The following is a 112,780-nucleotide window of genomic DNA, read 5'->3' as shown; positions in this document are numbered from 1 at the left end:
GCCGGTAACCATCTGAAAAACCTTCATGAATCACAAGATCGTGATCTCGGGGCTTGTATTCCTCACTAGATGTTGTGTTGACCTGCGCGGAAATGGCAAAAATGTAGAAATTTTTCCCGATCTGTCCGGATCTGCTCCGGTGGACCCGACGTCAACCAAAGACAGGCCGCCCGAAGGCAGCCTGTTTGATCACAACTTCAGCGCTGAGGAATTAGGCAGCGGTATTTTTGTTGGCGGGCTTGCGAGTCTGAGGCTCTGAGTTTGCGTCAATGAACTCCAGAACCAGCGGGCGGATGTTGTTGCGCCAGCTCTTACCGGCAAAGATACCGTAGTGCCCTGCGTCAGGCTCGACGTGGCTGGCCTTCTTGCTGTCTGGCAGTCCGGTGCACAGATCGAGTGCTGCCACACATTGGCCTGGCGCGGTGATGTCGTCTTTCGCGCCCTCAACGGTCTTGATCGCAACGGTGGTGATTTTGCCCACATCCACAGGGCGGCCTTTCACCTTAAAAGTGTTTTTGGCGATTTCGTTGTTTTTGAAGATTCGCTCTACGGTAGAGAGGTAGAACTCTGCGGTCATATCCATCACCGCGAGGTACTCATCATAGAATCGGTTGTGCTGATCGTGGTCGGAGGCTTCGCCGCGGGTCACGCGCATGATCTGGTCGGTGAAGGCCTTGGAGTGGCGCTCCGCATTCATGGACATGAAGGAATGGAGCTGCAGCAGGCCCGGATAGACCATGCGCCCCACGCCGGGATATTTGAAGCCGACACGCTGGATCATGGTTTCCTTAAGCTGGCCCATGGTCACGCGGTGGCCGAAGTCTGTGACCTCAGTGGCTGCGGCCTCGGTGTCAATCGGCCCGCCGATCAGCGTCAGGGAGCGGGGCTGGGCCTTTGGATCTTCTCCGGCCAGATAGGCGGTCGCCGCCAAGGTCAGCGGCGCGGGCTGGCAGACGGCCATCACATGGATGTCCGGGCCGAGGTGTTTCATAAAATCGACAAGGTAGAGGGTGTAATCCTCAACATCAAACTTGCCTTCGCTTACCGGGATGTCACGCGCGTTATGCCAATCGGTGATATAGACTTCGCAATCGGAAATGAGGCTTTTGACGGTCGAGCGCAGCAGGGTGGCGTAGTGGCCGGACATGGGCGCGACCAGCAGCACCTTGCGTTTCATCGGCGCGCGGCCGGAGACGTCAAAATGGATCAGATCGCCGAAGGGACGCTCAACCAAAGTGTTGATGTTGACGATATGGTCCTTGCCGTCCTCACAAGTGAAGCTGTCGATGCCCCAGTCAGGCTTCACAACCATCCGCTGGAATGTGCGCTCTGTGACTTCGCCCCAGGCCCGCATCCATTGCAGGGCCGGATTGGGAACCAATGCCATCGCAGGGTAGGAGGCCATGGCCGAAGCAGTTGCGCCGAGCCATTGGTTGGTATTGCGCATGGTTTCCATAAGATCATACGTGGCCATGTACCGCATGTGTGTATTCCTTACCTTGGGGTATCCAATAACTTGTTTCCCCATTAGTATTACAGGGGCGGATATTTTTATGCTGCGTAGCAGCGAGAATAGGACGAATGGGTTAATATGACAACAAATGAGACTGAAGCAGGTGAAAAAATGGATCGCCTGAACGCCAACCTCGCAAAAGTTGAGGCGTTGTCATTAAAGCTCGCGGACATCATGAGCCGCCATAAACCCCTGAGAAATGAACTGAACAGCCCGGAACCCGAAGTCTTTCTGAATGCCGCAAGCGCCTATTGGCAAGGTATGTTGGATAATCCGGGCAAAGTGCTCGAAAACCAGCTCGATCTCTGGAGCAAATCGGTCAAAGGCTTTGTTGATGCCCAGAATATTATGCTGAAGGGGCAGTTTGCTGCTCCGCAGGACGACACGCCCACTGATCGCCGATTCTCCCATCCTCTGTGGAAGAGCCACCCCTATTTCAACTTGCTCAAACAGCAATACATGCGCAATGCGCAGGCCATTCAGACTGCGGTGTCTGAATTGGAGGGGCTTGCCCCTAAAGATAAGCAACGCATCGACTACTTCTCCCAGCAGATCATAGATATGATGTCGCCGACCAATTTTCTGGGCACCAATCCGGAAGCGCTGGAGCGTGCGGTGGAGACGGAAGGCCAGAGCCTTGTGGACGGGCTGGAGAATCTGATCTCGGATCTGGATGCCAACAACGGCGAGTTGCTGGTGAAGCTTGCGGATGAAAGCGCCTTTGAAATTGGCGGCAACATCGCTACGGCGCCGGGCAAGGTGGTGTACCGCTGCCGCATGTATGAGCTGCTGCAGTTCTCACCCAGCACCGAGACGGTATATGAAACACCGCTGGTGATCTTCCCGCCGTGGATCAACAAATACTATATCCTCGATCTCAAAGAGCAGAACAGCCTGATCCGCTGGGCCGTGGCGCAGGGCTACACGGTGTTTGTGGTCAGCTGGGTCAATCCGGACCGGTCTTTGGCGGATGTGGGGCTTGATGACTACATCGAGGAGGGGTTCCTTGATGCGATTGCACAGGTCAAAGAGATCACCGCGCAGCCTCAGGTGAATGTGGTTGGCTACTGTATTGCCGGCACTACCATGCATCTGACCCTGTCTCTGATGAAACAGCGCGGCGATGAGTCGGTGAAATCTGCCACGTTCTTCACCACGCTGACGGATTTTGGCGATCAGGGCGAATTCACACCTTTCCTTCAGGATGACTTCATCGACGGGATTGATGAGGAAATTGAGGAAGAGGGCGTGCTACGGTCGTTCATCATGCAGCGCACCTTCAGCTTTCTGCGTTCAAATGACCTGATTTATACGCCTGCGATCAAAAGCTACATGATGGGGGAGGCCCCGCCTGCATTTGATCTGTTGTTCTGGAACGGGGATGGTTCTGGCCTTCCAGGCAAGATGGCGCATCAGTATTTGCGTGATCTGTGCCAATCCAACAAGTTTGTTGGCGAAGGTCTTGAGCTGTGCGGCGAGACGCTGAAGATTTCCGATGTGGACATTCCGACGTGTTCGGTGACCTGTGAAACCGATCACATTGCACGTTGGAAAGATTGCTATCACGGCTACCAGCAGACCAAGAGCCGCTCCAAAACCTTCATCGTGTCCCAGTCCGGCCATATCGCCGGGATTGTGAACCCGCCGAGCAAAAAGAAGTACGGCCACTACACCAACAGCAAGCTGAGTTTGTCCGCGGATGAGTGGATGGAGGAGGCCACGTTCCACGAAGGCTCATGGTGGCCGCGGTGGGACACATGGTTGTCAAAGAAATCTGGCAAACAGGTGGAGGCGCGGGTTCCAGGAACAGGCACGCATCCTGCGATCTGCGACGCGCCTGGCGAATATGTCCGGAAAAAAGCATTGAAATAATAGCGGCTTAATAGGTTTTTGCTGCAATGCAGCAAAAAATTCTTGAAATGCCGCAATGCAGCACGCATATTGTTTTCAGAGACTAGACGCGCAGCCCTGATCATCTGTTTCTTCCTTGGGCTGTTATTCAATTAAGGAACTGAAAAATGGCTAAAGCAGCACAGGACGTAACTGCAATGTTCAAAGACGTGATGGGCTCCTTCCCAGTTGATACCTCGGCTTTTGAAGATGCGTTCAAAAACACCGCAGCGCTGAACGAGAAACTCGCCGCTGTGGCGCTTGGTGCAGCAGAGAAGTCTTCTGAGATTTCTTCCAAATGGACCAAAGACACTCTGACAAAGCTGGGCGACATGTCCAAAGCCAAAGCAGAGCCGGCCGATTACGCCAAAGCGCTGACCGATTTTGCTTCCGCACAGGCCGAAGTTGCTTCTGAAAACATGGCCGCTTTTGCAGAAGTTGCGAAAAAAGTTCAGATGGAAACCGTCGAGTTGTTGATGTCTGCGGGCAAGGAAGCCAGCGAAGAGGCGACCGCAGCTGTCAAAAAAGCCACCTCTGAGGTGACTGCCGCTGCGAAAAAAGCGACAGCAAAATAAAAACTACGCAAATCTCGCGCTTCTCCTCCTCCCCGATGCGCGGTTTGCAAGGGCAGGCTTCAGGCCTGCCCTTTCTTTTTGTTCTGCAGTCGCATAGGCTTTTTTCTGCACTGCATGAATATTGGGGAGATGGACGTGGGTGACGATAAAAAACCATTGCTGATCAAGCGCTATGCGAGCCGCCGGCTCTACAACACCGAAACCAGCGACTACGTGACGCTTGAAGATATCGCCGGATTTATCCGATCCGGGCGCGAAGTTCAGATCGTGGATCTGAAAAGCGGCGACGACCTGACGCGGCAGTATCTGTTGCAAATCATTGCCGAGCATGAGAGCCGCGGCGAGAATGTTTTGCCGGTGAATGTGCTCAACGATCTGGTGCGGGCCTATACTACGCAAGCAACCTCCATGGTGCCGCAATTCCTGCAGACATCTTTTGAGATGCTGCGTGAAGGGCAAGAAAAAGTCATGGAGAGCATGGGCGGCGGCATGAAGATGCCTGGGCTTGAGGCGATGCAGGCGCAACAGGAAGCTTTCATGAAAGCGATGACCGGCGGCATGGCCTGGCCGGGCAGCTCCTCACCAGCGCCGGAAGCGGACGCGGAAAGCGGCGAGGGCGAAGATCTGGACGCGATCAAACGTCAGCTGGCGGATTTGCAGGACAAGCTGTCCAAACTGAAGTGACGCGGGCGATTCTGTCGACCCAAATCGCCTGGATTATTTTGTGCGCATGATGTGAGTTGTGCGCACATATTGTATGTGAATGTGGAATTCCCTGTTGTTTTGAGCGGTCGCTTGTTAAGCTTTTGCTGTCGAGCAGACCAATGAGGGACCAAAATGGCCAAATCCACCACAGGGACAAGCACACGCAAACGCACCACAACGCGGGCGAAAGCCACGACCAAAACCCGTGCACGCAGCACCTCCACCCGCAAAACCAGCACCAGCCTGCGCGAGGCCCCCAAGGGCGCCAAGGCGATTGCCGAAGAGGCTGTGGCACCGGTTGTTGAGGAAGCCGGCGCTGCGGAAGAAGCGGAGGCGTTTCGCAAGCGGGATCTGATCGAAGCGGTGGTGATGCGCTCAGGCGTGAAAAAGCGTGATGTGAAACCTGCTGTTGAGGCGGCGCTGGCGATTTTGGGGGAAACCCTGGCGCAGGGGCAGGGACTTAACCTGCCGGAATTGGGCAAAGTGAAAATCCAGAATCAGAAGTCGGTTGGCGATGTGCAGGTGCTGAATCTCCGTCTGCGGCGCAAGCTTGCGGATGCGGATACAGAGACCAAGTCCGGGGATGCAGAAAGTGACAAAGAGGGCCTTGCGGAGGCCGCGGAGTGAGGATAGAAGCCGCGTCACCGGGTGATTAGCTCAGTGGTAGAGCGCTTCGTTCACATCGAAGATGTCAGGAGTTCAAATCTCTTATCACCCACCATTCTTCCAAGCGGGCGCTCCCCTAAACGGGGTGAGCGCCCGTTTTTATTTATAAATCTCATCTCCTTGCGCGGCGGGCCCGTGCGGGGCTAGGCTCCGCCAAAAGGTGCGATGTGCGCCGTACGAGGCAGCAGATGACAGAGTTTCCGGCAATTTGGTTTTTGCGCCATGGGCAAACCACGTGGAATGCAGTGCGGCGGGTTCAGGGGCAGCTGGAAAGCGATCTGACGGAGCTGGGAAGGGCGCAGGCGGGTCAGCAGGCCGATTTGATCGCGCCGATTCTGAAAGCGCACCAACCGCACTGCCTTGTGTCTCCATTGCGCAGGACACAGCAAACCGCAGCGATTGCGCTGGGTGGGCATCCGATGGTGAGCGATGCAAGATTGGCTGAGGCGCAGGCCGGTGTCTTTCAGGGCATGACCATGGATGAGATCGACGCGCGCTATCCGGAAATCTATGGGGCGAATCCCAAAGCGCTGGATCTTTTCTGCGCAGCGCCGGAAGGGGAGGGCTATGCCGCCTTTGAGGCGCGGGTGCGTGCGGTGTTGGCAAATTTGGACCGGCCGACGGTGATGGTGGGGCATGGATTGTGGGGGCAGGTGCTGCGCGGGCTGATCTGCGGGCTGAGCCACGCAGAGACGGCGGCACTGCCGAATTTACAGGGCTGCGTCTATGAGCTGAAAGGCGGCCGGGAACGGGTTTTACAGGTCGAGTGAAAATTTCTGGAGATTTTCTCAAATCCCCTCTTGCGCTCCCCCGCGGTATTCTCTAAATCCGCCCTCACCGGGTCGTTAGCTCAGTTGGTAGAGCGCTTCGTTTACACCGAAGATGTCGGGAGTTCGAGCCTCTCACGACCCACCATTCTCCTTCAGAATGTAGCTCTACCGGACGCCAGACGGTGTCTCTGATCTTTGGCTTTTGCTGCCTCTTGTTTATTCCTCACTGCTGCACCGTTTGATCTTTGGAATCGCGCTCCGCCTTTCTTTCGTCGCGTGGGCGGGTTGGCTGATTCCTCACGCGGGTCGCGAGTCGCGCAGGTGGGCTATCAGATGCTTCGCCGCGGAGTTCTTTGAAGGACCGTGGTGGAGTGAGACGGGGCGTTTGAGGATCTGTTCGGGCTGGAAACTGCCTCGGGGGAGGGGGCTTGAACCCGTCATGTCCTACGCGAGGGGCCTCCAAGACAAAAGCGGCCCCAGAGGGCCGCTTTAAGGGGTGAAACACGTCTTGGCTCTGAATTAGCCTGCGACGATTGGGGAGCAGATCAGCGCGCCGGTTTCGGTGCTCTGCAGCTCATAGCCACCTGGGCAGCTTGCGTCGCCTGCTTTGTCAAAGCTTGGCTGTACAGTGATCGGGGCCGGCTCTTCTTGTTGGCCACAAGCTGCAAGGGTCAGGCCGGCGATGCAAAGGGCAGCATAAATCGGTTTCATTTTGTTTTGTCCTTCAAAAAGCAATTGAATCGAGTGCGCCTATCTAATCACAAAACCGTCATTGCTCAAAGCGAACCCGACGTCGTGCATAACGGAAAAAATACGGGTTGGCAGGGGCTTGTGAAATTTCTTCGATTTTCGTGCGGATATCCGCTTGACGCGCCTAAGCGCTCAGCATAAACCCCACCACACGCTGAGGGGCACACGCCAAACAGCGAGCAGCGAGCGGTTGTAGCTCAGTTGGTTAGAGTACCGGCCTGTCACGCCGGGGGTCGCGGGTTCGAGCCCCGTCAACCGCGCCATCGCTGCCAGCCCCGACCTTGGGTGCCTTCGGGTAAAGGGTCATGCCGAAAGGCGAAGATATATGCGCGGTTGTAGCTCAGTTGGTTAGAGTACCGGCCTGTCACGCCGGGGGTCGCGGGTTCGAGCCCCGTCAACCGCGCCACTTCTTCCTCCCTCAAAAGTTGGTTGATTTGGTCGCTTATAAGCGCGCGTTATCTGCGCCTTGTTGCGCCGTTTTTAACCTGCCACAGAAAAAACGCGCCCAAAGGGCGCGTTTCTGATTTTTGCATGATTCTAGTGTCTTAGCGTGTGAGTGCTTCAAGGATTCGCGCCCAGGAGCGGGTGCCTTTGTGAAAGCTCTCCACATCATATTTTTCGTTGGGCGAGTGGATTTGGTCGTCATCCCGGCCAAAGCCGATCAGCATCGAATCCATGTCGAGAATCTCTTTGAAGTAGCCCGCGATCGGAATCGAGCCGCCACAGCCCACATAGGCGGCAGGGCGGGGCCATTCGTCGCTCAGGGCGCTGCGGGCTTTCTCAAACGCCGGATCGTCAATGGACATATGGGAGGCACCAGAGCCTTTCTCGGTGCGATACTCCACGGTGAAGCCTTCGGGCAGATTGCTCTCCAGATAGCTGCGGAAGGCCGCGCGGATTTTGTCCGGATCTTGCTGGCCGACCAGACGGAACGACAGTTTTGCGGAGGCCTGAGACGGCAGAACCGTTTTAAAGCCATCGCCAGTGTAGCCGCCCCAGATGCCATTCACATCACATGTCGGGCGGGACCAGATTTGCTCCAGTGGTGTGCGGTCCTGCTCACCGGCGGGTGCCTTAAGGCCGACATCGCCAAGATATGTGGCGTGATCAAAGTTCAGCCCCTGCCACTGCGCGCGGATGTCGTCAGGCAGTTCGGGCACGTCGTCATAAAAGCCATCCAGCGTCACAGCGCCGGTTTCATCATGCAGGCCCGCAAGAATTTTGCTCAGCACGCGGATCGGGTTCATCGCGATGCCGCCGTACATGCCCGAGTGCAGGTCGCGCGACGGGCCGGTGATGGTAAAGTCTTCCCCCAAGAGACCCCGCAGCATGGTGGTGATCGCAGGCACGGCGCTTTCAAACAGGCCGGTGTCACAGATCAAAGCAATGTCACAGCTCAGCTCCTCGGCGTTTTCCTGCAGGAAGGGCACAAGGCTTGGTGAGCCTGATTCTTCTTCGCCCTCAAACAGGAACGTGATTTTGCAGGGCAGGGCGCCGTGTTCTGCGATCCATGCGCGGCAGGCTTCCACGAAGGTCATCAGCTGACCTTTGTCATCAGAAGCGCCGCGGGCGCGGATCACTTGGCCTGCGTCGGTATCTTCAAGTGCTGGATCAAATGGATCGCGGTCCCAGAGTTCCAGCGGGTCCACCGGCTGCACATCATAGTGGCCGTAAAACAGGATATGGGGGCTGTCTTCGCTGGGGCCCTCCACATGGCCCACGACCATTGGATGGCCTGTGGTCATACGCTTTTCTGCTGCGATGCCAAGGCTTTGCAGGTCTTTCACCAGCCAGTCGGCGGCGGCTTCGACATCCGCGTCAAAAGCCGGATCGGTTGAGATCGACTTGATGCGCAGCAAATCGAACAAACGATCGATGGCCTCTGGCATATTTGCGTCAATCCGGGAGAGGACTGGATCAAGTGTCATGAGAACTCCTTTTCTATGCGCCACGGGTGCAGCGATTTGCGCAAACCGTAACATTCGAATCTGGGGTGTCCAGAGCAGGGCGTTAACACATTGATCGATATCAAAGTGCTACACTTTGTCAGTTTGCTACCCATTGCCCAAGACGCTGTTGAGGTTTAGAACAGCTCTAATATTCAGTCAGTTCCATCCCCGTGATGATCTGGCCGGGAAAAAGGAAAGCCACTGTGGATTACACTGCAAAGCTAGATGACGCTCTCAATCGTTTGCACGAAGAAGGGCGCTATCGCACGTTCATTGATATCGAACGTCAGCAAGGTCATTTCCCGCATGCCACATGGACCCGTCCTGATGGCACCCAGCGCCCGATCACCGTGTGGTGTGGCAACGACTATCTCGGCATGGGGCAGAACCCTGTGGTGCTGGAGGCGATGCACGAGGCTGTTGATGCCACCGGTGCAGGCTCTGGCGGCACCCGCAATATCTCCGGCACGACCGTCTATCACAAACGCCTTGAGGCGGAGCTGGCGGATCTGCACGGCAAAGAATCAGCGCTGCTTTTCACCAGCGCCTACATCGCAAACGATGCAACTTTAAGTACTTTGCCAAAACTCTTCCCGGGATTAATCATATATTCCGACGAATTGAACCACGCCTCCATGATCGAAGGTGTGCGCCGCAACGGCGGGGCGAAGCGTATTTTCAAGCACAATGATGTGGACCATCTGCGCAGCCTGCTTGAGGCTGATGATCCGGCAGCGCCCAAGCTGATCGCCTTTGAATCTGTCTACTCCATGGATGGTGATTTTGGCCCGATCGAGGCGCTCTGCGATCTGGCGGATGAGTTTGGCGCGCTGACCTACATTGATGAGGTCCACGCGGTTGGCATGTACGGCCCGCGCGGCGGTGGCGTGACCGAGCGTGACAACCTTGCCCATCGCATCGACATCATCAACGGCACCCTTGCCAAAGCTTATGGCGTGATGGGCGGCTACATCGCCGCATCCGAAAAAATGTGTGACGCCGTAAGATCTTATGCGCCAGGCTTCATCTTTACCACATCTCTGCCACCTGCTGTGGCGGCCGGTGCTGCGGCTTCTGTTGCGCATCTGAAAACCGATCAGGCGCTGCGCGAACGTCACCAGACGCAAGCAAAGATCCTGAAGCTGCGCCTGAAAGGTCTGGGCCTGCCGATCATCGATCATGGCAGTCATATTGTGCCTGTGATTGTGGGCAATCCGGTGCACACCAAAATCCTGTCTGATCACCTGCTGGAAGACTATGGAATTTACGTGCAGCCGATCAATTTCCCGACGGTTCCGCGCGGCACAGAACGCCTGCGTTTCACGCCGTCGCCAGTGCATGGTCCGAAAGAGATTGATGCGCTTGTGCATGCTTTGGATTCACTCTGGAGTCACTGTGCGCTGAATCGTGCCGACCTGGCAGGTTAACCAACACATATTGTTCTCAATTATACCACATATGGTATAGTATTGTTTAACAAGGGGATCGGTCCGAATCGGGGGAAGAACGGACCGGCGTTGCTAAACGAGGCATTTGGGATGATCGGGCGCAGATCCAAGCGCGATACCGAAGAGGTATCCGAGGGACCGAAAGGTTACGACGACTTTGCCGTGAGCCTAGGCGATATGATGCGAGGCGAACGGGCGACTTTGGGCAAGTCGCTGCTGGATGTGCAACGCGAGCTCCGAATACGCGCAAGTTACGTCGCTGCCATCGAAAACTGCGATCCATCCGCTTTTGAAACGCCGGGCTTTATTGCGGGTTATGTGCGCTCTTATGCACGTTACCTCGGCATGGACCCTGAGCAGGCGTTTGACACTTTCTGTGCAGAAAGTGGCTTCACCACCGCGCATGGCATGTCTGCAGAGGCCTCCGGCGCACGCAAGACGGAGAAGGCGGCACCTATTGTGTCAAGTGATCCGTTCTCCGGTGCCAATGCCCCCTTCACGCCGATCCAGGAATCCCTTCTGTCCCGTATAGAGCTGCGCGCCATCGGATCCTCGGTGGTCTTGCTCGCGCTGATTGCAGGGATTGGCTATGGCGGCTGGTCGGTGCTCAACGAAATTCAACGGGTGACTTTGGCCCCAGTGGAGCAGACACCAGTTGTGCTGAGTGATCTGGACCCGCTGGAAGGCGCGGCCCGTGCGACCGATGATGGCGATGATCTTGAAGGCGCAGAGCTTGCGGAAGCCGGGGCAGGCGTGTTTGCGCCGTCTGAGGCGCTGGACCGTCTCTATCGCCCTCAGGCGTTGGACGTGCCTGTGCTGGTGGCGCGTGATGCACCGATTTCCCAGCTGAACCCGGACAACATCGGTGTGTTCACGCCCGAAGTGCCGGAGCTGGTCGCAGCTGTGGTGCCGGAAGAAGATCGCCCGATCCCGATTGTGGTAGAGGAAGAAGCACCGGAAATCGTCGTGATGGCGGTGCGCCCGGCGTGGGTGCGCGTGCGCGGCGCGGATGGCACAGTGTTGTTTGAGAAAATCCTCAACGCCGGTGAGGAATATGTGCTGCCCGCCACCGAAGAAGCGCCAATCCTGCGCGCGGGCATGAGCGGCTCTGTCTACTTCAAGCTCAACGGTGAAATCTACGGCCCGGCTGGTGAGGGCACCAGCGTGGCGCGGGATCTGCCGCTGGCGATGGATGCTCTGAAAGAGGGGTATCAGGTGGCTGATCTGGATGATGATCCTGAGCTGGCCCGTATTGTCGCTCTGGCTGCGGCAACAGATGTGGTGGTGGGCGAGGAATAAGCGTCCCACCGCCGTCAAGGCGTCGCAAAATCCTCAGACTTTTCAGCGGTATAACATTGGCAGAGCGCAGCTTGGGCTGCGCTTTTCTTTATCGTGCATTGCCCCGACTGTGCAGAGCGACTAGATAGGCAGAAAGCTGTTTCCATGCTCTGATGAGGGGGCCTGCCATGTCGATGAACCACATTCGCCCTTGGCGTAATATCGAGCGACGCAAGTCGCGCCAGATCATGGTGGGCAATGTGCCTGTGGGTGGCGATGCCCCGATTGCGGTGCAGACCATGACCAACACCGACAGCGGTGATGTGAAGGCCACTTTGGGGCAGGTGCTGGCCGCAGCAGAGGCCGGGGCGGATATTGTCCGTATTTCAGCGCCGGATGAGGCCGCCACCAAGGCCTTGAAAGAAATCACAAAAGAAAGCCCCGTGCCGATCGTGGCGGATATTCACTTCCACTACAAACGCGCGATTGAGGCGGCGGAGGCCGGTGCGGCCTGTCTGCGGATCAATCCGGGCAACATCGGTGATGAGAAGCGCGTCAAAGAAGTGATCGCGGCGGCCAAGGATCACGGGTGCTCCATCCGTATCGGGGTGAACGCCGGCAGCCTTGAGAAACACCTCTTGGAAAAATACGGTGAGCCGTGCCCGGATGCGATGGTGGAGAGTGGTCTCGACCATATTAAGATCCTGCAGGATAACGATTTTCACGAGTTCAAAATCTCGGTGAAAGCCTCTGATGTGTTCATGTCGGCAGCCGCCTATCAGCTGCTTGCGGACGCGACAGATGCGCCGATCCACCTTGGCATCACCGAGGCGGGCGGCTTTGTCAGCGGCACGATCAAATCCGCGATTGGCCTTGGCCAACTACTGTGGATGGGGATCGGCGACACCCTGCGCGTGAGCCTGAGTGCCGATCCGGTGGAAGAGGTGAAGGTCGGTTTTGAGATCCTCAAAAGCCTTGGCCTGCGCCACCGTGGGGTGAATATCATCAGCTGCCCAAGCTGCGCCCGCCAAGGGTTTGATGTGATTAAGACCGTGGAAACATTGGAAGAAAGGCTCGCACACATCCACACGCCGATGAGCCTGTCGATCATTGGCTGCGTTGTGAACGGTCCGGGTGAGGCGCTGATGACCGACGTGGGCTGGACCGGCGGCGGCAATGGCAATGGCATGGTCTATCTTGCCGGTAAGCAGAGCCACCGGATGTCCAACGACGATATGGTGGAACACATCGTTGAGCAGGTGGAAGCCAAGGCCGCAGAGCTGGAAGCGGCGAAGGCCGCAGCAGAGGCAGCGGAATAACTTCCGATTTTTGCGCCAAAGGTTAACGGCGCCAGACGGGGCCAAAACGGGACGTCGGTATCGCGTCGGTATCCCTACGGTATTGCGTAGGTGCAAAATCGCGATTTTGGCGGCTTAACGCGCCGCACGTTGCGCAACACTACACCACAAAAAAAGCAGCGGCCGGGCCGCTGCTTTTGTTTTTGGAAAGAGGGCGGTGCGGATTAGCCGCGTTTGTCAGCCACGATGGAGCGCATGCCTTCCAGCGGGACGTAGCCGCGCAGCATCTCGTCTTGCATCACAAAGGAGGGCGTGCCGGTGATCCGCATGTCACGGGCGAGCAGGCGGGTGGTCATGATCTCCTCGGTGACCTCGTCGCTGTTCATATGCGCAAGCAGCGGGGCGGCGTCAAAGCCGAGGCCTTTGGACAGGCGGGTCAGGGAGCGCTCGGTCACGTCACCGCGCATTTTGATGAGCGCGTCATGGGCCAGTTTGTAGGACTCATTGCCCAGCTTCTGCTTCACGGCGATGGCAAAGCGGGAGCTCAGCTCGGAGGCTTCGCCCAAGATGGGGTATTCTTTGACGATGAAGCGAATGTTGCCGTCAGATTTGATCAGCTCGGCCACCTCGTCATGGGCCTTGCGGCAGTAGCCACAGCGGTAGTCGACAAATTCCACCAGCGTGATGTCGCCCTCAGGGTTGCCACCTTCCCAGCTGTAGCCGTCATTAAACAGGCGCTCGGTGTTGGCCGCGACCAGCGCGAGGTCATCCTGCTCCTGCGTCTGCTCCTGGCGCGCCTGAAGGATGGCGACAGCCTCCATGATCACTTCGGGGTTTTCGAGCAGGTAGGCGCGGATTTCATCGCGAAACGCGCCGCGCTCTTCTTCAGACATGCTGTCGATGTCAAAGGCCATCGCGGAGGTGGCGCTGAGCCCGAGGGCGACGAGGGCGGGGGCGAAAAGGCGTTTCATCTGGGGTTTCTCCATCACTTTTTCTTTTGGGCACGCTTTGCAGCGGACACGATGTCTTGGGCACGGCGCGCGGCGCTTGATCCGCGCGGCAGGCGGGTCAGGGCGCGTTGGGCGTGTATGTCGGCATCTTTGAGGCGATTGGCAAGGGCATAGCGCTCTGCCGTGGCCAGAGAGGCCATGCCGGGCTGGCCGGTCTGGGCATAGGCGGAGCCGAGATCGCGCAGCAGCTTGGCATTGCGGAAGTCACGCGCCCGCGCATTCTCCAGATGTTTGAGCGCCTCTTTGGGGCGGTTCACCGTCAACAGGGAGCGGCCCAGCCCGCCAAGGATCAGCGGATTGCGCGGTTCAAGCTCTGCGGCCTTGCGATAGGCGGTCACCGCGCTTTGGAACTGGCGGCTTTCCAGCAGGATCTGACCTTTGAGTTCGTAGTAGAAGGCATCATTGGGGCGCAGCGCGATGGCCTTGTTGATATGGGCCAGCGCCTCAGAGCTGTTTTGCTGGCGATGATAGGCCACCGCAAGGCGCATGTGGCGCACGTCGTCAGCGCGGCTTTCACTGGCGCGTTGCAAGGTCCATTTGGTCGGGCGCATGAACGCTGTGATCTTGGAGCGCGCCCGGTCATACCAATAGTCCATTTCGGGCTGCGGGCGGCTTTTGCCGGTATAGGCGGCGACAAAACGTTCCATGGCGCGCACCCGGTCACGCGACAGTGGGTGGGAACGCATGTAAGGATCCTGGCGGGAGACATTCAGCAGCTCCTGGCCAACAAAGAGCTGGTGCACATCGACAGCGCCCGCAGGGTCGATCCCGGCAGAGGCCATGTAGCGCACGGCGGATTGGTCGGCGGAGGCTTCTTCTGCCCGTGTGTGGGCGAGAAATTGCCGAAGGGCAGAGCTTTGGGTGCCAAGCGCGACACCGGCGGCGACATCGCCGCGGCCCGACGCCGCAGCGGCAGCCAGCGCAAGGGCCAGACCAAGGGTTGAAGCATTGCGTGCCGAATCAAGATTGGCGATGCGGCGGGTCAGGTGACCGTTGGCGATATGGGCCGCCTCATGGGCGATCACCGCCTGCAGCATCTCCGGCGTTTCCATCCGCATGATCATGCCGGTGTGGATGAAAATATGTTGCGGATCAACGACAAAGGCGTTGAGGCTGTTGTCGTTCACCAGAAGGATTTTGACGTTTCCACCAAGGCCCGCAGCCGTCAGAATGGGGGCGGCCATTCTGCTCAGGGCGTATTCGATATCCGGGTCGCGGATCAGCGAAACCGCCCGGGCCATCGGGGTGGTGATCAACAGGGCAAGCAGCGTCACCAGAGTGACGGCGTGGATGCGCAAAGCGGTGATTGACGGCGCCGTCATTTCGCGGTGAAACCTCATGAGCGACACTAGGGAACAAATTCATGCGGAACTCAAGACGTGGGGCGGTTGATCCCTTCATTGTGATGGATGTGATGGAAGCGGCGCGTCAGGCCGAGGAAGCCGGACGCCACATCATACATATGGAAGTGGGCCAGCCGGGCACCGCCGCGCCGCAAGCCGCGCGCCATGCGCTGAGCCAACAGATGGAGCAGGGGGCGCTTGGCTATACGGTGGCTTTGGGCATTCCGGAGCTGCGCGCGCGCATCGCCAAGCTTTATGGCGACTGGTACAATGTGGATCTGAACCCCAACCGCGTGATCGTGACCCCGGGCTCTTCGGGCGCGTTTGTGCTGGCGTTTTCTGCGCTGTTTGACGCAGACGAACGTGTGGCGATTGGTGCGCCGGGTTATCCGAGCTATCGCCAGATCCTCAAAGCGCTGAGCCTTGAGCCACTGGATATCCAGACCGCGCCGCAAAACCGCCTACAGCCGGTGCCTGAGGATCTGCGCGCGATGGATTTTGAGGGGCTGATGGTGGCCTCTCCGGCCAACCCCACAGGCACGATGCTCGACACAGCCGCCATGGGGGCGCTGATTGATCTCTGTCAGGAGAAAGACGCGGCCTTCATCAGCGATGAGATCTATCACGGCATTGAGTATGAGGCCAAAGCGGTCACTGCGCTGGAGCTGACCGATGAATGCTATGTGATCAACTCATTCTCTAAATACTTCAGCATGACCGGCTGGCGTGTGGGCTGGATGGTGGTGCCTGAGGACCACGTGCGCAAGGTCGAACGGCTGGCGCAGAACATGTTTATCTGCGCGCCACACGCAAGTCAGGTGGCAGCATTGGCGGCGATGGATTGCCACGACGAGCTGGAAGCGAATATGGCGGTCTACCGCGCCAACCGCGCCATGATGATCGAGGGGCTGCCCAAAGCGGGCTTTTCCAAATTCGCGCCGCCGGACGGGGCGTTTTATGTCTATGTGGATGTGAGCAATTACACCAACGACAGCCGCGCCTTTGCGCAGGAGATTCTGGAGCAGGCCGGAGTGGCGGTCACGCCGGGGCTCGATTTTGATCCGGTGCGCGGGCATCAGACGCTGCGCTTCTCCTATGCGCGCAGCAGCGAGGACATCGCGGAAGGCTTGGCACGCTTGCAGCGCTTCCTGGCGGCGCGCGGGGCGGTCTAGCACGTCTGAATTGGCACATTGAGAGGGCAGGGAGGGGCCAGCCCCTCTTGGCCCTTCGGGCCAATTCACCCCGGGATATTTTCGGCAAGAGGAAGGCCGCTTGGGTCGCGCAAGTCTGTCGTGGCGAGCGGCGCGCGGCTGGTGTAGACTCTGGCCAACAAGAACGCGCAAGAGCGGTGAGACGAGCATGATTTTTGGCAAACGAGCGGGCGGCATTCAGGCTTTGGCACGGGGGGCAGCTTTGGCGCTGACTGTGTGTCTGGCACCGGTGGCAGGGGCTGCGCAGGAAGAGGGCTTCTCGGCGCTGGCGCGCCTGGATGTGGCGCAAAGCGGCCTGTCTGATGCGCGCCGTGGGGCCACGGCCTTGGAGCTGAGCCTGAGCCAGGGGGTGCCCTGGCGGGTGTTCACGCTGGATGCGCCGCGCCGCGTGGTGCTGGATTTTCGCGAGATTGACTGGGGGCAGCTTGAGGCGGCCGAACTTGGGGCCGCCGAAGGCGTAGCGGCGGTGCGCTTTGGGGCCTATCGCCCGGGCTGGAGCCGCATGGTGCTGGATCTGGCCGCGCCGCTGAAGGTTCAAAGCGCTGAGATGTCGGTGGCGGAGGCCACGGGGCGGGCGCGCCTGTCGCTGTTGCTGACCCCAACCGAAGCGGCTGCGTTTGCCGCAGAGGCAGGGGCGCCGTATGATCCGCGCTGGGATCTGCCCGCGCCGGCCACGGAGCCTGCGCCTGAGGCACGGCCAGATTGGGCGCCAACCAAAGTGATGATTGATCCGGGCCATGGCGGGATTGATCCGGGGGCGGAGCGGGGCGAGACGCAGGAGAAAGACCTGATGCTGCTGTTTGCGCGCGAGCTACGGGATCTTCTGCGCCGTTCGGGCGGCTTTGAGGTGGTGATGACGCGGGATGCGGATGAGTTTGTCTCGCTGGAGCGCCGCGTCGCGCTGGCGCATCAGCATCAGGTGGATGTGTTTCTGTCGCTGCATGCCGACAGCCTGAGCCAGGGCAATGCCAAGGGCGCCACGATCTACACCCTGTCTGACGACGCCAGTGACGCGGCTTCAGCCCTTCTGGCGGAGCGCCATGACCGGGCGGATATCCTCTCCGGGGTGGATCTGTCCGGCGCGGATGATGAGGTGACCGATGTGCTGCTTGATCTGGCGCGTATGGAGACCGAGCCGCGCACCGACAGGTTGGCGCGCTCCTTGGTGGATGCGCTGAAGGAAAGCACCGTAACTTTGAATCGTAAGCCGATGAGAGAAGGGGCTTTTTCTGTCTTGAAGGCGGCAGATGTGCCCTCGGTACTGGTGGAACTGGGCTTTATGTCCTCGCAACGTGATCTCGCCAATCTGCAGGATCCTGGCTGGCGCGCGGCGATGGCGGCGGGCTTGCGTGACGGGCTGATGGCCTGGGTCGAGGACGATAAGGCAGCGCGGGCGTTGGTCCGGCAGTGAGCAGCTTGGCAGTGAACGGGCTGGACGCGGCAGGGCGGATCGGCGAAGCTTTGCCCATGCACGGAGATTTGAAGGCGCGCGGCTTTCCTTTCCGGACAGAAGCCCGTCGAGTGATAGGCTGGGGTAGTTGAACATAAGAGCGGGCTGCGATGCGCGAATTTACCGATTTTGAGGGGGCCAAGCTGGCCATTTTGAAAGGCGATCAGCTGGTCTCGATCCTGCGCGATGACACGGCGGACATTCCCTTCCCAAACATGTGGGATTTTCCCGGCGGCGGACGTGAGAAGGGGGAAAGCCCGGAGACTTGCGCGTTGCGCGAGCTGCGCGAAGAGCTGGGACTGCGGCTCGATGAAGAGGCGCTGACCTATCGGCGGCGCTATGCCTCAGGCCGGCAGGGCGAGGTGGTGACGTGGTTCTTTGTCGCTGAGGTGCCGGATCTGGATATCAATCGGCTGCGGCTGGGCGAGGAAGGGCAGGCCTGGCGCATGTGGGATGTCTCCCGCTATTTGCGGATGGCCAATGCAGTGCCCATTATGAAAACGCGTCTGGCGGAGTATCTGGAGCAGCGCGACGCGGGGTGAGGCGCGGGTGTCTGGGCGCTAAGAGCACGCCTGGATTGATTTCACTCTGACTTTTACACACACTGTAACCGGTATTGGTTTCAGAGGTGGTTAAATGAAGTGTTTTCTTGGATTTAGTTTGTTTGCCATCGTTGGCGTGGCTGGCTGTGCTCAAGTTTCCTACAATGATGTGAAGGCGGGGGAGTTTGTCGGAAAAGCGCAGCTATATTGGGTCGGTTCGGCCATAGATGCACCTTTGGGCGATGGCCAATTTCTCTATGTTCCTCACACGACTGAGCCGCTCGTTTTTAGGCGTGATCCATCAAATAACCCTGCGCCAGGAAGTGAGATCATTACACCCGAAGCGTTTTATACCGATGGTGGCTCGATTCCACGCGGGGTTCAGGCCTTAAGAGGGTTCAATGCTTGGACATTTGGACCAGCCTATATTGTTCATGACTGGGCCTTTGTTGCGCGCAAATGCATGAATGACGAAGCGCGTGGCGACGGCGATGTTGCGACGGAAGAAATGGAAAAGCTCGCAAATATGACTTTCCAAGATAGCGTCGTGTTGATGGCGGAAACTATCAAGACGATCGTAAATGCTGAGGATATTGAAGATGAAACGCGTGTGGCAGGCTCTGTGATTACTTCGGTCACTGCAGGGCCGATATCCCGCAGCCTCTGGGAGAAAGAGGGCGCTTGTAAAGATCAAACTCCAAAAGATCTCAATGCAACAAAGGTGGCGGAGGTCGTGCGAGCGGGGCGCGTGGCAGCCCTGCAAAAATTGAACGGACGAACTGACGCGCTCTCAATCCCTTTGCCTGACGGTAAAGTTGCTGTGGAAGTAGGGAACTACTCTTTGTATGGCCGCGACTGAATAACTCCGGGCATCTAGAGTCTGCCAGTCTCATTTAACGCGGCGCATATTCGCGCGTTGAAACGGAGAGGTGTTTTGACCCGCCTCCCGGGCCTCTATATAGAGAGGCTAGCAGACCCGACTTAAAAGGCCTTCGGCGTGATACGATTTATCCTGTCTTTCTTTGGAACCATTTTCACCTTTGTTACCATGGGGCTGGCCGTTGTGGCGCTCTCCATCGGGGCGGTGTTCTGGATCTACGGCCAAGAGCTGCCAAGCCACGAAAGCCTGGCGCAGTACAAACCGCCGACCATCAGCAGGATCTATTCCGGTGAAGGCCATATCATTGACGAGTTTGCCAAGGAGCGGCGTCTGTTTGTGCCTGCCGAGGAGATCCCGGATCTGGTCAAAGAGGCCTTTATCTCCGCAGAAGATAAGAACTTTTACCACCACTCAGGCTACGACGCGCGCGGGATTGCGGCGGCGGCTGTTGAGGCGGTGCAAAGCCGGGGTGGCAGCGTGCGCGGGGCTTCCACCATCACCCAGCAGGTGATGAAGAACTTCCTTCTGTCCGGTGACCGTCGCATCGAGCGCAAGATCAAAGAGATCATTCTGGCTACCCGCGTGGAAGAGACGCTGACCAAGGAACAGATCCTTGAGCTCTACATGAACGAGATTTTCCTCGGTCAGAACTCCTATGGTGTGGCCGCCGCCGCGCAGACCTATTTCAACAAATCGCTGGAGCAGCTTGCGCCTCATGAGGCGGCGACGCTGGCCTCCATGCCCAAGGCGCCGGGCAAATTCCATCCGGTGCGCAACAAAGAGCGCGTGTTGGCGCGGCGCAACTTTGTGCTGAAGGAAATGGCGGAGAACGGCTATATCACGCAGGCGGTTTATGAGGCCGAAAAGGAGCTGCCGCTGCGCTCGGTGCAGAACGGCGATTATGCAAGCTTCAAATCGACCCTGCCGCCGCGGGACTACTTCACCGATGAGATCCGCCGCCAGCTGAGCCGGGATTTTGGCGAAGACGAGTTTTTCTCTGGCGGTATGACCGTGCGCTCCACCGAAGATCCGGAGATGCAGAAGGTTGCCGCCAAGGCGCTGCGCCGTGCGCTTGAGAAATATGACCGCAGCCGCGGTGTCTGGCGCGGCACGGGGCAGGTGATTGACGCGGGCCTTCTGGAAGATGAAATCGCCTGGCGCGGGGCGCTGGCGGAGGTCTCTCTGCCGCGGGATGTGGACCTTGAGGGGCAGTGGTATCCGGCCGTGGTGCTGCGGGTTGGCAAAAACGACGCGCGCATCGGGATCGAAGGCATCGAGGATGATGAGGACGGTCACTGGATTGCCGCCAATGACGTGACCTGGGCGCGCAAGCGTCAGGCGGACGGCTCGCTGGGCCGTCAGGCGCGGGTGGCCGGGGATCTGGTCTCCGTCGGGGATGTGGTGCTGGTGCGTGCGATCACCAAGGATGACACCGGCGAGTTTGTGCGCTGGTCTCTGCGGCAGGTGCCGGAGGTGCAGGGCGGCTTTATGGCGATGGACGTGAACAACGGACGTGTGATCGCCATGCAGGGCGGCTTCAGCTATCAGGACACGGTGTTTAACCGCGCCACACAGGCCAAGCGTCAGCCGGGCTCCAGCTTCAAACCCTTTGTCTATGCCTCAGCGCTTGATAGCGGCTATTCGCCCGCGACCATCGTGATTGACGCACCGATTGAGATCGACACCCCGCAGGGGGTGTGGCGTCCGAAAAACTCCACCAACAAGTTCTACGGCCCGACGCCGATGCGCACGGGCATTGAGCAGAGCCGGAACCTGATGACCATCCGTCTGGCGCAGGAGGTGGGCATGGAGACCGTGGCGCGCTATGCGGAGCGCTTTGGTGTCTATGAAGACATGGGACCGTTTCTGGCGAACTCGCTGGGTGCGGATGAGACCACGCTTTATCAGATCGTGGCGGCCTATGCGATGTTTGCCAATGGCGGCGAGCGGGTGGAACCCACTCTGGTGGACCGGGTGCAGGACCGCTATGGCAAGACCATCTATCGCCATGATCAGCGCGAATGTACCGATTGTCTTGATGCGACGATCCCGGCCACCCGTGGCCCGCGCATCGTGACCAACCGAGAGCGCGTGATGGATGCGGTGACCGCCTATCAGCTGACCTCGATGATGGAAGGCGTGGTCACACGCGGCACCGCCAGCAGCCAGATCAAACTGCCGGTGCCTGTGGCCGGAAAGACCGGCACCACCAATGAGGCCAAAGATGTCTGGTTTGTTGGTTTCACCAGCAACATCGTGGCGGGCTGTTACATCGGCCATGACCGTCCGCGCCCGCTGGGCCGTGGGGCCTTTGGCGGCACCACCTGTGGTCCGGTGTTCCAGGAGTTCATGGAAGAGGCGATCCAGAAATACGGTGGTGGCAAATTCCGCGTACCGCCTGGTGGCCATTTCATCAAGATCGACCGCTACACCGGTGCGCGTCTGGATGGGGACGCGAGCGGCACAAATGTGGTGGCGGAGTATTTCCGGGATGGCGAGGAGCCGGTGTTTGGCATCACCTATGACGGTGGCTTTGCCATGGGGCAGAACCTGCCGCTGGTGGAAGAGGTTGCTACGTCGCAGGGCCGCGAGGTGACCACCTCCTCAGGCGGCACCGGCATTGTTGGCCCGAAAGCCGACTTTGGCACGGTGAGTTCCGGCGGGCTCTACTAAGCTCAGCGCCCCCGTTGATCGGGGGCGTTGCTTGAGGCTCTTTTCGAACGCTGAAGCAGGGGCCGCACTGGCGGCAGTGCAGTGCTCAGAAGTGGCAGTACAAAGGCTTGTTGTTGGCCTGATGCCGTTCGATCATCTTTTTGACCTGCTTGCCTTTTTCCGGAATGTGGCGGGCCGAAATGGGCTTGAAGTCCGGTTGGCAAATCTCCGGGAACAGGCTCTGGATTTCCGCGCGCCCCTCAGGGGACAGCGCCTTGAGCGCCTGCGGGCCGGTGTAGAGGCTTTCTGAGGGCGCACCGTTGGACCAGACCACCTGATGGCTGTCAAACAGGATATGCCAGTACTCCACACCCTCTGTGGTGTCGCCCACCACCTCAATGCCATCCATCGGCAGCAGTTTTTGCGCGGGGATCAGCACGTCTTTGGAGCCGAACATGCGCATGGCGACCTTTGAGGACACCAGAAGGCGGTGCTGCGGGGAGACCTGCAAATCCTGTTTCGGGTATCCCAGCCCCAGCGCGTTGGCGCGGATCAGGATCGGCTTGAGCTTGGGTTTGGCACGCAGCTGCGCCGCGGTGACCTTGCGCGAGCCAATCCAGCGGATCGGTTCATAGTCACAATCATAGGTCAGAACCATGTCGCCGACCTGCAGGCTTTCAATCGGCTTGGGGCCAAACAGGGTGTCAATTAACGTGCCGGTGGTGAAGCAGGGCACATCGACAAATTCGCCGCTGGCGTTTGTGGGGCCGGTGACGATCTGATCCACGACAATGGTGTTTGAGCCGCTGTCATTCCACGCGGCGGCCACCGCTGCGGAGTTCACAGAGAGCCCGTTGAACAGTTCCAGCGGCTCAAGCACGCCGCCGTTGGATTTCACACCAGACAGCGTGACCGTGCCGTCCGGGTCCACCTGCAGCCGGAAAATGGGGTTTGCGGCGGTGCCGTTCAGCTGCCAAATCTCTGGCGTGTCGCTGGCGTAGCGGTCGCCATCGGCAAATCTGACGGTCTGACCAGAGGTGCTCGCGGTCTGAAACTGCAGCTCCGTTGCCGCGCCACCGGGGCCGCCGACAAACAGATTAACCCCGTTGATCTGCACATTCAGGCTGTTGTCGAGCCGCACAAAATCGATGACGAAACCGCCATTGGGCGTCGTATCTGTGAACGTCGTGGAGTTCCCCCCGACGATACTAAAACTAGGCATCTAAAAACACTTCTCACAGGGCAGACACCCAATCTTTGTCGCTTCTCAACAAGGGTGCCTGTTAACCAAAATTCTCAAAAACCTGAGGTTCTCCTCGGTTTCTGGGAAAAAACTACTAATCAAATCGGGCGAAATTTAGATAATTTGAGGCGCATGCCATGGCGATTGTAGCACATTTTTAGCGAGACCGCATGGCGTGCCAGCTGCCCCTGCAAACGCAGGTAAGTCGCCCTTGCAGGAGGCAAGGACGGGCGCGGGCTGAGGGGCAGTGCCGCGCTGAAGAGGGTGGTGATCCGGGAAGGAATGTGGCGCCTGCGCAATCACGCTGGATGGTCAGCAATGCGCTGCGGGTACGCGTCCCTAAGGTGCTGCTCCCGCAAGAAGAAACGGCCCTGCCGGGGCAGAGCCGCTGTTGTTTTAGCTGGCTTTTTTCTTGGGGGCGTCTTCTGCCCGATCTTCTGGGGGGGTGTCCTCAGATGTTGGCGTGTCCGGAGCGGCGGCGGGCAGGGCGGTGGGCATGGTCTTTTCCCAAAGTTCGCCTTCGTGTTCGCCGGTTTCCAGCGCGTCCGCCACGACCACGCGGTTGCGGCCCTGCGCTTTGGCCTGATAGAGCGCGTCGTCCGCGCTGCGCAGCAGCATCTGCGGCAGGGTGCCATGCGCCGGATAGGTCGCGATGCCGACCGAGATGGTGATGCGTGGCAGGGTCTTTTCGCCATAACGCACTTTGATGTTTTCCACCGCGCGGCGCAGGGTTTCGGCGCGTTCCTGAGCGGTTTCAAGATCACTGTTTGGCAGAACCACGGTGAATTCTTCGCCGCCGGGGCGGCAGGCCACATCGTCACGGTCACAATCCTGCTGCAGCACCGAGCCAACCGCGCGCAGCACCATGTCGCCTGCGTCATGGCCGTGGGTGTCGTTGAACTTCTTGAAGTGGTCCACGTCGATCGCCACAACAGAGAACGGGTCTGTGCTGCGCTGGCTGTCGCTGATGGTTTTGCGCAGGGTTTCATTCATGTGGCGGCGGTTGAACAGGCCGGTGAGCGGGTCGCGCACCGATTGGTCATGCAGCTCGTCGCGCATGCGCACATTGGCAATCGCCATGGAAATCTGTTCCGAGCACATCTGCGCCAGATCGCGGTTGGCATGAAACACCTCGGCGTCTGCGCTCTTGGCGCGCAGATGCAGCAGGCCAACGGTTTCGCCATGCGCCAGAATGGGGAAGCAGAAATAGGGGTGATCGTTGTGCGGCTCAGCATGTGAGCAGGTGAAGTTGATTTCACTGTCGCCAAACTCATAGGTGCGGCCACGGCGCAGGCCCCAGCATTCGTCGGGATGAATGTGATCCTTGTGCTCGCCACCGTTCCAGCTGGCCCAGCCATCCAGCACATCGCGGGAGTTGGAATAGACGTAAATGCTGCCTTCAGAATCCGGCAGGATGTGGGTCATGAAGCGTTTGACCATGTCAAACAGCTCTTCCAGAGAGCGGCTGGATTGCAGCCATTCGTTTAGCTCGCCCAGCAGTTTGACATTGCGCGCCAGCTTGAGCTGTTCGTTCAGCAGATCTTTTTCTTTGGCGCTGCGGTTGGTGAGGGTCTGATACTGGCGGCGATTGGCGCGATAGAGCAGCACGGCCACGATACTGACCGTGGCAATGGCCAGTGCGGTGAGCGCGGTGAGCAGCACACGGACGCGAAACAGGAAGCTTTTGCGGACATCGGTGATGTCGGTGTAAAATTCAAGCGCCCCGATCACCCGGCCGTTGGAAATAACCGGTTCATAGAGTTCCGCCACCTCATGCGTTGCGACATCCTCTGACAGGGCATGTAGAGCCAGCCCGTCAATCTCAGAGGCAGGTTTTTGCTCGCGACGGTAGGAGGTGATCCCTTGCATGATTTCACCTGCGGGGAAGGTATCCGCGTCCGACAGGCCTCTTTCTCCGGGGCGGGTGGACCAGATCACAGTGCCCTCGGTGTCATAGATTTTGAAGCGGTACACATCGGAAGCTTCGGGGAGAAGTTCGAAATAAGTGATGTTGTCGCTTGTCAACTCTCCATGCAGGAAGGTGCGGGACGGGTCATCAAGATGCAGGACCACGCGGCGGTGCCAGAGCTCTGACTGTTTGCGCAGGTCGGCCTCCATCAGTTTCTCAACGATGGGCACAGAGACCTGCATCACGCCAAACAGGGCGGCAGCAGCCCCGGAGAGGCCAAAAAGGGCGGTGAAAGAGATCTTGGCGAGCGTGCGCATAGGGGTGGTCCTGGAAAGAAAGTCGGGGCGAATGTCGCAACAAAGGTTAAGTGTTCGGTAAAACCCGCCCCCGCTTTCAATCGACAATTTGTTGCAAAACAGGTGGGGATTTTATCGGCTGCGCGCTGCAATTGGCCCATGACACGCCTGCCACCTTGCCCCCCTAGCGGCTCTGCGCTATCACCCTGATCTGAACCGGAATGAGGCTAAGATCATGCGCGCGGACGCTCAGAACACAGTTACAGAGATCGAGAAATCCCTGACCCTTTTGCGCCAGCGTATGGATTGGGAAACGGCTGCTTACCGCTTGGAGGAATTCAACGCGCGGGTGGAGGATCCGGACCTGTGGAATGATGCCGAGGGCGCGCAGAAGCTGATGCGGGAGCGTCAGTTGCTGGTGGACGCCATGGACACGGTGAAATCCATCGAAACCGAACTCTCTGACAACGTCGAGCTGATCGAGCTGGGCGAGATGGAAGAGGATGATGAGGTTGTGGCCGAGGCCGAAGCGGCGCTGAAGGCGCTGGCGGAGAAGGCTGCGGAAAAAGAGCTGGAAGCGCTGCTGGATGGCGAGGCGGACGGCAATGACACCTTCCTTGAAATCAACTCCGGCGCGGGTGGTACGGAAAGCTGTGATTGGGCCTCGATGCTGGCGCGGATGTATGTACGCTGGGCGGAGAAAAAGGGCTATAAGGTTGAGCTGCAATCGGAGACCGCAGGCGAAGAGGCGGGCATCAAATCTGCCGCTTATAAGATCTCCGGGCACAATGCCTATGGCTGGTTGAAGTCGGAAAGCGGCGTGCACCGTCTGGTGCGGATTTCGCCTTATGACAGCGCTGCCAAGCGCCACACGTCTTTCAGCTCGGTCTGGGTCTATCCGGTGGTGGATGACAACATCGAAATCGAAGTGAACCCGGCGGATATCCGTGTGGACACCTATCGCTCCTCCGGTGCCGGTGGTCAGCACGTGAACACCACGGACTCTGCGGTGCGGATCACCCACATGCCCACCGGCATTGTGGTGACCAGCTCTGAAAAATCACAGCACCAGAACCGCGACATCGCCATGAAAGCGCTGAAATCGCGGCTCTATCAGATGGAGCTGGACCGCCGGAACGCCGACATCAACGCGGCGCATGAAGCCAAGGGCGATGCGGGCTGGGGCAACCAGATCCGCTCTTACGTGCTACAGCCCTACCAGATGGTGAAAGACCTGCGCACCAGCCATGAGACCAGCGACACCAAAGGTGTGCTTGATGGCGATCTGGACGGGTTTATGGCGGCGACGCTGGCAATGGATGTGGCGGGCATGAGCCGCGCCGATGCACAGGCGGACGACTGAGCCTGACCTTGCGGGCATAAGCTGCGCTGAGAGGGAAGGGAGGGGCGTTGCCCCTGCCACCGCAAGCGGTGGCCACCCCAGGATATTTGATGAATGAGAAGACGGCGTGTCCTTTGAGGGTACGCCGTTTGCGCTTTGAGGCTTGCGGTTGTGGGCGGATCGTGCTGCGATTGCCTTGGAGGGTGAAAGCAGATGAGCGATTTTCTCGATTGGGATGCAGGGGTTCTGAGTGCTGCGCTGCGGGAGGGGCGGTTGACCGCTGAGGCGGTGATGACGGCCACGCTGGAGCGGATTGCGGCGCGCAACGGTGCGGTGAATGCGATTGTGGATCTGCGCGACACAGAAGCGCTTCTGGCGGAGGCGCGCGCGGCGGATGAGGTGCCTTATGAGGTGCGCGGCGCGTTGCATGGCATGCCCATGGCGATCAAGGCGCTGGCCCATGTGAAAGGCACCCGCAACACCGAAGGCAGCCCCTTGTTTGCCGAGCGGATTTCGGAGGCCGACAGTGCCTTTGTGGCGCGGATGCGGGCGGCGGGTGCGATCTTTATCGGTAAGACCAATGTGCCGGAATTTGGCCTTGGCAGTCACAGCTACAATCCGGTGCATGGGGTCACGCGCAACCCGTTTGACGCCGCCCGTACCGCCGGGGGCAGTTCCGGCGGGGCCGGGGCCGCGCTGGCGCTTGGGTTGGTGGCCTTGGCCGATGGCAGTGACATGATGGGCTCGTTGCGCAATCCGGCGGGCTGGAACAATGTCTACGGCTTTCGCCCCAGCTGGGGCGTGGTGCCGCGGGAAGTCGGGGCAGAGAGTTTCTGGCAGCAGCTTTCCACCATTGGCCCGATGGGGCGCAGCCCGCGCGATTGCGCGCTGCTTCTCAAGGTGATGGCGCAAGCAGAGCAGGGCGTGCCCTTCAACATGCCCGCGCAGGACTGGGAGGTGCCTGAGCTCTGCGCCGCTGACGGTCTGCGGATCGGCTGGCTGGGCGATTGGGGTGGCGCGATGCCCATGGAGGAGGGCATTCTGCCGCTCTGTGAGGCTGGGCTGATGGTGCTTGAGGGCGTTGGCGCGGAAGTGGCACCTGTGGATCCGCCCTTTGATGCGGAAGCGATGTTTCAGAGCTGGTGCGCCCTGCGGGCCTTTGCTTTGGCGGGGGAGCTGGCGCCGCTCTATCAGGAGGAGGCGACCCGCGAACGGCTGAAACCCGAGGTGCAATGGGAGGTGCGGCGCGGCATTGAGATGGACGCCATGGCGCTGCATCAGGCCACCCGTGTGCGTTCCGCCTGGTTTGCCGCCGCGGCAGAGATGTTTGCGCAGTTTGATGCGGTTGTTCTGCCGGTGGCGCAGTGTTTCCCCTTCCCGGCGGAGTGGGACTGGCCCAAGGACATCGGGGGCCAAGAGATGGACACCTATCACCGCTGGATGCAGGTGATGGTGCCCGCAAGCCTGTTGGGGCTGCCCGCGATCAGCGTGCCGGTGGGCTTTGATGGGCGCGGCTTGCCCATGGGGATGCAGATCATTGGCGCCAAAGGGGCGGACCGCAAGGTGCTGGAGATTGCGCAGGCCTACCACGGTGCAACCCACTGGCCGCAGCAGCATCCACCGCAACCGCGCGAGGTAGGGGCAGCAAGCGGTTGATTTGACGCGGCAAAGCCGCTTTCATGGCAGCCGGAGGAACAGGCGCGGGGAGGTCGCATGTCTGAGGAGAGCACTTTTGGTGGTGAGTCACCAAACACCCAAAACACAGCCACGCAAACTACGGCCACGCAAAGCACAGCCATAGAGGAAACCAAGCTGTCTGCCGCGCGCTCTGCCAATGGCGAGCGCGAACATGGTGCGCCGCCCTTGGGCGTGGTGCGTATTACCATGCTGGGGGCTGCCTTGCGGCTGGGCCTGCGGGATTTTGTGAAAAAGCCGGTCTACGGGCTTGGATTTGCGCTGTTTTATGTGCTGGGCGGTTGGGCCATGGTCTGGCTGACGCTGGCCAGCGGGCAAAGCTACTGGCTGACCTTTGCAGCGATTGGCTTCCCGCTGCTCGGCCCGTTTGCGGCTGTGGGGCTTTATGAGGTGTCGCTCAGGCTGGAGCGCGGCTGGGAGATGAACTGGCCGCTGATTGCCGGGGTGGTGATGCGCCAGAGCAAGCGGCAGCTGCCGTCGATCTGTGCGGTGATCATCATCGTGTTTCTGTTCTGGTTTTTCCTTGGCCATATGATCTTTGCCCTGTTTCTGGGGCTGTCGGTGATGACCAATGTGTCAAGCTCGCTGGAGGTCTATTTCACCGCCAACGGCATGATGATGCTGGGTTTTGGCTCGGTTGTCGGCTTTCTCTTTGCGCTATTGCTGTACATGATCACGGTGCTGTCGCTGCCGTTGTTGCTGGACCGCGAGCTGGATTTTGTGACCGCCATGATCACCAGCTTTCAATATGTACAGAGCCATTTTTTGGTCATGCTGATCTGGGCCGCGATTGTGGCCGGGTTGACCTTTGCGGCGATGATCCCCGGCTTTCTCGGGCTGTTTGTCATCTTCCCTGTGGTCGGGCATGCGAGCTGGCATCTTTATGCGCAGATCAAGGCGGCGGGGGCGGCGTAAACCACCTGCCGCGCAATCCTCTCAGTCCTCTTGCCCCTGTTCGCGGCCAAGGGCGTGTAGCTGCGCCCTGAGCCCTTCGGTGGCGGCGTGTCCGCTTTCCAGCGCATAGACATAGGCCTGCGTGAGGTAAAACCCCTGCGCGCCCATGTCAGGCGCGGCATCGGCAGCCTCCTGATAAAGCGCCACGAGGGCTGCTCTGTCTTCGCCTGCATGGGCCGCCAGCAGGCGCTGGTGCAGATCGCTCATTCCGCAGCGGCGGGGGTGACCGGCGCGCGATGTGCCATCATGCGTGCGGCGACCCAGTCATGGAAGCAATGGGTTGGCCCATCCATGGCCGGAGAGAAGCGGCCGCCGTCAAAACCCGGTGCATGGCGGCCTTTCTGCATGCCTTCCACCACAAAGATGTCCTCTTCAAAGACCTCTTTCCACTGGGCGGCGTTTTGCGCGCGCAGGGCGGGGGTGGTCTCGGGGGCGGCGTAGTAGAGATGCACATGTTCGCGGGTCTGCTCGCAAGAGACCGGCTCCAACACGATGGCAAAGCTGTGGTCGCGCTGGGCGCCCAAAAGCACATTGGGGTAAAGCGCGACATATTCCGCGCCCTCATCCCAGAAGGCAGGCAGATCGGCAAAATCAGGGAAGCAGGTGCCGTCCTCAGCCTTCAGTTGCCGGTACACATGGGTGCCCTGGCCGGAATAGTGACCGGGTGCGGTGATGTTGTAGTGATCTTCCAGCCGGGAGTAGCTGTTCAGCCCCGGATGCACCCAAGGCAGATGGTAGCTTTCACAATAGTTTTCGACCGCGAGCTTCCAGTTGGTCTGCACATCCAGGGTGAAGCGGCTCTCTGCGCCGCCGTGATGTTGTGGCTGATCCAGTGCGGCCCAGCGGGTGATGAGATCGACATGGACCTCCTCAAAGGGCGGTGCTGTGCCGTCGATGTTCACAAAGACCACGTCGCGCCAGATGTGGCTGCGCACTTCGACCAGGCCAAGGGTGCTGCGGTCGATATCAGCGTGGGTGTTCTGCCCCGGCCCCCCTACATGCGGGGTCGTCACAAGGCGGCCATCGGTGGCGTAACACCAGCTGTGATAGGGGCAACGCAGCGCGCCCTCGATCTTGCGTGGCTCCTCCACAAGGATCATGCCCCGGTGGCGGCAGACATTGTTGAAGACCCGCACAACGCCCGCCTTGTCGCGCAGCAGCAGGAGCGGCATGCCAAGGAAATTGACCGGTTTGGCGTCCCCCGGCTCGGGCACATCGGCGGCAACACCAAGACCGGCCCAGGTGGATTTTAGGAGCGCCGCGGCCTCTTCCTCAAACAGGGCAGGGCTGGTGTAGTGGCTGTTGGGCAAGCCTTGGGCCTGCGCCACGGGTGCGCGCACCTTGTGCAGCGCTGTGGCCGAGGGGGGCGTGGGGCGGCTGTTGGACATGGCGGCACTCCTTCTGATCATTGAGATCAGTCTAGGCCCCGCTCTCAGACGCGCACTGGCCTGTCTGCGACCTCCAATGACGGAGACAAACCAGTTTGACTACCCGATGTTGGGTCGGAGGCTGGCCGTTGCGTGCGCGTCAGCTAAAGGGTGTGCCCAGGCGCAGGTGGCGCTGGTGCAGCTCTGGGATCTCGCTGAGGGGGACATAGCCGGTGCTTTTGGCCATTGCGCGCACGTCAGAGAAGGAGCCGTTTATCTTTTCATAGACCAGCCGCGTGACCCGGCGTTTGATCACATTGTCCCGTTCGGGGCGGGCGGAAAATCCGACCCAGACATTTTGCTGCAGGGCGCTCGCGCGGCTGAGGTAGTTGAAGACCGTGGCGATGTTGTTGCGGTGGGAGATGGTGAAATGCACGCCTTCTTCCTGAGGAATCAGCACGCCGCGGAATTCGCGGATGGGGCTGTTGGTGGGCAGGGCCAGATCTCGCATGATGCTGCGGCTGGCATAGCCGCGGATGAAGGCAAACCCGTCCCGCCGAAAGACATAGACCAAGCCGTTCATCACCAGATCCGTGTCCAGAAAGCTGCGGCGGCTGAACCGGTAAAAGCCTGAGGGAAAACGCTCTTCGCTGATCGTGTCAGGCTTGGGGCCGACAAATTCGTCCAGAAACGGATGCTCCCGCCCGATCTGGGTTTTCTTGCGGCGCGCGAATGGTCCCAGCAGCGTTTGGGCGTCAACCTCAAAAAAAGCGCAAATTTGAGCTAGAATTTCGGGACGGGGAAAACTCTCGCCAGCGAGGTAGCGGTTGAACTGGGTCCGGTTGATTCCAAGCTCGCGGCAGAGACCGGAGATCGAGCGGTAAGGTTTTGTCAGTTCACGCAGATTGCGGCCGAACGCCTGACGCAATTCGGCTGGGGACAGTTCCAGATCATTCTCAGAATTGATGTTCTTCACAGTGCTCTTTCATTGATCATTGTCAAATTAAGTAGTTACCGAGGACACACTCATTCAATTTTCGCTGGATTTTACCCAACATCAGACGCTAACGTGAGGCAGTTGATGCATATTAGCGTCAACTTTGCGCCAGAACGGCGCGATTACAAACCCTGACGGCCAGAAGGCAGTATTTAATGGGGGGCGCCTGTGTGCAAGCCCCCGCCAGGGCGAAAGGAAATGTGTGTGACTACACGGGGTAAATGGGACTATTGGGGAGTACGGGATGCTCGGTTTGGTACTTTGGAGCAATCCAAAGCGCCGAAAGGCCCTGATCTGGTGCGAAGATCAAAGAGATCTTGCGTATTTTGATGGGGCTGACGAAGGCGATAACGTTGCCCAATTTGGCACAGGGAACACTTCGGTGGTGCCAGTTGTGGGTGATATGTTGATTTTTGATATCTGCAGTCGAAGCGAAATGCGCCGCGCAATTAATGTGCGGGCTTTGGCCAATGGTGCAGTGGACGATCTGATCGCGCGGCTGAAAGCGGCCGGGCGTCGGGCAAGTGGCGCGGATATTGACGCGCTGGTGGTGGAGTCTGCCGCCAACAAAGACAACGTGGTGAGCTTCCCGTCTGGGGGGCGCTCACGCAATCCGGCACCAAATCTGGTGACGGTCGGTTAAGGCAATAGCGCCCGTGGGGGGGAGCGGTCTGGTCAGAAAGCGTCTGGTGTGGACCAAAGTTTTCTGGCCGGATCCGCGGGCCGATGCCGAGGAATTCGGAGGCGGGATCCTCCGTTTACTGCGACCACTCACGAACCAAAAAGGGAGGCAAGCTGCCTCCCTTTACTTTTTTCACCTGTGAGAATGTGGCGGCGTTATTCCGCGCCGCGCGACAGGGCCGCAACACCGGTGCGCGCCACCTCAATCAGGCCGAGCGGGCGCATGAGATCGGCAAAGGCGTCGATCTTTTCGGGCGCGCCCGTCAGTTCGAAAACAAAACTTTCCAGCGTGCTGTCCACCGCATTGGCGCGGAAGATATCGGCCAGACGCAGGGCCTCCACCCGCTTGTCGCCGGTGCCTGCCACTTTGAAAAGCGCCAGTTCACGCTCAACAGAGGGGCCTTCCACGGTCAGGTCATGCACGTCATGCACCGGCACAATGCGGCCCAGCTGTGCCTTGATCTGTTCGATCACCTGCGGTGTGCCGGTGGTCACAACAGTGATGCGCGACAGCTTGCCGGTGTGATCCACCTCAGCCACGGTGAGGCTCTCGATGTTGTAGCCACGGCCGGAGAACAGGCCAATCACACGCGCCAGAACGCCCGGCTCATTGTCGACCAGAACCGCCAGCGTGTGCGCTTCCTGTGTGTCCGAGAAGTTGGGACGTAGGTTGTAAGCAGAGTGGCTCGTGGAGCCTTTCTTGATTTTTAGAGCAGCCATGATCTTTCTCCTTACACCAGTACCGCGCCGCCGGCCTCGATTGCGCCCTGCGTGCTGGCTTCGCCCAGAAGCATTTCATTGTGCGGCTTGCCTGATGGGATCATCGGGAAGCAGTTCTCGTGTTTCTCCACCAGACAGTCAAAGATCACCGGACCATCGTAGTTCAGCATTTCCATGATCGCCTCATCCAGATCATCCGGATCAGAGCAGATGATGCCTTTGGCGCCAAAGGCTTCGGCGAGCTTCACAAAATCAGGCAGCGCCTCAGACCAGCTGTGGCTGTAGCGTTCGCCGTGCAGCAGTTCCTGCCACTGGCGCACCATGCCGAGGCGTTCGTTGTTGAGGATGAACTGTTTCACTGGCAGGCGGAACTGCACTGCGGTGCCCATTTCCTGCATGTTCATCAGCCAGCTGGCCTCACCTGCCACGTTGATCACGAGGCTGTCGGGATGTGCGACCTGCACACCCACGGACGCCGGCACACCATAGCCCATGGTGCCCAGACCACCGGAGGTCATCCAGCGGTTGGGATCTTCAAAGCCCAAGTACTGCGCCGCCCACATCTGGTGCTGGCCCACCTCGGTGGTGATGTAGCGGTCGTGGTCTTTGGTCAGGGCCTCAAGACGCTCCAGCGCGTATTGTGGTTTGATGACTTTGCCTTCCTGCGTGTACTTCAGGCATTCCACCTTGCGCCAATCGCTGATCTGGCCCTGCCATTTGGCAATCGCCTCGCGGTTCACAGTGCGGCCACGGGCTTTCCAGACTTTCAGAATGTCGGTCAGCACGCTTTCCACATCGCCGACAATCGGGATGTCCGCCTTGATCACCTTGTTGATCGAGGAGGGGTCAATGTCGATATGCGCTTTGATGGAGTCTGGCGAGAAGGCCGAGATCAGGCCGGTGATGCGGTCGTCAAACCGCGCGCCGATGTTGATCATCAGATCGCAGTCATGCATCGCCATATTGGCTTCATAAAGACCGTGCATGCCGAGCATGCCAAGCCAGTTCTCACCGGACGCCGGATAGGCACCCAGACCCATCAGGGTGGAGGTGATCGGAATGCCGGTGGCATCCACCAGCTCGCGTAGCAACTGAGAGGCTTTCGGGCCGGAGTTGATCACCCCGCCGCCGGTGTAAAACACCGGACGCTCTGCCTTTTCCATCGCCTCAACCAATTCGTTGATCGCGGTGATGTCACCTTTGGTCTGTGGCTCATAGATCGAGGTGTCCGACTTCTCCGGCGCGGTGTAGGTGCCGGAGGCAAACTGCACATCTTTGGGGATGTCGATCAGCACAGGGCCGGGGCGGCCGGAGCGCGCCACGTGAAAGGCCTGATGCAGGGTCTCGCTCAGGGTTTCGGTCTCTTTCGCGAGCCAGTTGTGCTTGGTGCAGGGGCGGGTGATGCCCACGGTGTCTGCTTCCTGAAAGGCGTCAGAGCCGATCATGAAGGTTGGCACCTGTCCGGTGAGCACAACGATTGGAATGGAGTCCAGCAACGCATCGGTCAGGCCAGTCACCGCGTTGGTGGCGCCGGGGCCGGATGTCACCAGCGCCACACCCACCTTGCCGGTGGAGCGGGCATAACCCTCAGCCGCATGCACTGCGCCCTGCTCGTGACGCACGAGGATGTGGCGGATGTCATTCTGCTGAAAAATCTCGTCGTAAATCGGTAGGACGGCTCCCCCCGGATAGCCAAAGACTGTGTCCACACCCTGATCCTTCAGGGCTTGAACAACCATTTTTGCTCCGGTCATCTGACGTGTCATCACTCTCTCCGTTACCGACGTCATTTCACATTCGTTGCGCACAAAAAAACCCCCGCTTTTGGCGAGGGCGCATGGGGTACCATTATGGTGTCCGTTACCGGCCCATGCGCCAATTTCTTAGAATGACGACTAGCTGTTGCATTGCGTCGGTCCTCAAGTTGGGTTCCATTGTGTTCGAACCGGACCTTATGTGTGCTGCACAGCGGCGTCAACCGCGAATGGTAAGAGAAATGCATATTTTGGGTCGAAAATCTTTTCATTTATTGCGCGGAGTGCGGGTCTCCGTGAAATTTGAGGAAATATCATGGGTGCATTTCAACTGATTCAGATCACACCGTTTGTTCCGTGCCGCAATTTGGAGCGTCAAATCGGCTTCTATCGGGATGTGCTGGGCTTTGAGTTGGGCTTTCAGGCGGAGAACTACGCCTTCCTGCGGGCAGGGCCGGTGGCGATCCGTCTGATCGAGGTGGAGGAGGGGGAAGACCTCGCTGCCGCGGGCAAGGAGACGTCCTTTTATATCGATGTGGTTGGCATCGACGCGCTTTATGAGCGGCTGCGACCGGAGCTTGAGACTTTGGCGGAAGGCCGCGTGCGCGCGCCCTTTGATCAGGACTACGGCCAGCGCGAATTCCATGTGAAAGATGAGGATTGCACGCTTGTGTTCTTTGGCGAGGCTATTGCGGGCTGAGCCGCTGTTATAGCCCGACGCCGGTGCCTTGCAGCACGCCGTGTTCCATGGCGTAGCGGGTCAGGCCCGCGGTGGAGGAAATCCCCAGCTTGCGTTTGATGTTCTTGCGGTGGGTCTCCACCGTGCGCACAGAGATGTTGAGATCAATCGCAACCTGCTTGTTGGATTTGCCCTGCGCCAGTTGCAGCAAAACGGTCTGCTCGCGGCTGGTGAGCGGTTCGCGCCCTTCGCCATCCGCAGGAGACAGCGATCCGGCCGCACCGGTGCAGAGATAACGCTCGCCCTGCATCACCGCATCAATCGCGGTTTTGATTTCCTCGGTGGGCACATCTTTGAGCACATAGCCCATCGCGCCATGGCTGAGGGCGGTGTTGATATACTCCGGGCTGTCGTGCATCGACAGGATCAGCACCCGCAGATCCGGGTTCATCTCCAGCAGCATCTCGGTAGCGGTCAGCCCGCCGATCTCCGGCATGTTGAGATCCATCAGCACCACATCAGGCGCAAGTTCCGCAATCTGATTCACCGCTTCGCGCCCATTGGAAAGCGTGCCCACCACGGTGATGTCATCATAGCTTTCCAGAATGCTCTCGATGCCTTCGGCGACCATCGGGTGATCGTCGACAATCATGACTTTTGTGGCGGGGCTGTCGGAAGGAGCGGTCATGCGCGGGCCTTTCTACTGTTGTCGGTCCCCTCGCTTTCAGGGGGGAGAATGTGGCTTAGCGGGACTTCTGCCACAATCACGGTTCCGGTGCGAGATGAGAATATGCGCAGGGTGCCTTCCAGCTGCTCGACCCGCTCCTGCATATTGCGCAGGCCAAGTCCGCCGCGCTCTGAGGGTGGGGCATCCTGAGGCAGGCCGCAGCCATTGTCGGCGATGCGCAGGGTGGCGCCGCTTTTGTGGCCGCGCAGATCCATGGTGACTTTGCTGGCGCCGGAGTGGCGCTCGACATTGGTCAGCGCTTCCTGCGCGATGCGATAGAGCGCGATCTTGGATTCCTGATCCAGCCGGTTGCGGAACACCACGGTCTGAAAATCCACCTCAATGCCGGTGCGGGCGGCATATTCGTCTGTCAGCACCTTCAGCGCGGGCCCAAGGCCCAGATCATCCAGCACGCCGGGGCGCAGATCACGGGAGATGCGGCGCACCTCCTGAATGGCACCTGACAGGTGGTCGATGCCTTTCTCCAGCGATTGCAGCCCTCGTTCGTCGCCGGATTTCACCCGTCTGCGGGCGCTGTCCAGCGCATAGCGCACGCCCACCAGCAGCTGGGAAATCCCGTCATGAAGCTCACGCGCTACGCGTCCGCGCTCTTCTTCCTGCGCGTCAAACACCCGTTGGGTCAGCGCCTTAAGCTTGGTGTCCGCCAACCTACGCTCGCGCACGGTGATCACAAAGCCGGAGAAGAACACCAAAAGCAGCGCGGCCACGGTGATCACAAGGATATAAAAGGAGGTGCGCTGCACACGCTCTTCCACATCCGCCCGCGCGGCGGCCACGCTTTCCAGAACATCGTCAATGAACACCCCGGTGCCGACCACCCATTGCCAGTCCTGCAGACCCACCGCATAGGTGACCATGCGCGCGGTCTCATTGGTGCTGGGTTTGGTCCAGTCAAAGCTGTGATAGCCCCCGCCAGAGCGGGCGATCTGAATGAGCGGATCAGTGATTTCCGTGCCGTTGAGATCGGTTAGACCCCGCCAGTTCTTGCCAATCAGATAGGTCTGGCGCGGGCTCACCAGATTGGTGCCCTCATAATCAAAGACAAAGAAATAGCCGTCCTGACCATAGAGCATGGAAGAGAGGATCTGGGTGACCGCCAGCTTGGCCTGATCATCATCCGGCGCGGCGCGGCCATAGATGTTCACAAAAGCGGTGCGGGCAATCGAGATGTAGTTTTTCAGCTCTGCCTTCTTGGCCTCGATCAGCTGAGATTCCAGCGCGCGAATTTCACGCTCGGCCAGTTGCCGTGACTGGTTGGCCACCAGCACGGAAATCGCCGCCACCGCCAGCAGAAGCGGCAGGGTCGCCAGCAGGAAGAGCTTTTGCCCATAGGAAGGGCGCAACAGAGACAGGAGGAGGCGCATACCCGATTCGTTACGGAATTTTTGCAGCGAATCAAACCCAAGAATCACGTGATACAACCTATGCGTACAGAGATTCGCAGGCCGTTAACCCCAGACTGGCCAGTATTTTTTACCATTTGCCGCATTTCTACGCGGTAGTGGGTATTTCTTCTACGTAGGGGCAAGGCTAGGCTCTCCCCACTTCAACGATCCGCTCGGACTCTCTGGAGGGAGGGCCGGGCTGAACAAATTCTGGGAGGAATACATAAATGGATCGTCGTTCTTTTCTGAAGACTTCTGCTCTGGGCGGCACCGCAGCCGCGGCAACCACTCTGGCCGCACCTGCATATGCTTCCGGCAAGCGCACCCTGACCATGGTGACCTCTTGGGGTCGTGGCCTGGCAGGCGTGTTTGACGCCGCGCAATACGCTGCAGACACCATCACCGCGATGTCTGACGGTGACCTGACTGTGGAAATCAAAGCTGCTGGCGAACTCGTTGGCGCATTTGAAGTATTTGACGCCGTGACCGCAGGTCAGGCCGACATGTACCACGCCGCTGACTACTACTTCGTCAGCCAGCACCCAGGTTATGCCTATTACACCTCTGTTCCGTTCGGCATGACCGCACAGGAACTGGTGAACTGGTACTACCACGGTGAAGGCGCGGCTCTGCATGACGAGCTGGGCGAAATCTTCGGTCTGAAATCCTTCCTCGCAGGCAACACCGGCGCGCAGGCAGGTGGCTGGTTCTCCAAAGAGATCAACGGCCCGGAAGACTTCCAAGGTCTGAAGTTCCGTATGCCAGGTCTCGGTGGCCAGGCGCTGGGCAAAATGGGTGCATCTGTTCAGAACCTTCCAGGTTCCGAGGTGTATCAGGCGCTGGCATCCGGTGCGATCGACGGCACCGAGTGGATCGGCCCATGGGCTGACGAGAAAGCCGGTTTCCAGGAAATCACCAAGTTCTACTACACCGCAGGCTTCCACGAGCCAGGCGCGGGTCTGTCCCTGGCGACCAACCGCGAAGTCTTTGACAGCCTGTCCCCTGCGCACCAGAAGATCATTGAGACTGCAGCAGCAGCGTCCCACCAGTGGAACCTCGCTCAGTTCCTCAACAACAACGGTGCCGCGCTTCAGCGTCTGCAGGCCGGTGGCGTGAAAACTCTGGAATTCCCAGACAGCGTTTGGGACGCCATGGGTGCAGCTGCGAAAGAGACTCTGGACAGCTACATGGACGACGATCTCTTCGTGAAAATCCGCAGCTCGGTCGAAGCAAGCATGAAGGCTTCTTCTGGCTGGCTGGTGAAATCTGAAGGTGTGTATCGCGCTCAGCGTGACCGCATCCTGGGCTAAGCCCACCTATCGCTAAAGACATTGACCCCTCGGTACTCACTCCGAGGGGTCTTTTTCTAAAATCTGTCCGGCGGTCTGGCGGTGCCGTCTTTTCGAACAATAAGGGGATGGGGGGACAATGCTGGACGGTCTGGTCTGGTTTTTTTCCAACATTGGCCAAGCTTTTGTGAACGCCGCTTACGCGATCACACATCCAAGCAGCTGGCTGAGCTGGATAGGCGGCCTTGAAACCACCGAGGACAAACAGGCGCTGATGCGCTTTGTCTACTACGGTGGCTCGGTCGAGTTTTTCTTTGTGGTGTTTACACTCTTCCTGATCGTGACCGCGGTCGGGTTCTGGCGGAACGGCTTCATGTGGGGCTGTGTGCGCGTGCTGGAAGGTCTTGCCAATTCGGTGGGCCGTTTCTTTGCATGGGCGGGCCTTCTGATGGTGCTGCAGCAGATCGTGATCGTTTTCATGCAACGGATCTTCACCGTGGCGGAAATTTCGCTGATCTGGAAGGCGGACTGGCTGACAGCGGATGTGAGCTGGTGGGCGGAAGAGCTGAAGCTCTATAACGCCATGATCGTCTGCCTCTGTGCGACCTACACCTTTGTGCAGGGCGGCCACGTGCGTGTGGACCTTGTCTACTCCACGATCAGCCACCGCGCCAAACGTGTGATCGACATGCTGGGCTCGCTGATCTTCATGATGCCAGCGGCTGTGCTGACCTGGATGTACGGCTGGTTCTTCATGTGGCGCCACCTTGTGACACCGAAGGTTTCGGCGTCTGACAAGCTGACACTGCTGGAGAAAAAGGCGCGTATCCTAAAATGGAACGTGGAAACCATTGGCTTCTCGCCAAACGGGTTCAACGCCTATTTCCTCTTCAAAGTGCTTCTGGTGCTCTTCGCCGGCATGGTCTTCTTGCAAGCCATCGCCTTCTTCTACCGCTCCTTCCTTGAATTCAAAGAAGGTGCAGGCAGCGCAGGCAAATACCTCGACCGCGACACGCTGGGCGAAGGTGAAGAAGCCTACGAAGGCACACACTGATCTAAGGGGCAGAACTTATGCTATTTGGACTTGATGGGGTCGAGGTCGGCCTGATTATCGTCTTCCTCTGCCTCTTTGGGGGCATTCTTTCCGGCTTCCCGGTGGCCTTTGCCATTGGTGGGGCAGGGGTGATCTCTTTCGGGATCATTGCTGCGCTCGATAGCGCCGGTATTCTCATTCACCAGGCCATTGATACTGGCTCGGCCATGTATGGCGATCTGATCTCGCAAGGGATCAAGGCCGATACAATCTCGATCTTCCGCTACCCGGATTTGCCGCGCATCGCGGAACCGGTGTTCCCGGGCGGTTGGGAACAGGCCATGGACCGCAACCTGAGCTTCATCGTGAACCGGATGAACGAGCGTGTGCTTGCCGGTCAGTCGATTGAGACCCTGCTTGCGGTTGTGATGTTTGTTCTGATGGGCATCACGCTGGAACGCTCCAAAATCGCAAACGATCTGCTGACCACAATGGCGCGCGTCTTTGGCCCGCTGCCCGGCGGTCTGGCTGTGTCGGTTGTGGTTGTGGGCGCTTTCCTTGCGGCCTCCACCGGTATTGTGGGCGCAACGGTTGTGACCATGGGCCTGCTGTCGCTGCCAACCATGCTCAAGCACGGCTATAACCCGAAGCTGGCAACTGGTGTGATCGCAGCCTCCGGTACGCTGGGGCAGATCATTCCGCCCTCCATCGTGATCGTTCTGCTCGGCACGCTGGCGGGTGACCTCTACTCTGCGGCACAGGAAAACCGTGCGCAGGTGGCAGGTTGTTCTGACGCGCTGACTTTCCTCGGCGAACCGGCGGTTGTCTCTGTGGGCACATTGTTCCAGGCGGCGCTGATCCCCGGCATCATGCTGGCGGTGCTCTATGGTCTCTATGCCTTTGGCTATGCCCTGCTGAACCCGAAAGAAGCGCCTGCCGTGGAATTCGGTGAAGCCTCCGGTGAAGCCGTCACCCGTGGTGAAAGCCTGACATGGTTCCTCGCGGTGCCGGCGGGTCTGATCGCTGGTGTGATCCTGCTGGGTCAGGTGAACTTCATTGGCGACCAGAACGTCACCGTGGACAGCTTCTCGGATGCGGGCAAAACCGCAAGCTTGCGCACAAACGTGAGCGAGGAGTGCCGCGCCTCCATGATCGATCTGCACGGGCAGCTGGCGTGGGATACCGCCGTGGCCGAGCAGGCAGCGATTGATGAGGCCGGTGGTGTGGCAGAAGCCCGCGCGCTGACCGAGGACGAACGCGCCGAGCTGCGTGCCGAGAAGATCGCCGCAGCCGCGCCGATCGGCTCCGGTATCGCCATTGGCTTCCTGCTGCTGGCGCTGGTCATCACCACCGCACGTGGTGTGTCGCCAAGTGCCGACAGAACGCCTCTGATGGTTGGGGCGGCCGGCATCGTGCTGGCGCTGGCGGTGGACACGATCCTGATCTCGCCGGTGACAACACCGGGCTGGACGCTGATCTATCTGGCGATCCCGCTGGCGCTGACGCTGTATGGCGTGCGCTATGCGGCCGGTCTGCTGGGCAAGAATGATCTGCTGCGCGTGGTCTTCCCGCCGCTCGTGCTGATCATTGCGGTGCTTGGCTCGATCCTGGGTGGCATCACCAACCCGACGCCCGCAGCGGCGCTGGGCGCAGGTGGCGCGATCATGCTGGCGGCCTACCGCAAGCTGAAGGATCAGGAACGCTCCGGTGCGATCATCATCTGGGCCACATTTGCGGTGATCATCATGATCCTCGTTGGTGTGAACTTTGATCTGCGCGTGAACCAGGCTGAAGTCGAAGTCGAGAACTACATCGCCTTCTTCGTGGCCAAAGGGACCTATCTCTTTGCCATGTTTGGTCTGCTTTATGGCTGCTGGGTGCTGTTCCGCGGCAAGGTGCTGACACCGATCGTGCGTGAAACGGCCAAGGTGACCTCCATGGTCTTCACCATTCTGATTGGCTCCCAGCTGCTCAATCTGGTGGTGATCAGCTTTGGCGGGGAACACTATATCCAGCAGTTCCTGCAGTCCTTTGACAATGAGTTCAAAGTCTTCCTGATCGTGATGCTGGTGCTGTTTGTGATGGGCTTCGTGCTCGACTTCCTGGAGATCATCTACATCGTGATCCCAATTGTCGGCCCGGTCATCTACGGCGGCACCTTTGATCCCAAGTGGGTGACCATCATGATCGCGGTGAACCTGCAGACCTCGTTCCTGACGCCGCCCTTTGGCTTCGCACTCTTCTATCTCAGAGGGGTTGCGCCCAAGGAGGTCACGACCGGGCATATCTACAAGGGCATCATTCCCTTCGTGCTCATCCAGGTCGTGGGTCTGGCGATCCTGTGGTACTTCCCCTCCATCGTGACGATCCTGCCGGATCTGCTCGGCGGCTGAGGATAGCCAGATAAGACAGAATATTTGGGGGCCTTCGGGCCCCCTTTTTTGTGTGGGGATGGGGTTTGAATTGGGGGAGTTTGGGTGGGGGAGGTCGGCAACGAGCCCAAACTGCCGGATGCTGCAGTACGCATAGATGTCCGCTTCTTCTTTTGCACCCTATCTAGCGCGAAGACGGCTCATTGTGACAGGCGTGACCCCCAAAAAGGACGCGATCAACGAATGCGTGAAAATGTCTTCATAGCCGGGCAAAGCTTGGCGAAACCAGTTCAGACGCTCGGCTCCGCCAAGAGCGGCGAGACACCATTCGCGCTCCGCCTTTTCACTCAATGCGTCTTGCAGAATGCCATTTGCCCAGTTTCGGATTGGTTCGGATTCAAGCATCAGATTGGTAAGCCGGCCCGTATCGAGCCAATAAAGCGAGGACTCTTTGGTGGCCTGGATGGACACAAAGGATACTCCATCCCGTGTTCGCGCGATATTAGGTGTCACAACGCAAGGACCAACGTAGAGTCCAACGCATGCTTCCTTGCCCTCTTGGTCACAAATGGTGCTGGCAAGGCTCCCATCCAAAAGAATGAACTCATCAGACTCAGGTTGTCCTTGGTCGGCGAGGCGCGCGCCTTTCTTCAAACGCTTGCTTCTCCAATGAGACGCAAAACCGTCTGCAAGGCTCAAGTCAGAAAGGTCGGGTGACTGTGCGAGAAATTTCCGTAGATCCATCATGTCATACCTTATCAAATGATAATGCGTGAGGCTTCACCGAAGGGCAACTTGGCAAGAGATCAAGGAGGTCCCAAAATGATCCACACACTTCTTTCAAGGTACATCGGATTTGCCACCCTGGGCTGCTGGTTGATTGCGACTGTCATCTACGTGCTGATGATCACCGTCACGCTTGCCCAAATCGAAGCAATCTCGGGGCAGGTGCCGTTCGACATGCGGCCCCACGGCTACAGTCCCTCTGACGCCGCGACGCTTCTCGATGCATTGGGAGCGGATGGGCGTGAATACTATCTCAGCCGCCAGATTCCTCTGGATACGATGTATCCGGCCTTGCTTGCGCTCACACTGAGCAGCGCATTCTGCTGGTTTGGGCGCCACATGCCCAACAAGAGACTTGTCCATCTTGGCGTTGCCTTCGCGGTCGGCAGTGCGCTGTCCGACTATATCGAGAACCTGGGGATCGTTACGATGATCCATGGCTGGCCAGATGTGACGGAATCATTGGTCTACGCCGCCAGCACAGCGACAATCGCCAAATCGGTCATCACAACACTGGCTGTGACGCTCTTGCTAGCGACAGGTGTCATCTGGGCGCGCCTGCCCAAAGCCGACGCTACTGCCTAGATGAGTAGTGCCCGCTTAGTCCGCAAAGCAGGCATTCTCAGGTTTAAAAGCGCCGCAATACACCCATGTGAATTCGCGCCTGCTCAGCCAGCCCTTGAGCTACCCAAAACCCGTTCCTCTCCGGCCACCGCCGAGCGCCCTCACACCTCAGCTCAGTACCGCGCCGCGCGGTTGATCAGGACAGAGCCCATCACATGATCGGTCAAACCCTGTTTGCGCGCTGTGGTGATCATCAGCACAATCGAAATGATCTGCAGGATCGGGAAGGCCACCGAGATGGTGAAACCCAGCGTGTGCAGAAACGCTGCGCCAAGGCCAAAGCGCGCGCCGTCTGACTGGCGCAGCTCAATCGACATCAGGCGCATGCCCCAGGTGGCGGAGCCGGTGGCGATGGTCACCACACGATAGGCAAACCCAAAGACAAACAGCAGCGCGCCAAAAAACAGGATCCCCGTAAACGCCGTGAACGGCAGCACCAGCACACAAAGCACAAAGATCACGGCGGTGTCGATCAGCCAGGCCAGAAGCCGTTTGAAGGTCACATCCTCATAAAACTCCGCCTGAGTGTCAGGGTCGGGCAGGGCATAGCTGCGGGTGTTGGCGTTGTGTTGTGACATATCGTACTGGGTCATGACCCTCTCTCCGGGGTGAACATCAATAACAGGCTACTTCAAAACAGCAGCGCGGAAGAAGCCTCCCGCGCCACGATTTCTTAGGATAGCCAAAGCGCGCTCAGGCGTCTTCGGTTTCCTGCTTGGCATTGGCCGCTTTGGTGGCGCGCTCGTCCATGAACTGGTCAAACTCTGCCTTGTCTTTGGCCGCACGCAGGCGCTCCAGGAACTCCTCAAAGCTCTTCTGCTCGTCTTCCAGACGGCGCAGGGTCTCGTCGCGGTAGGAGTCAAAGGCGCTGTTGCCGGTTGGGGTCATCACATGCATCCGACGCGAGCAGCTGCGGCTGCGGTGAGATTTCTTGAACATATCCTTGCTCCAGATCATGTAAAACAGAAGGGCCAGGCCAATCGGCCAGAAGAACACAAAACCAAGCACCATGGCGGCGATCCAGGCACCTTTGCCTTTGCTGTCAAGCCATGCCTCGCTTTTGCCAAACCAGCCAAGATGGCGCGTGTCAGCGGAATATGCGGTTGCGGCAGGGGTCATTTGGGTCTCCGAAGTTGGTGTTTCTAGCTACGCTGTGGCGGGGTATGTAAATCCCTTTCACATTACCTAGATTGGCGCTGCGGGCCTCTAATGCAAGTGCAAATGTGAATGGTTTTTACATTTTCGATTTATGTGGCTGATTTTTATGGAACTTTTTATCAAAAAGAAATCTGGATCAACTGCTGAAGGCGCTGATTTCCGCGCCGGTCAGCTCTTGCAACACCTGCGGCGCAAGGCAAAACACGTGGTTTGGCGTGCCCGCGGCGGCCCAGATCTCCGCAAATCCCATCAGATGGGCATCCATAAAGCTGCGGATCGGGGAGAGATGGCCCAAAGGGCTGACCCCGCCGATGGCAAAACCGGTCTGGCTGCGCACCACGGCGGCAGCCGCGCGCGCAAGCGGCCCACCGGCCAGCGCTGCGGCGGCCTCAAGATCGACCTGCCGTCCGCCAGCTGTCAGAAACAACACCACATCGCCGCTGTCTTGCAGCTGAAAGACAATGGATTTGGCAATCTGATCCACATGGCACCCCACCGCTGCGGCGGCCATCTCAGCGGTGCGCGCGCCCTCTGTTTCACGGATGTCGATGGCGGCACCGGCGGCTTCCAGCGCGGCGCGCACCCGTTTCAGACTTTTGCTCATGGCAGGCCCCTCTCGTTTGGGTTGATTTCTAGCGCAGCTCGGCGCAGCTTGTCATCATGAGAGCAGAGGATATCCAGAAAGACGCGCTTCTGGCGCTGGAAACCCGCGTGTGGACAGCCCTGGTGCAGGGCGACGCAGCGGCGGATGGCGCGCTTTTGACGGCGGATTTTCTCGGCGTGTATTCCGATGGCTTTGGCGACAAGGCGGATCATACCGGCCAGCTGGCCCATGGCGCCACCGTGGTGGATTTTCGCCTCAGCGACGTCAAGCTGCGGCAGATCTGCGAAGACGCGGCCCTGCTAATTTACCGCGCGGATTATCTGCGCGTGGGCGGGGCGGATTGGGAAGCCATGCTGATCAGCTCGCTCTGGGAGAGGCGTGACGGGGAATGGCGCAACAGCTTCAGCCAGGACACCCCGCTGACCGGCTACACCCATCCTTAAAGCCCGCGCCTAAACGCTTCTCATTCTTCAAATATCCCGGGGTAGCCACATCGCAGATGTGGCAGGGGCAGCGCCCCTTTTGCCATCACGCCGCATTGACCTTCGCGGCGTGCGGGTTTCAAAGTCCCCCCATGACGTTTGCATCCCAAATCACCCGCCTGCCACATGCTTATGACGCTGATCTCGGGGCGGAGGCCTGCGCCGCCGTGCCGGGCCTGTCCGGCGATCTGGCCAAGCTGATCACCGGCACCGCAGGCTCGAGCCCCTACCTCAAAGGTCTGATCCACAAAGAGGCGGATTGGCTGCCCGAAGCGCTCACGGATGCGGATGCGGCGCTGGCAAAGCTGTTTGCCACCTTGAAAGAAAGCGCACCGGATCAGCGGCCCACGGCGCTGCGCGCGGGCAAGCGCAAGGTGGCGCTTCTGACCGCTTTGGCAGATCTCTCCGGAGCGTGGTCTCTGGAGAAGGTCACCGGCACCTTGACCGAATTTGCCGATCTGGCCAGCCAGTTGGCGATGGAAGCCACCATCGGTGCAGAAATCCGGCGCGGCAAGCTGCCCGGCGCCACCGAAGATGATATTCCCACGGCGGGCGGCATGGTCACGCTGGCGATGGGGAAAATGGGCGCGCATGAGCTGAACTACAGCTCCGACATTGATCTCATCTGCCTGTTTGATGAGACCCGCTTTGATCCCGATGACTACCACGATGCCCGCGCCAGCTTCATCCGCGCGACCCGCAAAATGGCGGCGATGCTGAATGATCTGACCGGCGAAGGCTATGTCTTCCGCACCGATCTGCGCCTGCGGCCCGATCCGGCGGTGACGCCGGTCTGCATCGCCATGGAAACGGCAGAGCGCTATTATGAAAGCCTCGGGCGCACATGGGAGCGCGCCGCCTATATCAAGGCGCGCCCCTCCGCGGGCGATCTCGACGCCGGGGCGCGTTTTCTGAAAACCCTCACGCCGTTTGTGTGGCGGCGGCATCTGGATTTTGCCGCCATTCAGGACGCCCATGACATGCGCCTGCGCATTCGCGAGCACAAAGGCCTTGGCGGGGAGATCACGCTGGACGGTCACGACATGAAACTGGGCCGTGGCGGCATCCGCGAGATTGAGTTCTTCACCCAGACCCGTCAGCTCATCGCCGGGGGGCGCGACCCTTATCTGCGTGACCGCCATACGGTGCCGGGGCTGCGCAAGCTGGCTTCCAAGGGCTGGGTGCCCGATGAGGTGGCCGAGGGGCTGTCTGATCACTACCGCTTCCACCGCGAGGTCGAGCACCGGGTGCAGATGGTGGCAGATGCGCAGACCCACCGCCTGCCCAAAGGGGCGGAAGGCTGGGGCCGCATTGCCGGGCTTATGGGGCGCGATATTGACGATCTTCAGGCCGAGCTGCGCACCCGTCTGACCGAAGTGCATGACATGACCGAAGGCTTCTTTGCGCCCGATGCCTGCGCGCCGGAGGCGGTCAGCGATCACAGCTTTGATCCGGATGTTTTGGGCCGCTGGCAGACCTATCCAGCCTTTCGCAGCGCACGGGCAACGGAGATCTGGGGGCGGTTGCGACCGGAAATCCTGCGGCGTCTGGCGCAGAGCCCACGGCCTGACGAGGCGCTGCTGGCGCTGGATGGCTTTCTGCGCGGCTTGCCTGCGGGCGTGCAGCTGTTCTCGCTGTTTGAGGCCAACCCGCAGCTGATTGATCTGCTGATTGATATCGTCGGCACCGCTCCGGCGCTGGCGCAGCATTTGTCGCGCAATTCCGGCGTGTTTGACGCGGTTATCGGCGGCGGCTTCTTTGCGCCCTGGCCGGGCAAGGCGGCGCTGTCAGAGGAGCTGGCAGAGCGGCTGGCGCAGGAAAATGACTATGAAACCCAGCTCGACACCACCCGCCGCTGGGCCAAGGAATGGCAGTTCCGCATCGGTGTGCACCACCTGCGCGGGCTGATCGGGGCGGAGGAGGCCGGACAGCATTATGCGGATCTGGCAGATGCGGTGCTCGCGGCGCTCTGGCAGCCGGTGGCCGATCAATTTGCCGCCAAACACGGCCCCATGCCGGGGCGTGGCGCGATGGTTCTGGGCATGGGTTCGCTTGGCGCGCGCCGCCTCAATGCCACCTCCGATCTGGATCTCATTGTGATCTATGACGCCGATGGGGTGGAGGCCTCTGAGGGGCGCCGTCCGCTGGCAGCGCGGCCTTACTATGCGCGCTTTACGCAGGCACTGGTGACCGCGCTCAGCGCGCCCATGGCGCAGGGGCGGCTTTATGAGGTCGACATGCGCCTGCGCCCCTCAGGCACGCAAGGGCCTGTGGCCACATCGCTAGCGTCGTTTCAGAACTATCAGCAAAACGAGGCCTGGACCTGGGAGCACCTCGCGCTCACCCGCGCGCGTCCTGTGACCGGCACGCCCGAGCTGATGGCAGAGGTCGAAGCCTTCCGACAGGAGGTGCTGAGTGCGCCCAAGGTACCGGAGACGGTGGCGCAGGACGTGGCAGACATGCGTGCGCGCATCGCCGCAGCCAAAGCGCCGGATGGACCGTGGGATGCCAAGATCGGGGCAGGTCGCCTGCAGGATATTGAGCTCTTGAGCCAGGCAGGCGCGCTATTGGCGGGCAGCCCGCGCCGCGCGGTCACGCAGGGCCTGCAGGCCGGTGTCGCAATTGGATGGCTGAACGGCGACATTGTGACAGAGCTGGCCAGCACCTATCGGCTTTGTTGGCAGGTGCAGCTTGCCTCCAAACTGCTGTCTGGCCAGACCATTGATCCGGATCAGATCGGCGAGGGCGGGCGCGCATTCCTGTTGCGCGAAACCGGCGCGGCGGACATAGAGGCGTTGCAGACGCGGCTGAGTGAGGCCTGCGCCCGCGCGGCGGCCGCGATCACAGCGGCGCTGGCGGACACAAGTGAGATCGCCAAAAGGGAGGCGTGAGATGGATCTTTCAGAGTTTGACCCCAAGGGGCTGATCCGGGAAAGCTACCGGATCGAGGGAATCCAGCTGCCTGAATGCCGCTCGATCTTTCTGGATTGGGCGCTGTCTCTGCCGGTGGGCGCGGACACGCAGGTCGCGATCGAAGCGCTGCGCAAGGCCTATGGTACCGATCATCCGGATCACCCGATGACCGAGGTTCTGAAAGACGGTCAGGTGCAGATGAGCGGCACCCCGCGTCGGCGTGGCGGCTGGCGCAGCCGCGAGCGCGGCTGAAGCGGGCCCAGGCAAATCCACCCCATCGCGCGGGGGAAATGCCGGGTTCAGAGGGCTTTGACAATTTTATTCAATTCCCTCGAATCGTCCTGAGCCCGCCCCAATCGCGCCCCAATTGCCGCGCATCTTGATTGACATACAGAACAGGCGAAATCCGCCGAAGGAGTCGATCATGTCTATGAAGCGTGTGTTTGCAGCAATGGTTTTGGGACTGGGTGTCAGCGCCTGTGCGTCCGTGGATACCGCGAGCCGGAACGCGCCGTTTGACGTGCCTCCCACCGAGATCGCAGCGCCTGCGCCGTCTTATCAGATGGCCAGCTTTGAGGTTTCCGTGCCGCGCCGCCTGCGGGTGTCTGAGGCGAATATGTATTACCCCGGCGGCGACATCGTCTGGCGCGGGGATGGCTATGGCGACCGCTACAAACAGGTTCAGGCGATTTTTGAAGAGGGGCTGCGCATTGGCGGTGGCCCGCTGGAAGGCGCCCGTTCGGTTTCGGTGCAGATCGAAGTCACACGCTTTCACGCGCTGACTGAAAAAACCCGCTACACCGTGGGCGGCGTACACTCCATTGAGTTTGTCATGACCATTGTGGACGCCCAGACCGGCACCGTGCTGCGCGGGCCCAAGCCGATCAAGGCGAGCCTTGTGGGCTATGGCGGTCAGAAAGCCGTTGCGGCTGAGGCCCGTGGCCTGACGCAGAAATACCGCATCACCCAGCATCTGGCCTATGTGCTGCGCGAAGAACTGACCAAAGCGGAAGGCTTTGTGCCGCCCTCACGTGGCGCAACCAAGACCATCACGCCGTTGTCCCCGGTTGGCGGAGAGCAGGTGGCACAGCTGAACTGATCCGTCAGGGCTTTTCACATCCCACAGAACACAGTAGGAGGGCGGCATGTCTATGCCGTCCTCTTCTGTTTCCGCCACCGGTGATCTGCCGGTTGTCCGCCTCAAGCCCAAAGCCAATGCGCGCGCAATCCGCCATGGCTTTCCCTGGGTCTATGACAATGAGCTGGTGACCGACCGGCGCACCAAAGCGCTGACACCTGGCACCCTGGCCATTCTGGAAGACGACAACCGCGCGCCCATCGGGCTGGTGGCCACCAACAGCCAGAGCAAGATCTTCTGCCGGATGTTGGATCGCGATGTCACAACCGTGGTCGATCAGGCGTGGTTTGAGGCCAAATTTGCCTATGCGCTGGCGATGCGGGAGCGGCTTTACGACACGCCATATTACCGTTTGATCCATGCCGAAGCGGACGGGCTGCCCGGTGTGGTGGTGGACCGTTTTGGCGACACCGCCGTGATCCAGCCCAATGCCGCCTGGGCCGATGCGCGCTTGGACATGATGGTCGCGGCCTTGGCCAAGGTCACTGGCGTCAGCACCATCCTGATGAACGGCTCCGGCCGTGCGCGCAGCTTTGAAGGGCTGGAAGAGCACAGCGCCGTGATGCTGGGCACAGCCCCTGAGGCACCGGTGCCGGTGGTGATGAACGGCGCCACTTATATGGCGGATCTGACCGGCGGGCAGAAAACCGGGCTTTTCTACGATCAACGTCCCAACCACGGATTTGTCGCCGGGCTTTGCAAAGATGCAAAAGTGCTGGATGTGTTTTCCCACGTCGGGGGCTTCTCATTGGCCGCGCTTGCGGGCGGTGCTTCTGAGGCCATGGCGGTGGACGGCTCTGCCGCTGCACTCGAACTGGCGCAGGCCGGAGCCGCGGCGGCGGGCGTGGCAGCGCGCTTCTCCACCCGCAAGGGGGATGCTTTTGAAGTGCTGACCGCTTTGGCGGAAGAAGGCGCGCAGTTTGACGTGGTGATCTGTGACCCACCGGCCTTTGCGCCCTCTAAACCTGCGCTTGAGAAAGGTCTGCGGGCCTATGAACGCGTGGCGCGACTGGCCGCGCCTTTGGTGGCAGAAGGCGGCTATCTGGGTCTCTGTTCCTGCTCCCATGCGGCTGATGTGGCGCGTTTCCGTGGTGCAAGCCTGCGCGGGATTGGCCGGGCAGGGCGTCAGGCACAGCTGTTGCACACCGGCTTTGCTGGGCCGGACCACCCGCTGATGCCGCAGCTTGCGGAAAGCGGCTATCTCAAATCCCTGATCTTCCGCCTGTGAGGCGCGCGCAGTGAGGGTCATACTTTGAAGCGGCTCTTGCTTGACGCCTGCGTGCTGTACCCCACGGTGATGCGCGAGGTGCTGCTTGGCGTGGCCAAAACCGGTGCCTTTGAGCCGCAATGGTCGGCGCGCATTCTGGAAGAATGGGCGCGCGCAGCGCGCAAGATCGGCCCCACCGGCGAAGCGCAGGCGCGCAGCGAGATTGCCCTGATCCGCGCCGACTGGCCCAAGGCAGAGGTCACATGGCCCCAAGGTCTGCAGGACCGTCTCTCTCTGCCCGATGAAAACGACACCCATGTGCTGGCCGCAGCAATTGCAGGCTCTGCAGATGCGATTGTCACGATGAACGTGAAAGACTTCCCACGTCATATTCTGGCCGAGGAGGGCGTCGCGCGTCTTGGGCCGGATGAGCTGTTGCGCAAATGCTGGGAGGCAGATCCTGACGGGGTGGCGCAGGTCTGTGAAGCGGTACGGCAAGAGGCCGAGCGCCTCAGTGGGGCGGCGTGGGAGATGCGCGGGCTTTTGAAGAAAGCGCGGTTGCCCAAATTGGCGAAAGCGGTGAGTCTTTAGGGCAGGTAAGGGCGCTCAGGCCTTTGTGAGGCCCCAGTCGGTCTCAAGTTTCTCGATGGCCTTGATGCGCTCTTCGGTCTTTGGGTGGCTCAGCAGCCAGGCGGGGACGCTGGCGCCGCGCGCGCCGGTCAGATGGCTGAGTTTTTCAAACAGCGCTTTCTGCGGCGCTGTGCCAATGCCGGATTTCACCAGCAGGGCAGCGGCATAGGCGTCGGCCTCAAATTCATCAGAGCGGGACAGGCGTGCCATCAGCAGCGAGAGTGCTGCGCCGGAGATCACCGCGCCCAGCCCGGGCAGAAAGCGGTTGAGCACCATGGCGAGCGCGGTGCGCAGGGCGTTCTGGCCGGAAAAGTCGATCATGCGGCGGCGCGAATGGCCAAGCGCCACATGGCCCAGCTCATGGGCGATCACGCTGGCCATCTCCTCCGCGCTGACCGCGCCCTGACGGTAGCGTTCATAAAAGCCGCGGGTGAGGTAGATTTTGCCATCCGGTGCCGCAAGACCATTCACTGGCTCGATTTCGTAGATGTGTACACGGATGCGCGGCAGATCGAGCGCCTTGGCCATATCTTTGATCAGCGGCGTCAGGCGCGGGTCGGCTAGTTCCGTGGAGCGCGCCTTGAGCTCCTTGGCGGTGCGCCAGGCGGAGAACCTGAAGGACACAAGACCCATGATCAGGGCCAGCAGGATGGGCATGAATTTGATCATGCAGAAGATATGGGGCGCAGAGGGCAGTGGCGCAAGCGGCAAAGCGCCCCTTACGTCATCCGGATGTGGCGTTGACGGGGAAAGCGCAGCGCGCTTAGGGTGGCGTCATGCAAGAGGTCAAGACAAGTTGTGGTTGTGGCGCGGCCGGGGTTTCCATCCGTGTTGCCCCACGTGTGCGCTTTCGCTGCCATTGCAGCAAATGCCAGTCGGTTTACCGCGCGGCCTATGCCGATGCGCTGATGTTTCGCCGGGGGCAGGTGAAGCCTCTCGATCCGGCCAAGCTCAAGTGGATCCGCACAAAATCGCCTTCGCCGCTGGTGCGGGGGGTATGCCGGTCCTGTGAGGCGCCTGTGGTCGCGCATCTGTTTGGCGGCGTGAGCATTGTGCCCGCTGCGACTTTGCCTGATGCTTCAAATGGGGCAAGCGCGTCTATCGCGCTGCCTGAGGTGGCCTGTGACATCTACTATGACACGCGGCAGCAGGATCTCTCAGACGCGGCCCCCAAATATGAGGGCGCTCTGGCGGCCTATGTCGGGCTGACCCCCTCTGTCACCAAGGTGCTGGCATTGCCGGGGCGGGCGCTCTCTGCCGCTTGAGGGGGCAGGCTAAGGGCAGGGGGTTAGCGCGTCAGCTCGCGCATCCCACGCTCCAGCCCCTCAAGGGTCATGGGCACCATACGGTCTTCAAAAATCTCGCGGATCATGCCGATGGAATGGGTGTATTGCCAATGGCTTTCCGGCACCGGATTGATCCAGAGGTTGTCGCGCCACTGATCGCGCGCCCGCTCCAGCCAGACCTGACCGGCTTCCTGGTTCCAATGTTCGTTGGCCCCACCGGCATAGGCGATCTCGTAAGGGGACATGGAAGCGTCCCCGACAAAGATGCATTTGTAGTCCGGCCCATAGGTGCGCAGCACCTCATGGGTGGGGGTCTGGTCATTCCAGCGGCGCTGGTTGTTGCGCCACACGCCTTCATAGAGGCAGTTGTGGAAGTAGTAATACTCCAGATGTTTGAACTCTGCCCGCGCGGCGGAGAACAGCTCTTCCACCACTTTGATATGCGGATCCATCGAGCCGCCCACATCCAGAAACAGCAGCACTTTCACAGCGTTGTGCCGCTCGGGACGGGTTTTCACGTCGAGATAGCCGTGTTCTGCGGTGGCGCGGATTGTGCCGTTGAGATCCAGCTCATCGGCCGCGCCCTCACGCGCCCAGCGGCGCAGGCGTTTGAGCGCCACCTTGATGTTGCGGGTGCCGAGCTCCACCGTGTCGTCAAAATTGCGGAATTCGCGCTTGTCCCAGACCTTCACCGCGCGGCGATGGCGGCTTTCTTTCTGGCCGATGCGCACGCCTTCGGGGTTATAGCCATAGGCGCCAAACGGGCTGGTGCCCGCAGTGCCGATCCATTTGTTGCCCCCCTGATGGCGGCCTTCCTGTTCCTTGAGGCGCTCCTGCAGGGTCTCCATCAGCTTGTCAAAGCCGCCCATGGCCTCGATCTCGGCCATCTCCTCGGCGCTCAGATGTTTCTCGGCCATCTTGCGCAGCCATTCCTCAGGAATGTCCACGGCTTCCAGCACATCCTGCGCGGAAATCTCCGCCAGCCCGTCAAAGGTCATGGCAAAGGCGCGGTCAAACTTGTCGATGTTGCGCTCGTCTTTCACCATCACCGTGCGGGCGAGGTAGTAAAAGCTCTCCACATCATAGGTGGCAAGCCCCGCGCGCAGCCCTTCCAGAAAGCCCAGAAATTCGCGCAAAGAGACCGGCACACGGGCCGCACGCAGGTTTTCAAAGAAGGGTAGAAACATGAGGTTTTACAGCGCCATACGGTGGATGATTAAAGTGACGAACAGCCCAAGCATAGCAAAAATCATTGCGTAGACACCGACATATTGCAAGATATCCAGCCGTTTGCCGCCACGTCTTTTGGCGATGGTGCCGCCCAGAATTGCGCCCAGAAGCGCTCCGATAATCACGAACATATGGTCTTATGATCCCCCTCTGATCGGGCTGAGCGTCGCGATCTCGCGCAGCTTTGCGCGCACCGCCCAGTCCGGACCAAAGCCGTAGCGTGCCCAACCCAGACTGTCCAGACGCAGGCTGGCCGCATCGTTGAACTCACCCTCAAGGTCCAGCGCTTCGGCCTGCAGCAGCATCAGCGTGGACAGCAGGGCGGCGTTTTCATATTGCGCCGCCGGGGTGAGCTGCGGGCCGATGATGTTGAGCGCTTCGCGGCTCTGGCCAGCGCTGATGGCATAGGCCGAAAGCTGGGTGGCGACAAAGGCGCGGTGCGGCCCGAACCCTTCGGTGCTGCGATAGGCGCGGTCTGCGGCGCGGAACTGTGTCAGGGCGGCGCTGATGTCTTGGGATTGCAGCAGGCGCCCCAGCGCGTAATGGGAAAAGCCCAGCCGGTGATCGCGCCAGCCCTCAGACTGCGCAATCGCCAGCGCCTGACGCGCGGCAACGCGGCGTCCTGCCGGTGTGGTGCCTGGCCCAAGCGCGGTTTGCACCGCGTCAATCCAGCTGCGCGGTGTGGCGGGCAGGGGATTGGAGGAGAGCTGATCGCCGCGCGGGTTGATCCGGGTCAGGATCGCAGGCAGGCGGTTGGCCACCTGATTGCGGCTCATGCCATTGACCAGCGTGGGGTCATAAAACGCCCGCAAGATGGTCATGTCAAAACCGGTCAGCACCGCGTGGATATTGTCGTCGTTAAAGACACTGTCGGGCAGGCGATAGAGATCATTGAGCGGCCCAAGCGCCTGTGCCAGCTCCTCGTGCAGACAGTCACGGGTTTCCTGCGGGCTGGTGTCATTGGGCAAGAAGATCGCGATTTTCTCGCGTTTCTCCAAAAGCGCCCAATTGGCCGCGCCGGTGCGGCGGGCGGAGCGGTACTGGTTGAGCGAGGAGATATTGGGCACCACAAAGCAGGCCGCCTGAGGCAGGGCTTTGCGAATGTCGCGGCGGGATACGGCCTGAATGGTGATATTGGCCGAAGGTGCGCTGGTAAGGCTGATGTCGATGCGCGCCTCATTGCGCAGACGCGACAGCAGTGCGCGCAGATCGGTCATCATCCCGGGCGGTGGCGCGCCGGTGACGCGCACGGTGATCGGCCCTTCAAACCGGGTCAGCCGGTCCAGATTGCGCCCGCTCTCAAGCTCAAAGGTCAGATCCAGAAAGTCCCGCGCAATATCGCGGTTGGAGCGTGCCGGTGGCTGTGGGCGCGGGGTGGCAAAGCCTTTGACTGGGGGCAGGGTGGTGTCTGCCACCGCAGCGCGGGTGGAGGTGCCGCTCTCGCCAATCGGCGCGCAGGCCCCCAAAGCCAGGGCGCCCAAAACCGAGGCGACAGGAAGCAAAAATCGAAACATCAGGGCCTTTGATACTTAATAAACGGGGTGACCTTGCCAATGCGATCATAAAGCTGGCGGGCCGTTGTGTTAAACTCTTGGGTCAACCAATACACCGCGGGCGCGTCTTTTGCATCTGCAGCGGCATAAACCGCTTCAATCAATTTGCGCCCGACGCCGGTGCCACGCACCTCTGGGTCGGCATAGAGGTCCTGCAAATAGCAGACATTTTCGACGCGCCATGCGTGCCGATGAAACAGATAATGGGTGAGGCCGACCAGAACGCCGTCTTTCTCGGCCACCAGACAGGAGAAATCCTGCGGGTCGTCCCCCAGCAGCCGCGCGAAGGTCGAGACATAGACCTCTTCCGCAACAGAGCTTTCATAAAACGCGAGATAGGCGGTCCAGAGCCTGCGCCAGTCGTCGTGATCTGAGCGCTCAAGCGGGCGAATGCGCACATCATCGGTCGCGGGGGCAGTGGTCATGGGCCTCGTTTGCTCCTTGTGGTCCGCACCTTGTGGTCTGCGCCGGTGGCGCGGTTTGGACAAGTGGTCTGCTCAGACTACGGCAAGAATAGGGACAAGGGACGTGAAATTCTGGGCCAAGCCGAAATTTTTTGAGGTCTTGCGCCTGAGGGGGGTGGCTCTCAGGCGCTTTTTTTGTCGTTCGCGCGCTTTGCAGCGTGCATATGTCCACGGCAATGTGCCGAGGGGCAGGTGCTTACCGTCCGGAGCGCGCCATGAAGGCCAGACGCTCAAACAAATGCACATCCTGCTCGTTTTTCAAAAGCGCGCCATGCAGCTTGGGCAGGGCGTTTGCACCGTCGCGTTTGAGGTCTTCCGGAGAGAGATCTTCCGCCAGCAGCAGCTTCAACCAGTCAATCACTTCAGATGTGGAGGGTTTTTTCTTCAACCCGGCGGTCTCGCGGATTTCGAAAAACTGCGTCAGCGCGGTGGTCAGCAGAGACTCTTTGATGCCCGGATGGTGCACTTCGACGATCTTTTTCAGGGTCTCCACGTCCGGGAAGCGGATGTAGTGGAAAAAGCAGCGGCGCAGGAAGGCGTCGGGTAGTTCTTTTTCGTTGTTGGAGGTGATGATGATGATCGGGCGGTGCTTGGCGGTGATGGTTTCCCCGGTCTCATAGACGTGGAACGCCATCTTATCGAGTTCCTGCAGCAGGTCGTTGGGGAATTCGATGTCGGCTTTGTCGATCTCATCAATCAACAGCACGACTTTCTCATCGCTCTCAAAGGCTTCCCAGAGTTTGCCGCGCTTGATGTAGTTGGAGATGTCGTGCACCCGCTCATCTCCAAGTTGACTGTCGCGCAGGCGGGACACGGCGTCATATTCGTAGAGACCCTGCTGTGCCTTGGTGGTGGATTTCACGTTCCACTCGATCATTTTCAGACCCAGTCCACGGGCCACCTGCAGCGCCAGTTCGGTCTTGCCGGTGCCGGGCTCACCTTTCACGAGTAAAGGGCGCTCGAGCGCGACCGCGGCATTTACCGCCACAGTCAGATCGTCGGTGGCCACATAGTCTTTGGTGCCTGAAAACTGCATAAAATTTCTCCGCCCGTTCGCCAATTTTTCGCCGCACCCTATCGTGAACATATTTTGTCCGCAATGTGCCATTATGAGGTAGTGACATTCCCGCTCCAAGGGAGTATTTGCAGGCATTAGAGAAGGGGGTGGCATGTCTGACTTGAATAGCACCACGGACGTTGACCACGGTAAGGGAGCACAAATGAAAGCAGAAACTTTCCTGCCGGATGACTATCGTCCCGCAGAGGATGAGCCGTTCATGAATGACCGGCAGACTGAGTACTTCCGTCGTAAATTGCTGAACTGGAAAGAAGAGCTTCTGGCCGGCAGCCGCGACACCATTGAAGGCCTGCAAGACAGCACACGCAACATTCCTGATGTTGCCGACCGCGCAAGCGAAGAAACCGACCGCGCCTTGGAATTGCGCACCCGGGACCGCCAGCGCAAACTTGTTCTGAAAATCGACAGCGCCCTGCGCCGCATTGATGAAGGTGAATACGGCTACTGCGAAGTGACCGGCGAGCCGATTTCCCTGCGCCGTCTGGATGCCCGTCCGATTGCGACCATGAGCCTTGAGGCGCAAGAACGGCACGAGCGCCGCGAAAAAGTACACCGCGACGACTGATTTTTTTTGAATCGCGGAAAAAAACAGCACGTCGGGGCTTTTGCCCCGGCGTTTTTTTGTAGATACGGCCGCAATGAATTTGAGTGAACAGAAAGTTTGCGTCATTGGCGCCGGGATTGGCGGGCTGACGGCGGCTCTGGTTTTGCGTCAGCTTGGCGCCCGCGTATGCGTGCTGGAGCAGGCCGAAGCGATCAAAGAGGTCGGCGCCGGTCTGCAGGTCAGCCCCAATGGTCTGGCGGTGCTGCGCGCCCTGGGGCTCGACAAACATCTTGAGGCGCGCGCCGTGCAGGCACAGGCGGTGGAGCTGCGCGATTACGCCGCCGGTCGTCTGGTTGCCAATCTTGATCTGTCGCTGATCAAAGCAGGCTCTCCCTATCATTTTGTCCATCGCGCCGATCTGATTGACCTTCTCGCACAGGCGGTGCGGGCGGCAGGCGTGAAAGTGCTGCTGCTGCAAAAGGTCGACACGGTGCATCCCGGTACAAACGGAGAGCGCGCCCGTGTGGTGATGGCCAATGGCTCCGAAATGCGCGCGGATCTTGTTGTTGGCGGCGACGGGCTGCATTCGCGGCTGCGTGGCGTGATCAACGGCACGATTGCCCCTTTCTTCACCCGACAGGTCGCCTGGCGCGCCACGGTGCCCAACACCATGGGGCACGGCAATCTGGTGCAAGTGCATATGGGTCCACACCGGCATGTGGTCAGCTATCCGCTGCGCGGCGGCACCATGGTCAATCTGGTGGCGGTGCAGGAGCAGATGGGCTGGGCCGAGGAAGGCTGGCACCATGTGGATGCGCCTGACAATCTGCGCAGCGCATTTGCCGATTTTGGCGGAGATGTGCCGCGGATCATGGCCGAGGTGAAAGAGGTTGGCCGCTGGGGCCTGTTCCGCCATCCGGTTGCGCCCCGTTGGCATCAGGACAACTGCGCGCTTCTGGGGGATGCGGCCCATCCAACGCTGCCCTTCATGGCGCAGGGCGCGGTGATGGCGATGGAAGATGCCTGGGTGCTGGGCGACGCCATCCAGAAAGCTGACACCATTCCCGAAGCGCTCGCCGCCTATCAGAACCGCCGCGAAGCGCGGGTGAAGCGGATTGTGGACACCGCCAGCGGCAATGCGTGGAAATACCACCTCGCCAACCGACCGTTGCGGATGGCGGCTCATATGGGCATGCGCATGGCGACCCGTCTCGCGCCGCAAAAGCTGATGGGACAGTTTGACTGGATCTACAGCCATGATGTGACCAAGGGCTAGCGCTGCTGACCCTTCCCACCTGATCTGCCGCATCTGTCTACGAAAAAAATAGTAGGTTGACGCGGCGCGGGTTATCTTGCTGATTGCGGTAACAGAATGCGCGGCCTAATGTGCCCGCCAAGACCAGCAGGGAGGCCGTCATGACACATATTCTCGCCATCGATCAGGGCACCACATCCAGCCGCGCGATCGTCTTTGACGGCGACATCCGCCCCGGTGCGAGCGCGCAGGTGGAATTCACCCAGCATTTCCCGCAATCGGGCTGGGTGGAGCATGATCCCTCCGACATCTGGACCACCACGCTCAGCACCTGCAAAGAGGCGCTCAGCACCGCAGGCCTCAGCGCCGCAGATGTGGCCGCCATCGGCATCACCAACCAGCGCGAAACCACGCTTGTGTGGAACAAACACACCGGCGAGGCGGTCTATAACGCCATCGTTTGGCAGGACCGCCGCACCGCGGCCATCTGTGACGAGTTGAAAGCCGCAGGCCACGCCGATCTGGTGCAGCGCACCACCGGTCTGCTGCTCGATCCCTATTTCTCCGGCACCAAGATCAAATGGATTCTGGACACCGTCGAAGGCGCGCGCACGGCTGCAGAGGCGGGCGATCTGCTCTTTGGCACGGTGGACAGCTACCTGATCTGGAAGCTCACCGGCGGCAAGGTCCATGCGACTGACGCCACCAACGCCGCGCGCACGCTGATCTATAACATCCATCAAGGCGCATGGAGCGCGGAGATCTGCGAGATCCTTGGCATCCCCATGTCGATGCTGCCAGAGGTCAAAGACTGCGCCGCTGATTTTGGCGACACCGATGCTGAGATCTTTGGCGCGCCCATCCCGATCCGCGGCGTGGCAGGAGACCAGCAGGCCGCCACCATCGGGCAGGCCTGTTTTGAGGCAGGGATGCTCAAATCCACCTATGGCACCGGCTGTTTTGCCCTGCTGAACACCGGCGACACGCCTGTGACCTCGCAAAACCGCCTGCTGACCACCGTCGCCTATCAGCTTGACGGCAAGCCAACTTATGCGCTGGAAGGCGCGATCTTCATCGCCGGTGCGGTGGTGCAATGGCTGCGCGACGGGCTGGGCATCATCGAAGATGCCGCCGCTACCTCCGATCTGGCCGAAGCGGCTGATCCGGGGCAGGAGCTCATCATGGTGCCCGCCTTCACCGGCCTCGGCGCGCCTTACTGGAGCCCACAGGCCCGCGGCGCGGTCTTTGGTCTGACCCGCGGTTCCGGCCCGGCAGAATTCTCCCGCGCGGCCTTGGAAAGCGTGGGTTTTCAGACCCGCGACCTGCTCGAAGCCATGCAGGCGGATTTTGACTTCTCCGGCGACACCGTGCTGCGCGTTGATGGCGGCATGACCGCCTCGGATTGGACCATGCAGTTCCTCTCTGATGTGCTCGGCGCGCCGGTCGACCGCCCCGTGGTGGCCGAAAGCACCGCCAAAGGCGTGGCCTGGCTCGCGGGCATGCAGGTCGGCGTCTACGCCGATATGGCAGGCTTTGCCGCCACTTGGGAGAAAGAGCGCGAATTCACCCCGGCCAAAGATCAGGACTGGCGCGACGGGCGCTATGCTGGCTGGAAGAAAGCGATTGACGCCACTCTGTCGATGACCGATTGAGCGAGCCTCACACACCGATCCACACAGCCCCGTCTGTGTCCTGTCAGGAGGCCCCAAATGTCAGAAACCTGTGTGCTCTGCGGAGCCTCCGAAACCCTTGCGCCCATCGCTGTTGCGCCGGAAGACACCACCGTCACCCTCTGCGCCACCTGCGCGGAGGGTGTCGTCAAAGGCCCCAAAGACGCGCCCCACTGGCAATGCCTGCATGAGGCGATCTGGAGCGAGACCCCGGCAGTTCAGGTTGTAGCGTGGCGTCTGCTCAACGGCCTCACCGAAGCCCCATGGGCCCGCGACCTGCTGGACATCGCCTATCTTGCGCCCGAGGTGCAGGCTTGGGCAGAGGCCGGTTTTGTCGCTGAGGGCGAAGACACGGTCACCCACCGCGACAGCAATGGCACAGTGCTGGCCGCCGGCGACACGGTGGTGCTGATCAAGGATCTTCCGGTCAAAGGCGCAGGCTTCACCGCCAAACGCGGCACCGCCGTGCGCAATATCTCACTCGTGGCCGACAACGCCGAGCACATCGAAGGCCGCGTCGAAAGCCAGCGCATCGTGATCCTGACAAAGTTCGTGAAAAAGAGCTGAGGGCAGGCGGGCGCAGGCTTCGGTTGCATAAAGTTCCGTCTTGACGGAGTGAAACAAAATGTGAACATTTGGGGCATGCCGTTTAAACAGGAGACCGGGATGCCCCTCAATCTGAAAATAGACTACGTCGAATTTTACAGTGCTGAGCTGGAGGCCACCGAAGACTTCTTTGCCAAAGCTTTTGATTGGAATTTTGTGGAATACGGCCCGGATTACCGCGACATTCAGAACGCAGGCATCGGTGGGGGGATCGCGCGCGGCGCGCCTCAGGCGCCTCTGATTGTGCTGAAGGCAGATGATCTTGAGGCCGCTTACCAGCAGATTTCCGACACAGGCGCGGAGATCACCAAAGAGATTTTTGAGTTCCCCGGGGGCAAACGGTTTGAGTTCCGCGAACCGGGTGGCACAGCCATGGCGGTCTGGTGCCCGGCGTAAGCCACCGAAAAAAAGGCGTCTTGTCAGATCTCCATCGGGATCGTCACCGGCCCATCGTTGATCAGCGAGACCTTCATATCCGCCCCAAACCGCCCGGTTTCAACCGGCACATAGGCGGCAAGCTCCTTGGCAAAGAGCTCATAAAGCCGCTTGCCCTCTTCAGGCGCGGCGGCTGTGGAAAACCCGGGCCGGTTGCCGCTGCGCGTGTCCGCAGACAGGGTGAACTGGCTCACCACCAACGCGCTGCCGCCAATATCCACCACGGATTTGTTCATCTTGCCGGCCTCATCCTGAAAGATCCGGCATTTCGCCACTTTTCCCGCCAGCTTGATCACCTGCGCCTCGGTGTCGCCCTGCATCGCACAGACCAGCACCATCACACCCGCGCCACAGGCTCCGATGACTTCTCCGTCCACGCGCACCTGCGCCTCGCTCACCCGCTGTATCACTGCTCGCATCTTTTGCCCCTTTTTGACGCCTTATTGATCCACGCAAAATGCGCCAGCGGGCAGGGCGCTGCAAGCCGCGCTTCTCATTCGCAAAATATCCCGGGTGAAGTCCCAACTTGCTTGGGACGAGGGCAGCGCCCTCCCGCGCCAAGCCGCCGTTAGCGCTTCGGCCCCGCCATCACGATACAGGTGGTGGAGCCGGTGGCATAGAGCTTGCCATCCTCAATGCCGCGGATCTCGCCATTGGCAATGCCGGTGGAGCGCCCCACATGCTGCACCTTGCCCACCGCGCGCACTTTCATGCCCACAGGGATCGAACGCAGAATGTTGATCTTATATTCCAGCGTTGTGTAGATCTGCCCCACCGCCAACGTGCTCTGCACAGCGCAGGCCATGCAGCTGTCCAGCACCGTGCCGTACCAGCCGCCATGCACCGTGCGGATCGGGTTGAGCACGCCAAACTCCGGCGCGCCTTCAAAGGTCACGCTGCCATGTTCCGCATGTGTCGGCAGAAACCCCATGGTGTCGCCAATCGGCGCACCGGGCAGAGCGCCGTCGATGATCGCCTGCATGAACTCCAGCCCGCTCATCGACAGGATGTCGTCAAAATTGGCCATCTCTTCAAGCGACTGGGCGTAGCGATGTTCCGGCATTGGGGCCTCCTCTGTGTTACTCAAAGAAGGCCGCAAGCTTTGGCTTGGCGCAAGAGCGCAGGGGCGCGGGTTACGCGACGTTTTGTAGCTTCACTTCCGGCACCACCCCAAGCGCATGACAGACATCGCGGGTCAGCTCGGGCCGGTTCAGCGTGTAAAAATGCAGCGCATCCACACCCTCATCCAACAGCTCAGAGCACATCTCGGTGCAGACCGCCGTGGCCAGCAGATCCTCACGGTCATCGCGCACCGCCTTCTCAAAGGCATTGGCCAGCCATGTGGGCACCGAGGTGCCGCAGCGCGCGGCAAATTTCTGCACGCCTTTCCAGTTCTCGATCGGCAAAACGCCTGGCAGGATCGGTGCGTCAATACCGGCTTTCACACAGGCATCGCGGAAGCGCAGGAAGGTCTCGCTTTCAAAAAAGAATTGCGTGATCGCCTCACTGGCTCCGGCATCAATCTTGCGCTTGAGCCACTCCACATTGGCGGCCATATCGGCGGCCTCCGGGTGGCTCTCAGGATAGGCGCCCACACGGATGGTGAATTTGCCGGTGGCGGCCAGCGCTTCAATCAGCTCCACGGAGGAAGTGAAGCCTTCTGGATGCGGCGTAAAGCCCACGCTGCCTTTGGCGGGATCCCCGCGCAGCGCCACAATCTCGCGCACCCCTGCGGTGGCAAACTCTTCGGCAATGCGCAGGGTCTCGGCCTTTGAGGCCTCCACACAGGTCAGATGCGCCGCCACATTCAGGCCAGAGGATTTGTGCAGCGTCGCCACAGCGTCCCGTGTCAGATCCCGCGTGGTGCCACCGGCGCCATAGGTGACCGACACAAAGCGCGGATCCAGAGGTGCCAGGGTCTGCACCGTGTCCCACAGGCGAAAGGAAGCTTCCAAAGACTGCGGCGGGAAGAATTCAAAAGAAACTTGAGGCGTGGTCATAACGGGCATCCTGTAACTTGCTGTTGTCCTCATGTCCCATGCGTGCGATCATTACGCAAATTCATAATACTCAAGAAGGTCATGAGCTTCATATGAAGATGCACATTGAATTCCGTCACCTGCGCACCGTGCGGGCGATCCATGAATGCGGCGGATTGGCGCGCGCGGCGGATCAGCTCAACATCACGCAGTCGGCATTGTCTCACCAAATCAAAGGTTTGGAGGAGCAAGCTGGCGTAGAGCTCTTTGTGCGCCGCTCCAAACCGATGAAGCTCTCCGCCGCAGGTCTGCGGCTGTTGCGTTTGGCCAATCAGGTGCTGCCGGAGGTGGAAAAACTTGAGGCGGAGTTTAACGGTTTGCGCGACGGCAGCTCCGGACGGCTGCACATCGCCATTGAATGCCACGCCTGTTTTGAATGGCTCTTCCCGGTGCTGGAGCAATTCCGCAAGAACTGGCCGGATGTGGATGTGGACATCCGCCCCGGATTGGCCTTTGACGCCATGCCTGCCTTGCAGAAAGAAGAGGTGGATCTGGTGGTCAGCTCTGATCCGGAAAACCTGCCCGGCGTCTCCTTCAGCCACCTGTTTGATTATGCGCCGGTCTTTGTCGCGTCCTCCCAGCATCCGCTGGCCCAGAAAGACTATGTGGAGGCCACTGATTTTCGCGGGGAAACCCTGATCACCTACCCGGTGGAGCGCTCCCGTCTGGATGTGTTCTCCCAGCTCCTGATCCCGGCGAAGGTGGAGCCCGGTGCCGTGCGTCAGGCGGAGCTGACCGCCGTGATCCTGCTGCTGGTCGCCTCAAACCGCGGTGTCTCTGTGCTGCCCGACTGGGTGGTGCGCGAGGTCAAATATTCCTCCGATTATGTGACCCGCCCGCTGACCGCCGAAGGGCTCACACGCCAGCTTTTTGCCGCCACCCGTGATGAGGATTTGAGCAAGCCCTACATGCAGGACCTGATCCAAATGGCGGGCAAAGAAGCCCGCAGGTTGCAAGAAACTTAAAAAAGAGTTGATAATACATCTAAGATTTTCCCCTTTAAGAATCGCTTAAGGGGGATCAAAGAAGCGCGCACTACGTTCATCTGTGTCTGGGAGGGGGCTCTGAGATCATAGATTGGTCATGTTGCCTGGCAGCTGATTGGATCTTGGTTCGGCCCTCATGTGTAGGTATGTCGACCACCTTTAATGCGCTCTCGATTGGCCAGCTGGCCGAGATTGATACGTTCGAAGGCAATTCCTTTGCCGAAAACGCCTCCGCTCTGGTGGGGCTGACCTTTGGCGGCCCCGGTGCGGCTTTGCTGAACAATTTTGTCGAAGTCTCCGCCACCGGCGGTGTCGGCGCGTTCTACGCGATGAACAACAATCCAAACGACCGCTTCCGGATTGACGGCGGTGCGCCGCAGCAGTTTGACGGCGTGGCGGTCTATAACGCCACCATCACCTATCTGGATGGCAGCACGGCGACTTATTCTGCGGTGTTGTTTCAGGATGTGGACGGCAACAGCTATCTTGCACCGGAACTGACCAACAACACGGATCAGGCCACTCTGGAAGCAGGCCCGATCCAATCCATCTCGCTGGACAGTCTCGCGGCGAACCGCGCGCAGGGTCTGGCGGCCAACCGTCAGGAATGGGATTTTGTGCCCTGCTTTGCGGCAGGCACGCCGATTGTCACCCAAAAGGGCGAGCGCGCGGTCGAGACGTTGCAGCCCGGCGATATGATTTTGACGCTGGACCACGGCTTTCAGCCGCTGCGCTGGATTGGTCAGCGCACGGTGGCGGCGCAAGGTGCGGTGGCCCCGGTGCGTTTTGCCGCCGGAGCGCTGGGCAATGACGCGCCTTTGATGGTCTCACCACATCACCGGATGATGCTGCGTGGCTGGCGCGTGGAAATGCACTTTGGCGAAGCCGAAGCGCTGGTGCCCGCGATCAGCCTGGTCAATGGCGACACCATCTGTCAGGTCGAGGGTGGGGAGATCACCTATGTCCACCTGATGTTTGACTGCCATGAAATTGTCTATGGCGGCGGTGTGCCAAGCGAGAGCTTCCTGCCGGGGGCGCAGGGGCTGAACGCTCTGGAGCGCTCGGTGCAGGAAGAGATCTTTGCCTTGTTCCCGGAATTGCGGGACGGGGGATTGCAGGCTTACGGCGCCGAGGCGCGGCCTGCTTTGCGGGTGCAGGAAGCGCGCTTGCTGGTGGCCTGAACGGGCGGCCTGTACGGGCCAAAATCCGCAGCCAAACGCACCGAAAATCAAATGAAAAACCCCTCGCAACGCACGCAGGGTTAAGATGTTGCGGCGCTGAAAATCGCACCTACGCAATACCACCGCGATACAGACGCGATACCGACGTTCCAACACGGCGGCTTTCGGCGTTAACCTATTGCCGCCGCCACGCAACAGCGCGCGTGATTTGGGGGCGGATCAGATCAGTTTGACGATCTGTTTGCCCTTGTTGCCGCCGGTCAGCATGGAGCGGAAAGCGGCAGGCGCATTTTCCAGCCCTTCGGCAATATCCTCCTGATAGGCGATCTTGCCAGCGGCCAGTTGCGGGCCGACTTCGCGCAGAAAATCGCCGTAGCGGTCGTAGTGGTTTGAGATGATAAAACCGTTTACGGACAACTGACTAACCAGAATGGTGCGCCACAGGCGCGGGCCTGTCAGGGCCTCCATCGCCGCATCCGCCCCGAGGCCACCGGCGTTGTACCAGGAGATCATGCCACACAGCGGAATGCGTCCGGCCCGGTTCATCATCGGCAACACCGCATCCAGAACCTTACCGCCGACGTTTTCAAAATAGATATCAATGCCTTGCGGGCAGTGTTCTTTCAGGGCGTTGCGCAGGTCCCGGGCGGTCTCATAGGCGCGGTGGTCCAGACAGGCGTCAAAGCCGTAAGTCTCTGTTGCGGTTTGACATTTCGCCGCACCACCGGCGATGCCGACCACCCGCAGACCGTGCAGTTTGGCGATTTGCCCGACCATGGAGCCCACAGGGCCGGTGGCGGCGGCCACAACCAGCGTTTCACCGGCCTTGGGTTTGCCGTGTTCCGTCAGGCCAAACCAGCCGGTAAAGCCCGGCATGCCCATCACGCCAAGCGCTGTGGTGATCGGGGCGAGATCGGGGTTAAGTTTTTGCATTTCCTCGCCTTTTGCCTTGCCATGGCTGGCCCAGCCAAACATGCCAAAGGCAAAATCACCCACACAGAAGTTGGGGTGGTTGGAGGCGATCACCTCGCCCACGGCACCGCCCTCCATGGTGCCGCCAATCGGCACTGGATCGGCATAGGATTTGGCATCATCCATCCGGCCGCGCATATAGGGATCAAGCGACATGTAGTGGCTGCGCACCAGCACTTCGCCGTCGCCGATTTCCGGCAAATCCGCTGTTTCCAAACGAAAATTCTCGTCCTGCGGTGCGCCGGTCGGGCGGCTGGCCAGCACCATGCGTTGCATTTTCTCTGTCATCTGGGGTGTCCTCCGAAGCTCTGCTTTCAGCTTGCGCCCAGTGCCTCTCTCTTGCAAGCAATGGCCCCTGACAGGTGATTTTCGTGACGCGGCGTTTCAAAAGGGGCTGCTATGCGCCCATTGGCCCTTGGCAAAAAGGGTTTGGCGGCGTATACGCCCGCTCTGAGCCAAAAGGAGCCGTGCCATGCCGGGCAGCGCAAATCTGAACATCATGATGAAGGCCGCTCGCAAAGCGGGGCGGTCACTGGTCAAAGACTTCCGCGAGGTTGAGAACCTTCAGGTGTCGATGAAAGGGGCAGGGGACTTTGTCAGCCGCGCCGACATCGCTGCCGAAAAAATCCTGAAAGAAGAGCTGCTTGGCGCGCGTCCGACCTATGGCTGGATCGCTGAGGAAGGTGGCGAGATTGCGGGCAAAGATCCGACCCGCCGTTGGATTGTGGACCCGCTGGACGGCACCACCAACTTCCTGCACGGCCTACCGCACTGGGCGATTTCCATCGCGTTGGAGCACAAGGGCGAGATCGTTGCGGGCGTGGTGTTTGATGCCGCCAAAGACGAGATGTTTTATGCCGAGCGCGGCGAAGGTGCCTGGCTGAACGACAGCCTGCGCCTGCGTGTGTCCGGCCGTCACCGCATGATTGAATCGATCTTTGCCACTGGCCTGCCGTTTGGCGGCCGCGCGGATCTGCCTGAAACCCTGCAGGATCTGGCGCGCCTTTTGCCTGCCACCGCAGGTGTGCGCCGCTTTGGTGCCGCCTCTCTGGACCTCGCCTATGTTGCCGCTGGCCGTTACGAGGGCTTCTGGGAACGTGGCCTGCAGCCATGGGACGTCGCCGCAGGTCTGCTGATCGCCAAAGAGGCCGGTGCGCTGGTTGAGCCGGTCAACCCGGATGGTGATATGGTGGAAGATGGCGAAGTGATCGTGGCCAACGAGCCGATCTTCTCGCAGTTTGCAAAGGTCATCCGCAAGGACTGACCCACGCAACGCACGCTGCCCTAAGGCGGCTTTGATGCGCTTGAGATAATTTGAAACCTGGCCCGATTGGGTCAGGTTTTTTGTTTTGTGTCTTCATCAAGGGCGAAACTGACACCATCAACCCAGTCAAACGGGGCATAATCGGCAGGGTTCACGCCTTCGAGTGCCCCGATGTTGACGCCATAGACGTTGGGGTTGGAGCGGCGCTGGTGGTGGGTGTAAATCCCGCAATGGCGGCAGAAGTAATGCTGCGCGGTCTTTGTACCCCAAGTGTAGAGCGACAGGCTGTCCGCGCCCTTGATGATGGTGAGATCCTCAAGCGCCACATCAACGTTTGGAGCAGCGCGGCGGCGACAAAATGAGCAATCGCAGGAGCGTGCATCGCTCAGGTCTTGTGCGAGGGTCACCTGTATTTCAACAGCCCCGCAATGGCAGGTCAGTTTGTGGCTCATCGGCGTCTCCTGACACGTGGAATGGAACTCTGGCTGAGACGATAGCGGGTCTCAGGGTGGGGCGGATGTCCGTGGGTGCGTTGCCAATATCCGGTGCCGCCAAGGCGGAGCCAGACCGGAATGGCGAGCACGACACCGATCACAAACCCGCCCGCATGGGCCCAATGGGCCACGCCGCTGGTTTCCGGATCGCTCAGCACCCCGTTGAACAGTTGAAGGCCAAACCAGAAACACAGCATGATCCAGGCAGGAATGGTGAAGATGCGGAAAATAATGATGAGAATCAGCAGGATGTCGACGCGCGCTTTGGGGAACAGCAGGAGATAGCCACCCATCACACCGGCGATGGCACCTGAGGCCCCCACCATGGGGATGATGCTGCCAGGGTCCGCTGCGATCTGGGCGAAGCCTGCACCAAGGCCAGATAGGACGTAGAAGACGAGAAAGCCGACATGGCCCATTTCATCTTCGAGGTTGTCGCCAAAGATCCATAGAAACAGCATGTTGCCAAGCAGATGCATCCAGCCGCCGTGCAGGAACATGGAACTGAAAAGTCCATGCAGGCGCTGGCCCTCCGTGACAGCGGCGGGGATCAGCGCCCATTGATCAAAGAACAGCGCGAGACGGTAATCATCGCCCATAATTGGCTGATAAATCAGGAAGATCCCGATATTGAAGATGAGCAGCGCATAGACGACAAACGGCGTGCGGCCTGACGGATTGTGATCGCGGATAGGAAACATGCGGCCAAGCTGCGGTGAATTGCGGGGGAGGTCAACCGCCCCCGCTCAAAAGCGCTGCGTTGCCGCCGGCGGCGGTGGTGTCCACGCAGACGTGGCGCTCGCCCAGAACCCGTGCGGCATCCGGCAGGCTGGTGATCAGCGGCAGGATCGGGCCTTCGCGCTTGGCCAAAGCCTGCTCCATTTGCCGTCCGGTTTCGTCATCCCCCCACCAGATCGCGCCTGAGAAGTCCATGAGATCACTCAGAGCCTCTGGTCGCAGCAGGCCATCTGAGACAACCGCTTGACCTCCCAATTTGATGACAGCCTGCGCTTGGGCCTGTGCGGTTTCCGCACCGGGGCCAAGGCAGAGGACTGGCGATTTGGCAAATGTTGTCAGCCGGTTGGACTCGCCTGTTGGTCCGGGAAGGGATGTTGTCTGAGGCGCGGACGTGACGCGGGCTTGATCCAGCTGTGCCTGCACATGTTCGCGCGCGACCTCTGTGCTCCAGTGGCTGGAAGGCTGGCTTTGCGGTTTGGCAAAGCGGGACAGGTAATGCGGCCCGCCCGCCTTGGGGCCGGTGCCGGAAAGGCCTTCTCCGCCAAAAGGTTGAGAGCCGACAATTGCGCCAATCTGGTTGCGGTTCACATAGATGTTGCCCGCTTTGATGCGGTCAGAGACATGCTGCACACGGTCATCAATCCGTGTTTGCAGACCGAAGGTCAGCCCGTAGCCGGTGGCGTTGATGTCGTCGATCACCTGATCCAATTCACTGGCTTTGAAGGTTGCCACATGGAGGACTGGGCCGAAGATCTCCCGCGTGAGAGCGGCAATGCCCTGCACGCGGATCAATGTGGGGGCAATGAATGTGCCGGTTTGCGGCGTTGGCAGTTGATAAAAAACGCGTTTTTCCGCCTCAGCCTGCGCAATATGTGCGGCGATGGTGCGATGCGCGGCGGTGTCGATCACAGGGCCACTGTCCGTGGACAGCTCCCAGGGATCGCCCAGTGAAAGCTCCTTCATTGCGCCTTTGAGCATGTCGAGCAGAGTGTCGGCGATGTCTTCCTGAACATAGAGGCAGCGCAGGGCCGAACATCGCTGGCCAGCCGATTGAAAGGCGCTTTCGACAATCGCGGTCACGGCCTGCTCAGGCAGAGCGGTGGAGTCCACGATCATCGCGTTCAGGCCCCCAGTTTCCGCAATGAGCGGGGTGCCGGGCGCGAGGTTGGCGGCCATGGTCTGGCGAATGCGCAGGGCGGTGGCCGTGGAGCCTGTGAAGGCCACGCCGTTGATGCGCGGATCAGAGGTGAGCGCTGTGCCAACTGTTGCGCCTGCGCCCGGGAGGAGTTGCAGCGCACTGCGCGGCACGCCGGCCTTATGCAGCAACTTGGCCGCTTCATGGGCAATCAGCGGTGTCTGGTCCGCCGGTTTGGCCAAAACCGCATTGCCTGCTGCCAGCGCGGCTGAAATCTGGCCGGTGAAAATGGCCAGAGGGAAGTTCCAAGGGGAGATGCAGGTGAAGAGACCTGCGGGTGGGGTTTCCGGCGCGTTGGCCCCGTAATAGCGCAGGAAATCAACTGCTTCGCGCAGCTCGGCCACAGCATCCTTCGGCGTTTTGCCGGCCTCCCGCGCAAGCAGGGCAAAGAACATGCCAAAGTTTTCTTCATAGAGATCTGCCGCGCGGGCCAAGATGGCACCACGCTCCTCACTTGAGACATCCCAAGGCGCGGCAGCGCTGAGCGCGGTGTTGATGTCCGCCTGGCTGGTATGGGCGACGGTGCCCGGGCTGTCAGTCGGCAGGGTTGGGTTTTCAACGGCGACTGCAGGCTCGGGCTGCGTTGTGCTATCAATAAGCGGCGCTGCGGCCCATGTGGTTTTGCGATAAGGTTCGCGCGCTGTGTCGATGGCATCCAAGGTGGGCAGATCGGTCAGATCAAAACCTTTGGAGTTTGGCCGTTCAGGGGCAAACAACGCGGGGCCTGTGAGCAGCTTGGCGGTTGGTTTGAGCGCTTCGGGGAACGGATCACGGGCAACCACCTCCGCAGGCACGTCTTCGTCTACGATCTGATTGACAAACGAGCTGTTTGCGCCGTTTTCCAGAAGGCGGCGCACAAGGTAGGCAAGCAGATCGCGATGTGCGCCAACAGGTGCGTAAATGCGGCAACGGGTGCTTTCATCGGTGAGCACAAGATCATGCAAAGCTTCACCCATGCCGTGCAAGCGTTGGAACTCAAAGGAAGATTTATCCTCAGCCATATGCAGAATAGCGGCAACCGTATGGGCGTTGTGGGTGGCAAACTGCGGGTAGATGAGATCGGTCATGCCCAGAAGTTTGCGGGCGTTGGCGATGTAGGAGACATCGGTGGCGGCTTTGTTGGTGAAGACCGGAAAGCTCTCCAGCCCTTCAACCTGAGCGCGCTTGATCTCTGTGTCCCAATAGGCGCCTTTCACCAGCCGCACCATGATCTTGCGCTCACATTTTTGGGCAAGCTCATAGAGGTAATCAAGCGTCGCGCCCGCGCGTTTGCCGTAGGCTTGGACCACGACGCCAAAGCCGTCCCAGCCCGCCAGCGCTGGTTCTGCCAGAACCGCGCTGATCACATCCATGGAGAGTGAAAGACGGTCGGCCTCTTCAGCGTCGATGTTCAGGCCCATACCTGCGGATTTGGCCAAGAGGGCGAGGGAGCGCAGGCGGGGGACAAGCTGTTCCATGACCCGCGCGGATTGCGCGACCTCATAGCGGGGATGAAGCGCTGAGAGTTTGACCGAGATGCCGGGATTTTGGCGGATGTCGTCGTGAATACAGGCGGTTGCGATGGCGGAGATCGCGCGGGAGTAGGCGAGGTGGTAGCGCATGGCGTCCGCGTCGGTTTTCGCCGCTTCGCCCAGCATGTCGTAAGAATAGGTGTAGCCTTTGGCCTCCATATGCGCTGCGCGCTCCATGGCGGAGGTGATGGTTTCCCCGAGCACGAATTGGCGGCCCATCTCTTTCATGGCGCGGCCAACGGCGGTGCGGATGACCGGTTCGCCCAGACGTTTCACCGCGCCGCGCAGGGTGCCGATCAGGCCGGGGTTGCTGTCTTCCATCACCTTGCCTGTCAGCAGCAGCGCCCATGTGGAGGCGTTGACCAGAGGCGAGGTGGATTGCCCCAGATGTTTGCCCCAATCTGAGGGGGCGACCTTGTCCTCGATCAGCGCGTCGATGGTTTCGGCGTCCGGCACGCGCAGTAGGGCCTCGGCCAGACACATCAAAGCGACGCCTTCATCTGTGGACAGGCCATATTCTGCGAGAAAGACCTCCATCAGGCCGGGGCGTGTTTCTTCGCGGATTTTTGTCACCAGCTGTGCGCCGCTCTGGCAAATGGTGGCACGGTCGCTGTCAGACAGCGCAGCCTGTTGCGCCAGCTCTGCAATCAAGGGGGGTTCGTCCCGGTAAGTCGTGGTGTCGATCAAATCGCGCGTATTGGTCATGTCGCCTCCTGTCTTTTGAGTAGAATATCTTGGTAATGATGGTCATATTCTCCTAAATAGGGTGGTTGAGTAGTCTAAGTGTGCTCAAGTTGGGGGATTGAATTTGCAAAGTGAAAATGTCGCGCTGGATGGCTATGACCGGGCGATTCTCGATGTGCTGTCACGTGATGGGCGCATTTCGATCACCGATCTGGCGCGTGAGATCGGCCTCTCCAAGACCCCGACCCAAGCGCGGTTGCGACGTATGGAGCGCGAAGGGGTAATCACGGGCTATCGCGCCTTGCTGGATCCGATACGGTTGGGGCTCGACCATGTGGCCTTTGTCGAGGTGAAGCTTTCAGAAACCCGAGAGCGGGCGTTGCAGGCCTTCAATGAGGCTGTTGCCGAGGTGCCGGAGATCGAGCAGGCGCATATGATCGCCAGCCATTTTGACTATCTGCTCAAAGTGCGCACGGCGAGCATGTCGGCTTATCGCCGGGTGCTGGGAGAGAAGATTTCCGCTTTGCCTTATGTGGCCAGCACCTCGACCTATGTGGCCATGCAGGCAGTGAAAGAGACCGGCCTCGCAGAGATGTGACTTGGCGCAATGCGGGATGCCGTGTCAGCCTTTGCGGATGCTGAGATATCTTGCCGCGATTTGCCTCTGTCACCCCGCCTTTGCTGCGGATTGTCCTGCGCCACCTGACCATACTGTGGCCTTGGATGCTCTGATTGAGCGGGTTCAAAGGGCGCCGGATCAGGCCTCGGCACAGATACTTTCCGGGGAGATGTGGCAATATTGGGCGGATGCGCCGGATGACACCGCGCAGGAGATTTTGAACCGGGGGATGCGCAAGCGTGAGTCCTGGGATTTGCTGGGCGCGCGGTCAGATTTTGATGCGTTGATTGCTTACTGCCCGGATTATGCGGAAGGGTACAATCAGCGGGCGTTTGTGAATTTTCTGAGCCAGAATTTTGAGGCGGCTTTGCCGGATCTGGAGCGGGCGCTTGATCTGTCGCCGCGCCATGTGGCGGCGCAGTCCGGACTGGCGTTAACGTTGATTGGTCTGGGACGGGAGGCTGAAGCGCAGGATGCTTTGGCTGCGGCTTTGGAGCTTAATCCATGGCTGCCAGAGCGCTCGCTTTATCGGGCGCCGGGTGTGTCAGACAAGCCGGGAGAAGACCTGTAACCTGTGCGCGGCGTTTGGCGTCAGCCGGCTTTGGAGATGTGCAAAAAAACTTTGCATTTTGGCGGGCAAACCCTCTTCACACTGACGGCCAACACGCTATTGTCGCGCCGCTGACGTTATGTTCGCGCTGCGTGCCCGCGTGGTGGAATGGTAGACACAGGAGACTTAAAATCTCTAGGCCGTATAGGCCGTGCCGGTTCGAGTCCGGCCGCGGGTACCAGATAAATCTCTGATAATTCGAAGTTTTGCAGCCGGTGTTTCTGATCGCGCGGCTGATGAGAGGCTATGTCAGTTCGCCTTATTTTCGCGGCGCATGGCCAGCACGGCAACGAAGAGGCAAAGGAGCGCACCTGCAAAGGCGCTGATGCCTAGCATCATGATGGATGCCGTGATGACGGGTGGGATGATCTCAATGATATTCCAGATCACGTTCAGGATGGCTTCCATTGCTTGGTCTCCTTTTGCGTCGGTCAAACATCACGTCAGAGCACGCATCGCGCGCGGTTGACATCAGCTTACTATTGAAATACCGCAAGGTCGCGCTTTGATCTTGGTCAGATTTACAGGGCAACCGGCGAGGGGCCACAACGTTTGAGGGTAAGAGCGCAAAAGCAAAGGGCCGCACCAACGATGAAGAAGGTGCGGCCCCAAGGATTTCAGCTTACGTGCGGTTTAGCTCTCGCGCTTGCCTGCGAACTTTTCCTGCCACTCTTCGCGCTCTTCATCAGAGACTTTGCGGAAGGTCACATCTGGCACTGTGAAGGCGTGACCGGCGGCGAGGGTGTCCAGCGCTGCAGCCACATCTTCGGGCCAGCTTGTGTCCTCAGTCTGCATCGCCGCCATCAGTTGGGCTGAGGCATCTGGGATGAAGGGCGCAGACACAACAGCGTAGAGGCGGATCAGATTGAGCGCGAGGCGAATTTGCGCTGCGGCTTTCTCAGGATCTTCCTTGAAGGTGGACCAAGGTGCAGCCGTTTGCAGGTACTCGTTGCCCGCAACCCAGATCGCGCGCAGTTCCTGGGCGGATTTGCGCACTTCCATGTCCGCCATATGGCCCTCATAGGCGCGCAGACGGGTGGTGAGTTCGTTGATTAGAGCAGTCTCGGTTTCGCCGAGTTCGCCACCGGCAGGGATCTCTTCGCCAAATTTGGAGCGGCAGAATTTGGTGACGCGGCTGACGAAGTTGCCGAGCACGTCCGCGAGGTCTTTGTTCACCGACTGCTGGAAGTTCTCCCAGGTGAATTCGCTGTCAGAGCTTTCCGGCGCATGGCTCAGCAGCCACCAGCGCCAGTAGTCGGACGGCAGGATTTCCAACGCCTGATCCATGAAGACACCGCGCCCACGTGAGGTTGAGAACTGGCCGCCGTCATAGTTCAAATAGTTGAATGACTTGATGTAATCCACGGCCTTCCATGGCTCCTCAGAACCGAGGATGGTGGCTGGGAATGACAGGGTGTGGAACGGCACGTTATCCTTGCCCATGAACTGGGTGTAGGTCACATCCTCTGCGCCTTTGTCGGTGCGCCACCAGCGTTCCCAATCGTCGCCCTTACCGGCGTCGACCCATTCCTGTGCGCAGGCGATGTATTCGATGGGGGCGTCAAACCAGACGTAGAAGACTTTGCCTTCCATGCCGGGCCAGTCTTCGCCGCCTTTCTTAACGGGCACACCCCAGTCCAGATCACGGGTTATGCCGCGGTCTTGCAGGCCATCGCCGTCGTTCAGCCATTTGTTGGCAATCGAGGTGGTCAGCACTGGCCAGTCGGTCTTGCTGTCAATCCAGGCCTGCAGCTTGTCGCGCATTTGCGACTGACAGAGGAAGAGGTGTTTGGTCTCCCGCTCTTCCAGATCGGTGGAGCCGGAAATGGTGGAATAAGGGTTGATCAGATCGGTTGGGTCGAGCTGCTTTGTGCAGTTGTCACACTGATCGCCGCGCGCGCTGTCAAAGCCGCAGTTGGGGCAGGTGCCCTCAATATAGCGGTCCGGCAGGAAGCGCCCGTCCGCGTTGGAATAGACCATCTTTTCAGTGACTTCACGGATCAAGCCCATGTCGGCAAGTCGGCCTGCGAAGTGCTGGGTCAGCGCATGGTTCTGCGGGCTGGACGAGCGGCCGTAGTGGTCAAAGCTGAGGCGGAACCCTTCGGCGATTTTGGTTTGAACCTCATGCATTTCGGCGCAGTAATCTGCGACGTCTTTGCCCGCCTTGGCAGCCGCGAGTTCAGCCGGGGTGCCGTGCTCGTCGGTGGCGCAAAGGAACAGAACTTCATGGCCGCGCGCGCGCATGTAGCGGGCAAACAGATCGGCAGGCAGCTGGCTGCCAACGAGGTTGCCGAGGTGTTTGATGCCGTTGATATACGGCAAGGCCGAGGTGATCAGATGGCGCGCCATTTTGGGTGTCCCTTAACTGTTTCGACCCCAATTAGCTCAAAGGGCGGAGCAATTCCACAGGGGAAATCGCACGTCGGTAACACGTCGGTATTGCATCTGTATCGCGGTGGTATCGCGGGAGTGCATTGTCGGTGCATTTTGGGGAGGTTTTTTGCGCCTCAATTGTTGGTTTCGTCAGACTTGGTTGGCTGTTCGCGCTGCCGCTTGGTGATGCGCCCAACGGTGAACGATGTGCGGGGGGCATATACGTAGCGCGTGCGATCAGCGACGGTTGGGCGGGCGAGCATCCGGGCGAGGCCAAAGACGATCAGGAGCAGATGGCCTGCGGCGATCATGATGAAAAGTGCGGAGGGGCCAAAGCGCTCAATCAGGCCAGAGGCAAAGAGCGGTGTGCCAATGGCGCCAACGGCAAAGAAAAACATCAGCGCGGCAGAAAGCTCGACCCGTTCCTCAGACGTGGCGAAGTCATTGGCGTGGGCGGCGGCCACCGAATAGATCGGGAAGGAGGTAAAGCCGAAGAAGCCTGCGTTCAGCATGACCATGGCGGTGCTGCCTCCGCCGAGGGTTACTGTGGTGGCGCAGCTGAGTACGGCGGCAGCAGAGAGCCAGATCAGCACCCAGCGGCGGTCATATTTGTCCGCAAGCCAGCCCACGGGATATTGCGCAATCGCGCCGCCAAGCACAAAGGCGGCCAGAAACCATGCGATCTGGCTGACCTGCAGGCCGACCTCGGTGCCATAAACCGGGCCGACCATACGGAAAGAGGCGGAGCTGAGTGCGGCGACAATCACGCCCGCCACGGCGAGGGGTGAGCGCTCATAGGCGAGCTTGGGGCGCAGGCGCGGGGCCGCAGGGGTTTTGGGTTGTGGCGAGGTTGTGAGGGTGATCGGCAGTAGGGCGACACAGCATAGCAAGGCTAGCAGATTGTAGGAGACATATGAAGCAGGCTCCAAAACGCTGATCACCAGCTGCGCGGCGAGGGAGGCGACCATATCCACCACGCGGTAGGTGCCCATGGCGCGGCCGCGGGTTTCATTGGTGACTTTGGATTGCAGCCAAGCCTCCACCACGGTGAAACAGCCTGCCACACAGAGGCCGGATGCGATCCGCATGATCGCCCAGGCGGTGGGGTCAACAATGATGAAATGGCCCAGAAGGCCCATGGCCCCAAGCGCGGTGAAAGTGGCAAAGGCGCGGGAATGCCCGACGCTGCCCATGAGGCGCGGCGACCACCAGCAACCGATAAAAAAGCCGAGGAAGTGGGCCGAGCCCAAAAGGCCGATTTGTTCGGTGGAGAAGCCAAGCGCGATGCCTGAGAGCGCATCCAATGGCCCCACGCCGCCGGAGCTGAGCTGCAAAAGGATGACGGAGAGGAAGAGGGCCGAGAAGGTCAGGATCATACGCATGAGGGCAGAATGCCGCAAAGCGTTGGGAATGCTAGGGGAAAGTAGAGGCTGGCCTACTCTGTTCTAAATTTAGTGTGGCTGCTTGATGGTGAAGGCACGTTAAAGTAGTTTCAAGAAAGGTAACACTTCGAAGTGAGATCAATGACGCGCCGTATCTACCTAATTTTAGCCGCATTGCTGCTTTGCCCCGTCTCAGCGGTATCCCAAATGCACCCGGATCAGGGGTATACCGATCTGAAAAAGGGAACAATTTTCTTATACGAACGAAGTGATAAGGGGGATTTTTTGTTGCGCTTTGAGCGTATCCAAAACGGGCTGCACGAGTTTCAGGCACATCGAGTCGATGGCAATAAGTCAACTTATGAACGAACTATTTTTAGAAACTCCAGAGGTCAAACGGTTCGTATAGAATGGCCGAATGGCAAACAGGTGAGATACGAACCTCATGACTGTAGATACGTGGTGGGCGAGTGCAGTTATGTCTTTTATGACAGAAAGGGTGTTCCGGGAGAGTATCGGTCTTCAGGAAGTTGGTCTGGTGCAACCTACCGGCAAGTTACAGAGATTCTGAGGGGCGCGAAATATGCGCCTTTCTCCGACGTTCGTTTCAAGTTTGATAAAAACGGGTTGGAAGTTAGTCGGAATATTCGGCAAGGCAAAACACGCGGGAAAATTAAGTTGAAGAGATTCCTTCCTCCCGAGTAGCTCTAAGCAATTAAATCTGCTTAGCTGCATTCATTGGTACATTTCATCCATCCATCGATCCATAAGTGTACCAATTAATATTTAGCTCATTAGTCATGCAAAATTCGGCGGTATGAGATTAGCTTGTCTTAAGCGCCGCACTTGTCTGAACCGAATACCCAATCCTTTGCAGCTGCGGCCCAAGCGGGCTGCTTTTGCGCCAGATCATGCCGATTTTGCGGTTGGGCTCGACGCCTTTGAAACGCGCGACGGTGACCTCTGCGGAAGGGGTTTCGACCGGGACCGCCATTTCCGGGATCAGGGTCACGCCCAAACCTGCGCCGACCATTTGCACCAAGGTCGAGAGCGAGGAGCCGTCCAGCCCTTCATGGGCGCGGGCAGTGGGCATGCCGCAGAACGACAGCGCTTGGTCGCGGAAGCAATGGCCCTCTTCCAAAAGAAGCAGACGTTCGCGCTCCAGATTTTCCGGTGCCGGGACAGGGGCGTCGGCCTCGGACTTGGGGCGCACCAAGACGAAATTTTCCGACAGAAGCGGCATTTCCTCAAAGGTCGGTTCTGAGACGGGCAGGGCGACAATCGCGGTGTCGATGCGGCCCTGACGCAGCTCCTCAATCAGCGTGGCGGTCATGGTTTCGCGTACGTGCAACGTGAGATCGGGGAAATCGGTCTTCAGCCGACGCAGCAGATTGGGCAGCAAATAGGGCGCGATGGTGGGGATCACCCCAAGCCGCAAGCGCCCCACCAGACCGGATTGCGCCATCCGCGCCATTTCGCCGATTTCCTCCACGCTGCGCAGCACGTTCCGGGCACGTTCTGCCATGTCTTCCCCAAAAGGCGTGAGGCGGATCTGGCGGCTGGAGCGCTCAAACAGGGGGAGGCCAAGATCCTCCTCCAACTCTTTGATTTGCAGGGACAAAGCCGGTTGGGAGATGGCGCAGGCATCAGCCGCGCGGCCGAAGTGGCGGTGCAGGGCAAGGGCTTCGAAGTAGCGCAATTGGCGGAGCGTGAGATTTGTCATTTGTTTTACTTATTAAACCGATTGGAAAATGCAACTTCTTTAAATGCCCGCCCTGGGCGTAGACTGCCTTCAGAGAATCGAAAAACCCATCTATCCGACAGGAGACCGATATGGACGGAGATATGAAAACAGGTGGTTGCCCGGTGATGCATGGCGCCACCAGCAACAAGACACGTGGCAACCGCGACTGGTGGCCAAACCAGCTTAACCTGCGGATTTTGCACCAGAACTCTGCCAAATCTGACCCGATGGGCACCGCGTTTGATTATGCGGAAGAATTTAAGAAACTGGATTATAAGGCGCTGAAGGCAGATCTGACGGCGCTGATGACAGACAGTCAGGACTGGTGGCCTGCGGACTATGGTCACTATGGCGGTCTGTTTATCCGTATGGCGTGGCACTCTGCCGGGACCTACCGGACCGCGGACGGCCGTGGCGGTGGCGGCACCGGGCAGCAGCGTTTTGCGCCGCTGAACTCCTGGCCTGACAATGGCAACCTCGACAAGGCGCGTCGCCTGTTGTGGCCGATCAAGCAGAAATACGGCAACCAGATCAGCTGGGCGGACCTCTATATCCTCGCGGGCAACGTGGCGATTGAGAGCATGGGTGGCACCACCTTCGGCTTTGCCGGAGGCCGTGCAGATGTTTGGGAGCCGGAAGAGGACGTTTATTGGGGTGCGGAAGCGGAATGGCTTGCGAGCTCTGAAGCGGACAACTCCCGCTACTCAGGTGAGCGTGATCTGGAGAACCCGCTGGCTGCAGTGCAGATGGGGCTGATCTATGTGAACCCGGAAGGCCCGGACGGGCAGCCGGACGTGCTGGCCTCTGGTCGTGACATTCGCGAGACCTTTGCGCGGATGGCGATGAACGATGAGGAGACCGTGGCGCTGGTGGCTGGTGGTCACACCTTCGGTAAGGCGCATGGCGCTGGCGACCCTGAGCTGGTTGGCCCGGAGCCGGAAGCGGCCCCGATCGAAGCCATGGGCTTTGGCTGGATCAACAAGCATGGCAGCGGCAAGGGCGGCGACACCACCACCTCCGGCATCGAAGGCGCGTGGACAGCAAACCCGATCCAGTGGGACAACGGTTACTTTGATCTGCTGTTTGGCTATGAGTGGAACCTGACCAAGAGCCCGGCGGGTGCGTGGATCTGGGAGCCAATCGACGTCAAAGAAGAAGACATGGCGCCAGCGGCCCATGACGCGAGCCTGAAGGTGAAGACCATGATGACCACTGCCGATATGGCGATGCGTCTGGATCCGATCTATGGCCCGATCTCCAAACGGTTCCACGAGAACCCGGAAGAGTTCGCCGATGCCTTTGCGCGCGCCTGGTTCAAGCTGACCCACCGCGATATGGGCCCACGTGCCCGGTATCTGGGGGAAGAAGTGCCAGCCGAAGAGCTGATCTGGCAGGATGTGGTTCCGGCCAGCGAAACCGACCTGTCTGACGATGATGTGGCTGCACTGAAGGCAGCTGTGATCGGCTCCGGTCTGTCGGTGAGCGATCTGGTGAAAACCGCCTGGGCCTCTGCCTCTACCTTCCGTGGCAGCGACATGCGCGGCGGGGCCAATGGCGCCCGTGTGCGTCTGGCGCCGCAGAAAGACTGGGCGGCCAATGAGCCAGAAGAGCTGGCGCGCGTTCTGGACAAGCTGGAAGAGGTCAAAGCCGGCTTTGGCAAGCCTGTCAGCACAGCAGATTTGATCGTGATCGCGGGTGCCGCGGCAGTGGAGAAGGCTGCTCTGGATGCAGGGCATGACGTCTCCGTGCCGGTCTCCCTGGGTCGTGGGGATGCGACCCAGGAGATGACCGACGTGGAAAGCGTTGGTATGCTGGAGCCACAGGCAGACGGGTTCCGCAACTATCAGCGGGCGCAGTTCGCGATCTCTCCGGAAGAGCTGCTTGTGGACAAAGCACAGCTGCTGACCCTGACTGCGCCGGAAATGACCGCATTGGTCGGTGGCCTGCGTGTGCTGGGTGCCAACCACGGCGGCAGCCAGCACGGTGTCTTCACCGACCGCGTTGGCCAGCTCAGCAACGACTTCTTTGTGAACGTGCTGGACATGGGCACCGAGTGGTCTGAAGGCGAAGACGGCGTCTATGAAGGTAAAGACCGCGCCAGCGGCGATGTGAAATGGACTGCCACCCGTGTGGATCTGGTGTTCGGCTCCAACTCACAACTGCGCGCAGTGGCTGAGGTCTATGGCCAGAGCGACGGTGAGGCCAAGCTGGTCAGTGACTTCGTCGCGGCTTGGACCAAAGTCATGAACGCGGATCGCTTTGATCTGAAGTGATCTGAGCGGATAAGAGATGAGAGAGGCGCAGCTTAGGCTGCGCCTTTTTTTGTTTGGGGTTCGTGATCATGTATTTCCGGCAAGCGTGATCAGGTGCCGACGCAGGCTTTCCTTGCCATCCGAACCGATAGCCTCACCTATCTCGGTTTCTATTCTTCGAATTTGCTCTGCCGCGATTGTGCGCCACCGGTGTCCCTTGGGCGTGATGGAAACGAGCTTGTCGCGTTTGCTATGGGGATCAGGCTCGACTGTGATCATACCGTGACCGATCAGACGCTCCACGGCTTGCTGCGCTGCCTGCCGCGAAAAGCCCATCTCGCGGTGTATTGTCGACAGTTTTACGGTGCGCCCCCGCAGTCGCGCAAAAACCCGAATGTCTGCCGGGCGCACATCTGCAAACTCTGTCTCTGCGCGTGCCTCATCCATTTCAGCATTCCAGCGCGCGATCAGCGTCATCATCATGCCTTTGATGTTTTGCCCGAGAAAGGCATGGTCTTTTTTATCAATCACGGTTGACAAATCACTTCTTGCTACTTCTATATCAATCATAGTTGACGTTCTTTGGGGGATTCAATGGATCGTAGAACTTTCTTGAAGTCCACTGGAGCAGGAATGCTTCTTACTGGTGGTGGCCTCGGCTGGGCCCAGCCTGCGATGCGTCCACTTCCACTCATCCCTTTGACAGATTTAACGGGCGGGATCGAAGATCGAGTTTCTCTCTCTCTGGGCTTAGGTCGTCATGATTTTGGAACCGGGACTGCGAGTGACACCTTTGGGATCAATAACGCCTACCTCGGTCCCGTTCTGAGGGTGAAGCAAGGCCAGACGCTTCCTGTTGATGTCGCCAATAATATTGGTGATACCTCGACAATTCACTGGCATGGGCTACACATTCCCGGAGATGTCGATGGCGGACCTCATCAGGAGATCGCGCCCGATGCTGTTTGGTCGCCGAATGTGCCGATTGTCCAGCAAGCCTCAATGAACTGGTTTCATTCGCATATGCACGGCAAGACGGCCCGTCAGACATACAATGGTCTGGCGGGTGTTCTGCTGGTCGAAGATGACGCGAGCCTGTCAGCAGACCTGCCCAAGACCTACGGCGTGGATGATTTCACACTGGTCCTGCAGGACAAGATGTTCGATGCGAATGGGCGTATGACCTATGAACTGTCCGCAGCCGTCTTTGAGGACGGCTTTGAAGGGGACACGTTGGTGATAAACGGAGCCATCGCCCCTGTTGGTCAGAATGTACCTACGGGTCTTGTCCGACTGCGCATTCTGAACGCCTGCAATGCACGGTTTCTCAGACTTTCGATGGAAGCCGGGCCAATCACTGTGATTGCATCAGATGGCGGGTTTCTTGCGGCTCCGGTTGCGACTGAGAGCATTTTGATGTCGCCGGGCGAACGTTATGAAGTGTTGGTCGATATGAAGGCGTTTGAAACGAACACCTTGAACGTGAACCTGAATGGGGACGGCGGTGGTTTCTTTGAAAACCTCTTTGGCGGAGGTCAAACCGTTCCGGCTCTGTCGCTTACCCGCACCGCAGACAAAGGGTTTGATGGGGCGATGCCGACGCAATTGGCCATTCTTGAACCACCAAAGCCAGAGGATGCCACTGTTACGCGCTCTTTCCAGCTAGAAATGGATGTCGGAGCCGACTTGGCGGCGCTCGCTCTGGCGTGGGACAATTTTTGCGGCGATGCGGGCGCAATGGCAATCAACGGCCAGCCAATGAAAATGGATCGGATCGACGAAGAGGTGCGCAAAGGCGATGCCGAGATTTGGCGTATCTCGGTGGATGACCAATTACACCCATTTCACATACATGGGTGTTCTTTCCGCATCCTCAGTCAAAACGGTGCCCCGGCGCCAGCATATGCCGCTGGTTGGAAGGACATGGTTCACGTGGAAGAAGGCTTGTCGGAGGTTCTGGTCCGGTTTGACTATGAGGCCACAAAGGACGCGCCTTATATGTATCATTGCCACATCCTTGAACATGAAGACTGCGGAATGATGGGGCAGTTCACGGTCGGGTAGATGCTGGTTGTGCCAAACACATAAAACCGTGGGTAACCCCTACAATCTGACAAAGCTTCAGCGTGCGGTTTGCACCAAATGTTGCAGGCAGCCTTGCAGGGCTGCGGCGTCGTCGGTAATGACGCTGAGCGGGATGGTGGCTGGGGCGACGATGCCGGGGCCTTCGGAGTCCAGTGTCTCTACAAACAGCGGTAGGGCGCGGCTGCGGAGCACGCCTCGGGCGGCGCTGCCGGCGAAGACGATGCCGTCACGTGGCAGGTATTGGTGGATCAGGGCGCGGGTGAGATAGGCCAGCGCCTTGGTGAAGAGCTCTACTGTGACTGTCGCGGCTTCGTCGTTTGCCTCATAGGCGGCGATGATGCTGCCACCGTCCAGCGTTGCGCCGGTCAGAAGGCTGTGCAGGCGTTCAAGACCGGGGCCGCAAAAGAGGTCTTCGACGGTTTTGAGGGGCGCGGCCTCTGCACCCAAAGCGTCTTGCATCAGCTGGCCAATGCTGTGGGGCACTTCGGCGTGACCGAGCTCGGCTTCAATCACCAGCGTGTCGCCATGGCGGGTCTGTTTGGTGAGACTTACGTTAAAGCCCGTGCCAAGACCCGTGACCAAGGACTGACCATTGGTGGGGGCGACGCGGGTGCCAAAGATATGCTCAGGCGTGAAGCGGGGCAGGGCGTAGCCAAGGGCGGCGAGGTCGTTGATCAGCTCGGCACGTGCCGCGCCGGATTGTACGCCAAAGCCTGCGGCAGAGAGTGCCCAATCGCGGTTGGTAAGGCTGCCCTCGCCCGCTTGCACGGGGCCAGCGATGGCGATGCAGATGCCATCAAGGTGGCCGGTCTTCTGGGTCGCAAGGAAATGCGCGAGGACAGCGTCAAAGCTGTCAAAGTCGTCATTGCGGGCGCGCAGTATCGTTTCCTGATGCACGCCTTCCGGTCCGGCCAGTGCCAGACGGGTGTTGGTGCCTCCGATATCGCCGACAAGGTAGGTCATGCGCCCGCAACTTTCTTGGTTCATCTGTTTTGGTTCGTTTAGCGAATTTATTCAGCCCTGAACAGGGACGCCTTCAGGACGTTTGCCCAGAATGATCATGCCGAGGAGGTCATCGTCGGTGACGTCTTTCACATCCACCGTGCCGACGAGTTGGCCGTTTTTCATCACAGAGGCGCGGTCACAGAGCTCCATGACATCGTGGATGTCGTGGCTGATCAGGAAGATACCGATGCCTTCGGCCTTAAGCTGCTGGATCAGCTCAGACACCATCTGGGTCTCATGCGGGCCAAGCGCGGCGGTGGGTTCGTCCATGATCAGGATCTTGGCGTCAAAATAAACCGCGCGGGCAATGGCAACCGATTGGCGCTGACCACCCGAAAGGGCAGAAACAGGCTCGGAGAACTTCTGGAAGTTCGGGTTGAGCTTGCCCATGATCTTGCGGGTTTCGGCCTCCATCGCGTCGTCATCCACGGTGCCAAAGGCGGTGGTGAGCTCACGCCCCAAGAACAGGTTGGAGGCAGCATCGAGGTTATCGGCCAGCGCAAGGGTCTGGTAGATGGTCTCGATGTTGTATTTGCGCGCATCACGCGGGTTGTGGATCTCTGCCTTTTCACCGTTGATGTAGATCTCGCCGCCGTCAGCTTGGTAGGCGCCAGACAGGATCTTGATCAGGGTGGATTTGCCTGCGCCGTTGTGGCCCAGAAGACCAACCACTTCGCCGGGGTGCAGATCAACAGAGACATGGTCGACCGCTTTGATCCCACCAAAGGAGATGTGGATGTCGCGCATGTCTACGAGAGGGGGTTGCTTGTCCATAATAGAACTCCTTATGCGCCGGTTACGCGCCAGTACGGCGGCGGTAGACGATGTCGACATAGACGGCGAAGACCAGAACGATGCCCACAACGATGTTTTGCAGCGGGGCGTCCACACCCACGGAAGCCATGCCCGATTGCAGGGATTGCATGATCAGGGCGCCGATGACAGCACCGTAGATGGTGCCTGCGCCGCCTGCCAGGGCTGTGCCGCCGATCACGGCTGCTGCGATCACGCGCAGTTCGTCCAGTGTGCCGAGGCCCACGTCTACCGCGTTCAGGCGTGCCGAGGCGATGATGGAAGCGATGCCGGTCAGTGCGCCCATGAGCGCAAAGATTTTCACGGTCAGCAGGCGCGTGTTGATGCCGGACAATTCCGCCGCCTCTGGATTGCCGCCGGTGGCGTAGACATAGCGGCCAAAGCGGGTGCGGGTGGCGACGATGGTCATCACAATCGCAACGCCCAGTAGGATCACAACAGGGATGGCAACACCGTGGTTCCAGACCAGACCCTCGGTGTATTCGATACCTTGCGCTTCGGTCATGCGGCGCATGGCGCCTTTGGGGATTGGGTAGCTGTTCATGATCCAGACAAAGCACATGATCAGACCGGCCGCGATCGCGATGAGGACGCCTTCGGCCCAGACCGGCTTTACCGTGAAGCCATGGCTCGCCTTGTTGCGGCGGCTCATCAGCATGAGGGCGACGGCGACAACGGATGCAAAGATGCCAAACCCCCAGCTGAGCGTTTCGCCCAGAGTGCCTTCTGCGCCGCCGCCAAGGAGGCGGAAGGTCGGATCAAGCGGGGCTTGGGTCTGGCCTTTGGTGACCCACCACATGGCACCGCGATAGACGAGGAAGCCACCCAGTGTCACGATGAAGGCCGGCACGGTGAGGTAGCCGATGATCCAGCCCTGAAACGCGCCGAGCAGCGCCCCCATGAACACAGCGGCAAACACAGCGATGATCCAGATCGACCAATGGCCGAGGCCAACAATCTGAGGCAACCATTGCACCTGAAGCGCGGCGACGGTCATGCCGATGAAGCCCAGCATCGAGCCGACGGACAGGTCGATGTTGCGGGTCACGATCACGAAGACCATGCCGGTGGCCATAACGGCGACAGAGGCGGTTTGGACCGAGACGTTGAAGAAGTTACGTGGAGACAGGAAGCGGCCATCGGTGAAGATGCCGAAAACAACCCAGATCACCACAAGCGCGCCGATCATGCCAAGCAGGCGGACATCCAGCCCAAGCTTGTCGATCAGGTTTTTGGCTTGTTTTTGCATTGTGCGTTACCTTTTTGAGCGCCGGAATTTGGGTGTACAGGGCCAGCCTGTGCGACCCGGGCCGCGACAGCAAAGTCTTTTGCAGTTGTGTGGGGGTGGGGAGTGAGGTGTGCCCCCCTGACGGATCAGGAGGGCAAAGTATCAGATCAGTTGCAGGCGGCGTTGGAAGAGCCTGCGCAGAGCACGTCTTTGGCAATCCAGCCCGCGTCCAGAACAACGTTCAGGTTGTCAGCGGTGACAGGCACCGGTGCCAGGAACATGGAGGTCATTGTGGTGCCGCCCGGGGATGTCCAGTCGGAAGCACCGTCAACCGCCTCGCCTTTGGCCAGAGACACAGCGATCTCACCAGCCGCTGCGCCAAGTGCGCGTGCGTCTTTCCAGACAGACACGGTCTGGGTGCCGGTGGCAACGCGGTTCAGAGCTGCGTGGTCACCGTCCTGGCCGGAAACCGGAATGCCTTCCATGCCTTGAGCGGTCAGAGCAGCCACAACACCACCGGCGGTGCCGTCGTTAGAAGCCACAACCGCGTCCACTTTGTTGTCCACGGAGGTCAGGATCTGCTCCATGTTGCGCTGTGCGTTGGCTGGAACCCAGCCGTCAGTGTAGGCTTCGCCAACGATCTTGATGTCGCCGGAGTCAATTGCTGCCTGCAGCACTTCCTGCTGACCGCCGCGCAGGAAGTCTGCGTTTGGATCGGTTGGGGAGCCTTTAATCATCACGTAGTTGCCCTTTGGCATCGCTTCGAGCACGGCGCGGGCCTGCATGCGGCCAACTTCAACGTTGTCAAAGGTCAGGTAGAAAGCGCGGCTGTCTTCGATCAGGCGGTCATAGGCAACGACAGGGATCTCTTCGTCCGCTGCGGCCTGCACGGCTGGGCCAACAGAGGAGGCGTCCTGTGCAAGGATGATCAGCGCGTCTGCGCCCTGAGCAATCAGGCTTTCGATGTCAGACAGCTGCTTGGCAGAGGAGCTCTGCGCATCGGCGGAAATATACTTGGCGCCAGCTGCGTCCAACGCGCTTTTGATGGCGGCTTCGTCGGTTTTCCAGCGCTCTTCCTGAAAGTTGGACCAGCTCACGCCGATCACCAGATCTTCGGCAAACGCCGCTGTGCTCATAAAGGCGCCGGCGATGATGGCCGTCGCAGAAGCGAATAGTTTCATGGTTTCCTCCCAAAGGTTTTCCCCGGCGGTGGCCGATGTGAATCGGTTTTGCTCCGGGTTGACCCATTGTTAGCAAAATAAATTTGTAAATCAAATTAATTCAGCTAAGCTTGCATGAAGGCACAGAACGCCGCCATGGTGGTGGGCCAGTTCAGCGCAGTATTCCACTATGGAAGTGACGCGATGCCTGATGGGAGGGAGGTCCGTAAATGTCTGTTAATCAGAGGGAAATTGGTCGCCGTGTGCTGCTGGGAGAAATTCGCAGACATCAGCGCATCCCGCGGATCAACCTCAGTGAGATTACTGGCATTAGCAGAGCGACCGTGACCACGATCACTGCAGAGTTGTTGCGGGAAGGATTGATCGAAGAGGTTACCAGCGAATCTCCTGACAAGGATGCGCGCCGGGGACGGCCCAAAGTGGACCTCAAGATTCGCGGTGCGGCGCGATTGATTGCCGGGGCGAAGATCTCAAACCGGACGGTGTCTTTGGTGTTGCTGGATTTTGAAGGCAATCAGCTTGCCTCCCATGAGGCGGAACTTGAACATGCGATGCAACCCGCCAAAGATTTGGCGGACACTCTGGCTGAGCTGGTTGAAGCTCTGGCGCAAAAGATCGACAAATCGCTGACAGATGTCGCGGGGCTTGGGCTTGGCATCGCGGGCATTGTGGATGCGCCGCAGGGGTTCGTGCATTGGTCTCCGTCCTTAAGCGCGCGCAATGTGCAGTTTGGCGCGGTTCTGGAGACGGCGCTGGGCATTCCCGTCTTTCTGGACAACGATGCCAACCTTGTGGCGATGGCGGAGAAGAGCTTTGGCCTGGGGCAGGGGCATCGCGATTTTATTGTGGTCACCATCGAGAGCGGTGTGGGGATGGGGATCGTCATCAATGACGAGATCTACCGGGGCACACGTGGCTGTGGTGCGGAATTTGGCCACACGAAGGTGCAGCTTGAGGGCGCTTTGTGCCGCTGTGGGCAGCGAGGGTGCCTTGAGGCTTATGTTGCGGATTACGCGCTGATGCGTGAGGCGATGATTGCGACCGGTGAAATGGCCGAGCGGCAGGTGGTGGATATTCTGGCCTCCGCCAAGCAGGGCGATGAGGTGGCGGCCTCCATTGTGGAGCGCGCCGGGCGGATGTTTGCAATGGGGCTGGCCAATCTGGTGAACATTTTTGACCCGGAGCTGATCATCCTTGCCGGAGAGCAGATGCAATCCAGCCACCTTTACGCCGAAGAGGTGATTGATGCGATGCGTAAGTCGATTGTGCAAATCGACAAGGCGCCGCCGGAGGTGGTGATCCACAAATGGGGCAACCTGATGTGGGCACGAGGAGCGGCGGCCTATGCGCTTGAAAATGTTTCGGAAACCGCGTTGCAGGGGATGGCAGATCATGTTGGATAAGCTTGTGACGGGCTTGGCTGTGCTGGCGGCAAGTGGTGCTGGGGCAGAGGTGAAATTTGTGCCAGTCGATGTGTCGCCGCACAGCTATGATGGCGGCTGGGAATTTTTTGTCGGCGGGGGCGTGGCCGCCTTTGATTGTAATGGCGACGGACTGTCGGAGCTGGTGGCGGCGGGCGGGGCAAACCCACCTGTGCTGCTGCGTAATCGCAGTGACCTTGGTGGCGCTGTGGTGCTTGAAGCGACCTTGCCTGAGGCACTGAATATCACGGAGATCACCGGGTTTTATGCGCTCGATATCAATGGCGACGGGTGGCAGGATCTTGTGGCTCTGCGCGTCGGAGAGAACAAGCTGTTCAAAGGCGACCCTGAATGCAGTTTCACACCTATGGATGTGCCGGGCTTTGAGGGCGGCGATGCCTGGACCACGGCGTTTTCGGCCACTTGGGAAGGGGAGAACACGCTGCCCACGCTGGCGTTTGGCAATTATGTGGATCGGGAAAATCCGGATGGGCCGTTTGAGGCCTGTGATACAAACGATCTGTTCCGACCCGATGGTGAAGGCTACGCACACATTGCGTTAGAGCCGGGGTTTTGCCCACTGTCGATCCTGTTCTCAGATTGGGGGCGCAACGGGCGTGCTGATCTGCGGATGAGCAATGACAGGCACTATTATGTGCGCGGTGGGGCGGAGCAGCTTTGGGCGATGGAGGCCACACCACGGCTTTATGGGGAGGCGGACGGCTGGGCGACCCATATGCTTTGGGGCATGGGGATTGCGGAGCGCGATCTGGATTTTGATGGCGTGAGCGAAGTGTTTCTCTCCTCCATGGGCGATCAGCGCCTGATGCGGCGCACGGATGGGGCGCTGCCGACCTATGAAGATGTGCCCTATGCGCTGGGCACCTCGGCGCATCGGCCCTATGTGGGCGATGACGGGCGGCCCTCAACCGGTTGGCATATCGCCTTTGGGGATGTGACCAACGATGGGTTGGATGATGTGTTTATTGCCAAAGGCAATGTGGAGCAGATGCCGGATGCGGCGATGGAAGATCCCAACAACCTGTTGATCCAGCAGACAGATGGCAGCTTTGCCGAGCAGGGTGACGCGGCCGGGATCGCAACACTGGCGCGCAGTCGGGGCGCCGCTTTGGTGGATTTGAATGGCGACGGGTTGTTGGATCTGGCGGTGGTCAACCGTCGAGCGCCGTTGGAGGTGTATCAGAACGTCAGCGCAGCGGCGGGCAACTGGCTGTCGTTGAGCCTGCAGGATAATGGGCCAAATCGTGATGCAGTTGGCGCAGTGATCGAGCTGCAGGCCGGAGAGCGGGTTTATACCCGTGAGATTACAGTGGGCGGTGGCCATGCAGGCGGCGTGTCTGGCGCGGCGCATTTTGGGCTTGGCGCATCTGAGGCTGCTAAGGTGCGTGTGATCTGGCCGGACGGCACAGTGGGGTCTTGGCAGAAGGTGCCCCTCAATGGGCACTGGCAGATTGAGCGTGACGCTGGCCTGAGCGCTTGGCCAAAGAGCTGAATGGGGCGGTTTTCTCGATCAGTTGTCGAGCGGCAGACCTGAGGGGACCGATGTTGGCACGCCGAGGCGACCTTTGATGGCGTCATAGTCTGTGAGACTTTCGAGGAATGCGAGGATTTGGGCGACCTCTGCATCTGAAAGCGACACCGAAGGCAGATCGCTGGCTTGAGCGATTTGCGTGACTTCAGGCGCGTCGTTCATCAATTTGAAATCATTTGAGAATGCCCCATCAGAGAAGGTCGCCGCTGCAAGGGTGTAGGCGCTGAGCGAAGCTTCCGGGCTCAAGTGATGGCGGACGATACCTTCGAGGCTTGTGAAAGCCCCGTTGTGACCATAGGGGGCGGTTTGCGTGATGTTGCGCAGCGATGGCGTGCGGAAGCGATAGAAATCTTCGGCTGCACCGGTCACGCGACCGCGACCGACGTCGCGATTGTGGCGTTCAAATCGGGCAGCCTTGCCCGGGCCGATCTGCGGCAGGGCGATGGCGTGGAAGCCGTGATCGGTCTGGAATTGGCCGCTGTGACAGGTGCTGCACTGTGCCTTGCCGTAAAAAAGCGCCATGCCGGCGGTGGCATCCTCGGGGAGAGGCGTGCCATCGCGCAGATAGGCGTCGAAGGCGGAGGCATCTGCGCGCCATTCAAAGGCGATGAAGGCCGCCATGACATTGGCGATGTCGTGGAACTTGATTGGTTGCGCGCCAATGACGTCGTCAAATGCCGTGCGATAAGCGGGGATGGCCTCTACGCGTTTGGCCAGTATGTCCCAGGCACCTCCGGGGCCGGTGAGGCGACCGAGGCGGACAGCTTGAGAAACATCGTTTTCGGAGTAGTGCCCGGCCATTTCGTCGCCTGATAGCACGGGGAACATGGCTTGGGCGGCGAGCGCATTGTCAAAGCCCATTTCCATTTCGGCGCCCAGCGGGGTGCGGATGCCAGAGGGGCGGGTTGGGTCGTCTTCCAAGCGCCCGTCATGGAAGAAGACGTTAAATTCCGTAGCGCCGAGATTCCACAGTGCGGGGGCGTTGCGTGGGATGCGTTGCTCTGGAGGATTGTCCGGATTGATCTTGCGGTTGAGCCCAAGGCCGGTTGCGCCGTCGCCGAGCCCCAATGAGACCCCGTCAGAGGTGCCGAGATCTGGATGGTGGCAGGAGGCGCAGGAGACAGATTTGTTTCCTGACAGAATGGGATCATAGAAAAGAAGTTGGCCAAGTTTGACCTCCGCCATGTCCTGTTCCGGGAAGGCCGCATCTGCTTTGGGCAGCGGTGAAGCGTTTGCCAAAGCGGGCAAGATGGCGACGGTGCAGAACAGGAGATGGCGCATGGCTGGTCTTCCTTGGCTGTGTCTCTCCCCACCTCGTAGGGCAAGGTGAGGAGTGTGGTTAAATTTTATTTAAACAGCATCTTAGACGAAGCGGTTCACGTAGTTTTCAAGGATTTCCTGACGGCCTGATTTGGGCGCAGGGTTGATTTTACCGCTCATCACATCGGCGAATGTGCTGTCCAGATCACCGGCGAGCATGGCTTGGGCTGCATCGCTTTCCCAACCGGCGTAGCGTTCGTTGAGCGCTTGTTCCAAGCCGCCGTCCTCAATCATCGCTGCCGCCGCTTTCAGGCCACGGGCGCAGATATCCATGCCGCCCACATGGGCTGCGATGAGGTCTTCGGCATCAAGCGACTGGCGGCGTAGCTTGGCGTCAAAGTTGGTGCCGCCTGTGGTGAAACCGCCCGCTTTCAGGATGTGATAGTAGGACAGAGCCACCTCGGGCACGTTGTTGGGGAATTGGTCGGTGTCCCAGCCGGACTGGTAGTCGTTGCGGTTCATGTCGATTGAGCCCAGCACGCCAAGGGCGGCGGCGGTGGCGATTTCGTGTTCAAAGCTGTGACCGGCGAGGATCGCGTGACCTTGTTCTAGGTTCAGCTTCACCTCGTTTTCAAGACCGTATTTCTGCAGGAAACCATAGCAGGTGGCGGCGTCAAAATCATATTGGTGCTTGGACGGTTCCTGAGGTTTGGGTTCCACCAGAATGGCGCCCTCAAAGCCGATCTTGTGCTTGTAATCCACCACCATGTTGAGGAAGCGGCCCATGTGATCAAGCTCGCGCCCCATGTCGGTGTTGAGCAGGGTTTCATAACCTTCGCGGCCGCCCCAGAGCACGTAGTTTTCACCGCCCAGACGTTTGGTCGCGTCCATGCAGGTTTTCACGGTGGCGGCAGAATAGGCAAACACTTCCGGATCGGGGTTGGTCGATGCGCCTGACATCCAGCGGCGGTGGCTGAACATATTGGCGGTGCCCCAGAGCAGTTTGATTTTGCGTGTGCTCATCTTTTCTTCAAAGTAATCAATGATCTCTTCGAAGTTCTTCAGGCTTTCGGCAAAGCTGTCGCCTTCGGGGCGCACGTCTGCGTCGTGCCAGCAGAAGTAAGGCTGGCCGAGAATGTCAAACATCTCAAAGGCGGCATCTGCTTTGACTTTGGCCATGTCCATGCGGGTTTGCGGATGCCAGGGGCGCTCAAAGGTCTGGCCGCCAAACGGGTCGCCGCCCTCCCATGCAAAGGAGTGCCAATAGGCGATGGCAAAGCGCAGGTGATCCTCCATGCGTTTGCCCATAACAACCTCATCGGGGTTGTAGTGGTGGAAAGCCATTGGATTGGTGCTGTCGGCGCCCTCAAACTGGATGGGGGCGATGTCTTTGAAGAAGTCGGTCATTGTGTCAGGGCCTTTATGCCGGGGTAAGTTTCGACGAAGGCAGCGTAGGCCGCCTCGTAAGCGTCGCGCAGCTCAGTGCGCGGGGCGATCGTCGTTGCGATCTCGGGTTTGGTCATGATCTCTTCGGGTGCGGCGCCGGTGGTGGCGCAGATGGCAAGGCGGGCGGCCCCCAAGGCTGCGCCAAATTCGCCCGCTGCGGGCAGGGAAATCGGCAGGTTCAGAAGCGTGGCGATGAGTTCGACCCAATAAGGCGATTGTGCGCCGCCGCCGATGGCGATTAGGCTGTCGAGCTGTGCGCCCGTGGATTGGAGGGCCTCGTAGTTGTCACGCAGGGCAAAGGCCACGCCTTCGAGCACCGCTTGTGTAAGCGCTTCGGGGCCGGAATTTATGTCGATGTTGAGGAAGCCGCCGCGGATTTCGGCGTCGTTGTGCGGGGTGCGCTCGCCGGACAGGTAGGGCAGGAAGCGGATGTGGCCGGGGCCTGTGATGGTGTTGCCCAAGGCGCTGGTGAGGTCGGCGGGGCTTTGGCCCAGATTGCGGGCCAGCCAGTTGAGGCTGTCGGTGGCCGCAAGGATCACACCCATCTGATACCAGCGGCCCGGAATGGCGTGGCAGAAGGTATGCACAGCGCTTTCGGGTTTTGGCGCATAAGCGCCGCGCCCGGTGAGCAGCACGCCGGAGGTGCCAAGGGAGACAAAACCGTCCCCCTCGTTCAGCGCGCCAATGCCACAAGCGGCGGCGGCGTTGTCTCCGGCCCCGGCGGCAACAATCACACCTTTGGGCAGGCCAAGTTCTGCGGCGATGTCGTCGCGCACCGTACCGATGGCCTCAGAGCCTTCAAAAAGTTTGGGCATCTGATCGGCGTGCATGCCGGAAGCTGATAGCAGCGTATCTGACCAATCGCGCACGCCAACGTCGAGCCAGCTGGTGCCCGCGCTGTCGGACATGTCAGAGGCATAGATGCCGGTGAGCCAGAAGTTCAGATAGTCCTTTGGCAGGAGGACCTTGGCGGTTTTGGCAAATGTCTCAGGCTCATTGTCGGCGACCCAAGCAACTTTGGGGGCGGTGAAGCCTGGAAAGACGATGTTACCGGAGAGCGTGCGTATCTGATCAACGGCGTCCAGACGGGCGGCCTGATCGACAGAGCGGGTGTCGTTCCACATCATGCAGGGGCGCAGAGGCGCGCCGGTTTCGTCCAACAGGTTGGCGCCGTGCATGTGGCCTGAGACGCCGATACCTTTGATCGCGGCAACCTCATCAGGGAAATCGGCAGCCAGTTGGGCGAAGACCTCTTTGGCGGCGCGGGTCCAGTCAGATTGCGCCTGTTCGCTCCAGCCAGCATGGGGGCGGGCGGTGTCATAATGCGCCTCACGCGCGGCGATCACATTTTGGCTCGCGTCAACCAACAGCGCACGCAAGCCAGACGTGCCCAGATCCAATCCCACAAACATGGGGGTCCTCCCTAGGTCTCCTCGACTTAATTTTTGCGTCAAATTAAATTGGAGATCAAACAGAAAATTGCGGTCGGCGCACATTTCATGGGGTGTCGGTTCGTAGGGGCTGCCAAAATTCGAGGGGTTGTTGACCAATATCAATGTGTTGAGGGGCTTTGAGGCGCAAATTTCAAGCAAACGACATGTTCTGCTAAGTGGCCTTGACCTTCCACTTACTGGAACCTTTATATCCCTTAGTGGCGGGGGACGCCGACTCAGAAAAGACAGATCCATGCAAACACTGACCTTTCATCTTGACGGCCTGAACTGTGCTGCATGCGTTTCACGTGCTGAAAAGGCCTTGGCGAAGACTGAAGGGGTGCAATCTGCAGAAGTCAATTTGGCTAATGAGAGCGCACGTGTAGTGGTTATGGAAGGCGGCACCGAAGCGGTTTTGGGGGCCTTGAAGGACGCGGGTTATCCGGCGCGTGTTCGGTCGGTGACCTATGATGTGGCGGGTATGAGCTGCGCAGGCTGTGTGCGCCGGGCTGAGGCGGCTCTGTCCGAAACGCCGGGCGTGGTGGCGGCCAATGTGAACTTTGCCAGTGAAACTGCGACCGTTGAATATCTCGAAGGTGAGGCCACGCCAAGCGAGATTGCGGCACGCAGCACCAAGGCGGGCTATCCAGCGCGGCTGCAGGAAGAGTGTGGTGAGGAGGTCGATCACAAGGCTGACGAGGCGGCAAAGCTCAAGCGTGATGTGCTGATCGCTGCGGCGCTGGCGTTGCCGGTGTTTGTGACCGAAATGGGCGGGCATATGGTTCCGGTGTTGCATCATTGGTTGATGGCTCAAGTGGGGATGCAGGCGCTGTATTTGATGCAGTTAGTGCTGACGTCGGCTTTGCTGATCGGACCGGGGCGACAGTTCTACGCCAAAGGGTTTCCGGCGCTGATCAAAGGCGCGCCAGAGATGAACTCGCTGGTCGCTTTGGGCACCAGCGCGGCCTATCTCTTTTCCGTGGTCTCAACCTTTGCCCCCGGCTTGCTGCCTGTAGGCGCCGCGCATGTTTATTATGAGGCGGCAGCGGTGATTGTGGTGCTGATCCTTACTGGGCGCTGGATGGAAGCGCGGGCGAAGGGGCGCACGGGGGAGGCGATCCGGCAGTTGATGGGGCTTCAGCCGCGGGTGGCGCGGGTAGAGCGCAAGGGTACAGTGCAGGAGATTTCCATTGATGCCGTGGCTGTGGGAGATGTCTTGCATTTGCGGCCCGGCGAGCGCGTGGCCGTGGATGGGCGCGTGATTGACGGGCAGTCCTTTGTGGATGAAAGCATGCTGTCAGGCGAGCCGGTCCCGGTGGAAAAGACCGCCGGGGATGCGGTGATCGGTGGCACGATCAACGGTCAGGGCGCATTGCGCTATGAGGCCGAAAAGGTCGGGCGGGACACAATGCTGTCTCAGATCGTTGCGATGGTGCGCGAGGCGCAGGGTGCGAAGCTTCCCATTCAGGCGCGGGTGGACCGCGTGACAGCGGTGTTTGTGCCGGCTGTGATGGCTGTGGCGGCACTGACCTTTGGGATCTGGATGGTGGTGGGGCCGAGCCCGGCGTTCGGCCATGCGATTGTGGCGGCTGTGGCGGTGCTGATCATTGCTTGCCCTTGCGCCATGGGCCTGGCGACGCCGACCTCAATCATGGTGGGCACGGGCCGTGCAGCACAGCTGGGCGTGCTGTTTCGCAAAGGGGATGCGTTGCAGAGCCTTCGTGATTGCAATGTGGTGGCCTTTGACAAAACTGGCACGCTGACGATGGGCCAGCCGGAACTTACTGATGTGGCGTTGGCTGAAGGGTTTGAGGAAGCGGATGTACTGGCACTTGTTGCGGCGGCAGAGGCCTCCTCGGAACATCCTTTGGCGCAGGCTTTGGTGCGTGCGGCAGAGACGCGCGGGCTGGATGTGCCACGTGCCGCGCGTTTTGAAGCGCAGGTCGGCATGGGGATTTTTGCTGAGGTGTCTGGACGGTCTGTGCTGGTCGGTGCCGCACGGTACATGGCTCAGGAAGCGGTGTCCTTTGCGGCGTTTGGGACGCAGATTGAGGATCTTGCATCAGGTGGGAAAACACCGATCTGTGTGGCGATTGACGGGCGGGCTGCGGCGGTGCTGGCTGTGTCTGATCCGATCAAACCCGGTTCGGCAGCAGCTGTTCACGCGCTGCATGACATGGGCCTGAAGGTGGCGATGATCAGCGGTGACGCGCGTGGCACGGCAGAGGCTTTGGCCGTGCAGTTGGGGATTGATCATGTGGTGGCCGAAGTTCTTCCGGATGGGAAAGTGGCCGCTCTGGAAGAGCTGCGCGCGCGCTTGGGCAACGTGGCCTTTGTTGGGGATGGCATCAATGATGCGCCCGCATTGGCCAGCGCCGACGTCGGACTGGCAATCGGCACGGGTACGGATGTGGCCATGGAGGCGGCGGATGTGGTGCTGATGTCCGGCGATGTGAGCGGTGTGATCAACGCCTTTGAGGTCAGCCGCCGTGTGATCCGCAATATCGGGCAGAACCTGTTTTGGGCCTTTGGCTACAACGTAGCGTTGATCCCGGTGGCCGCAGGTATTCTGGTGCCCTTTGGCGGGCCTGCGTTGTCACCTATGCTCGGTGCAGGGGCAATGGCGCTGTCCAGTGTGTTCGTGCTGTCAAACGCGCTACGCTTGCGCCGTGTCGCGCCGGTTTTGCAGGAGGAGGGCGCATGAACATCGGGGAAGTTTCCAAACGCTCCGGGCTGCCCGCGAAGACGATCCGTTATTATGAGGACATCGGCTTTGTAACGCCGGGGCGTGGCGAGAATGGATACCGCAGCTTTTCAGAAACGGACCTGCACAAGCTTGCATTTCTGGGCCGGGCGCGGGGGCTTGGGTTTTCGATTGAGGACTGCAGGACGTTGTTGGCGCTCTATGAGGATCAAGGGCGGGCGAGTGCGGACGTGAAGCGGGTTGCGGAGCGGAATCTGACAGAGATTGATGCAAAGATCGCCGATTTGCAGGCCATGCGGGCGACGTTGAGCCATCTGGTGGAGAGGTGTGCAGGGGATGCACGACCGGATTGCCCGATCCTGGAGGATTTGGGGCGGGGCTAAGGCTCGGCGGGGACGGGTTTCTGAGCGGTGATTATTGATTTGTGCCGAGAATACCACTCGCAGCGCGTGTGGCTAGAAGTCCGCAGCGCTCGTTATGATTGGCATGCAGACAATCAATGACATTCATTTTTCGCTGCATAATCATTAAAAGCGTGAGCAAGCTCTTTTGCTTGCTTTTCTGTTTTCACACGAAACTGAAGCTGCGGAACAGCGACAACTTCCCCCGTCAAGAACGTTTCTGCGGATCGATCGCCACGACCTGCGAAGGTAGTAGTGGTTCGATAGCTTGCTGGCGTATCAATCGCTTCAACTGCTTCAGTAAATCGGAAAAAGTCAGGCGCGTCTCCGTGAGGTTTGAGAGTTTGGGAGCCTTCACCTGTCGAGACTACTTCGGCCATCACACGGAAAAAAATTCTGCCACCGTCTGTTTCGAATGTTTCCCTGACAATTTGATCGCCAGAAAAGAACCGTTTCAGTTTTTCGCCGCCTGCATCGATGACTTGGCGGGCTTGCTCTAGCATTCGTTCGTCAACTTTACTCCGGCCAATGCGCAAGCCAAAACTCTTTGGTCCCGCCGTAAAATGAACTGTATTAAAATCATAGTTCCGCAAATCTGCTTGAAGAACCATTCGCGTTAAAGCAATCGGAGAGTTCTCTTGTCCAGTGCTTTCGACCGTCATCGAAAGGTTACATCCGTCTAACGAAACAACTCCATCCAGCCCAATCACTTCACTCAAATTACTGCTTAGCTGGTCTTCGGTCGAAGTTGAAAAGACTGAAAAAAGTATCCCTGCCGCTACTACCGCAAAGACGACTAAAGCAATAATTCTCTTCACCTAGAAATCCTCTAACGCTTGCTTGAGAGACACTTGGAAATCACAGTCCGGAATGAGAAACAAGCGAACTTTCAGAACCTTTAAGGGGTTTCTAGTTGCGGTTTTTTTCACCTTCAGGTTGATCGGCGTATTTACCCAAAAAATCTAGAATTGGCACGGTAACCAAGGCAAGCGCAGACTCGTCGGTGAAATCGGTTAGAAGGCTGCCTCAAAGAGAGACAGCCTTCCAATCACTTAAGCCAGATCTTTGTAAGACACTTCTTTGGCGTCCACACCTTCGCCCACCTTGTCGCGGCGCACGAGCAGGCGGTTCAGGGCGTGGATGTAGGCTTTGGCGGAGGCCACAACCGTGTCGGTGTTGGCCGACTGGCCGGTCGCGATCACGCCGCCTTCTTCCAGACGCACAGAGACCGTGGCCTGTGCGTCGGTGCCTTCTGTCACAGCGCTCACCTGATAAAGCTGCAGGCGGGCGGTGTTGGGGTGGATTTTGCGGATCGCCTTGAAGGTCGCATCCACCGGGCCGTCACCTTCGCAGGTCGCGGTGACGTCTGCGCCGTCCACTTCCATCTCGACGGTGGATTCTGCCGGACCACCTGTGCCGCAGACCACTTTCATGGAGACGAGCTGTAGATGATCATTTTCGGCATCTTCGCCGCCACCGGCGCGCACAAGCGCCACGATGTCGTCGTCAAACACCTCTTTCTTACGGTCGGCCAGTTCTTTGAAGCGCACAAAAATGTCTTTGAGCTGGTTGTCGCCCACTTCAAAGCCGAGCTGTTCCAGCTTGTCGCGCAGCGCGGCGCGGCCGGAGTGTTTGCCCAGAGGCAGGGAGGTGCCGGAGAGGCCCACGTCTTCCGGGCGCATGATTTCGAAGGTCTCTTTGTTCTTCAGCATGCCATCCTGGTGGATGCCAGACTCATGCGCGAAGGCGTTTTTGCCGACGATGGCTTTGTTGAACTGCACCGGGAAGCCGGAAACGGTTGCCACGCGGCGAGAGATGTTCATGAGCTTGGTGGTGTCGATGCCTGTGGTCCAAGGCATGATGTCGTTGCGCACTTTCAGCGCCATCACGACTTCTTCCAACGCGGTGTTGCCTGCGCGCTCGCCCAGACCGTTGATGGTGCATTCGATCTGACGCGCGCCACCCGCCACAGCGGCCAGCGAGTTGGCGGTGGCCATGCCGAGGTCGTTGTGGCAGTGGGTTGCGAAGATCACATCATCCGCGCCGGGCACAGTTTCGATCAGTTTCTTGATCAGATCAGCGCTTTCCATCGGGGCGGTGTAGCCCACGGTATCTGGGATATTGATGGTGGTGGCACCGGCTTTGATGGCGATTTCGATCACGCGGCAGAGATAGTCCCACTCGGTCCGGGTGGCATCCATCGGGGACCACTGGACGTTCTCACAGAGATTGCGGGCGTGGCTGACGGTCTCGTGGATCTTGTCAGCCATCTCATCCATGGTGAGGTTGGGAATGGCGCGGTGCAGAGGGGATGTGCCGATGAAGGTGTGGATGCGGTTTTTCTCCGCATGTTTCACGGCTTCCCAGCAGCGGTCGATGTCTGCGATGTTGGCGCGTGCAAGACCGCAGATGCGGGAGTTTTTGGCGCGCTTGGCAATCTCGGAAACAGCGGCGAAATCGCCTTCAGAAGCGATCGGGAAACCGGCTTCGATGATGTCCACCCCCATGTCATCCAGCATCTCGGCGATTTCGAGCTTTTCGTCATGGGTCATGGTGGCGCCGGGGCTTTGCTCGCCGTCGCGCAGGGTGGTGTCAAAAATAACAACGCGGTTGTCGGACATGGGTTTGGTTCCTGTTTAGATATGCGGGGGGAAGACTGCAGTATTGGTGCGGCCTCCGAAATTGGAAATGCCTTGCGGCGCAACAGTGCATGGGCCCCAAGAGCTTGAAAAATATGGCTGTTTTTCAAAGAAACTGGATGTTTGCATAGGGTTTCCTAGAGGCCTGTCAGTGTCGGGTTGCCGTTGGGCGGTTCAGGGCACTGCGCGTTTGGTTTGAATCTCTTGTTTGCGGCTTATTCCATAGGGGAAACGCAAAAGTCGATTCTGTTTGTACTCATAAAAAACGCGAGGTGCTTTAGACATTCGGCGCGGACATCTCTCCTCTGAGCACGCGCGCCGACACGGTCACGCTCAGAGGCGGACTAGGAGTAGGTCTAGGCCACGCGCAAACGGCGCCGGAAGGCGTGCGGATGTTGCGATATGGGCCAAACGTGTCATGACGCAGAGTTATACATGCCGAAGGGTAAATGAAAAGAGCAAAAGTGGCGTGTTTTGTGAGCGAGAATAGCACGGGGCGTTGGGACGGTGCTGGTCTCACAACGAAGCGAGAACGTCTAAAGCGCTTCTGACCTAAATGAAGCTAAGGGCGGTGCTGTGCCGTATGCTCTTGAAAAGAAGGAGATTGACTGTGCGGGCCTTAGTGATTGGTGACAGCGGCGGCATTGGTGCGGCGATAGCGGATAGGTTGAGAGAGCGTGGTGCCGAGGTGGTGGGGCTTTCTCGTGCGCACAACGGGTTTGACATAACAGACTCAGAAGTTGTTGAGGCGTCATTGAACGCGGTCGAGGGCGTGTTTCAGCTTGTCTTTGTGGCCACGGGCGCTTTGGCCGTGACCCGAGAGGGGCCAGAGAAATCGCTGCGGGAGGTGACTGCTGAGGAGATGGCCGCTCAATTCGCGGTCAATACAATTGGACCGGCTTTGGTGATGCGTCATGCCGCGCGGTTGTTGCCGCGCAAGGAGCGGGGCGTTTTTGCAGCCTTGTCGGCGCGGGTCGGGTCAATCGGCGACAATCGCGCAGGGGGGTGGTATTCTTATCGCGCCTCCAAAGCGGCACTCAATCAGGTGATCCGAACCGGTGCGATTGAGTTGGGCCGTAGCCACAAACAGTCCATTTGTGTGGCACTGCATCCGGGCACTGTGGAGACATCCTTTACTGCCAATTACCTGGCTCACAAGAAGCACAGCGCTGCGATGGCTGCGCAAGCTTTGCTGGATGTGCTGGACGGTTTGTCACCCAAGGAAAGCGGGAGCTTTTATGACTATGCGGGTGCGCCTGTGCCTTGGTAGCGGAAGGGACCGTCTCCCACAAAACAGAAAAGCCGCGCTCAGGGCGCGGCTTTGTAGATGTTTGATCCGGTAACTCAGCCGTCGGTCTGCGCGGCACCGTTTTCGGCGAGTGAGCCGTTGTTCCAGTTGCCGCTGCGTTCCTCGCCTGAGGCATAGCGCATCGTGCCTTCGCCCTGACGTTTGCCAGCCTTGAATGTGCCTTCGTAGATGTCGCCATTTGCGTAGGTGGCCACGCCAATGCCGTTGATCTCGCCAGCCTGCCATTGGCCGGAATATTTGAAGCCGTCAGGCATGATAATTTCGCCGCTGCCTTCGCGCTGACCATTGGCGAATTGCCCGGTGTAGACGGTGCCGTCAGCGTAGGTTGCGGTGCCGGTGCCATGGCGCTGGCCGTTTTGCCATTCGCCTTCATAGCGATAGCCATCCGCATAGGTCATCACGCCACGACCGTGGTTGCGCGCGCTTTTGAATTCACCCTCATAGACCAGACCGTTGGCATAGGTTGCCTTGCCCGCGCCGTCGATCACGCCAGCCTTCCAAGCCCCTTCGTAGGTTGAGCCGTCGGTGTAGGTGATTTTGCCCTGACCGTCGGCAAGATCATCCTGAAACTGACCCACATAGACAGATCCATCCGGGTAGGTGACCTGACCTTGGCCTGCGATGTGACCTTCGACCCACGCGCCGATATAGACATAGCCATCGGTGCCGGTGAATGTGCCCTGGCCATCGCGTTGATCGGCGCTGAAGTCCCCTTCGTAAGTGTCTCCATTGGCATAGGTGACAAAGCCTTTGCCTTGGCGTTTGCCACCAACCAGTTGTCCCACATAGACGTCGCCGTTGGGTTGGGTCAGGGTGCCGTCCCCTTCGATCTGGCCAGCAACCCAGTTGCCTTCATAGACCAGTCCACCGGGCATGGTGAGGCGGCCTTGGCCTGCGCGTTCGCCGCCTTTGATTTCACCGTCATAGATGGTGCCGTCATTATAGGTGATTTTGCCAAGGCCTTCTTTGACGCCATTGATCCAATCGCCTTCATAGCGATAGCCCGCGGGACTGATCATCACGCCTTTGCCGTGGTGATTGGCATTCTGGAAGCTGCCTTCGTAGCGCACACCATTCGCGTAGCTGGCCACGCCTGTACCGGTGATTTTGCCGTCGACCCATTCGCCTTCATAGGTGCCGCCGTCGGTGAAGGTGATTTTACCAAACCCATGCGGCTTGCCCTTGGCAAAGGCCCCCTCATAAACAGAGCCGTTGGGGAAGCGGGCAATGCCCTGACCGCGGATCTCGCCATCAGCCCATTCGCCCTCATATTCATAGCCGTTGGGCAAGCGATAACTGCCGGTGCCGTGCTGCAAACCACCCTTGAAGGTGCCTTCATACACACCGCCGTCATCATATTGTTTTGTCAGAACCTGGCTGTCCTGTGCAAAGGCTACTGTGCCCGCGAGCAGGATGGCTAATGTAAGTGCCTGAGTTCCGTGCATATTTTTGGCCTCGACTTTTCCCCAAATCGCTCCTCTTGGACGCGAGAAGCATTAACCTGATTTTAGGACATGGGGTTCGGCGGGGCAAACTGTTTTGCGCTTTTCCGCGCGTAACTCCTAAGCAGAGTGACGAGTCAGGGGATAAATTGCTGTGCTTTGCGCTTTTCCTTGGCGCTGTGTCTGCTACATCTCTGGCAAGACCCGCAGAACAAGACCTGCAGCATAGGAGAACACCCATGGCCGATACATTCCGTTTGACGTTGGCACAGGCCAATCCGGTCATGGGGGATTTGTCTGGGAATGCGGACAAAGTGCGTGCTGTTTGGCAGGAGGCCAAAGCGGCAGGCGCGGATATGGTGGCTTTCCCGGAGATGTTCATCGTTGGCTACAACGCGCAGGATTTGATCCTGAAACCTGCGCTGCAGGCGGCCGTTTTGGCAGAGATTGAGCAGCTGACCAAAGATTGTGCCGACGGGCCGGTGGTAGCCGTTGGCGGACCTCTGAAAGAGGGCGACGCGCTTTACAACGCCTACTTCATTCTGCGGGATGGCAAGATTGCGCATATTCAGCGCAAACACAATTTGCCGAACTACACAGTGTTTGACGAGGAGCGCCTCTTCACAAGCGGGCCGATGGGAGGACCTTACAGTGTGAACGGCGTTCGGGTTGGCTCGCCCGTCTGTGAGGATGCGTGGTTTGAGGATGTGCCGGAGACGCTGGAGGAAACCGGTGCGGAGTTCCTCGTGGTGCCCAATGGATCGCCTTATTATCGTGACAAGTTTGATCGTCGCATGAACCATATGGTGGCGCGGGTGATCGAGACCGGATTGCCGTTGGTCTACCTCAACATGGTGGGTGGCCAAGACGATCAGATGTTTGATGGCGGCTCCTTTGTGCTGAACCCGGGCGGGCAATTGGTGGTGCAGCTGCCGGTGTTTGACGAGGTTGTGGCCCATGTGGATTTTGAGCGCACGGCTGAGGGCTGGCGCTGCAAAGAGGGGCCAAAAGCCGTTTTGCCTGCGGGCGAAGAACAGGATTACCGCGTCTGCGTAGAAGCGCTGCGCGATTACATGGGCAAGAGTGGATTTTCCAAAGTTTTGCTGGGCTTGTCAGGCGGCATTGACAGCGCGCTGGTGGCGACTATTGCCGTGGATGCGCTGGGCGCGGAGAATGTGCGCTGTGTGATGCTGCCAAGTGAATATACGTCGCAAGGCTCATTGGATGACGCCAAAGACATCGCTGAACGGCTTGGCGTGCGCTATGACTATGTGCCCATCTCAGAGGGGCGGGATGCAATCACCAATACTTTGGCGCCACTGTTTGAGGGGCTTGAGTCCGGACTTGCCGAAGAGAACATCCAGAGCCGTCTGCGTGGGCTGCTCCTTATGGCGATGTCCAACAAGTTTGGGGAAATGCTGCTGACCACAGGCAACAAATCTGAGGTCGCGGTGGGCTATGCCACGATCTATGGGGATATGGCGGGCGGTTTTAATCCGATCAAAGACATGTACAAAACGCGGGTGTTTGAGACGTCTCGCTGGCGAAACGAGGTGCATCGCGACTGGATGATGGGGCCGGAAGGCGAGGTGATCCCGCCGGCGATCATCGATAAGCCACCCTCAGCGGAGCTGCGCCCGGATCAGAAAGACGAGGACAGCCTGCCGCCTTATGATGTGCTGGATGCGATCCTTTACATGCTGGTGGATGAGGACAAATCCGTCGCGGAGTGTGTGGCCGCTGGCTATGATCGGGAGACGGTTAAGCGGGTCGAGCATCTGGTCTACATCAGCGAGTACAAACGCTTTCAGTCGGCACCCGGTGCGCGGCTCAGCAAGAAAGCGTTCTGGCTTGATCGGCGCTACCCGATTGTGAACCGGTTCCGTGATCCAAGCTGATCGACCACGCAAAAGTACACAAATATAAGGGCTTAAACCATGATAGAGCGCATTCACACTGGCACCCGCATGTCAAAAATCGTGATCCACAATCAGGTTGCCTACCTGTGTGGTCAGGTTGGCGCGGGTGACACCGTGGCCGAGCAAACCCGCGATTGTCTGGCCCGCGTGGACGCGTTGCTGGAAGAAGCAGGCTCTGATCGTGAGCACATCCTGCAAGCCATCGTTTGGCTGTCTGACATGAGTGATTTTGCCGAAATGAACGAAGTTTGGGACGCTTGGGTGCCTGAAGGCCATGCCCCGGCGCGTGCCTGTGGCGAAGCCAAACTGGCGCGCGATGTGCTCAAGGTTGAGGTGATTGTCACTGCGGCGGTGAAGGGCAGCTGATCTCACACACGCTTGGTTAGGGTGTTTGTCACAACACCCTAAGTCTTCGGCGCGCCCCATTGCGAGGCGCGCCGAGTCTGTGTCGCGTGATCAGCCGCGGGCTTTGATCACTTGCAAGAGCGGCATCACGGCGGACATGTCCGGGCCGTGGCTCTGGCCGGTGAGAGCCTTGCGCAGTGGCATGAAGAGACCGCGGCCTTTGCGGCCGGTGGCCTCTTTCACGGCGGCGGTCCAGCTGCCCCAGGTGCTGTCATCAAACGGGCCTTCGGGCAAAAGCGCCATGGCCTCTTTGATGAAGTCTTGGTCTTCGTCTTCGATGGCAGGCTCCGCACCGTTGGCGAAGAGATCCCACCACGGCGCAATGTCTTTGCGGGTGGTGATGTTTTCGCGGGTCACGTTCCAGAAGCGCTCAGCCAGATCAGCCGGCACGCCAGCGGCGGCGATGTCATCGGCCATCTCGGAAAGCGGTTTGTCGTGCAGCACTTTGCCGGTGAGCGGGTAGAGGTCCTGCTCGTCAAACTTGGTGGGCGCTGCGCCGAATTTGTTGACGTCAAAGCCTTCGGCGATTTCCTCGATGGAGCCGCGCAGCTCAACCGGATCGGAGCTGCCAAGGCGGGCCATCAGGCTGAGGAGTGCCATCGGCTCCACACCGGCTTCGCGCAGATCGCGCAGGGCCAGCGTTCCGAGGCGTTTGGAAAGCGCTTCGCCCTGTGGGCCAGTTAGCAGGGAGTGGTGTGCAAAGTTTGGCACGCCGCCACCCAGAGCTTCGATGATCTGAATCTGGGTCGCCGTGTTGGTGACGTGGTCAGAGCCGCGCACAACATCGGTGATGCCAAAGTCGATGTCATCGCAGACAGAGGCTAGCGTATAGAGGAACTGACCATCCGCGCGGATCAGGACCGGATCAGAGACAGAAGCGGCGTCAATCGAGCGATCGCCCAAGATGCCATCGGTCCATTCGATGCGGGCGTGGTCGAGCTTAAAGCGCCAGTGACCATTGCCACGGTCTGCACGCAGAGCGGCTTTCTCGTCTTCCGACAGCGCAAGAGCGGCGCGGTCATAAACCGGCGGTTTGCCCATGTTGAGCTGTTTCTTGCGCTTGAGGTCCAACTCGGTTGGCGTTTCAAAGCACTCATAGAAGCGGCCCATATCGCGCAGTTGCTGCGCGGCGTCTTCATAGCGCTCCAGACGGGTGGATTGACGCTCCATCCGGTCCCAGGTCAGGCCGAGCCATTCCAAATCTTCCTGGATGGCATCCACATATTCCTGTTTGGACCGCTCAGGGTCTGTGTCGTCAATGCGCAGGATGAAGGTGCCACCGGATTTGCGAGCGATCAGGTAGTTCATCAGCGCGGTGCGCAGGTTGCCAACGTGGATATAGCCGGTTGGCGAAGGGGCGAAACGGGTCGTCGTCATGGGAATCTCCTGTTGGGGCCTCCCTTCCCACATGAATGTCATTTTGTCCAGAAATCCGGCTTAGATCCGCGCAACAAGGGCGGTTGAGCCTGATTTCTTAATATTCTCGTAAGGAAAGTGGGCTGGTTCCTGCTCCTCAAGGGACCGTGAATTGCAATCCAAACGCGTAAATCTATCGTAGCCCCAACAATATCAAAAAATAGATATTTTTCCGCAGGAGGATTGGACCATGACCAAACAAACCAAATTGACCCGCCGCAGTATGTTGGCAGGCGCAGCCGCTGCCCCGGTTGCGGCAACTTTGCTGCCAAACCAAAGTCTGGCAAAAGCAGAGATGAAAGGCGTTGGCACCACGCGGTTTAACCGGATGAAGCTGGGCCAATTTGAAGTGACCACGCTATTGGTGGGGACGCGCACAGTTGAAGGCCCACAGAACATCTTTGGTATGAATGTGAGCGCCGAAGAGTTTGCCAAAGCCTCCGAGGCAGCCAACATCCCGACCAATGCGGCACAGTTTTTCTTTACGCCCACCATTGTGAACACCGGCGACGAGCTTGTGCTGTTTGATGCGGGCTTGAGCCCCGAGGCAATCACTGGGGCACTGGCTGCGGCGGGTTACACACCGGATCAGGTGGATAAGGTTGTGATCACGCATATGCATGGCGACCACATCGGCGGTGTTGCGGGCGAGGGCGGTGTGACCTTTGGCAATGCGCAGCATTTGACCGGCCGCGTGGAGTTTGACGCTTGGGCGAAAACCGATGGCAACAAAGCGTTTGAGGGCAAGATACGCCCAAATGCAGAGCGTTTTGATATGATTGAGGATGGTGCCTCGGTGGCGAGTGGCATCACCGCCGTTGGCACCTTTGGCCATACGCCCGGTCATATGGCCTATATGATCGAAAGCGATGGCAAACAGATCATGCTTTGCGCGGATTTTGCCAACCACTACGTCTGGTCGCTGGCCTATCCGGACTGGGAAGTGAAGTTTGACATGGACAAAGCCGCAGCCGCTGCGACCCGTCGCAAAGTGCTTGATATGCTGGCGGCAGATAAGGTGCCGTTTGTCGGCTATCACATGCCATGGCCAGCTGTGGGCTATGTCGAAAGCCACGATGGCGGCTATAAATATGCGCCGGCGAGCTATCAGTTGATGCTCTGAAAATCCGAATAGATAGCTTATGAGAGGCGGTCAGGCATGGCCGCCTTTTTTGCGCGTTTACAAAGGTCTATGTGATGATCTTCGCACCGACTGCGCGGAGATGCATATCCACCAGCGCCGTTTCATCTGCACTCAGATCTTGCTTGCGCGGATAGTTTGGGGCGGCTCTGTCGTTTAGAATTGGCGCGTCCCATCCAGCGGTTGTTTCAAAGAAACGGGCGACGCCGGCCTCTTCAAAATGTCTCAGGTATCCCTGGACCACCACGTCGAGATAGCTGAGCCAGATCGGGTGGCGGACGTGCGGTGACAGCCCTTGATCTGCAGGGACATGGTAGACTGCGATGTCAATTTCACCAGGTTTTGCGTGACGGATGGCAGAGGTTGCGCCCACTCTGTCGTAGGCGAATTCCCGTTCATCCAGCGCAGCCCAATCGTCGTTTGGCACATGCGCGATGATGCCTTCGATTTCGCAGGTTTCATCAGGCTCAGCGGTCAAGAATGCAATCGGGCGCAGGTTTGTATGACGCCAGGCGCGGCGCCAGCCTTGCAGGGTTGCTTTGTGCAAGTCCTCGTAATCGTGTGTTTTTTCGTTCACAAGGCTGCCGTAGCCGAAGAAGTAGGACGCGGTCATGAAATGTAGGGATCACGCAGCTTGATCCATGTCAATGCTTTCCTATGCGCATTCTGTCACACCGGCTAACGGGGAGTTAAAAGGCAAGGGTAAAGCGGGAACTTTCATATGCGCATCACCAAACGGACCAATATTGCGATGCGTGTGCTGATGTATTGCGCGGCGAACCCTGATCGTCTTGTCACCAAACATGAGATTGCCGGGGTCTGTGCGGCTTCTGAAAACCATCTCGCGCAGGTGATTCACAAGCTCGCTTTATTGGGGGTTTTGGATACCCATCGCGGACGCAGCGGGGGCGTCAGGCTGGCACATGACACAAAGGACATCTGTGTTGGAGATGTTTTCCGCGCCATGGAAGGGCCAGTACCTTTGGCGGAGTGTTTTGCGGATGTGGATACGACCTGTCCCTTGGTCAGCGCTTGCCGTCTGAAGCCTATCTTGGGGGAGGCCGCAGAGGCCTTTTATGCGCGCCTTGATGAGGTCACGCTGGACACTTTGATGTGTGAAAACGCCGCCTTGCTCAATATCTTGACGCCTGAGCCGTGCCACAAAGGTCCGGCGCGTCGGTAAGCCAAGTGCCTGTAGATTAATCAAAATTGATTGCGCGATAAATAACACGATAACGTGGCTTGTCTCACCGCGTTCGGTATACTACCGTGCACCCAAGGTGAATCGGGAGAACCGGATTAGTCCGGTGCCGAAGGAGCAACCGCCCCGGAAACTCTCAGGCCACAGGGACCGACACACCGACATAAAGACTCTGGAGAGTGGCGCCTATGGGCGTCCGCCGAAGGGATAACGATCTCAGGCTGAAGGACAGAGGGGGCATCGCACGTGCAGATTTGCTGCGCGGTTATGGGATGCCGGATGTGACCATCAAACATGGATGCGCCCGGGTAGAGAAGGGCTAAGCCTATGGGAGAGTCGGTCGCAGAGCTGAAGCGCACGCCGCTATATGATCTGCACATTGAGCTGGGCGCCAAGATGGTTGGGTTTGCGGGCTATGACATGCCGGTGCAATACCCGATGGGCGTGATGAAGGAACACTTGCACACACGTGCGGCGGCGGGACTGTTTGACGTCAGCCATATGGGGCAGGTGGTGCTGAAAGCCGAGAATTATGACGCCGTTGCAAAGGCTTTCGAAACTTTAGTTCCAATGGATGTGCTCGGCCTGAGCGCAGGGCGGCAACGCTACGGTTTTTTTACCAACGACGCTGGTGGCATCGAGGATGATCTGATGTTTGCCAATCGGGGCGATCATCTGTTTGTTGTGGTCAATGCGGCCTGTAAAGAGGCTGACATCGCGCGGATGATCGGGGCTTTGACACCGGACGTTTCGGTGACGGCGATCACCGATCGCGCATTGGTGGCGCTGCAGGGGCCAGCGGCTGAGGCCGCTTTGGCACGGCTGAACCCGGCTGTGGCAGATATGGCGTTTATGGACTTTGCGGATGTAGAGCTTGATGGGGTGGCCTGTTGGGTCAGCCGGTCGGGCTACACCGGTGAAGACGGCTATGAGATCTCGATTCCTGCCGACGCGGCAGAGGGTCTTTGTCGCAAACTTCTGGCGATGGAAGAGGTAGAACCCATTGGGCTTGGCGCACGTGACAGTCTGCGCCTTGAGGGCGGGCTGTGTCTCTATGGCAATGACATTGATGTGGCGACCTCGCCAATTGAGGCTGCGCTGACCTGGGCGATCCAAAAGGTGCGCCGCGCAGATGGCGATCGGGCAGGCGGTTTCCCGGGCGCTGATCGGATCTATGGAGATCTGGCTGAAGGTGTGGCGCGCAAGCGTGTGGGGCTTGCGCCTCAGGGGCGTGCGCCCATGCGCGCAGGCACACAGCTTTTTGCCGAAGCAGAGGGCGGTGATCCGATTGGTGAGGTCACCTCTGGCGGTTTTGGCCCCACGCTGAATGGCCCCGTGGCCATGGGATATGTCGGCAGCGCGCAGGCGTCGCCGGGCACAGAAATCTTTGGCGAAGTGCGCGGCAAGCGCATGCCGGTGACAGTGGCAAAGATGCCGCTGGTGCCTGCCAATTTCAAACGTTGAGTAACAGGAGAGCAAGCAATGAAATTCACAGAAGAGCACGAATGGCTGCGCGAAGAAGGTGACCTGATCGTGGTGGGCATCACAGAGCACGCCAGCGAGCAGCTGGGCGATGTGGTGTTTGTGGAACTGCCAGAGGCAGGCACCGAAGTGACCAAAGACGAGGAAGTCTGTGTGATTGAGTCCGTGAAAGCGGCCAGCGACATCCTTGCGCCGCTGGATGGGGAAATCGTTGAGGTCAACGAGCCGCTGGTGGATGAGCCGGGCAAAGTGAACGAAGACCCGATGGAAGGCGCTTGGTTCTTCAAGATCAAGCCGTCCGATCTGAGTCAGATGGACGATTATATGGACGAGGCCGCTTACAAAGATTTCATTGGGTAAGCGCCGTCTTAGAAACGGTCCGGGCGACCGTTTCAGGTGCGAACGGGCGGAGCCCCGGCCGTTTATACCCCGATGATCACACATGAAATTTGATTGGTTCGGCCTCTGTGGTCGAGCCGACGCCCAGCTTTTTTCCCGCACCTGCGGCTGCGGATCGTTGAGGAGACACCGATGAACTTCACCCCAACTGAATATCTACCCTATGATTTTGCCAACCGTCGCCACATCGGTCCGTCTCCTGAGGAGATGGCAGAGATGCTGCAGGTGATCGGGGCAGACAGCCTTGATGCGCTGATTGATGACACCATGCCGGACAGCATTCGTCAGAAAGAGCCGCTGGATTTTGGGCGTCCGCTGTCTGAGCGGGAAGTGCTGCGACACATGCGCGAAACCGCCGGTAAGAACAAAGTGCTGACCAGCCTGATTGGTCAAGGCTATTATGGCACGGTCACGCCACCTGCGATCCAGCGCAACATTCTGGAGAATCCGGCGTGGTACACCGCCTATACGCCTTATCAGCCCGAGATTTCGCAGGGCCGCCTTGAAGCGCTTTTGAACTATCAAACCATGGTCAGCGATCTGACCGGGCTTGAGGTTGCAAACGCTTCGTTGCTGGATGAGGCCACCGCCTGCGCTGAAGCGATGACCATGGCGCAGCGGGTTTCAAAATCCAAAGCCAAGGCCTTCTTCGTCGATGAAAGCTGCCATCCGCAGAACATCGCTGTGATGCAGACGCGAGCAGCCCCTTTGGATATCGAGATTATCATCGGCAATCCGGATGATCTGGACGCGGAAAAGGTCTTTGGCGCGATCTTCCAGTACCCTGGCACACATGG

The 112,780-nt window shown here is 59.3% G+C and carries 102 protein-coding genes, 5 tRNA genes and 1 riboswitch (1 of these 108 cut by a window edge); of the genes, 59 read left to right on the top strand and 48 right to left on the bottom strand.

Annotated features, from left to right (window positions below; genetic code table 11):
• Nucleotides 1-211: 211 nt before the first annotated feature.
• Nucleotides 212-1,483 (bottom strand): polyhydroxyalkanoate depolymerase, encoded by a 1,272-nt coding sequence (gene phaZ / locus J7412_RS14635; protein WP_209079308.1) that lies wholly within the window; start codon nt 1,481-1,483, stop codon nt 212-214.
• Nucleotides 1,484-1,591: 108 nt separating this feature from the next.
• Between phaZ and phaC the strand changes: the two genes are divergently transcribed.
• The 7 genes from phaC (at nt 1,592) to J7412_RS14600 (ending at nt 6,264) form a co-directional block, all read left to right on the top strand.
• The gene (gene phaC, locus J7412_RS14630; RefSeq protein ID WP_209079307.1) at nt 1,592-3,385 is read left to right on the top strand and encodes a class I poly(R)-hydroxyalkanoic acid synthase; all 1,794 of its coding nucleotides are present in this window, start codon (nt 1,592-1,594) and stop codon (nt 3,383-3,385) included.
• Nucleotides 3,386-3,531: 146 nt separating this feature from the next.
• Nucleotides 3,532-3,978 (top strand): phasin, PhaP, encoded by a 447-nt coding sequence (locus tag J7412_RS14625; protein ID WP_209079306.1) that lies wholly within the window; start codon nt 3,532-3,534, stop codon nt 3,976-3,978.
• A 135-nt stretch (nt 3,979-4,113) separates the two neighbouring features.
• Nucleotides 4,114-4,662, top strand: a complete 549-nt coding sequence (phaR, locus tag J7412_RS14620; RefSeq protein ID WP_209079305.1) for a polyhydroxyalkanoate synthesis repressor PhaR — start codon at nt 4,114-4,116, stop codon at nt 4,660-4,662.
• Between the two features lie 153 nt (nt 4,663-4,815).
• Nucleotides 4,816-5,310 (top strand): HU family DNA-binding protein, encoded by a 495-nt coding sequence (locus J7412_RS14615; RefSeq protein ID WP_209079304.1) that lies wholly within the window; start codon nt 4,816-4,818, stop codon nt 5,308-5,310.
• Nucleotides 5,311-5,329: 19 nt separating this feature from the next.
• Nucleotides 5,330-5,404, top strand: a tRNA-Val gene (locus J7412_RS14610).
• A gap of 133 nt (nt 5,405-5,537) precedes the next feature.
• Complete coding sequence (locus tag J7412_RS14605; RefSeq protein WP_209079303.1) at nt 5,538-6,119, top strand: histidine phosphatase family protein; 582 nt, start codon at nt 5,538-5,540, stop codon at nt 6,117-6,119.
• Between the two features lie 69 nt (nt 6,120-6,188).
• Nucleotides 6,189-6,264, top strand: a tRNA-Val gene (locus J7412_RS14600).
• Between the two features lie 374 nt (nt 6,265-6,638).
• Here J7412_RS14600 and J7412_RS14595 read toward each other — a convergent pair.
• Nucleotides 6,639-6,830: a hypothetical protein gene (locus J7412_RS14595; protein WP_209063537.1), complete on the bottom strand. Its 192-nt coding sequence runs from the start codon at nt 6,828-6,830 to the stop codon at nt 6,639-6,641.
• A 225-nt stretch (nt 6,831-7,055) separates the two neighbouring features.
• On the opposite strand from J7412_RS14595, the gene J7412_RS14590 reads away from it, so the two are divergent.
• Nucleotides 7,056-7,132: transfer RNA gene (locus tag J7412_RS14590), tRNA-Asp, on the top strand.
• Between the two features lie 66 nt (nt 7,133-7,198).
• Nucleotides 7,199-7,275 (top strand) — tRNA-Asp (locus tag J7412_RS14585).
• Between the two features lie 139 nt (nt 7,276-7,414).
• Here the strand turns inward: J7412_RS14585 and J7412_RS14580 are convergent.
• Nucleotides 7,415-8,797 (bottom strand): M20/M25/M40 family metallo-hydrolase, encoded by a 1,383-nt coding sequence (locus tag J7412_RS14580; RefSeq protein ID WP_209079302.1) that lies wholly within the window; start codon nt 8,795-8,797, stop codon nt 7,415-7,417.
• 224 nt (nt 8,798-9,021) lie between these two features.
• Between J7412_RS14580 and hemA the strand changes: the two genes are divergently transcribed.
• The 3 genes from hemA (at nt 9,022) to ispG (ending at nt 12,863) form a co-directional block, all read left to right on the top strand.
• Nucleotides 9,022-10,245: a 5-aminolevulinate synthase gene (gene hemA, locus J7412_RS14575; RefSeq protein ID WP_209079301.1), complete on the top strand. Its 1,224-nt coding sequence runs from the start codon at nt 9,022-9,024 to the stop codon at nt 10,243-10,245.
• A 111-nt stretch (nt 10,246-10,356) separates the two neighbouring features.
• On the top strand, nt 10,357-11,565 hold the full coding sequence (locus tag J7412_RS14570) for a RodZ domain-containing protein (protein ID WP_209079300.1): 1,209 nt from the start codon (nt 10,357-10,359) through the stop codon (nt 11,563-11,565).
• Nucleotides 11,566-11,732: 167 nt separating this feature from the next.
• Entirely contained in the window at nt 11,733-12,863 is a 1,131-nt protein-coding gene (gene ispG / locus J7412_RS14565; protein WP_209063529.1) for a flavodoxin-dependent (E)-4-hydroxy-3-methylbut-2-enyl-diphosphate synthase, read from the top strand.
• A 203-nt stretch (nt 12,864-13,066) separates the two neighbouring features.
• On the opposite strand, the gene J7412_RS14560 is transcribed toward ispG, so the two are convergent.
• Both J7412_RS14560 and J7412_RS14555 read right to left on the bottom strand, forming a co-directional pair.
• A complete protein-coding gene (locus J7412_RS14560; RefSeq protein WP_209079299.1) occupies nt 13,067-13,813 on the bottom strand; it encodes a DsbA family protein in 747 nt (248 codons plus the stop codon).
• 14 nt (nt 13,814-13,827) lie between these two features.
• Nucleotides 13,828-15,174 carry a M48 family metalloprotease gene (locus J7412_RS14555; protein ID WP_209063525.1) on the bottom strand — a complete coding sequence of 449 codons (1,347 nt, stop codon included), beginning with the start codon at nt 15,172-15,174 and terminating at the stop codon, nt 13,828-13,830.
• Nucleotides 15,175-15,215: 41 nt separating this feature from the next.
• Here J7412_RS14555 and J7412_RS14550 point away from each other — a divergent pair, with 41 nt between their 5' ends.
• The 5 genes from J7412_RS14550 to J7412_RS14530 all read left to right on the top strand — a co-directional run bounded on the left by J7412_RS14550 (nt 15,216) and on the right by J7412_RS14530 (nt 21,951).
• Nucleotides 15,216-16,367, top strand: a complete 1,152-nt coding sequence (locus J7412_RS14550; protein ID WP_209079298.1) for an aminotransferase class I/II-fold pyridoxal phosphate-dependent enzyme — start codon at nt 15,216-15,218, stop codon at nt 16,365-16,367.
• Nucleotides 16,368-16,554: 187 nt separating this feature from the next.
• Nucleotides 16,555-17,817, top strand: a complete 1,263-nt coding sequence (locus J7412_RS14545) for an N-acetylmuramoyl-L-alanine amidase (RefSeq protein ID WP_209079297.1) — start codon at nt 16,555-16,557, stop codon at nt 17,815-17,817.
• A gap of 149 nt (nt 17,818-17,966) precedes the next feature.
• On the top strand, nt 17,967-18,398 hold the full coding sequence (locus J7412_RS14540) for an NUDIX hydrolase (RefSeq protein WP_209079296.1): 432 nt from the start codon (nt 17,967-17,969) through the stop codon (nt 18,396-18,398).
• A gap of 94 nt (nt 18,399-18,492) precedes the next feature.
• Nucleotides 18,493-19,257 carry a hypothetical protein gene (locus J7412_RS14535; RefSeq protein WP_209079295.1) on the top strand — a complete coding sequence of 255 codons (765 nt, stop codon included), beginning with the start codon at nt 18,493-18,495 and terminating at the stop codon, nt 19,255-19,257.
• A 138-nt stretch (nt 19,258-19,395) separates the two neighbouring features.
• Nucleotides 19,396-21,951: a penicillin-binding protein 1A gene (locus tag J7412_RS14530; RefSeq protein WP_209079294.1), complete on the top strand. Its 2,556-nt coding sequence runs from the start codon at nt 19,396-19,398 to the stop codon at nt 21,949-21,951.
• 85 nt (nt 21,952-22,036) lie between these two features.
• Here J7412_RS14530 and J7412_RS14525 read toward each other — a convergent pair whose 3' ends face one another.
• A complete protein-coding gene (locus tag J7412_RS14525; protein WP_209079293.1) occupies nt 22,037-23,152 on the bottom strand; it encodes a Hint domain-containing protein in 1,116 nt (371 codons plus the stop codon).
• A 417-nt stretch (nt 23,153-23,569) separates the two neighbouring features.
• Entirely contained in the window at nt 23,570-25,399 is a 1,830-nt protein-coding gene (locus J7412_RS14520; protein WP_209079292.1) for a sensor domain-containing diguanylate cyclase, read from the bottom strand.
• Nucleotides 25,400-25,613: 214 nt separating this feature from the next.
• Here J7412_RS14520 and prfB point away from each other — a divergent pair, with 214 nt between their 5' ends.
• From prfB to J7412_RS14505, 3 genes are all read left to right on the top strand, one after another.
• Nucleotides 25,614-26,741, top strand: coding sequence for a peptide chain release factor 2 (gene prfB / locus J7412_RS14515; protein ID WP_209063510.1), 1,128 nt, complete (start codon nt 25,614-25,616; stop codon nt 26,739-26,741).
• A 192-nt stretch (nt 26,742-26,933) separates the two neighbouring features.
• Entirely contained in the window at nt 26,934-28,376 is a 1,443-nt protein-coding gene (locus tag J7412_RS14510) for an amidase (protein WP_209079291.1), read from the top strand.
• Nucleotides 28,377-28,604: 228 nt separating this feature from the next.
• Nucleotides 28,605-29,330 (top strand): DUF2189 domain-containing protein, encoded by a 726-nt coding sequence (locus tag J7412_RS14505; RefSeq protein WP_209079421.1) that lies wholly within the window; start codon nt 28,605-28,607, stop codon nt 29,328-29,330.
• Nucleotides 29,331-29,351: 21 nt separating this feature from the next.
• Here the strand turns inward: J7412_RS14505 and J7412_RS14500 are convergent, their stop codons facing one another.
• The 3 genes from J7412_RS14500 to J7412_RS14490 form a co-directional block, all read right to left on the bottom strand.
• The gene (locus J7412_RS14500; protein ID WP_209079290.1) at nt 29,352-29,576 is read right to left on the bottom strand and encodes a hypothetical protein; all 225 of its coding nucleotides are present in this window, start codon (nt 29,574-29,576) and stop codon (nt 29,352-29,354) included.
• A complete protein-coding gene (locus J7412_RS14495; protein ID WP_209079289.1) occupies nt 29,573-30,757 on the bottom strand; it encodes an aromatic ring-hydroxylating dioxygenase subunit alpha in 1,185 nt (394 codons plus the stop codon). The genes J7412_RS14500 and J7412_RS14495 overlap by 4 nt, the downstream gene beginning before the upstream one ends.
• A 139-nt stretch (nt 30,758-30,896) precedes the next feature.
• Entirely contained in the window at nt 30,897-31,712 is an 816-nt protein-coding gene (locus tag J7412_RS14490) for a helix-turn-helix transcriptional regulator (RefSeq protein WP_209079288.1), read from the bottom strand.
• Nucleotides 31,713-31,977: 265 nt separating this feature from the next.
• On the opposite strand from J7412_RS14490, the gene J7412_RS14485 reads away from it, so the two are divergent.
• Nucleotides 31,978-32,376 carry a hypothetical protein gene (locus J7412_RS14485; RefSeq protein ID WP_209079287.1) on the top strand — a complete coding sequence of 133 codons (399 nt, stop codon included), beginning with the start codon at nt 31,978-31,980 and terminating at the stop codon, nt 32,374-32,376.
• A gap of 194 nt (nt 32,377-32,570) precedes the next feature.
• On the opposite strand, the gene ilvN is transcribed toward J7412_RS14485, so the two are convergent.
• Both ilvN and J7412_RS14475 read right to left on the bottom strand, forming a co-directional pair.
• A complete protein-coding gene (gene ilvN, locus J7412_RS14480) occupies nt 32,571-33,134 on the bottom strand; it encodes an acetolactate synthase small subunit (protein ID WP_209079286.1) in 564 nt (187 codons plus the stop codon).
• 11 nt (nt 33,135-33,145) lie between these two features.
• A complete protein-coding gene (locus tag J7412_RS14475; protein WP_209079285.1) occupies nt 33,146-34,900 on the bottom strand; it encodes an acetolactate synthase 3 large subunit in 1,755 nt (584 codons plus the stop codon).
• Nucleotides 34,901-35,204: 304 nt separating this feature from the next.
• On the opposite strand from J7412_RS14475, the gene J7412_RS14470 reads away from it, so the two are divergent.
• The gene (locus tag J7412_RS14470; protein WP_209079284.1) at nt 35,205-35,588 is read left to right on the top strand and encodes a VOC family protein; all 384 of its coding nucleotides are present in this window, start codon (nt 35,205-35,207) and stop codon (nt 35,586-35,588) included.
• A 7-nt stretch (nt 35,589-35,595) separates the two neighbouring features.
• Here the strand turns inward: J7412_RS14470 and J7412_RS14465 are convergent, their stop codons facing one another.
• Nucleotides 35,596-36,255: a response regulator transcription factor gene (locus tag J7412_RS14465; protein WP_209079283.1), complete on the bottom strand. Its 660-nt coding sequence runs from the start codon at nt 36,253-36,255 to the stop codon at nt 35,596-35,598.
• Nucleotides 36,252-37,679 (bottom strand): cache domain-containing protein, encoded by a 1,428-nt coding sequence (locus J7412_RS14460; RefSeq protein ID WP_209079282.1) that lies wholly within the window; start codon nt 37,677-37,679, stop codon nt 36,252-36,254. Before J7412_RS14460 ends, J7412_RS14465 begins: the two co-directional genes overlap by 4 nt.
• 248 nt (nt 37,680-37,927) lie before the next feature.
• Between J7412_RS14460 and J7412_RS14455 the strand changes: the two genes are divergently transcribed.
• From J7412_RS14455 to J7412_RS14445, 3 genes are all read left to right on the top strand, one after another.
• On the top strand, nt 37,928-39,010 hold the full coding sequence (locus tag J7412_RS14455; RefSeq protein WP_209063482.1) for a TRAP transporter substrate-binding protein: 1,083 nt from the start codon (nt 37,928-37,930) through the stop codon (nt 39,008-39,010).
• 118 nt (nt 39,011-39,128) lie between these two features.
• Nucleotides 39,129-40,043 carry a TRAP transporter small permease subunit gene (locus tag J7412_RS14450; protein ID WP_209063480.1) on the top strand — a complete coding sequence of 305 codons (915 nt, stop codon included), beginning with the start codon at nt 39,129-39,131 and terminating at the stop codon, nt 40,041-40,043.
• Between the two features lie 17 nt (nt 40,044-40,060).
• Nucleotides 40,061-42,415 carry a TRAP transporter large permease subunit gene (locus J7412_RS14445; protein ID WP_209063478.1) on the top strand — a complete coding sequence of 785 codons (2,355 nt, stop codon included), beginning with the start codon at nt 40,061-40,063 and terminating at the stop codon, nt 42,413-42,415.
• Nucleotides 42,416-42,574: 159 nt separating this feature from the next.
• Here J7412_RS14445 and J7412_RS14440 read toward each other — a convergent pair whose 3' ends face one another.
• Nucleotides 42,575-43,141 carry a Crp/Fnr family transcriptional regulator gene (locus J7412_RS14440; protein WP_209079281.1) on the bottom strand — a complete coding sequence of 189 codons (567 nt, stop codon included), beginning with the start codon at nt 43,139-43,141 and terminating at the stop codon, nt 42,575-42,577.
• Nucleotides 43,142-43,216: 75 nt separating this feature from the next.
• Between J7412_RS14440 and J7412_RS14435 the strand changes: the two genes are divergently transcribed.
• Nucleotides 43,217-43,765, top strand: coding sequence for a hypothetical protein (locus J7412_RS14435; RefSeq protein WP_209079280.1), 549 nt, complete (start codon nt 43,217-43,219; stop codon nt 43,763-43,765).
• A 152-nt stretch (nt 43,766-43,917) separates the two neighbouring features.
• On the opposite strand, the gene J7412_RS14430 is transcribed toward J7412_RS14435, so the two are convergent.
• From J7412_RS14430 to J7412_RS14420, 3 genes are all read right to left on the bottom strand, one after another.
• Nucleotides 43,918-44,397 (bottom strand): RDD family protein, encoded by a 480-nt coding sequence (locus J7412_RS14430; protein ID WP_247743940.1) that lies wholly within the window; start codon nt 44,395-44,397, stop codon nt 43,918-43,920.
• Between the two features lie 100 nt (nt 44,398-44,497).
• Nucleotides 44,498-44,923: a DUF2852 domain-containing protein gene (locus tag J7412_RS14425; RefSeq protein WP_209063475.1), complete on the bottom strand. Its 426-nt coding sequence runs from the start codon at nt 44,921-44,923 to the stop codon at nt 44,498-44,500.
• A 175-nt stretch (nt 44,924-45,098) separates the two neighbouring features.
• A complete protein-coding gene (locus J7412_RS14420; RefSeq protein ID WP_209079279.1) occupies nt 45,099-45,566 on the bottom strand; it encodes a YbaK/EbsC family protein in 468 nt (155 codons plus the stop codon).
• A gap of 56 nt (nt 45,567-45,622) precedes the next feature.
• Here J7412_RS14420 and J7412_RS14415 point away from each other — a divergent pair, with 56 nt between their 5' ends.
• The 6 genes from J7412_RS14415 to J7412_RS14390 all read left to right on the top strand — a co-directional run bounded on the left by J7412_RS14415 (nt 45,623) and on the right by J7412_RS14390 (nt 51,897).
• Nucleotides 45,623-46,009: a nuclear transport factor 2 family protein gene (locus J7412_RS14415; protein WP_209079278.1), complete on the top strand. Its 387-nt coding sequence runs from the start codon at nt 45,623-45,625 to the stop codon at nt 46,007-46,009.
• 131 nt (nt 46,010-46,140) lie between these two features.
• Nucleotides 46,141-48,939: a glutamine-synthetase adenylyltransferase gene (locus J7412_RS14410; RefSeq protein WP_209079277.1), complete on the top strand. Its 2,799-nt coding sequence runs from the start codon at nt 46,141-46,143 to the stop codon at nt 48,937-48,939.
• Between the two features lies 1 nt (nt 48,940).
• Complete coding sequence (locus J7412_RS14405) at nt 48,941-49,213, top strand: hypothetical protein (RefSeq protein WP_209079276.1); 273 nt, start codon at nt 48,941-48,943, stop codon at nt 49,211-49,213.
• Nucleotides 49,214-49,385: 172 nt separating this feature from the next.
• Nucleotides 49,386-50,060 carry a DUF6778 family protein gene (locus J7412_RS14400; protein ID WP_209079275.1) on the top strand — a complete coding sequence of 225 codons (675 nt, stop codon included), beginning with the start codon at nt 49,386-49,388 and terminating at the stop codon, nt 50,058-50,060.
• 46 nt (nt 50,061-50,106) lie between these two features.
• Nucleotides 50,107-51,327, top strand: a complete 1,221-nt coding sequence (locus J7412_RS14395; protein WP_209079274.1) for a class I SAM-dependent rRNA methyltransferase — start codon at nt 50,107-50,109, stop codon at nt 51,325-51,327.
• A gap of 36 nt (nt 51,328-51,363) precedes the next feature.
• The gene (locus tag J7412_RS14390; protein ID WP_280637738.1) at nt 51,364-51,897 is read left to right on the top strand and encodes a PIN domain-containing protein; all 534 of its coding nucleotides are present in this window, start codon (nt 51,364-51,366) and stop codon (nt 51,895-51,897) included.
• Nucleotides 51,898-51,912: 15 nt separating this feature from the next.
• On the opposite strand, the gene J7412_RS14385 is transcribed toward J7412_RS14390, so the two are convergent.
• Entirely contained in the window at nt 51,913-52,605 is a 693-nt protein-coding gene (locus J7412_RS14385) for a M48 family metallopeptidase (protein WP_209079418.1), read from the bottom strand.
• Between the two features lie 107 nt (nt 52,606-52,712).
• Between J7412_RS14385 and J7412_RS14380 the strand changes: the two genes are divergently transcribed.
• Nucleotides 52,713-53,201, top strand: a complete 489-nt coding sequence (locus J7412_RS14380; protein ID WP_209079273.1) for a GFA family protein — start codon at nt 52,713-52,715, stop codon at nt 53,199-53,201.
• A 23-nt stretch (nt 53,202-53,224) separates the two neighbouring features.
• Here J7412_RS14380 and J7412_RS14375 read toward each other — a convergent pair whose 3' ends face one another.
• The 5 genes from J7412_RS14375 to J7412_RS14355 form a co-directional block, all read right to left on the bottom strand.
• Nucleotides 53,225-54,409 (bottom strand): VWA domain-containing protein, encoded by a 1,185-nt coding sequence (locus tag J7412_RS14375; RefSeq protein ID WP_209063461.1) that lies wholly within the window; start codon nt 54,407-54,409, stop codon nt 53,225-53,227.
• Between the two features lie 6 nt (nt 54,410-54,415).
• Nucleotides 54,416-54,583 (bottom strand): hypothetical protein, encoded by a 168-nt coding sequence (locus J7412_RS14370; protein ID WP_209063459.1) that lies wholly within the window; start codon nt 54,581-54,583, stop codon nt 54,416-54,418.
• Nucleotides 54,584-54,589: 6 nt separating this feature from the next.
• Complete coding sequence (locus J7412_RS14365) at nt 54,590-55,966, bottom strand: DUF2927 domain-containing protein (RefSeq protein WP_209079272.1); 1,377 nt, start codon at nt 55,964-55,966, stop codon at nt 54,590-54,592.
• Nucleotides 55,966-56,430: a GNAT family N-acetyltransferase gene (locus J7412_RS14360; RefSeq protein ID WP_209079271.1), complete on the bottom strand. Its 465-nt coding sequence runs from the start codon at nt 56,428-56,430 to the stop codon at nt 55,966-55,968. Before J7412_RS14360 ends, J7412_RS14365 begins: the two co-directional genes overlap by 1 nt.
• 235 nt (nt 56,431-56,665) lie before the next feature.
• On the bottom strand, nt 56,666-57,505 hold the full coding sequence (locus tag J7412_RS14355; RefSeq protein ID WP_209079270.1) for a MoxR family ATPase: 840 nt from the start codon (nt 57,503-57,505) through the stop codon (nt 56,666-56,668).
• A 184-nt stretch (nt 57,506-57,689) separates the two neighbouring features.
• Here J7412_RS14355 and dksA point away from each other — a divergent pair, with 184 nt between their 5' ends.
• The 5 genes from dksA (at nt 57,690) to J7412_RS14330 (ending at nt 62,018) form a co-directional block, all read left to right on the top strand.
• Nucleotides 57,690-58,112 (top strand): RNA polymerase-binding protein DksA, encoded by a 423-nt coding sequence (gene dksA / locus J7412_RS14350; protein ID WP_209063450.1) that lies wholly within the window; start codon nt 57,690-57,692, stop codon nt 58,110-58,112.
• 73 nt (nt 58,113-58,185) lie between these two features.
• Nucleotides 58,186-59,367 carry an FAD-dependent monooxygenase gene (locus J7412_RS14345; protein WP_209079269.1) on the top strand — a complete coding sequence of 394 codons (1,182 nt, stop codon included), beginning with the start codon at nt 58,186-58,188 and terminating at the stop codon, nt 59,365-59,367.
• Nucleotides 59,368-59,507: 140 nt separating this feature from the next.
• Nucleotides 59,508-60,998: a glycerol kinase GlpK gene (gene glpK / locus J7412_RS14340; RefSeq protein WP_209079268.1), complete on the top strand. Its 1,491-nt coding sequence runs from the start codon at nt 59,508-59,510 to the stop codon at nt 60,996-60,998.
• A gap of 57 nt (nt 60,999-61,055) precedes the next feature.
• Nucleotides 61,056-61,583, top strand: coding sequence for an alkylphosphonate utilization protein (locus J7412_RS14335; RefSeq protein ID WP_209079267.1), 528 nt, complete (start codon nt 61,056-61,058; stop codon nt 61,581-61,583).
• A gap of 99 nt (nt 61,584-61,682) precedes the next feature.
• The gene (locus J7412_RS14330; protein ID WP_209079266.1) at nt 61,683-62,018 is read left to right on the top strand and encodes a VOC family protein; all 336 of its coding nucleotides are present in this window, start codon (nt 61,683-61,685) and stop codon (nt 62,016-62,018) included.
• A 23-nt stretch (nt 62,019-62,041) separates the two neighbouring features.
• On the opposite strand, the gene dtd is transcribed toward J7412_RS14330, so the two are convergent.
• The 3 genes from dtd to metF all read right to left on the bottom strand — a co-directional run bounded on the left by dtd (nt 62,042) and on the right by metF (nt 64,057).
• Nucleotides 62,042-62,476, bottom strand: coding sequence for a D-aminoacyl-tRNA deacylase (gene dtd / locus J7412_RS14325; RefSeq protein ID WP_209079265.1), 435 nt, complete (start codon nt 62,474-62,476; stop codon nt 62,042-62,044).
• 149 nt (nt 62,477-62,625) lie between these two features.
• A complete protein-coding gene (locus J7412_RS14320) occupies nt 62,626-63,120 on the bottom strand; it encodes a PaaI family thioesterase (protein WP_209079264.1) in 495 nt (164 codons plus the stop codon).
• A 70-nt stretch (nt 63,121-63,190) separates the two neighbouring features.
• On the bottom strand, nt 63,191-64,057 hold the full coding sequence (metF, locus tag J7412_RS14315) for a methylenetetrahydrofolate reductase [NAD(P)H] (protein ID WP_209079263.1): 867 nt from the start codon (nt 64,055-64,057) through the stop codon (nt 63,191-63,193).
• A 98-nt stretch (nt 64,058-64,155) separates the two neighbouring features.
• Between metF and J7412_RS14310 the strand changes: the two genes are divergently transcribed.
• The gene (locus tag J7412_RS14310) at nt 64,156-65,061 is read left to right on the top strand and encodes a LysR family transcriptional regulator (RefSeq protein WP_209079417.1); all 906 of its coding nucleotides are present in this window, start codon (nt 64,156-64,158) and stop codon (nt 65,059-65,061) included.
• A gap of 167 nt (nt 65,062-65,228) precedes the next feature.
• On the top strand, nt 65,229-66,263 hold the full coding sequence (locus J7412_RS14305) for a Hint domain-containing protein (RefSeq protein WP_209079262.1): 1,035 nt from the start codon (nt 65,229-65,231) through the stop codon (nt 66,261-66,263).
• 219 nt (nt 66,264-66,482) lie between these two features.
• On the opposite strand, the gene J7412_RS14300 is transcribed toward J7412_RS14305, so the two are convergent.
• On the bottom strand, nt 66,483-67,523 hold the full coding sequence (locus tag J7412_RS14300) for an NADP-dependent oxidoreductase (protein ID WP_209079261.1): 1,041 nt from the start codon (nt 67,521-67,523) through the stop codon (nt 66,483-66,485).
• 184 nt (nt 67,524-67,707) lie between these two features.
• Between J7412_RS14300 and J7412_RS14295 the strand changes: the two genes are divergently transcribed.
• On the top strand, nt 67,708-68,499 hold the full coding sequence (locus J7412_RS14295; RefSeq protein ID WP_209063431.1) for an inositol monophosphatase family protein: 792 nt from the start codon (nt 67,708-67,710) through the stop codon (nt 68,497-68,499).
• A 71-nt stretch (nt 68,500-68,570) separates the two neighbouring features.
• Here the strand turns inward: J7412_RS14295 and J7412_RS14290 are convergent, their stop codons facing one another.
• From J7412_RS14290 to putA, 3 genes are read right to left on the bottom strand one after another with little or no spacing between them, the layout of a single operon-like run.
• Nucleotides 68,571-68,951 (bottom strand): GFA family protein, encoded by a 381-nt coding sequence (locus J7412_RS14290; protein ID WP_209079260.1) that lies wholly within the window; start codon nt 68,949-68,951, stop codon nt 68,571-68,573.
• Nucleotides 68,948-69,694 carry a rhomboid family intramembrane serine protease gene (locus J7412_RS14285; protein ID WP_209079259.1) on the bottom strand — a complete coding sequence of 249 codons (747 nt, stop codon included), beginning with the start codon at nt 69,692-69,694 and terminating at the stop codon, nt 68,948-68,950. The genes J7412_RS14290 and J7412_RS14285 overlap by 4 nt, the downstream gene beginning before the upstream one ends.
• 31 nt (nt 69,695-69,725) lie before the next feature.
• On the bottom strand, nt 69,726-73,142 hold the full coding sequence (gene putA / locus J7412_RS14280) for a bifunctional proline dehydrogenase/L-glutamate gamma-semialdehyde dehydrogenase PutA (protein WP_209079258.1): 3,417 nt from the start codon (nt 73,140-73,142) through the stop codon (nt 69,726-69,728).
• Nucleotides 73,143-73,245: 103 nt separating this feature from the next.
• Here putA and J7412_RS14275 point away from each other — a divergent pair, with 103 nt between their 5' ends.
• The 3 genes from J7412_RS14275 (at nt 73,246) to J7412_RS14265 (ending at nt 74,531) form a co-directional block, all read left to right on the top strand.
• The gene (locus tag J7412_RS14275; protein ID WP_209079257.1) at nt 73,246-73,719 is read left to right on the top strand and encodes an Lrp/AsnC ligand binding domain-containing protein; all 474 of its coding nucleotides are present in this window, start codon (nt 73,246-73,248) and stop codon (nt 73,717-73,719) included.
• A gap of 37 nt (nt 73,720-73,756) precedes the next feature.
• Nucleotides 73,757-74,311 (top strand): tetratricopeptide repeat protein, encoded by a 555-nt coding sequence (locus tag J7412_RS14270; protein ID WP_247738769.1) that lies wholly within the window; start codon nt 73,757-73,759, stop codon nt 74,309-74,311.
• 133 nt (nt 74,312-74,444) lie between these two features.
• Nucleotides 74,445-74,531 (top strand) — tRNA-Leu (locus J7412_RS14265).
• A 68-nt stretch (nt 74,532-74,599) separates the two neighbouring features.
• On the opposite strand, the gene J7412_RS14260 is transcribed toward J7412_RS14265, so the two are convergent.
• From J7412_RS14260 to J7412_RS14250, 3 genes are all read right to left on the bottom strand, one after another.
• Nucleotides 74,600-74,758, bottom strand: a complete 159-nt coding sequence (locus tag J7412_RS14260; RefSeq protein WP_209063413.1) for a hypothetical protein — start codon at nt 74,756-74,758, stop codon at nt 74,600-74,602.
• Between the two features lie 225 nt (nt 74,759-74,983).
• Nucleotides 74,984-76,699, bottom strand: coding sequence for a methionine--tRNA ligase (gene metG, locus J7412_RS14255; protein WP_209079256.1), 1,716 nt, complete (start codon nt 76,697-76,699; stop codon nt 74,984-74,986).
• Between the two features lie 158 nt (nt 76,700-76,857).
• Nucleotides 76,858-78,105 carry an MFS transporter gene (locus tag J7412_RS14250; protein ID WP_209079255.1) on the bottom strand — a complete coding sequence of 416 codons (1,248 nt, stop codon included), beginning with the start codon at nt 78,103-78,105 and terminating at the stop codon, nt 76,858-76,860.
• Between the two features lie 141 nt (nt 78,106-78,246).
• Here J7412_RS14250 and J7412_RS14245 point away from each other — a divergent pair, with 141 nt between their 5' ends.
• Nucleotides 78,247-78,810 (top strand): hypothetical protein, encoded by a 564-nt coding sequence (locus tag J7412_RS14245; protein WP_209079254.1) that lies wholly within the window; start codon nt 78,247-78,249, stop codon nt 78,808-78,810.
• A gap of 118 nt (nt 78,811-78,928) precedes the next feature.
• Here J7412_RS14245 and J7412_RS14240 read toward each other — a convergent pair whose 3' ends face one another.
• Complete coding sequence (locus J7412_RS14240; protein WP_209063405.1) at nt 78,929-79,828, bottom strand: hydrogen peroxide-inducible genes activator; 900 nt, start codon at nt 79,826-79,828, stop codon at nt 78,929-78,931.
• Between the two features lie 110 nt (nt 79,829-79,938).
• Between J7412_RS14240 and katG the strand changes: the two genes are divergently transcribed.
• The gene (katG, locus tag J7412_RS14235; RefSeq protein ID WP_209079253.1) at nt 79,939-82,122 is read left to right on the top strand and encodes a catalase/peroxidase HPI; all 2,184 of its coding nucleotides are present in this window, start codon (nt 79,939-79,941) and stop codon (nt 82,120-82,122) included.
• Between the two features lie 66 nt (nt 82,123-82,188).
• Here the strand turns inward: katG and J7412_RS14230 are convergent, their stop codons facing one another.
• Nucleotides 82,189-82,632, bottom strand: coding sequence for a MarR family transcriptional regulator (locus J7412_RS14230; RefSeq protein WP_209079252.1), 444 nt, complete (start codon nt 82,630-82,632; stop codon nt 82,189-82,191).
• Between the two features lie 63 nt (nt 82,633-82,695).
• On the opposite strand from J7412_RS14230, the gene J7412_RS14225 reads away from it, so the two are divergent.
• A complete protein-coding gene (locus J7412_RS14225) occupies nt 82,696-84,165 on the top strand; it encodes a multicopper oxidase domain-containing protein (protein WP_209079251.1) in 1,470 nt (489 codons plus the stop codon).
• A 57-nt stretch (nt 84,166-84,222) separates the two neighbouring features.
• Here the strand turns inward: J7412_RS14225 and J7412_RS14220 are convergent, their stop codons facing one another.
• From J7412_RS14220 to xylF, 4 genes are all read right to left on the bottom strand, one after another.
• Nucleotides 84,223-85,149 (bottom strand): ROK family protein, encoded by a 927-nt coding sequence (locus tag J7412_RS14220; RefSeq protein ID WP_209079250.1) that lies wholly within the window; start codon nt 85,147-85,149, stop codon nt 84,223-84,225.
• Nucleotides 85,150-85,200: 51 nt separating this feature from the next.
• Nucleotides 85,201-85,965 (bottom strand): ATP-binding cassette domain-containing protein, encoded by a 765-nt coding sequence (locus J7412_RS14215; protein WP_209079249.1) that lies wholly within the window; start codon nt 85,963-85,965, stop codon nt 85,201-85,203.
• 22 nt (nt 85,966-85,987) lie between these two features.
• The gene (locus J7412_RS14210) at nt 85,988-87,253 is read right to left on the bottom strand and encodes a sugar ABC transporter permease (protein WP_209079248.1); all 1,266 of its coding nucleotides are present in this window, start codon (nt 87,251-87,253) and stop codon (nt 85,988-85,990) included.
• Nucleotides 87,254-87,399: 146 nt separating this feature from the next.
• Nucleotides 87,400-88,413 (bottom strand): D-xylose ABC transporter substrate-binding protein, encoded by a 1,014-nt coding sequence (gene xylF / locus J7412_RS14205; protein ID WP_209079247.1) that lies wholly within the window; start codon nt 88,411-88,413, stop codon nt 87,400-87,402.
• A 209-nt stretch (nt 88,414-88,622) separates the two neighbouring features.
• On the opposite strand from xylF, the gene J7412_RS14200 reads away from it, so the two are divergent.
• On the top strand, nt 88,623-89,816 hold the full coding sequence (locus J7412_RS14200; RefSeq protein WP_209079246.1) for an ROK family transcriptional regulator: 1,194 nt from the start codon (nt 88,623-88,625) through the stop codon (nt 89,814-89,816).
• Nucleotides 89,806-91,347, top strand: a complete 1,542-nt coding sequence (locus tag J7412_RS14195) for a CRTAC1 family protein (RefSeq protein ID WP_209079245.1) — start codon at nt 89,806-89,808, stop codon at nt 91,345-91,347. The genes J7412_RS14200 and J7412_RS14195 overlap by 11 nt, the downstream gene beginning before the upstream one ends.
• An 18-nt stretch (nt 91,348-91,365) precedes the next feature.
• Here J7412_RS14195 and J7412_RS14190 read toward each other — a convergent pair whose 3' ends face one another.
• The 3 genes from J7412_RS14190 to xylB all read right to left on the bottom strand — a co-directional run bounded on the left by J7412_RS14190 (nt 91,366) and on the right by xylB (nt 95,504).
• Nucleotides 91,366-92,667, bottom strand: a complete 1,302-nt coding sequence (locus J7412_RS14190) for a cytochrome c peroxidase (RefSeq protein ID WP_209079244.1) — start codon at nt 92,665-92,667, stop codon at nt 91,366-91,368.
• 81 nt (nt 92,668-92,748) lie between these two features.
• Nucleotides 92,749-94,053: a xylose isomerase gene (xylA, locus tag J7412_RS14185; protein ID WP_209079243.1), complete on the bottom strand. Its 1,305-nt coding sequence runs from the start codon at nt 94,051-94,053 to the stop codon at nt 92,749-92,751.
• Nucleotides 94,050-95,504 (bottom strand): xylulokinase, encoded by a 1,455-nt coding sequence (xylB, locus tag J7412_RS14180; RefSeq protein WP_209079242.1) that lies wholly within the window; start codon nt 95,502-95,504, stop codon nt 94,050-94,052. Before xylB ends, xylA begins: the two co-directional genes overlap by 4 nt.
• A 274-nt stretch (nt 95,505-95,778) precedes the next feature.
• Here xylB and J7412_RS14175 point away from each other — a divergent pair, with 274 nt between their 5' ends.
• Both J7412_RS14175 and cueR read left to right on the top strand, forming a co-directional pair.
• Entirely contained in the window at nt 95,779-98,229 is a 2,451-nt protein-coding gene (locus tag J7412_RS14175; protein WP_209079241.1) for a heavy metal translocating P-type ATPase, read from the top strand.
• Nucleotides 98,226-98,612, top strand: a complete 387-nt coding sequence (gene cueR / locus J7412_RS14170; protein WP_209079240.1) for a Cu(I)-responsive transcriptional regulator — start codon at nt 98,226-98,228, stop codon at nt 98,610-98,612. The genes J7412_RS14175 and cueR overlap by 4 nt, the downstream gene beginning before the upstream one ends.
• A gap of 113 nt (nt 98,613-98,725) precedes the next feature.
• Here the strand turns inward: cueR and J7412_RS14165 are convergent, their stop codons facing one another.
• Both J7412_RS14165 and J7412_RS14160 read right to left on the bottom strand, forming a co-directional pair.
• Nucleotides 98,726-99,448, bottom strand: coding sequence for a hypothetical protein (locus J7412_RS14165; RefSeq protein ID WP_209079239.1), 723 nt, complete (start codon nt 99,446-99,448; stop codon nt 98,726-98,728).
• A 234-nt stretch (nt 99,449-99,682) separates the two neighbouring features.
• Nucleotides 99,683-101,251, bottom strand: a complete 1,569-nt coding sequence (locus J7412_RS14160) for a 2-isopropylmalate synthase (RefSeq protein ID WP_209079238.1) — start codon at nt 101,249-101,251, stop codon at nt 99,683-99,685.
• Between the two features lie 601 nt (nt 101,252-101,852).
• Between J7412_RS14160 and J7412_RS14155 the strand changes: the two genes are divergently transcribed.
• Nucleotides 101,853-102,539 (top strand): SDR family oxidoreductase, encoded by a 687-nt coding sequence (locus J7412_RS14155; RefSeq protein ID WP_209079237.1) that lies wholly within the window; start codon nt 101,853-101,855, stop codon nt 102,537-102,539.
• Nucleotides 102,540-102,613: 74 nt separating this feature from the next.
• Here J7412_RS14155 and J7412_RS14150 read toward each other — a convergent pair whose 3' ends face one another.
• Nucleotides 102,614-104,023 (bottom strand): 2-isopropylmalate synthase, encoded by a 1,410-nt coding sequence (locus tag J7412_RS14150; RefSeq protein ID WP_209079236.1) that lies wholly within the window; start codon nt 104,021-104,023, stop codon nt 102,614-102,616.
• Between the two features lie 236 nt (nt 104,024-104,259).
• Here J7412_RS14150 and J7412_RS14145 point away from each other — a divergent pair, with 236 nt between their 5' ends.
• Both J7412_RS14145 and J7412_RS14140 read left to right on the top strand, forming a co-directional pair.
• Nucleotides 104,260-105,918 carry an NAD+ synthase gene (locus J7412_RS14145; protein ID WP_209079235.1) on the top strand — a complete coding sequence of 553 codons (1,659 nt, stop codon included), beginning with the start codon at nt 104,260-104,262 and terminating at the stop codon, nt 105,916-105,918.
• A 39-nt stretch (nt 105,919-105,957) separates the two neighbouring features.
• Entirely contained in the window at nt 105,958-106,305 is a 348-nt protein-coding gene (locus J7412_RS14140) for a RidA family protein (protein ID WP_209079234.1), read from the top strand.
• 90 nt (nt 106,306-106,395) lie between these two features.
• Here the strand turns inward: J7412_RS14140 and gltX are convergent, their stop codons facing one another.
• Nucleotides 106,396-107,721: a glutamate--tRNA ligase gene (gene gltX, locus J7412_RS14135; protein ID WP_209079233.1), complete on the bottom strand. Its 1,326-nt coding sequence runs from the start codon at nt 107,719-107,721 to the stop codon at nt 106,396-106,398.
• Between the two features lie 229 nt (nt 107,722-107,950).
• Between gltX and J7412_RS14130 the strand changes: the two genes are divergently transcribed.
• A complete protein-coding gene (locus tag J7412_RS14130; protein ID WP_209079232.1) occupies nt 107,951-108,883 on the top strand; it encodes an MBL fold metallo-hydrolase in 933 nt (310 codons plus the stop codon).
• Nucleotides 108,884-108,950: 67 nt separating this feature from the next.
• Here J7412_RS14130 and J7412_RS14125 read toward each other — a convergent pair whose 3' ends face one another.
• Nucleotides 108,951-109,514, bottom strand: coding sequence for a gamma-glutamylcyclotransferase family protein (locus J7412_RS14125; protein ID WP_209079231.1), 564 nt, complete (start codon nt 109,512-109,514; stop codon nt 108,951-108,953).
• 108 nt (nt 109,515-109,622) lie between these two features.
• Here J7412_RS14125 and J7412_RS14120 point away from each other — a divergent pair, with 108 nt between their 5' ends.
• The 4 genes from J7412_RS14120 to gcvP all read left to right on the top strand — a co-directional run.
• Complete coding sequence (locus J7412_RS14120; protein WP_209079230.1) at nt 109,623-110,084, top strand: Rrf2 family transcriptional regulator; 462 nt, start codon at nt 109,623-109,625, stop codon at nt 110,082-110,084.
• Nucleotides 110,085-110,177: 93 nt separating this feature from the next.
• Nucleotides 110,178-110,265, top strand: a riboswitch (glycine riboswitch).
• 164 nt (nt 110,266-110,429) lie between these two features.
• The gene (gcvT, locus tag J7412_RS14115; RefSeq protein WP_209079229.1) at nt 110,430-111,566 is read left to right on the top strand and encodes a glycine cleavage system aminomethyltransferase GcvT; all 1,137 of its coding nucleotides are present in this window, start codon (nt 110,430-110,432) and stop codon (nt 111,564-111,566) included.
• An 18-nt stretch (nt 111,567-111,584) separates the two neighbouring features.
• Nucleotides 111,585-111,944, top strand: coding sequence for a glycine cleavage system protein GcvH (gcvH, locus tag J7412_RS14110; protein ID WP_209079228.1), 360 nt, complete (start codon nt 111,585-111,587; stop codon nt 111,942-111,944).
• Nucleotides 111,945-112,115: 171 nt separating this feature from the next.
• Nucleotides 112,116-112,780, top strand: the 5' portion of a protein-coding gene (gcvP, locus tag J7412_RS14105) for an aminomethyl-transferring glycine dehydrogenase (protein WP_209079227.1). It continues 2,185 nt past the right edge of the window; only the first 665 of its 2,850 coding nucleotides appear in the window; its start codon is at nt 112,116-112,118; the stop codon falls past the right edge of the window.

It is taken from the genome of Shimia sp. R9_3, assembly GCF_017743755.1.
GTDB lineage: Bacteria > Pseudomonadota > Alphaproteobacteria > Rhodobacterales > Rhodobacteraceae > Shimia.
Note: the sequence above shows the minus strand (reverse complement) of the source record. Positions and strands in the feature narration are given on the sequence as shown.

What these genes read in the sequence shown, in the direction of transcription:
- J7412_RS14400 (WP_209079275.1), top strand. Translation starts at nt 49,386, where the DNA reads ATGTCTATGAAGCGTGTGTTTGCAGCAATGGTTTTGGGACTGGGTGTC.
- J7412_RS14425 (WP_209063475.1), bottom strand. Translation starts at nt 44,923, where the DNA reads ATGACCCCTGCCGCAACCGCATATTCCGCTGACACGCGCCATCTTGGC.
- J7412_RS14130 (WP_209079232.1), top strand. Translation starts at nt 107,951, where the DNA reads ATGACCAAACAAACCAAATTGACCCGCCGCAGTATGTTGGCAGGCGCA.
- J7412_RS14270 (WP_247738769.1), top strand. Translation starts at nt 73,757, where the DNA reads ATGCTGAGATATCTTGCCGCGATTTGCCTCTGTCACCCCGCCTTTGCT.
- J7412_RS14120 (WP_209079230.1), top strand. Translation starts at nt 109,623, where the DNA reads ATGCGCATCACCAAACGGACCAATATTGCGATGCGTGTGCTGATGTAT.
- J7412_RS14470 (WP_209079284.1), top strand. Translation starts at nt 35,205, where the DNA reads ATGGGTGCATTTCAACTGATTCAGATCACACCGTTTGTTCCGTGCCGC.
- phaZ (WP_209079308.1), bottom strand. Translation starts at nt 1,483, where the DNA reads ATGCGGTACATGGCCACGTATGATCTTATGGAAACCATGCGCAATACC.
- J7412_RS14495 (WP_209079289.1), bottom strand. Translation starts at nt 30,757, where the DNA reads ATGTCCAACAGCCGCCCCACGCCCCCCTCGGCCACAGCGCTGCACAAG.
- J7412_RS14405 (WP_209079276.1), top strand. Translation starts at nt 48,941, where the DNA reads ATGGATCTTTCAGAGTTTGACCCCAAGGGGCTGATCCGGGAAAGCTAC.
- putA (WP_209079258.1), bottom strand. Translation starts at nt 73,142, where the DNA reads ATGACCAATACGCGCGATTTGATCGACACCACGACTTACCGGGACGAA.
- metF (WP_209079263.1), bottom strand. Translation starts at nt 64,057, where the DNA reads ATGACCACGCCTCAAGTTTCTTTTGAATTCTTCCCGCCGCAGTCTTTG.
- J7412_RS14295 (WP_209063431.1), top strand. Translation starts at nt 67,708, where the DNA reads ATGCCGGGCAGCGCAAATCTGAACATCATGATGAAGGCCGCTCGCAAA.
- J7412_RS14355 (WP_209079270.1), bottom strand. Translation starts at nt 57,505, where the DNA reads ATGCAGTTTTCAGGCACCAAAGACTATGTGGCCACCGACGATCTGACT.
- J7412_RS14195 (WP_209079245.1), top strand. Translation starts at nt 89,806, where the DNA reads ATGTTGGATAAGCTTGTGACGGGCTTGGCTGTGCTGGCGGCAAGTGGT.
- metG (WP_209079256.1), bottom strand. Translation starts at nt 76,699, where the DNA reads ATGGCGCGCCATCTGATCACCTCGGCCTTGCCGTATATCAACGGCATC.
- J7412_RS14410 (WP_209079277.1), top strand. Translation starts at nt 46,141, where the DNA reads ATGACGTTTGCATCCCAAATCACCCGCCTGCCACATGCTTATGACGCT.
- J7412_RS14430 (WP_247743940.1), bottom strand. Translation starts at nt 44,397, where the DNA reads ATGACCCAGTACGATATGTCACAACACAACGCCAACACCCGCAGCTAT.
- xylA (WP_209079243.1), bottom strand. Translation starts at nt 94,053, where the DNA reads ATGACCGACTTCTTCAAAGACATCGCCCCCATCCAGTTTGAGGGCGCC.
- J7412_RS14385 (WP_209079418.1), bottom strand. Translation starts at nt 52,605, where the DNA reads ATGATCAAATTCATGCCCATCCTGCTGGCCCTGATCATGGGTCTTGTG.
- J7412_RS14455 (WP_209063482.1), top strand. Translation starts at nt 37,928, where the DNA reads ATGGATCGTCGTTCTTTTCTGAAGACTTCTGCTCTGGGCGGCACCGCA.
- ispG (WP_209063529.1), top strand. Translation starts at nt 11,733, where the DNA reads ATGTCGATGAACCACATTCGCCCTTGGCGTAATATCGAGCGACGCAAG.
- J7412_RS14310 (WP_209079417.1), top strand. Translation starts at nt 64,156, where the DNA reads ATGCACATTGAATTCCGTCACCTGCGCACCGTGCGGGCGATCCATGAA.
- J7412_RS14460 (WP_209079282.1), bottom strand. Translation starts at nt 37,679, where the DNA reads ATGCGCCTCCTCCTGTCTCTGTTGCGCCCTTCCTATGGGCAAAAGCTC.
- phaC (WP_209079307.1), top strand. Translation starts at nt 1,592, where the DNA reads ATGACAACAAATGAGACTGAAGCAGGTGAAAAAATGGATCGCCTGAAC.
- J7412_RS14220 (WP_209079250.1), bottom strand. Translation starts at nt 85,149, where the DNA reads ATGACCTACCTTGTCGGCGATATCGGAGGCACCAACACCCGTCTGGCA.
- J7412_RS14360 (WP_209079271.1), bottom strand. Translation starts at nt 56,430, where the DNA reads ATGACCACTGCCCCCGCGACCGATGATGTGCGCATTCGCCCGCTTGAG.
- J7412_RS14380 (WP_209079273.1), top strand. Translation starts at nt 52,713, where the DNA reads ATGCAAGAGGTCAAGACAAGTTGTGGTTGTGGCGCGGCCGGGGTTTCC.
- J7412_RS14545 (WP_209079297.1), top strand. Translation starts at nt 16,555, where the DNA reads ATGATTTTTGGCAAACGAGCGGGCGGCATTCAGGCTTTGGCACGGGGG.
- J7412_RS14320 (WP_209079264.1), bottom strand. Translation starts at nt 63,120, where the DNA reads ATGCCGGAACATCGCTACGCCCAGTCGCTTGAAGAGATGGCCAATTTT.
- J7412_RS14160 (WP_209079238.1), bottom strand. Translation starts at nt 101,251, where the DNA reads ATGTCCGACAACCGCGTTGTTATTTTTGACACCACCCTGCGCGACGGC.
- J7412_RS14395 (WP_209079274.1), top strand. Translation starts at nt 50,107, where the DNA reads ATGTCTATGCCGTCCTCTTCTGTTTCCGCCACCGGTGATCTGCCGGTT.
- ilvN (WP_209079286.1), bottom strand. Translation starts at nt 33,134, where the DNA reads ATGGCTGCTCTAAAAATCAAGAAAGGCTCCACGAGCCACTCTGCTTAC.
- J7412_RS14525 (WP_209079293.1), bottom strand. Translation starts at nt 23,152, where the DNA reads ATGCCTAGTTTTAGTATCGTCGGGGGGAACTCCACGACGTTCACAGAT.
- prfB (WP_209063510.1), top strand. Translation starts at nt 25,614, where the DNA reads ATGCGCGCGGACGCTCAGAACACAGTTACAGAGATCGAGAAATCCCTG.
- gltX (WP_209079233.1), bottom strand. Translation starts at nt 107,721, where the DNA reads ATGACGACGACCCGTTTCGCCCCTTCGCCAACCGGCTATATCCACGTT.
- J7412_RS14595 (WP_209063537.1), bottom strand. Translation starts at nt 6,830, where the DNA reads ATGAAACCGATTTATGCTGCCCTTTGCATCGCCGGCCTGACCCTTGCA.
- J7412_RS14125 (WP_209079231.1), bottom strand. Translation starts at nt 109,514, where the DNA reads ATGACCGCGTCCTACTTCTTCGGCTACGGCAGCCTTGTGAACGAAAAA.
- J7412_RS14305 (WP_209079262.1), top strand. Translation starts at nt 65,229, where the DNA reads ATGTCGACCACCTTTAATGCGCTCTCGATTGGCCAGCTGGCCGAGATT.
- J7412_RS14345 (WP_209079269.1), top strand. Translation starts at nt 58,186, where the DNA reads ATGAATTTGAGTGAACAGAAAGTTTGCGTCATTGGCGCCGGGATTGGC.
- dtd (WP_209079265.1), bottom strand. Translation starts at nt 62,476, where the DNA reads ATGCGAGCAGTGATACAGCGGGTGAGCGAGGCGCAGGTGCGCGTGGAC.
- J7412_RS14210 (WP_209079248.1), bottom strand. Translation starts at nt 87,253, where the DNA reads ATGCAAAAACAAGCCAAAAACCTGATCGACAAGCTTGGGCTGGATGTC.
- J7412_RS14445 (WP_209063478.1), top strand. Translation starts at nt 40,061, where the DNA reads ATGCTATTTGGACTTGATGGGGTCGAGGTCGGCCTGATTATCGTCTTC.
- J7412_RS14625 (WP_209079306.1), top strand. Translation starts at nt 3,532, where the DNA reads ATGGCTAAAGCAGCACAGGACGTAACTGCAATGTTCAAAGACGTGATG.
- J7412_RS14375 (WP_209063461.1), bottom strand. Translation starts at nt 54,409, where the DNA reads ATGTTTCTACCCTTCTTTGAAAACCTGCGTGCGGCCCGTGTGCCGGTC.
- J7412_RS14570 (WP_209079300.1), top strand. Translation starts at nt 10,357, where the DNA reads ATGATCGGGCGCAGATCCAAGCGCGATACCGAAGAGGTATCCGAGGGA.
- xylF (WP_209079247.1), bottom strand. Translation starts at nt 88,413, where the DNA reads ATGAAACTATTCGCTTCTGCGACGGCCATCATCGCCGGCGCCTTTATG.
- J7412_RS14335 (WP_209079267.1), top strand. Translation starts at nt 61,056, where the DNA reads ATGTCAGAAACCTGTGTGCTCTGCGGAGCCTCCGAAACCCTTGCGCCC.
- J7412_RS14510 (WP_209079291.1), top strand. Translation starts at nt 26,934, where the DNA reads ATGAGCGATTTTCTCGATTGGGATGCAGGGGTTCTGAGTGCTGCGCTG.
- xylB (WP_209079242.1), bottom strand. Translation starts at nt 95,504, where the DNA reads ATGTTTGTGGGATTGGATCTGGGCACGTCTGGCTTGCGTGCGCTGTTG.
- cueR (WP_209079240.1), top strand. Translation starts at nt 98,226, where the DNA reads ATGAACATCGGGGAAGTTTCCAAACGCTCCGGGCTGCCCGCGAAGACG.
- J7412_RS14435 (WP_209079280.1), top strand. Translation starts at nt 43,217, where the DNA reads ATGATCCACACACTTCTTTCAAGGTACATCGGATTTGCCACCCTGGGC.
- katG (WP_209079253.1), top strand. Translation starts at nt 79,939, where the DNA reads ATGGACGGAGATATGAAAACAGGTGGTTGCCCGGTGATGCATGGCGCC.
- J7412_RS14240 (WP_209063405.1), bottom strand. Translation starts at nt 79,828, where the DNA reads ATGACAAATCTCACGCTCCGCCAATTGCGCTACTTCGAAGCCCTTGCC.
- J7412_RS14260 (WP_209063413.1), bottom strand. Translation starts at nt 74,758, where the DNA reads ATGGAAGCCATCCTGAACGTGATCTGGAATATCATTGAGATCATCCCA.
- J7412_RS14250 (WP_209079255.1), bottom strand. Translation starts at nt 78,105, where the DNA reads ATGCGTATGATCCTGACCTTCTCGGCCCTCTTCCTCTCCGTCATCCTT.
- J7412_RS14450 (WP_209063480.1), top strand. Translation starts at nt 39,129, where the DNA reads ATGCTGGACGGTCTGGTCTGGTTTTTTTCCAACATTGGCCAAGCTTTT.
- gcvT (WP_209079229.1), top strand. Translation starts at nt 110,430, where the DNA reads ATGGGAGAGTCGGTCGCAGAGCTGAAGCGCACGCCGCTATATGATCTG.
- J7412_RS14475 (WP_209079285.1), bottom strand. Translation starts at nt 34,900, where the DNA reads ATGACACGTCAGATGACCGGAGCAAAAATGGTTGTTCAAGCCCTGAAG.
- J7412_RS14535 (WP_209079295.1), top strand. Translation starts at nt 18,493, where the DNA reads ATGAAGTGTTTTCTTGGATTTAGTTTGTTTGCCATCGTTGGCGTGGCT.
- J7412_RS14615 (WP_209079304.1), top strand. Translation starts at nt 4,816, where the DNA reads ATGGCCAAATCCACCACAGGGACAAGCACACGCAAACGCACCACAACG.
- J7412_RS14290 (WP_209079260.1), bottom strand. Translation starts at nt 68,951, where the DNA reads ATGAGCCACAAACTGACCTGCCATTGCGGGGCTGTTGAAATACAGGTG.
- J7412_RS14420 (WP_209079279.1), bottom strand. Translation starts at nt 45,566, where the DNA reads ATGAGCAAAAGTCTGAAACGGGTGCGCGCCGCGCTGGAAGCCGCCGGT.
- J7412_RS14190 (WP_209079244.1), bottom strand. Translation starts at nt 92,667, where the DNA reads ATGCGCCATCTCCTGTTCTGCACCGTCGCCATCTTGCCCGCTTTGGCA.
- J7412_RS14555 (WP_209063525.1), bottom strand. Translation starts at nt 15,174, where the DNA reads ATGACGGCGCCGTCAATCACCGCTTTGCGCATCCACGCCGTCACTCTG.
- J7412_RS14550 (WP_209079298.1), top strand. Translation starts at nt 15,216, where the DNA reads ATGCGGAACTCAAGACGTGGGGCGGTTGATCCCTTCATTGTGATGGAT.
- J7412_RS14145 (WP_209079235.1), top strand. Translation starts at nt 104,260, where the DNA reads ATGGCCGATACATTCCGTTTGACGTTGGCACAGGCCAATCCGGTCATG.
- J7412_RS14140 (WP_209079234.1), top strand. Translation starts at nt 105,958, where the DNA reads ATGATAGAGCGCATTCACACTGGCACCCGCATGTCAAAAATCGTGATC.
- J7412_RS14155 (WP_209079237.1), top strand. Translation starts at nt 101,853, where the DNA reads ATGCTCTTGAAAAGAAGGAGATTGACTGTGCGGGCCTTAGTGATTGGT.
- J7412_RS14370 (WP_209063459.1), bottom strand. Translation starts at nt 54,583, where the DNA reads ATGTTCGTGATTATCGGAGCGCTTCTGGGCGCAATTCTGGGCGGCACC.
- J7412_RS14500 (WP_209079290.1), bottom strand. Translation starts at nt 29,576, where the DNA reads ATGAGCGATCTGCACCAGCGCCTGCTGGCGGCCCATGCAGGCGAAGAC.
- J7412_RS14215 (WP_209079249.1), bottom strand. Translation starts at nt 85,965, where the DNA reads ATGGACAAGCAACCCCCTCTCGTAGACATGCGCGACATCCACATCTCC.
- J7412_RS14605 (WP_209079303.1), top strand. Translation starts at nt 5,538, where the DNA reads ATGACAGAGTTTCCGGCAATTTGGTTTTTGCGCCATGGGCAAACCACG.
- J7412_RS14520 (WP_209079292.1), bottom strand. Translation starts at nt 25,399, where the DNA reads ATGCGCACGCTCGCCAAGATCTCTTTCACCGCCCTTTTTGGCCTCTCC.
- J7412_RS14485 (WP_209079287.1), top strand. Translation starts at nt 31,978, where the DNA reads ATGCTCGGTTTGGTACTTTGGAGCAATCCAAAGCGCCGAAAGGCCCTG.
- J7412_RS14560 (WP_209079299.1), bottom strand. Translation starts at nt 13,813, where the DNA reads ATGAAACGCCTTTTCGCCCCCGCCCTCGTCGCCCTCGGGCTCAGCGCC.
- J7412_RS14285 (WP_209079259.1), bottom strand. Translation starts at nt 69,694, where the DNA reads ATGTTTCCTATCCGCGATCACAATCCGTCAGGCCGCACGCCGTTTGTC.
- gcvH (WP_209079228.1), top strand. Translation starts at nt 111,585, where the DNA reads ATGAAATTCACAGAAGAGCACGAATGGCTGCGCGAAGAAGGTGACCTG.
- dksA (WP_209063450.1), top strand. Translation starts at nt 57,690, where the DNA reads ATGAAAGCAGAAACTTTCCTGCCGGATGACTATCGTCCCGCAGAGGAT.
- J7412_RS14580 (WP_209079302.1), bottom strand. Translation starts at nt 8,797, where the DNA reads ATGACACTTGATCCAGTCCTCTCCCGGATTGACGCAAATATGCCAGAG.
- J7412_RS14200 (WP_209079246.1), top strand. Translation starts at nt 88,623, where the DNA reads ATGTCTGTTAATCAGAGGGAAATTGGTCGCCGTGTGCTGCTGGGAGAA.
- J7412_RS14300 (WP_209079261.1), bottom strand. Translation starts at nt 67,523, where the DNA reads ATGACAGAGAAAATGCAACGCATGGTGCTGGCCAGCCGCCCGACCGGC.
- J7412_RS14505 (WP_209079421.1), top strand. Translation starts at nt 28,605, where the DNA reads ATGCTGGGGGCTGCCTTGCGGCTGGGCCTGCGGGATTTTGTGAAAAAG.
- J7412_RS14415 (WP_209079278.1), top strand. Translation starts at nt 45,623, where the DNA reads ATGAGAGCAGAGGATATCCAGAAAGACGCGCTTCTGGCGCTGGAAACC.
- J7412_RS14440 (WP_209079281.1), bottom strand. Translation starts at nt 43,141, where the DNA reads ATGATGGATCTACGGAAATTTCTCGCACAGTCACCCGACCTTTCTGAC.
- J7412_RS14365 (WP_209079272.1), bottom strand. Translation starts at nt 55,966, where the DNA reads ATGTTTCGATTTTTGCTTCCTGTCGCCTCGGTTTTGGGCGCCCTGGCT.
- J7412_RS14540 (WP_209079296.1), top strand. Translation starts at nt 17,967, where the DNA reads ATGCGCGAATTTACCGATTTTGAGGGGGCCAAGCTGGCCATTTTGAAA.
- J7412_RS14150 (WP_209079236.1), bottom strand. Translation starts at nt 104,023, where the DNA reads ATGCACGGAACTCAGGCACTTACATTAGCCATCCTGCTCGCGGGCACA.
- J7412_RS14175 (WP_209079241.1), top strand. Translation starts at nt 95,779, where the DNA reads ATGCAAACACTGACCTTTCATCTTGACGGCCTGAACTGTGCTGCATGC.
- J7412_RS14245 (WP_209079254.1), top strand. Translation starts at nt 78,247, where the DNA reads ATGACGCGCCGTATCTACCTAATTTTAGCCGCATTGCTGCTTTGCCCC.
- J7412_RS14225 (WP_209079251.1), top strand. Translation starts at nt 82,696, where the DNA reads ATGGATCGTAGAACTTTCTTGAAGTCCACTGGAGCAGGAATGCTTCTT.
- J7412_RS14330 (WP_209079266.1), top strand. Translation starts at nt 61,683, where the DNA reads ATGCCCCTCAATCTGAAAATAGACTACGTCGAATTTTACAGTGCTGAG.
- J7412_RS14465 (WP_209079283.1), bottom strand. Translation starts at nt 36,255, where the DNA reads ATGACCGCTCCTTCCGACAGCCCCGCCACAAAAGTCATGATTGTCGAC.
- glpK (WP_209079268.1), top strand. Translation starts at nt 59,508, where the DNA reads ATGACACATATTCTCGCCATCGATCAGGGCACCACATCCAGCCGCGCG.